This window comes from Mesorhizobium huakuii (assembly GCF_014189455.1).
GTDB lineage: Bacteria > Pseudomonadota > Alphaproteobacteria > Rhizobiales > Rhizobiaceae > Mesorhizobium > Mesorhizobium huakuii_A.
The window spans coordinates 115,343-230,685 of record NZ_CP050297.1 but is presented as its reverse complement, the minus strand read 5'-3'; the positions used below and the strand labels follow the sequence as shown (position 1 = coordinate 230,685).

Annotated in this window: 72 protein-coding genes and 30 pseudogenes (1 of these 102 cut by a window edge); 59 read left to right on the top strand and 43 right to left on the bottom strand. The window is 61.2% G+C overall.

Translation table 11 applies throughout. The features are described from left to right. Positions 1 to 47: 47 nt before the first annotated feature. The 7 genes and pseudogenes from HB778_RS42170 to tnpA (HB778_RS35775) form a co-directional block, all read right to left on the bottom strand. Positions 48 to 347 (bottom strand): annotated as a pseudogene (locus tag HB778_RS42170) (UPF0149 family protein); the annotation flags it as partial. A gap of 85 nt (positions 348 to 432) precedes the next feature. After that, a complete protein-coding gene (gene tnpC, locus HB778_RS35800) occupies positions 433 to 2,016 on the bottom strand; it encodes an IS66 family transposase (RefSeq protein ID WP_183457841.1) in 1,584 nt (527 codons plus the stop codon). Positions 2,017 to 2,088: 72 nt separating this feature from the next. Continuing rightward, positions 2,089 to 2,439 carry an IS66 family insertion sequence element accessory protein TnpB gene (tnpB, locus tag HB778_RS35795; RefSeq protein WP_183457839.1) on the bottom strand — a complete coding sequence of 117 codons (351 nt, stop codon included), beginning with the start codon at positions 2,437 to 2,439 and terminating at the stop codon, positions 2,089 to 2,091. After that, a complete protein-coding gene (gene tnpA, locus HB778_RS35790; RefSeq protein WP_183457837.1) occupies positions 2,436 to 2,873 on the bottom strand; it encodes an IS66-like element accessory protein TnpA in 438 nt (145 codons plus the stop codon). The genes tnpB (HB778_RS35795) and tnpA (HB778_RS35790) overlap by 4 nt, the downstream gene beginning before the upstream one ends. A 57-nt stretch (positions 2,874 to 2,930) precedes the next feature. Then, positions 2,931 to 4,340 (bottom strand): annotated as a pseudogene (tnpC, locus tag HB778_RS35785) (IS66 family transposase); the annotation flags it as partial. 71 nt (positions 4,341 to 4,411) lie between these two features. Then, positions 4,412 to 4,756: an IS66 family insertion sequence element accessory protein TnpB gene (gene tnpB, locus HB778_RS35780; RefSeq protein ID WP_183465369.1), complete on the bottom strand. Its 345-nt coding sequence runs from the start codon at positions 4,754 to 4,756 to the stop codon at positions 4,412 to 4,414. Further along, positions 4,753 to 5,091: an IS66-like element accessory protein TnpA gene (gene tnpA, locus HB778_RS35775; RefSeq protein WP_183465370.1), complete on the bottom strand. Its 339-nt coding sequence runs from the start codon at positions 5,089 to 5,091 to the stop codon at positions 4,753 to 4,755. The genes tnpB (HB778_RS35780) and tnpA (HB778_RS35775) overlap by 4 nt, the downstream gene beginning before the upstream one ends. Positions 5,092 to 5,128: 37 nt before the next feature. Between tnpA (HB778_RS35775) and ltrA the strand changes: the two genes are divergently transcribed. The 7 genes and pseudogenes from ltrA to HB778_RS35745 all read left to right on the top strand — a co-directional run bounded on the left by ltrA (position 5,129) and on the right by HB778_RS35745 (position 11,021). Beyond that, positions 5,129 to 6,061 (top strand): group II intron reverse transcriptase/maturase, encoded by a 933-nt coding sequence (gene ltrA, locus HB778_RS42165; RefSeq protein WP_348524762.1) that lies wholly within the window; start codon positions 5,129 to 5,131, stop codon positions 6,059 to 6,061. Positions 6,062 to 6,066: 5 nt separating this feature from the next. After that, positions 6,067 to 6,366, top strand: coding sequence for a group II intron maturase-specific domain-containing protein (locus HB778_RS42160; RefSeq protein WP_244662042.1), 300 nt, complete (start codon positions 6,067 to 6,069; stop codon positions 6,364 to 6,366). A 75-nt stretch (positions 6,367 to 6,441) separates the two neighbouring features. Further along, positions 6,442 to 7,560, top strand: coding sequence for an IS110 family transposase (locus HB778_RS35765; protein WP_183465371.1), 1,119 nt, complete (start codon positions 6,442 to 6,444; stop codon positions 7,558 to 7,560). 341 nt (positions 7,561 to 7,901) lie between these two features. Further along, on the top strand, positions 7,902 to 8,339 hold the full coding sequence (gene tnpA, locus HB778_RS35760) for an IS66-like element accessory protein TnpA (protein ID WP_183457837.1): 438 nt from the start codon (positions 7,902 to 7,904) through the stop codon (positions 8,337 to 8,339). Beyond that, positions 8,336 to 8,686, top strand: a complete 351-nt coding sequence (gene tnpB, locus HB778_RS35755) for an IS66 family insertion sequence element accessory protein TnpB (RefSeq protein ID WP_183457839.1) — start codon at positions 8,336 to 8,338, stop codon at positions 8,684 to 8,686. Before tnpA (HB778_RS35760) ends, tnpB (HB778_RS35755) begins: the two co-directional genes overlap by 4 nt. A gap of 72 nt (positions 8,687 to 8,758) precedes the next feature. Next, a pseudogene (gene tnpC / locus HB778_RS35750) lies at positions 8,759 to 10,341 on the top strand (IS66 family transposase). Next, positions 10,338 to 11,021: a UPF0149 family protein gene (locus HB778_RS35745; RefSeq protein ID WP_244662041.1), complete on the top strand. Its 684-nt coding sequence runs from the start codon at positions 10,338 to 10,340 to the stop codon at positions 11,019 to 11,021. The pseudogene tnpC (HB778_RS35750) and the gene HB778_RS35745 overlap by 4 nt, the downstream one beginning before the upstream one ends. Before the next feature lie 283 nt (positions 11,022 to 11,304). Here HB778_RS35745 and HB778_RS35740 read toward each other — a convergent pair whose 3' ends face one another. After that, the gene (locus tag HB778_RS35740; RefSeq protein WP_432421283.1) at positions 11,305 to 12,438 is read right to left on the bottom strand and encodes an IS110 family transposase; all 1,134 of its coding nucleotides are present in this window, start codon (positions 12,436 to 12,438) and stop codon (positions 11,305 to 11,307) included. A gap of 110 nt (positions 12,439 to 12,548) precedes the next feature. Here HB778_RS35740 and tnpA (HB778_RS35735) point away from each other — a divergent pair, with 110 nt between their 5' ends. The 3 genes from tnpA (HB778_RS35735) to tnpC (HB778_RS35725) all read left to right on the top strand — a co-directional run bounded on the left by tnpA (HB778_RS35735) (position 12,549) and on the right by tnpC (HB778_RS35725) (position 14,919). After that, positions 12,549 to 12,887 (top strand): IS66-like element accessory protein TnpA, encoded by a 339-nt coding sequence (tnpA, locus tag HB778_RS35735; protein WP_183465370.1) that lies wholly within the window; start codon positions 12,549 to 12,551, stop codon positions 12,885 to 12,887. Continuing rightward, positions 12,884 to 13,228 (top strand): IS66 family insertion sequence element accessory protein TnpB, encoded by a 345-nt coding sequence (gene tnpB / locus HB778_RS35730; protein ID WP_183465369.1) that lies wholly within the window; start codon positions 12,884 to 12,886, stop codon positions 13,226 to 13,228. Before tnpA (HB778_RS35735) ends, tnpB (HB778_RS35730) begins: the two co-directional genes overlap by 4 nt. Positions 13,229 to 13,299: 71 nt before the next feature. Further along, positions 13,300 to 14,919 (top strand): IS66 family transposase, encoded by a 1,620-nt coding sequence (tnpC, locus tag HB778_RS35725; protein ID WP_183465368.1) that lies wholly within the window; start codon positions 13,300 to 13,302, stop codon positions 14,917 to 14,919. Positions 14,920 to 14,940: 21 nt separating this feature from the next. Here tnpC (HB778_RS35725) and HB778_RS43630 read toward each other — a convergent pair. Next, positions 14,941 to 15,458 (bottom strand): annotated as a pseudogene (locus tag HB778_RS43630) (IS110 family transposase); the annotation flags it as partial. 435 nt (positions 15,459 to 15,893) lie between these two features. Between HB778_RS43630 and HB778_RS35715 the strand changes: the two are divergent. The 4 genes and pseudogenes from HB778_RS35715 to HB778_RS42150 all read left to right on the top strand — a co-directional run bounded on the left by HB778_RS35715 (position 15,894) and on the right by HB778_RS42150 (position 21,154). Continuing rightward, positions 15,894 to 17,163, top strand: a pseudogene (locus tag HB778_RS35715) (IS256 family transposase). A gap of 472 nt (positions 17,164 to 17,635) precedes the next feature. Continuing rightward, on the top strand, positions 17,636 to 18,184 hold the full coding sequence (locus tag HB778_RS42155; protein WP_244662040.1) for a hypothetical protein: 549 nt from the start codon (positions 17,636 to 17,638) through the stop codon (positions 18,182 to 18,184). A gap of 249 nt (positions 18,185 to 18,433) precedes the next feature. Next, complete coding sequence (virD4, locus tag HB778_RS35705; RefSeq protein ID WP_183465501.1) at positions 18,434 to 20,179, top strand: type IV secretion system ATPase VirD4; 1,746 nt, start codon at positions 18,434 to 18,436, stop codon at positions 20,177 to 20,179. Between the two features lie 75 nt (positions 20,180 to 20,254). After that, positions 20,255 to 21,154 carry a hypothetical protein gene (locus HB778_RS42150; RefSeq protein WP_244662039.1) on the top strand — a complete coding sequence of 300 codons (900 nt, stop codon included), beginning with the start codon at positions 20,255 to 20,257 and terminating at the stop codon, positions 21,152 to 21,154. A gap of 366 nt (positions 21,155 to 21,520) precedes the next feature. Here the strand turns inward: HB778_RS42150 and HB778_RS42145 are convergent, their stop codons facing one another. Beyond that, positions 21,521 to 21,757, bottom strand: coding sequence for a hypothetical protein (locus HB778_RS42145; protein WP_244662038.1), 237 nt, complete (start codon positions 21,755 to 21,757; stop codon positions 21,521 to 21,523). Positions 21,758 to 21,846: 89 nt separating this feature from the next. Here HB778_RS42145 and HB778_RS35695 point away from each other — a divergent pair, with 89 nt between their 5' ends. The 3 genes and pseudogenes from HB778_RS35695 to HB778_RS35685 form a co-directional block, all read left to right on the top strand. Then, positions 21,847 to 24,354 carry a two-component system VirA-like sensor kinase gene (locus tag HB778_RS35695; protein ID WP_183465366.1) on the top strand — a complete coding sequence of 836 codons (2,508 nt, stop codon included), beginning with the start codon at positions 21,847 to 21,849 and terminating at the stop codon, positions 24,352 to 24,354. Positions 24,355 to 24,414: 60 nt separating this feature from the next. Continuing rightward, positions 24,415 to 25,131: an IS6 family transposase gene (locus HB778_RS35690; RefSeq protein WP_183465365.1), complete on the top strand. Its 717-nt coding sequence runs from the start codon at positions 24,415 to 24,417 to the stop codon at positions 25,129 to 25,131. A gap of 358 nt (positions 25,132 to 25,489) precedes the next feature. Then, positions 25,490 to 26,131, top strand: a pseudogene (locus tag HB778_RS35685) (IS1634 family transposase); the annotation flags it as partial. A gap of 32 nt (positions 26,132 to 26,163) precedes the next feature. On the opposite strand, the gene HB778_RS35680 reads toward HB778_RS35685, so the two are convergent. Further along, the gene (locus HB778_RS35680) at positions 26,164 to 27,432 is read right to left on the bottom strand and encodes an IS256 family transposase (RefSeq protein WP_183457400.1); all 1,269 of its coding nucleotides are present in this window, start codon (positions 27,430 to 27,432) and stop codon (positions 26,164 to 26,166) included. Positions 27,433 to 27,530: 98 nt separating this feature from the next. Here HB778_RS35680 and HB778_RS35675 point away from each other — a divergent pair. After that, positions 27,531 to 28,478: pseudogene (locus tag HB778_RS35675) on the top strand (IS1634 family transposase); the annotation flags it as partial. A 222-nt stretch (positions 28,479 to 28,700) separates the two neighbouring features. Here the strand turns inward: HB778_RS35675 and HB778_RS35670 are convergent. Continuing rightward, on the bottom strand, positions 28,701 to 29,426 hold the full coding sequence (locus HB778_RS35670; protein WP_183465364.1) for a response regulator: 726 nt from the start codon (positions 29,424 to 29,426) through the stop codon (positions 28,701 to 28,703). A gap of 496 nt (positions 29,427 to 29,922) precedes the next feature. Here HB778_RS35670 and HB778_RS35665 point away from each other — a divergent pair, with 496 nt between their 5' ends. The 12 genes and pseudogenes from HB778_RS35665 to virB11 all read left to right on the top strand — a co-directional run bounded on the left by HB778_RS35665 (position 29,923) and on the right by virB11 (position 39,933). Continuing rightward, the gene (locus HB778_RS35665) at positions 29,923 to 30,348 is read left to right on the top strand and encodes a hypothetical protein (protein ID WP_183465363.1); all 426 of its coding nucleotides are present in this window, start codon (positions 29,923 to 29,925) and stop codon (positions 30,346 to 30,348) included. 165 nt (positions 30,349 to 30,513) lie between these two features. Next, positions 30,514 to 31,290: a type IV secretion system lytic transglycosylase VirB1 gene (locus tag HB778_RS35660; protein WP_183465362.1), complete on the top strand. Its 777-nt coding sequence runs from the start codon at positions 30,514 to 30,516 to the stop codon at positions 31,288 to 31,290. A 16-nt stretch (positions 31,291 to 31,306) separates the two neighbouring features. After that, a complete protein-coding gene (virB2, locus tag HB778_RS35655) occupies positions 31,307 to 31,669 on the top strand; it encodes a pilin major subunit VirB2 (RefSeq protein ID WP_183465500.1) in 363 nt (120 codons plus the stop codon). Continuing rightward, positions 31,669 to 31,995 (top strand): type IV secretion system protein VirB3, encoded by a 327-nt coding sequence (locus tag HB778_RS35650; protein WP_183465361.1) that lies wholly within the window; start codon positions 31,669 to 31,671, stop codon positions 31,993 to 31,995. Before virB2 ends, HB778_RS35650 begins: the two co-directional genes overlap by 1 nt. Continuing rightward, positions 31,995 to 34,364: a VirB4 family type IV secretion/conjugal transfer ATPase gene (locus HB778_RS35645; protein WP_183465360.1), complete on the top strand. Its 2,370-nt coding sequence runs from the start codon at positions 31,995 to 31,997 to the stop codon at positions 34,362 to 34,364. Before HB778_RS35650 ends, HB778_RS35645 begins: the two co-directional genes overlap by 1 nt. Positions 34,365 to 34,377: 13 nt before the next feature. Further along, a complete protein-coding gene (locus HB778_RS35640; RefSeq protein WP_183465359.1) occupies positions 34,378 to 35,061 on the top strand; it encodes a type IV secretion system protein VirB5 in 684 nt (227 codons plus the stop codon). 58 nt (positions 35,062 to 35,119) lie between these two features. Next, on the top strand, positions 35,120 to 36,007 hold the full coding sequence (locus tag HB778_RS35635) for a type IV secretion system protein (RefSeq protein WP_183465358.1): 888 nt from the start codon (positions 35,120 to 35,122) through the stop codon (positions 36,005 to 36,007). Between the two features lie 24 nt (positions 36,008 to 36,031). Then, positions 36,032 to 36,190 (top strand): type IV secretion system lipoprotein VirB7, encoded by a 159-nt coding sequence (locus HB778_RS35630; RefSeq protein WP_183465357.1) that lies wholly within the window; start codon positions 36,032 to 36,034, stop codon positions 36,188 to 36,190. Then, on the top strand, positions 36,187 to 36,900 hold the full coding sequence (locus HB778_RS35625; RefSeq protein ID WP_183465356.1) for a type IV secretion system protein VirB8: 714 nt from the start codon (positions 36,187 to 36,189) through the stop codon (positions 36,898 to 36,900). The genes HB778_RS35630 and HB778_RS35625 overlap by 4 nt, the downstream gene beginning before the upstream one ends. Further along, positions 36,897 to 37,777: pseudogene (locus HB778_RS35620) on the top strand (TrbG/VirB9 family P-type conjugative transfer protein). Before HB778_RS35625 ends, HB778_RS35620 begins: the two are co-directional and overlap by 4 nt. Then, positions 37,774 to 38,910 (top strand): type IV secretion system protein VirB10, encoded by a 1,137-nt coding sequence (gene virB10 / locus HB778_RS35615; RefSeq protein WP_183465355.1) that lies wholly within the window; start codon positions 37,774 to 37,776, stop codon positions 38,908 to 38,910. Before HB778_RS35620 ends, virB10 begins: the two are co-directional and overlap by 4 nt. Next, positions 38,894 to 39,933: pseudogene (gene virB11, locus HB778_RS35610) on the top strand (P-type DNA transfer ATPase VirB11). Before virB10 ends, virB11 begins: the two are co-directional and overlap by 17 nt. 362 nt (positions 39,934 to 40,295) lie before the next feature. Here virB11 and HB778_RS35605 read toward each other — a convergent pair. The 3 genes and pseudogenes from HB778_RS35605 to HB778_RS35595 form a co-directional block, all read right to left on the bottom strand. Beyond that, a pseudogene (locus HB778_RS35605) lies at positions 40,296 to 40,748 on the bottom strand (transposase); the annotation flags it as partial. An 87-nt stretch (positions 40,749 to 40,835) separates the two neighbouring features. Continuing rightward, complete coding sequence (gene istB, locus HB778_RS35600) at positions 40,836 to 41,588, bottom strand: IS21-like element helper ATPase IstB (RefSeq protein WP_183465354.1); 753 nt, start codon at positions 41,586 to 41,588, stop codon at positions 40,836 to 40,838. A gap of 22 nt (positions 41,589 to 41,610) precedes the next feature. Continuing rightward, a pseudogene (locus HB778_RS35595) lies at positions 41,611 to 42,405 on the bottom strand (Mu transposase domain-containing protein); the annotation flags it as partial. Positions 42,406 to 42,585: 180 nt separating this feature from the next. On the opposite strand from HB778_RS35595, the gene istA (HB778_RS35590) reads away from it, so the two are divergent. From istA (HB778_RS35590) to istA (HB778_RS35580), 3 genes and pseudogenes are all read left to right on the top strand, one after another. Continuing rightward, complete coding sequence (istA, locus tag HB778_RS35590) at positions 42,586 to 44,094, top strand: IS21 family transposase (RefSeq protein ID WP_183465353.1); 1,509 nt, start codon at positions 42,586 to 42,588, stop codon at positions 44,092 to 44,094. Beyond that, a pseudogene (locus HB778_RS35585) lies at positions 44,091 to 44,642 on the top strand (ATP-binding protein); the annotation flags it as partial. The gene istA (HB778_RS35590) and the pseudogene HB778_RS35585, both read left to right, overlap by 4 nt. Before the next feature lie 132 nt (positions 44,643 to 44,774). After that, positions 44,775 to 45,539, top strand: a pseudogene (gene istA, locus HB778_RS35580) (IS21 family transposase); the annotation flags it as partial. 9 nt (positions 45,540 to 45,548) lie between these two features. On the opposite strand, the gene HB778_RS35575 reads toward istA (HB778_RS35580), so the two are convergent. The 3 genes from HB778_RS35575 to HB778_RS35565 all read right to left on the bottom strand — a co-directional run bounded on the left by HB778_RS35575 (position 45,549) and on the right by HB778_RS35565 (position 48,997). After that, the gene (locus HB778_RS35575) at positions 45,549 to 48,017 is read right to left on the bottom strand and encodes a recombinase family protein (protein ID WP_183465351.1); all 2,469 of its coding nucleotides are present in this window, start codon (positions 48,015 to 48,017) and stop codon (positions 45,549 to 45,551) included. Continuing rightward, positions 48,014 to 48,499: a helix-turn-helix domain-containing protein gene (locus HB778_RS35570; RefSeq protein WP_244662037.1), complete on the bottom strand. Its 486-nt coding sequence runs from the start codon at positions 48,497 to 48,499 to the stop codon at positions 48,014 to 48,016. The genes HB778_RS35575 and HB778_RS35570 overlap by 4 nt, the downstream gene beginning before the upstream one ends. A 198-nt stretch (positions 48,500 to 48,697) precedes the next feature. Further along, positions 48,698 to 48,997 carry a DUF5372 family protein gene (locus HB778_RS35565; protein ID WP_183465496.1) on the bottom strand — a complete coding sequence of 100 codons (300 nt, stop codon included), beginning with the start codon at positions 48,995 to 48,997 and terminating at the stop codon, positions 48,698 to 48,700. A 23-nt stretch (positions 48,998 to 49,020) separates the two neighbouring features. On the opposite strand from HB778_RS35565, the gene HB778_RS35560 reads away from it, so the two are divergent. Genes HB778_RS35560 through HB778_RS35550 form a run of 3 tightly spaced genes read left to right on the top strand, consistent with a single transcriptional unit; the run spans position 49,021 to position 50,751 of the window. After that, positions 49,021 to 49,827: a Mu transposase domain-containing protein gene (locus tag HB778_RS35560; protein WP_183465350.1), complete on the top strand. Its 807-nt coding sequence runs from the start codon at positions 49,021 to 49,023 to the stop codon at positions 49,825 to 49,827. After that, a complete protein-coding gene (gene istB, locus HB778_RS35555) occupies positions 49,814 to 50,572 on the top strand; it encodes an IS21-like element helper ATPase IstB (RefSeq protein ID WP_183465349.1) in 759 nt (252 codons plus the stop codon). Before HB778_RS35560 ends, istB (HB778_RS35555) begins: the two co-directional genes overlap by 14 nt. Beyond that, complete coding sequence (locus HB778_RS35550; RefSeq protein ID WP_183465348.1) at positions 50,569 to 50,751, top strand: hypothetical protein; 183 nt, start codon at positions 50,569 to 50,571, stop codon at positions 50,749 to 50,751. Before istB (HB778_RS35555) ends, HB778_RS35550 begins: the two co-directional genes overlap by 4 nt. A gap of 59 nt (positions 50,752 to 50,810) precedes the next feature. Here the strand turns inward: HB778_RS35550 and HB778_RS35545 are convergent, their stop codons facing one another. Together HB778_RS35545 and HB778_RS35540 are read right to left on the bottom strand one after the other, a co-directional pair. Further along, positions 50,811 to 51,158, bottom strand: coding sequence for a transposase family protein (locus HB778_RS35545; protein ID WP_183465347.1), 348 nt, complete (start codon positions 51,156 to 51,158; stop codon positions 50,811 to 50,813). Between the two features lie 48 nt (positions 51,159 to 51,206). Beyond that, on the bottom strand, positions 51,207 to 51,863 hold the full coding sequence (locus HB778_RS35540; protein ID WP_244662035.1) for a plasmid pRiA4b ORF-3 family protein: 657 nt from the start codon (positions 51,861 to 51,863) through the stop codon (positions 51,207 to 51,209). Positions 51,864 to 52,275: 412 nt separating this feature from the next. On the opposite strand from HB778_RS35540, the pseudogene HB778_RS35535 reads away from it, so the two are divergent. From HB778_RS35535 to HB778_RS35500, 8 genes and pseudogenes are all read left to right on the top strand, one after another. Further along, positions 52,276 to 52,407 (top strand): annotated as a pseudogene (locus HB778_RS35535) (IS630 family transposase); the annotation flags it as partial. Positions 52,408 to 52,938: 531 nt separating this feature from the next. Continuing rightward, the gene (locus HB778_RS35530; protein ID WP_183465346.1) at positions 52,939 to 53,661 is read left to right on the top strand and encodes a helix-turn-helix transcriptional regulator; all 723 of its coding nucleotides are present in this window, start codon (positions 52,939 to 52,941) and stop codon (positions 53,659 to 53,661) included. An 84-nt stretch (positions 53,662 to 53,745) separates the two neighbouring features. After that, complete coding sequence (locus tag HB778_RS35525) at positions 53,746 to 54,438, top strand: acyl-homoserine-lactone synthase (RefSeq protein WP_183465345.1); 693 nt, start codon at positions 53,746 to 53,748, stop codon at positions 54,436 to 54,438. Between the two features lie 68 nt (positions 54,439 to 54,506). Next, positions 54,507 to 54,902 (top strand): hypothetical protein, encoded by a 396-nt coding sequence (locus tag HB778_RS35520; RefSeq protein WP_183465344.1) that lies wholly within the window; start codon positions 54,507 to 54,509, stop codon positions 54,900 to 54,902. 9 nt (positions 54,903 to 54,911) lie between these two features. Then, the gene (locus tag HB778_RS35515; RefSeq protein ID WP_183465343.1) at positions 54,912 to 56,195 is read left to right on the top strand and encodes a hypothetical protein; all 1,284 of its coding nucleotides are present in this window, start codon (positions 54,912 to 54,914) and stop codon (positions 56,193 to 56,195) included. A 99-nt stretch (positions 56,196 to 56,294) separates the two neighbouring features. Continuing rightward, entirely contained in the window at positions 56,295 to 57,809 is a 1,515-nt protein-coding gene (locus tag HB778_RS35510; RefSeq protein ID WP_183465342.1) for a S8 family serine peptidase, read from the top strand. Between the two features lie 231 nt (positions 57,810 to 58,040). Further along, positions 58,041 to 59,087, top strand: coding sequence for a caspase family protein (locus HB778_RS35505; RefSeq protein ID WP_183465341.1), 1,047 nt, complete (start codon positions 58,041 to 58,043; stop codon positions 59,085 to 59,087). Beyond that, positions 59,074 to 60,660, top strand: coding sequence for a hypothetical protein (locus HB778_RS35500; protein WP_183465340.1), 1,587 nt, complete (start codon positions 59,074 to 59,076; stop codon positions 60,658 to 60,660). The genes HB778_RS35505 and HB778_RS35500 overlap by 14 nt, the downstream gene beginning before the upstream one ends. A gap of 146 nt (positions 60,661 to 60,806) precedes the next feature. Here HB778_RS35500 and HB778_RS35495 read toward each other — a convergent pair whose 3' ends face one another. Continuing rightward, on the bottom strand, positions 60,807 to 62,438 hold the full coding sequence (locus HB778_RS35495; RefSeq protein WP_183463841.1) for an IS66 family transposase: 1,632 nt from the start codon (positions 62,436 to 62,438) through the stop codon (positions 60,807 to 60,809). Positions 62,439 to 62,586: 148 nt separating this feature from the next. Here HB778_RS35495 and HB778_RS42140 point away from each other — a divergent pair. Then, positions 62,587 to 62,763, top strand: a pseudogene (locus HB778_RS42140) (IS110 family transposase); the annotation flags it as partial. Positions 62,764 to 63,090: 327 nt separating this feature from the next. After that, entirely contained in the window at positions 63,091 to 64,434 is a 1,344-nt protein-coding gene (locus tag HB778_RS35485) for an IS1380 family transposase (RefSeq protein WP_183461167.1), read from the top strand. A gap of 1,294 nt (positions 64,435 to 65,728) precedes the next feature. Here the strand turns inward: HB778_RS35485 and HB778_RS42135 are convergent. Beyond that, a complete protein-coding gene (locus HB778_RS42135) occupies positions 65,729 to 65,920 on the bottom strand; it encodes a hypothetical protein (protein ID WP_244662076.1) in 192 nt (63 codons plus the stop codon). Between the two features lie 435 nt (positions 65,921 to 66,355). On the opposite strand from HB778_RS42135, the pseudogene HB778_RS35480 reads away from it, so the two are divergent. The 5 genes and pseudogenes from HB778_RS35480 (at position 66,356) to HB778_RS42125 (ending at position 88,769) form a co-directional block, all read left to right on the top strand. Then, positions 66,356 to 67,433: pseudogene (locus tag HB778_RS35480) on the top strand (IS630 family transposase). Positions 67,434 to 67,577: 144 nt separating this feature from the next. Next, positions 67,578 to 67,781: pseudogene (locus tag HB778_RS35475) on the top strand (IS110 family transposase); the annotation flags it as partial. A 281-nt stretch (positions 67,782 to 68,062) separates the two neighbouring features. Continuing rightward, positions 68,063 to 72,985, top strand: a pseudogene (locus HB778_RS43625) (amino acid adenylation domain-containing protein); the annotation flags it as partial. After that, positions 72,977 to 75,679 (top strand): annotated as a pseudogene (locus HB778_RS43620) (amino acid adenylation domain-containing protein); the annotation flags it as partial. The pseudogenes HB778_RS43625 and HB778_RS43620, both read left to right, overlap by 9 nt. 70 nt (positions 75,680 to 75,749) lie before the next feature. Next, positions 75,750 to 88,769 (top strand): non-ribosomal peptide synthetase, encoded by a 13,020-nt coding sequence (locus tag HB778_RS42125; protein WP_244662075.1) that lies wholly within the window; start codon positions 75,750 to 75,752, stop codon positions 88,767 to 88,769. Between the two features lie 157 nt (positions 88,770 to 88,926). Here the strand turns inward: HB778_RS42125 and HB778_RS35455 are convergent. Beyond that, positions 88,927 to 89,323 (bottom strand): annotated as a pseudogene (locus HB778_RS35455) (transposase); the annotation flags it as partial. Positions 89,324 to 89,494: 171 nt separating this feature from the next. On the opposite strand from HB778_RS35455, the pseudogene istA (HB778_RS35450) reads away from it, so the two are divergent. Further along, a pseudogene (gene istA / locus HB778_RS35450) lies at positions 89,495 to 90,262 on the top strand (IS21 family transposase); the annotation flags it as partial. Between the two features lie 9 nt (positions 90,263 to 90,271). Here istA (HB778_RS35450) and HB778_RS35445 read toward each other — a convergent pair. The 8 genes and pseudogenes from HB778_RS35445 to HB778_RS35405 form a co-directional block, all read right to left on the bottom strand. Further along, positions 90,272 to 91,294: a hypothetical protein gene (locus HB778_RS35445; protein ID WP_183465489.1), complete on the bottom strand. Its 1,023-nt coding sequence runs from the start codon at positions 91,292 to 91,294 to the stop codon at positions 90,272 to 90,274. 4 nt (positions 91,295 to 91,298) lie between these two features. Continuing rightward, positions 91,299 to 92,870 (bottom strand): IS66 family transposase, encoded by a 1,572-nt coding sequence (tnpC, locus tag HB778_RS35440; RefSeq protein ID WP_183454979.1) that lies wholly within the window; start codon positions 92,868 to 92,870, stop codon positions 91,299 to 91,301. 54 nt (positions 92,871 to 92,924) lie between these two features. Next, positions 92,925 to 93,277: pseudogene (gene tnpB, locus HB778_RS42120) on the bottom strand (IS66 family insertion sequence element accessory protein TnpB). Next, a complete protein-coding gene (gene tnpA / locus HB778_RS35425) occupies positions 93,258 to 93,707 on the bottom strand; it encodes an IS66-like element accessory protein TnpA (protein WP_183455045.1) in 450 nt (149 codons plus the stop codon). Before tnpA (HB778_RS35425) ends, tnpB (HB778_RS42120) begins: the two are co-directional and overlap by 20 nt. 30 nt (positions 93,708 to 93,737) lie before the next feature. Further along, positions 93,738 to 94,928, bottom strand: a complete 1,191-nt coding sequence (locus tag HB778_RS35420) for a recombinase family protein (protein WP_348524776.1) — start codon at positions 94,926 to 94,928, stop codon at positions 93,738 to 93,740. Beyond that, positions 94,919 to 95,308, bottom strand: a complete 390-nt coding sequence (locus HB778_RS35415) for a hypothetical protein (RefSeq protein ID WP_183465488.1) — start codon at positions 95,306 to 95,308, stop codon at positions 94,919 to 94,921. Before HB778_RS35415 ends, HB778_RS35420 begins: the two co-directional genes overlap by 10 nt. After that, positions 95,305 to 95,790: a helix-turn-helix domain-containing protein gene (locus tag HB778_RS35410; RefSeq protein WP_244662037.1), complete on the bottom strand. Its 486-nt coding sequence runs from the start codon at positions 95,788 to 95,790 to the stop codon at positions 95,305 to 95,307. The genes HB778_RS35415 and HB778_RS35410 overlap by 4 nt, the downstream gene beginning before the upstream one ends. A 198-nt stretch (positions 95,791 to 95,988) precedes the next feature. After that, on the bottom strand, positions 95,989 to 96,309 hold the full coding sequence (locus HB778_RS35405; protein ID WP_280515974.1) for a DUF5372 family protein: 321 nt from the start codon (positions 96,307 to 96,309) through the stop codon (positions 95,989 to 95,991). On the opposite strand from HB778_RS35405, the pseudogene HB778_RS35400 reads away from it, so the two are divergent. Both HB778_RS35400 and istB (HB778_RS35395) read left to right on the top strand, forming a co-directional pair. Next, positions 96,303 to 97,079: pseudogene (locus tag HB778_RS35400) on the top strand (Mu transposase domain-containing protein); the annotation flags it as partial. The gene HB778_RS35405 and the pseudogene HB778_RS35400 overlap by 7 nt on opposite strands. Before the next feature lie 15 nt (positions 97,080 to 97,094). After that, the gene (gene istB, locus HB778_RS35395) at positions 97,095 to 97,856 is read left to right on the top strand and encodes an IS21-like element helper ATPase IstB (RefSeq protein WP_183465487.1); all 762 of its coding nucleotides are present in this window, start codon (positions 97,095 to 97,097) and stop codon (positions 97,854 to 97,856) included. Between the two features lie 112 nt (positions 97,857 to 97,968). On the opposite strand, the pseudogene HB778_RS35390 reads toward istB (HB778_RS35395), so the two are convergent. Then, positions 97,969 to 98,358, bottom strand: a pseudogene (locus tag HB778_RS35390) (transposase); the annotation flags it as partial. Positions 98,359 to 98,532: 174 nt separating this feature from the next. Between HB778_RS35390 and istA (HB778_RS35385) the strand changes: the two are divergent. Both istA (HB778_RS35385) and HB778_RS35380 read left to right on the top strand, forming a co-directional pair. Beyond that, positions 98,533 to 100,086, top strand: coding sequence for an IS21 family transposase (gene istA, locus HB778_RS35385; RefSeq protein ID WP_183465486.1), 1,554 nt, complete (start codon positions 98,533 to 98,535; stop codon positions 100,084 to 100,086). Positions 100,087 to 100,099: 13 nt separating this feature from the next. Then, entirely contained in the window at positions 100,100 to 100,441 is a 342-nt protein-coding gene (locus HB778_RS35380) for an ATP-binding protein (protein WP_280515973.1), read from the top strand. 16 nt (positions 100,442 to 100,457) lie between these two features. On the opposite strand, the gene HB778_RS35375 is transcribed toward HB778_RS35380, so the two are convergent. Continuing rightward, complete coding sequence (locus HB778_RS35375) at positions 100,458 to 102,530, bottom strand: recombinase family protein (protein WP_183465485.1); 2,073 nt, start codon at positions 102,528 to 102,530, stop codon at positions 100,458 to 100,460. 490 nt (positions 102,531 to 103,020) lie between these two features. Here HB778_RS35375 and HB778_RS35370 point away from each other — a divergent pair. After that, positions 103,021 to 103,471, top strand: a pseudogene (locus tag HB778_RS35370) (ATP-binding protein); the annotation flags it as partial. A 104-nt stretch (positions 103,472 to 103,575) separates the two neighbouring features. On the opposite strand, the pseudogene HB778_RS35365 reads toward HB778_RS35370, so the two are convergent. Continuing rightward, positions 103,576 to 104,075: pseudogene (locus HB778_RS35365) on the bottom strand (transposase); the annotation flags it as partial. 225 nt (positions 104,076 to 104,300) lie between these two features. On the opposite strand from HB778_RS35365, the gene HB778_RS35360 reads away from it, so the two are divergent. Further along, positions 104,301 to 105,035, top strand: coding sequence for a 4'-phosphopantetheinyl transferase superfamily protein (locus HB778_RS35360; RefSeq protein WP_244662074.1), 735 nt, complete (start codon positions 104,301 to 104,303; stop codon positions 105,033 to 105,035). Here the strand turns inward: HB778_RS35360 and HB778_RS35355 are convergent. From HB778_RS35355 to HB778_RS35330, 7 genes and pseudogenes are all read right to left on the bottom strand, one after another. After that, positions 104,940 to 105,141 (bottom strand): annotated as a pseudogene (locus HB778_RS35355) (hypothetical protein); the annotation flags it as partial. The gene HB778_RS35360 and the pseudogene HB778_RS35355 sit on opposite strands and share 96 nt — an antisense overlap. Positions 105,142 to 105,225: 84 nt before the next feature. Continuing rightward, a pseudogene (locus HB778_RS35350) lies at positions 105,226 to 105,922 on the bottom strand (ABC transporter permease); the annotation flags it as partial. 113 nt (positions 105,923 to 106,035) lie between these two features. Beyond that, positions 106,036 to 106,863, bottom strand: coding sequence for an IS3 family transposase (locus HB778_RS35345; RefSeq protein WP_244662073.1), 828 nt, complete (start codon positions 106,861 to 106,863; stop codon positions 106,036 to 106,038). A 220-nt stretch (positions 106,864 to 107,083) separates the two neighbouring features. Further along, positions 107,084 to 107,263 (bottom strand): annotated as a pseudogene (locus tag HB778_RS42115) (helix-turn-helix domain-containing protein); the annotation flags it as partial. Between the two features lie 126 nt (positions 107,264 to 107,389). Next, a pseudogene (locus HB778_RS42110) lies at positions 107,390 to 107,992 on the bottom strand (IS6 family transposase); the annotation flags it as partial. Between the two features lie 31 nt (positions 107,993 to 108,023). After that, entirely contained in the window at positions 108,024 to 108,443 is a 420-nt protein-coding gene (locus HB778_RS35335) for an ABC transporter permease subunit (RefSeq protein WP_183465483.1), read from the bottom strand. Positions 108,444 to 108,459: 16 nt separating this feature from the next. After that, entirely contained in the window at positions 108,460 to 109,218 is a 759-nt protein-coding gene (locus HB778_RS35330) for an ATP-binding cassette domain-containing protein (protein WP_244662080.1), read from the bottom strand. A gap of 450 nt (positions 109,219 to 109,668) precedes the next feature. Here HB778_RS35330 and HB778_RS35320 point away from each other — a divergent pair, with 450 nt between their 5' ends. Beyond that, positions 109,669 to 110,580, top strand: a complete 912-nt coding sequence (locus HB778_RS35320; protein ID WP_183465482.1) for a LysR family transcriptional regulator — start codon at positions 109,669 to 109,671, stop codon at positions 110,578 to 110,580. Between the two features lie 332 nt (positions 110,581 to 110,912). Here the strand turns inward: HB778_RS35320 and HB778_RS35315 are convergent, their stop codons facing one another. Then, positions 110,913 to 111,353 carry a pseudoazurin gene (locus tag HB778_RS35315; RefSeq protein ID WP_183465481.1) on the bottom strand — a complete coding sequence of 147 codons (441 nt, stop codon included), beginning with the start codon at positions 111,351 to 111,353 and terminating at the stop codon, positions 110,913 to 110,915. Between the two features lie 1,369 nt (positions 111,354 to 112,722). Further along, a protein-coding gene (locus HB778_RS35310; protein ID WP_183465480.1) for an efflux RND transporter permease subunit crosses the window boundary here: on the bottom strand, positions 112,723 to 115,343 show its 3' portion. It continues 481 nt past the right edge of the window; 2,621 of the gene's 3,102 nt are visible here — the last part of the coding sequence; the start codon falls outside the window, past its right edge; it ends in the stop codon at positions 112,723 to 112,725.

Below are 115,343 nucleotides of genomic sequence, written 5' to 3'. Positions count from 1 at the left end.
ATCGGCAGCAGCAGGCCGTGGTTGGGGTTGTCGAGGTCGAGTAGCCGTTTCCATTTTTTGATGTTGAGATTGATGGCCGCGTAGAACCCCTGGCACCACGGCCGCGGGTCGATGCCGCCGCTGGGCTTGGTGGCGAAACGGGGCGCATAGTCCTGCGGTCTGTCGAAGAGCGTCTCGTTGATCCGGTTGTGGATCCTGGCGACGCTGGCAAACACGGCGTGATCGGTTGCAGATCCTTTGGCCAGGACGTCGCGCGGCAACCCCATGAGCGGGCACATCCAGTCTTGCGGGTCCGGGAACCGCGGCCCGGTGACCGCCGCCGTTACGAAGCCATCCAGCGCCGACATCGTCCGCACCAGCGGGCGGGGGCGGGTTTGATGGCCATCCAGGCCTCGAGCGCCTCGTCCGACAGCGCCATGTCATCGATTGCGCTCATGCCGCCAAGGAGAGCGGCATCGCTTGGCGGCGCACCCAATTCCACGGCATCAGCTCATCCCATCGCGAGGCTGGCCAGTCGTTCTGGATGCGCTCGGTGACATCGGCCATGTAGGCTTCGGCATCGACGCCGCAGAGCTTGCAGGTCTCAATGATGCTGAGCACGACCGCTGACCGCTCTGCCGCGGCGAAGCTGCCCGAGAAAAGCCAGTTGCGCCTGCCGACTGTAAATCCACGAATCGCCCGCTCCGCGATCAGGTTGTCGGGCTCGAGCTGGCCATCGTAGAGGAAGCGATTGAACGCGCGCCATCGGTTGGTGCCATAGGCGAAGGCCTTCGCGATATCGGCATGGCGCGACAAACCCTTGCCCTGGCGCATGAGCTGTCGTCGCAGCGCGCGGACCAGTGGTCGGGTCCGACTTCGTCGTGCGGCCAATCGCTCGGCGGGCGGGAGCCCCCGTATCTCTTCCTCGATCCGGTAGATCGCCTGGATACCGGCCATCGCCGTCGTGCTGAGCTCGGTCGGCTGGCTGTCGTGAACGTCGAATATCTTGCGACGCAGATGGGCCAGGCAGGCAGCTTCTCGAATGGCGCCGCCCTTGTAGAGCTGGTTATAGCCGCTGAAACCGTCGGCCTGGAGCGTGCCGGCAAATCCGGCGAGCTCGGTCATTACGCTCTCGCCGGCGCGGCCCATGGTGGCGCGATACCAGGCGATCGGCGGCTCCTGCGAACCCGAATTGCGGTCGTCGGCGACGTAAACCCAGAGCGCGCCCTTGTGGGTCTTGCCGTTGCCGGGCGCCAGGATCGGAAGCCGCGTGTCGTCGGTATGAATCTTGGTGCGGGTACGGCCGATCTCACGGATGCGGTTGTAGATCGGATCGAGCAAAGCGGCGGCGTAGCCGGCGCTGCGCGAAAGCGTGGATCGCTCGATATCGACGCCCTTGGCGGCCATCATCTGGGCCAGACGGTAGAAGGGCAGATGATAACCCCACTTCGCCATCATGATATGGGCGAGCGCGGCATAGCTGAGCTTACCGCGTGCAATGGCCTTGGCTGGCGCCGGCGCCTGGATGATTTTATCGCAGGTCCGGCAGCTGTACTTGGGTCGAATGGTCTCCATCACCTGCCAGGCCTGGGCGACCAGATCGAGCATCTCCTCGCTATCTTCGCCCATGGCGCGCAGATCGCCGCCGCAGCCCGGGCAACATGCGCAAGACGGCTCGCGAACGGCCCGCTTGCGCGGCAGGTTCGGGTTGAGCTTACGCACCGGCAACACCCGGACCTTGTCGGTGTCAGCAACGATGGGCAGCTCGATATCGGGCACGCTGGCGGCGAAATCGGTCTCGAGATCTTCGAGTTCGAGCCGCATCTGGCCCAGCTTCTCGGAGGAGCGGCCGAAGGCCTTGCGGTTGAAGCGATCGATCCGCAGCTGCAGGCGCTGGATGCGAAGTGCGGCCTCGGCGCGCTCTCTTCGCAGCTGCTCATCCCGTTCGGCAATGGCGATGTCACGGGCAGAAACGGCCGCCTCCAGAAGGGCGATCCGAGCGAAGAAATCAGCGGTTGAGGGAGCTTGTTCCGACACCCAAATTACATACCCGAAAGACCCTCGTCACGGAAGCAAAATCGACACAAAATCAATAAGAAACGAGCAAAATCAGCCAGCCAAACGCGGCCGATAGGTCTTGCTCGGCCGGCGCCAATCGATCCCCTCCAGAAGCAGCGAAAGCTCTGCCTTGGTAAGCGACACAGTCACCTGATCCTTGGTCGTCGGCCAGGCAAAACAACCCTCGGAAAGCCGTTTTGTAAAAAGGCAGAACCCCTGGTCGTCATGCGCCAGAATCTTGATGATATGACCCTTGCGTCCACGGAAGCAGAAGATCGCGCCGGTATGCGGGTCGAGCGCGAGCACCTGCTGCACCATGCGTGCCAGGCTGTTGATCCCGCGGCGCATATCGGTCTCACCGCAACAAAGGTAAATCCGGTCGGTCGGCACCACTGTGATCAACTGGTCAACTCCGCCAGGACGATACGTAGCGCTGTCGGATCGACGGTCCCGTCGATCCGCAATCGCGCGCCGTTCGGAAAGGCCACGACGATCCTGCCGGCCGGGTCCGGGCAATCGGCGACGGGGCGTTCGACATCCGGCAGATCGCTCACGTCGATGCGCGCGAAGGTCGCCATCGCCTGATCGGCATCGAGTTCCCCGCCGGCCATCTGCTTGCGCCACGCATAGAGCTGTGACGGAGCTACGCCGAACGCTTCCGCGACCTCGGTCACCGACGACCCCGCCGCGCTCGCCAGGTCGACCAACGCGCGCTTCTCCGTGCAACTCCACAGCCTTCGTTGCCGCACGCGCCCGGGCACCGTTGTAAGATCTTCGGACGCCGCGGCGCCGCTTAACTCGGCGACCGTATCGCCGCTTGCATGTTCCAATGTCATGGCCCGAAACCTCCATGTTCATCGGCCTATTGCAAGGTGCCTTGGCGCATCGCTTACCCGGATAGCGCGCTCGACGGCGTTGCTGTCGATATCGAGGCGGCCATCGTGCAGGAAGCGTTCGAGGGCCTCGCGACGGCTTCTGGCATAGCGGATCGCCTCGGCGAGTTTCGATTTGCCGGAGATGCGGCCCAACTCCTTTTCCCAGAACGGCCAGAGTTCTGCGACGATGGCGGCTGACTGTTCTTGCCGCGCGGCGCGGCGGGCCTCGGGATCCTTGCCGCGGATGCTTTCCTCGATCGCCCACAGTTGCGTCATCCGCTCGATGGTCTCGGTCGCCACATGCGAGACGCCGGCAACGTGCAATTCATAGAACTTGCGCCTGAGATGCGCCCAGCATGCCGCCAGCGCTAGCGGGCCGCCGCTGCGGGTCGCTTCCGCGAGCCGGTTGTAGGCGCCCCATCCGTCGACCTGGAGCAATCCGCTGTAGCCGGCGAGATGGCGCTCCACGCACTCCCCGCCGCGGCTGTCCTCGAACCGGTAGGCGACCATGGGCGGCGCCGTGCCGCCAAAGGTTCGGTCGTCCCGCGCATAGGTCCACAGCCAAGCGGTCTTGGTCTTGCCGGCGCCCGGCGACAATGTCGGCAGCGTCGTCTCGTCGGCATAAACCCGCTCGCCTTGCTTGATCATTTCCAGGATGCGCTCGGCGAGCGGGGCGAGATGGAAGCCGACATGGCCCATCCAGTTCGCCATGGTGTTGCGGCTGATCTCGACACCGTCGCGGGCATAAATGCCCTCCTGGCGGTAGAGCGGCAGGCCGTCGGCATATTTGGAGACGGCGACATGCGCGAGCAGCGCTTCGCTCGGCACGCCGGCCTCGACGAGGTGATCGGCAGCCGGCGCCTGGCTGACGCCTTCCTTGCACTGCGCGCAGCCATATTTGGGCCGGCGGGTGACGATCACGCGGAACTTGGCCGGCGTCACGTCGAGCCGTTCGGAGACGTCCTCGCCGATCTTCACCGGCTGGCAGTTGCCGCAGCCGCAGGCGATGGTCTCGGGCTCGACGACGATCTCGACCCGCTGCAGATGCGCCGGGAATGCCTTGCGTGGCCGCGGCGGACGATGTCGATCGCCTGCCGGTTTCACCGCCTCGAGTTCGGCCTCGATCGCGCCGAGCCCGGTCTCGACCTCGTCGAAGGCAAAGGCCTGCTGCTCGGCATCAAGCTTCTCGGAGCTGCGGCCGAACCGGGCCCGCTCCAGCTGCTTGATGATTACATGAAGGGCGGCGATCCGCGCCTCGGCGCGTTCATTGGCTGTCGCAAGTCGGACGACCGCAGCCCTGAGTTCCGCCTTCTCGGCTTCAAGATCTGCCGTTTCGGCCTCCAGCTCAGCCTTTTGCGATGTCAGCGAGATGAGCATCGCCTTCAGCGTGCCGGCATCGTCGGGAAGGGCAGAAGCACTGCTCGTCATGGCTGCGACACAAGCACATTTTGACCGATTCGAGGCCCGCTTTCTGCTCCCTGAGTCACTTGGTCACGGGTCTATCCGGCCGAGGTCGGCCGTCGTCTCCGTTCAGCCTTGACGCGCGTCCAGTCCATCCCTTCCACCAGCGCCATCAATTGCGGCGCGGCAAGCCGGATCACGCCGTTCTCCACCCGCGGCCAGCGGAACTTGTCCTCGTCCAGCCGCTTGGCGAACAAGCAAAGGCCGGACCCGTCCCACCACACGATCTTCACCCGGTCGGCACGCTTTGCCCGGAACACGTAGAGCGCCCCGCAGAACGGATCAGCGCCGCCGTCACGCACCAGCGCCATCAGCCCGTCCGGACCTTTGCGGAAGTCGACCGGCCGCGTCGCCACATAGACCTTGGCTCCCGTCGGGATCATGCCGAGCGCACCGCGCGGATCGCCTCGGTCAGAAGGGTCGGGGCGACGTCATTGCCCACGCGGATCGTCGCATCGCCGATGACGATTTCCAGGCCGCTCGTGCAACCGCTATCTTCACGCGCCACTTCCAACGGTGCGAAGCTCTGCGCCTCTGCCTCCGACCCGCGCGTCTGGACAACGATCTCGCCGGATCGGATCGCCTTGCGCCTCCAGGCGAACACCTGCTGCGGGCTCACGCCATGCGTCCGCGCCACCGCCGAGACATTCGCCCCCGGCGCCAGCGCCTCCTCCAGAATCCGCGCTTTCGCCTCCGCGGACCAGCGCCGGCGCAGCAAGGGCGGGCTCTCCTCAAGTCGGTTCGCAACCGCCTCGATGACTGCAAATGTTTCAAGTCTGGACTTGGGTGCAGACTGCAATCAAACCTCCCGCGCAGTTCATCACGAGAGTGTCGCCGTCTTCACCGCTCAGCGAAACACGGGGTCACGTGGGCGCTTACGTAATCTCTACAAGATCTGGAACAGGATGAGTTCGGGAAGCTACTTTCCGCCACCGGTCCGTGCCGTCCCCATTCCCAAAAAGACTGGGGGCCAGCGGATTTTGGGTGTGCCCACCGTGAGCGATAGGATCGCGCAGATGGTGGTCAAACGGCTCATTGAACCGGAACTTGATCAGATCTTCCGGCCAGATTCCTACGGCTACCGGCCGGGCAAATCTGCTCTGGACGCCGTAGGGATCACGCGTCAGCGGTGCTGGAAATATGATTGGGTTTTAGAGTTTGATATCAAGGGCCTATTTGACAACTTGCCGCACGATCTCTTGCTCAAGGCCGTCCACAAGCATGTCAAGTGTCAATGGGCGTCGCTCTATATCGAAAGATGGCTGACGGCGCCCTTGGAACAGGATGGACAAAGGATAGGGCGCGATCGCGGTACCCCGCAAGGGGGTGTAGTCAGTCCGATTCTTTCAAATCTTTTCCTGCACTACGCATTTGATCTTTGGATGGACCGGACATACCCCGACCTCCCATGGTGCCGGTATGCGGATGACGGTCTGGTGCACTGCCGGACCGAACAGGAAGCGGAGGCCGTCAAGGCTGCCCTTCAAGCAAGGCTGGCGGAATGCCAGCTGGAAATGCATCCCACCAAAACCAAGATCGGTTACTGCAAAGACTTCAAACGCAGGGGAACGTATCCGAACGTCAGCTTTGACTTTCTCGGATATTGTTTTCGACCGCGAGTGGTGAAGAATCCGCAAAATGGGCGACTGTTCTGCGGATTTACGCCGGGGGTTGCTCCTCGGCGCTGAACCACATGCGGGCGACGATCCGGGACTTGAAACTCCGACAGAAAACGCATGTGTCGCTGGCCGACATTGCTCGCGAGATCAATCCGCTCCTCCGGGGGTGGATTGCGTATTACGGGCGGTTTACCCCATCGGCGCTCGACGCCTTGCGGCGTTACGTAAATCAGACGCTGTGCGTGTGGGTGAGAAGGAAGTTCAAGCGCTATGCCCGTCCGACCCAAGCAGGGAAATTTCTACAACGCCTTGCCCAAAGTCGGACGAAGCTTTTCGTGCATTGGCAGCTCGGAATAACCGGTAAGTTCGTCTGATGGGAGCCGTGTGAAGCGAGAGTTTCACGCACGGTTCTGAGAGCGCGGAGGGTGAAGTCCCTCCGCGACTCGCCCATGGAAGAATATAGCGAAGTTTTCGTAGGATTGGATGTTGCGAAGGATCGGCATGCTGTTGCTCTCGCCGAGAGCGGGCGTACCGGCGAGGTTCGATATGTCGGAGAGATATCCTCCGATAGTGCGTCAGTACGCCGCCTCGTCCGCAAGCTCGGACGCCCGGGTGTACGATTGAGATTTTGCTATGAGGCTGGACCCACCGGATACGGTCTGAAGCGGGAGATCGAAGCGCTTGGCCACGAGTGCGCCGTGATTGCTCCGTCTCTGATCCCGCGCAAGCCTGGCGATCGGGTCAAGACGAACCGCCGCGATGCCGAGAAACTTGCCCGGCTGTTCCGTGCCGGTGAGCTGACGGAAATCTGGACACCGGATGCTGCTCATGAGGCTATGCGTGACCTGATCCGCGCCCGCGAAGCTGCGGTGAAGGATCGAACGCGAAAGCGGCAGGAGATTCGATCCTTCCTGTTGCGACATGGCAAGATTTACCCGGGCTTGAAGGCTTGGGGAACGAGGTATCTCAGATGGCTGCATGGACTGAGTTTCTCGTTCCGCAGTCAGCAGGCTGTCCTGCAGGAGTTGATCCTCGCAGAGTCGCAGTGCCGGGAAAGAGCAGCACGCCTGGAAAAGGCAATCGAAGACGGCCTGCTCGACTGGCCACTCGCGCCGGTAGTCGAACGCTTGCAGGCTTTGCGTGGGGTCAAGCTCATTTGTGCGGCTACCTTCATGGTCGAAATCGGCGATGTACGCCGCTTTGCCAACGCGCGACAACTGATGGCTTATCTCGGACTTGTCCCCTCGGAGCGCTCGACCGGGGACGCCGTGCGACGGGGCGGCATCACCAAGACTGGGAATGCCCGAGTGCGCCGCGTGTTGGCCGAAAGCGCCTGGACTTACCGCTATCCGGCCAAACTGGGGAAAGGAAAATACTTCGAAAGCCGCCACCTGCCTGAAGTCGTGCGAGACATAGCGTGGAACGCACAGGCGCGCTTGACCAAGCGCTACAGGGCCCTGATCGCGCGTGGCAAGCGCAGCACCGTGGCTGTGACCGCAATAGCTCGGGAACTCGCTGCTTTCATGTGGGCCATCGCCCGAGCGGATGAGCAGCAGGCAGGAACCTGACACCTCGGTCGCGACGAGAATAATCATCGCGCCTATCGGCGGGGACGTGGCATTGAATGGGGAATTTCCGGCATCGCTTTGTGGCCGGCAATGCCGACGCCCGTTGTAAGAGAGGACCAGCCCCGGACGAATACATGGACATGCGGTAACCAACCCGCGCATCAGAGCTTGTTCACCCGCGTCCCAGGCCACGTCTCCACCGATAGGCGCTCCGTCAATGAGAACCGACCGAGGAAATCGGTGTCGGGTGGATTACTGCGCAGATCGCACTTGCAAAAGGACATCAGAGCGATGCGCCAAGGCACCTTGCAATAGGCCGATGAACATGGAGGTTTCGGGCCATGACATTGGAACATGCAAGCGGCGATACGGTCGCCGAGTTAAGCGGCGCCGCGGCGTCCGAAGATCTTACAACGGTGCCCGGGCGCGTGCGGCAACGAAGGCTGTGGAGTTGCACGGAGAAGCGCGCGTTGGTCGACCTGGCGAGCGCGGCGGGGTCGTCGGTGACCGAGGTCGCGGAAGCGTTCGGCGTAGCTCCGTCACAGCTCTATGCGTGGCGCAAGCAGATGGCCGGCGGGGAACTCGATGCCGATCAGGCGATGGCGACCTTCGCGCGCATCGACGTGAGCGATCTGCCGGATGTCGAACGCCCCGTCGCCGATTGCCCGGACCCGGCCGGCAGGATCGTCGTGGCCTTTCCGAACGGCGCGCGATTGCGGATCGACGGGACCGTCGATCCGACAGCGCTACGTATCGTCCTGGCGGAGTTGACCAGTTGATCACAGTGGTGCCGACCGACCGGATTTACCTTTGTTGCGGTGAGACCGATATGCGCCGCGGGATCAACAGCCTGGCACGCATGGTGCAGCAGGTGCTCGCGCTCGACCCGCATACCGGCGCGATCTTCTGCTTCCGTGGACGCAAGGGTCATATCATCAAGATTCTGGCGCATGACGACCAGGGGTTCTGCCTTTTTACAAAACGGCTTTCCGAGGGTTGTTTTGCCTGGCCGACGACCAAGGATCAGGTGACTGTGTCGCTTACCAAGGCAGAGCTTTCGCTGCTTCTGGAGGGGATCGATTGGCGCCGGCCGAGCAAGACCTATCGGCCGCGTTTGGCTGGCTGATTTTGCTCGTTTCTTATTGATTTTGTGTCGATTTTGCTTCCGTGACGAGGGTCTTTCGGGTATGTAATTTGGGTGTCGGAACAAGCTCCCTCAACCGCTGATTTCTTCGCTCGGATCGCCCTTCTGGAGGCGGCCGTTTCTGCCCGTGACATCGCCATTGCCGAACGGGATGAGCAGCTGCGAAGAGAGCGCGCCGAGGCCGCACTTCGCATCCAGCGCCTGCAGCTGCGGATCGATCGCTTCAACCGCAAGGCCTTCGGCCGCTCCTCCGAGAAGCTGGGCCAGATGCGGCTCGAACTCGAAGATCTCGAGACCGATTTCGCCGCCAGCGTGCCCGATATCGAGCTGCCCATCGTTGCTGACACCGACAAGGTCCGGGTGTTGCCGGTGCGTAAGCTCAACCCGAACCTGCCGCGCAAGCGGGCCGTTCGCGAGCCGTCTTGCGCATGTTGCCCGGGCTGCGGCGGCGATCTGCGCGCCATGGGCGAAGATAGCGAGGAGATGCTCGATCTGGTCGCCCAGGCCTGGCAGGTGATGGAGACCATTCGACCCAAGTACAGCTGCCGGACCTGCGATAAAATCATCCAGGCGCCGGCGCCAGCCAAGGCCATTGCACGCGGTAAGCTCAGCTATGCCGCGCTCGCCCATATCATGATGGCGAAGTGGGGTTATCATCTGCCCTTCTACCGTCTGGCCCAGATGATGGCCGCCAAGGGCGTCGATATCGAGCGATCCACGCTTTCGCGCAGCGCCGGCTACGCCGCCGCTTTGCTCGATCCGATCTACAACCGCATCCGTGAGATCGGCCGTACCCGCACCAAGATTCATACCGACGACACGCGGCTTCCGATCCTGGCGCCCGGCAACGGCAAGACCCACAAGGGCGCGCTCTGGGTTTACGTCGCCGACGACCGCAATTCGGGTTCGCAGGAGCCGCCGATCGCCTGGTATCGCGCCACCATGGGCCGCGCCGGCGAGAGCGTAATGACCGAGCTCGCCGGATTTGCCGGCACGCTCCAGGCCGACGGTTTCAGCGGCTATAACCAGCTCTACAAGGGCGGCGCCATTCGAGAAGCTGCCTGCCTGGCCCATCTGCGTCGCAAGATATTCGACGTTCACGACAGCCAGCCGACCGAGCTCAGCACGACGGCGATGGCCGGTATCCAGGCGATCTACCGGATCGAGGAAGAGATACGGGGGCTCCCGCCCGCCGAGCGATTGGCCGCACGACGAAGTCGGACCCGACCACTGGTCCGCGCGCTGCGACGACAGCTCATGCGCCAGGGCAAGGGTTTGTCGCGCCATGCCGATATCGCGAAGGCCTTCGCCTATGGCACCAACCGATGGCGCGCGTTCAATCGCTTCCTCTACGATGGCCAGCCGAGCCCGACAACCTGATCGCGGAGCGGGCGATTCGTGGATTTACAGTCGGCAGGCGCAACTGGCTTTTCTCGGGCAGCTTCGCCGCGGCAGAGCGGTCAGCGGTCGTGCTCAGCATCATTGAGACCTGCAAGCTCTGCGGCGTCGATGCCGAAGCCTACATGGCCGATGTCACCGAGCGCATCCAGAACGACTGGCCAGCCTCGCGATGGGATGAGCTGATGCCGTGGAATTGGGTGCGCCGCCAAGCGATGCCGCTCTCCTTGGCGGCATGAGCGCAATCGATGACATGGCGCTGTCGGACGAGGCGCTCGAGGCCTGGATGGCCATCAAACCCGCCCCCCGCCCGCTGGTGCGGACCATGTCGGCGCTGGATGGCTTCGTAACGGCGGCGGTCACCGGGCCGCGGTTCCCGGACCCGCAAGACTGGATGTGCCCGCTCATGGGGTTGCCGCGCGACGTCCTGGCCAAAGGATCTGCAACCGATCACGCCGTGTTTGCCAGCGTCGCCAGGATCCACAACCGGATCAACGAGACGCTCTTCGACAGACCGCAGGACTATGCGCCCCGTTTCGCCACCAAGCCCAGCGGCGGCATCGACCCGCGGCCGTGGTGCCAGGGGTTCTACGCGGCCATCAATCTCAACATCAAAAAATGGAAACGGCTACTCGACCTCGACAACCCCAACCACGGCCTGCTGCTGCCGATCCTGATCTACTGCGTCGACAAAAGGGGCGGCCCGTCCTCGGCAAGCCCAGGCCAGGGCCAGAGACCGCGCGCTTCATCGAGCATGAGGCCTACAAAGACATCGCCCTCGTCATCCCCGCCCTGCGCGAACTCCACTACGTCACCCGTTATGACGATCCGCAGTGATCGCGGCGACGCGGACCAACGGCTTCCTATTATCTACTATAGAGCACTATTTCGGGAAAGGTGCCTTGGCGCATCGCTCTGATGTCCTTTTGCAAGTGCGATCTGCGCAGTAATCCACCCGACACCGATTTCCTCGGTCGGTTCTCATTGACGGAGCGCCTATCGGTGGAGACGTGGCCTGGGACGCGGGTGAACAAGCTCTGATGCGCGGGTTGGTTACCGCATGTCCATGTATTCGTCCGGGGCTGGTCCTCTCTTACAACGGGCGTCGGCATTGCCGGCCACAAAGCGATGCCGGAAATTCCCCATTCAATGCCACGTCCCCGCCGATAGGCGCGATGATTATTCTCGTCGCGACCGAGGTGTCAGGTTCCTGCCTGCTGCTCATCCGCTCGGGCGATGGCCCACATGAAAGCAGCGAGTTCCCGAGCTATTGCGGTCACAGCCACGGTGCTGCGCTTGCCACGCGCGATCAGGGCCCTGTAGCGCTTGGTCAAGCGCGCCTGTGCGTTCCACGCTATGTCTCGCACGACTTCAGGCAGGTGGCGGCTTTCGAAGTATTTTCCTTTCCCCAGTTTGGCCGGATAGCGGTAAGTCCAGGCGCTTTCGGCCAACACGCGGCGCACTCGGGCATTCCCAGTCTTGGTGATGCCGCCCCGTCGCACGGCGTCCCCGGTCGAGCGCTCCGAGGGGACAAGTCCGAGATAAGCCATCAGTTGTCGCGCGTTGGCAAAGCGGCGTACATCGCCGATTTCGACCATGAAGGTAGCCGCACAAATGAGCTTGACCCCACGCAAAGCCTGCAAGCGTTCGACTACCGGCGCGAGTGGCCAGTCGAGCAGGCCGTCTTCGATTGCCTTTTCCAGGCGTGCTGCTCTTTCCCGGCACTGCGACTCTGCGAGGATCAACTCCTGCAGGACAGCCTGCTGACTGCGGAACGAGAAACTCAGTCCATGCAGCCATCTGAGATACCTCGTTCCCCAAGCCTTCAAGCCCGGGTAAATCTTGCCATGTCGCAACAGGAAGGATCGAATCTCCTGCCGCTTTCGCGTTCGATCCTTCACCGCAGCTTCGCGGGCGCGGATCAGGTCACGCATAGCCTCATGAGCAGCATCCGGTGTCCAGATTTCCGTCAGCTCACCGGCACGGAACAGCCGGGCAAGTTTCTCGGCATCGCGGCGGTTCGTCTTGACCCGATCGCCAGGCTTGCGCGGGATCAGAGACGGAGCAATCACGGCGCACTCGTGGCCAAGCGCTTCGATCTCCCGCTTCAGACCGTATCCGGTGGGTCCAGCCTCATAGCAAAATCTCAATCGTACACCCGGGCGTCCGAGCTTGCGGACGAGGCGGCGTACTGACGCACTATCGGAGGATATCTCTCCGACATATCGAACCTCGCCGGTACGCCCGCTCTCGGCGAGAGCAACAGCATGCCGATCCTTCGCAACGTAAGCGCCCACGTGACCCCGTGTTTCGCTGAGCGGTGAAGACGGCGACACTCTCGTGATGAACTGCGCGGGAGGTTTGATTGCAGTCTGCACCCAAGTCCAGACTTGAAACATTTGCAGTCATCGAGGCGGTTGCGAACCGACTTGAGGAGAGCCCGCCCTTGCTGCGCCGGCGCTGGTCCGCGGAGGCGAAAGCGCGGATTCTGGAGGAGGCGCTGGCGCCGGGGGCGAATGTCTCGGCGGTGGCGCGGACGCATGGCGTGAGCCCGCAGCAGGTGTTCGCCTGGAGGCGCAAGGCGATCCGATCCGGCGAGATCGTTGTCCAGACGCGCGGGTCGGAGGCAGAGGCGCAGAGCTTCGCACCGTTGGAAGTGGCGCGTGAAGATAGCGGTTGCACGAGCGGCCTGGAAATCGTCATCGGCGATGCGACGATCCGCGTGGGCAATGACGTCGCCCCGACCCTTCTGACCGAGGCGATCCGCGCGGTGCGCTCGGCATGATCCCGACGGGAGCCAAGGTCTATGTGGCGACGCGGCCGGTCGACTTCCGCAAAGGTCCGGACGGGCTGATGGCGCTGGTGCGTGACGGCGGCGCTGATCCGTTCTGCGGGGCGCTCTACGTGTTCCGGGCAAAGCGTGCCGACCGGGTGAAGATCGTGTGGTGGGACGGGTCCGGCCTTTGCTTGTTCGCCAAGCGGCTGGACGAGGACAAGTTCCGCTGGCCGCGGGTGGAGAACGGCGTGATCCGGCTTGCCGCGCCGCAATTGATGGCGCTGGTGGAAGGGATGGACTGGACGCGCGTCAAGGCTGAACGGAGACGACGGCCGACCTCGGCCGGATAGACCCGTGACCAAGTGACTCAGGGAGCAGAAAGCGGGCCTCGAATCGGTCAAAATGTGCTTGTGTCGCAGCCATGACGAGCAGTGCTTCTGCCCTTCCCGACGATGCCGGCACGCTGAAGGCGATGCTCATCTCGCTGACATCGCAAAAGGCTGAGCTGGAGGCCGAAACGGCAGATCTTGAAGCCGAGAAGGCGGAACTCAGGGCTGCGGTCGTCCGACTTGCGACAGCCAATGAACGCGCCGAGGCGCGGATCGCCGCCCTTCATGTAATCATCAAGCAGCTGGAGCGGGCCCGGTTCGGCCGCAGCTCCGAGAAGCTTGATGCCGAGCAGCAGGCCTTTGCCTTCGACGAGGTCGAGACCGGGCTCGGCGCGATCGAGGCCGAACTCGAGGCGGTGAAACCGGCAGGCGATCGACATCGTCCGCCGCGGCCACGCAAGGCATTCCCGGCGCATCTGCAGCGGGTCGAGATCGTCGTCGAGCCCGAGACCATCGCCTGCGGCTGCGGCAACTGCCAGCCGGTGAAGATCGGCGAGGACGTCTCCGAACGGCTCGACGTGACGCCGGCCAAGTTCCGCGTGATCGTCACCCGCCGGCCCAAATATGGCTGCGCGCAGTGCAAGGAAGGCGTCAGCCAGGCGCCGGCTGCCGATCACCTCGTCGAGGCCGGCGTGCCGAGCGAAGCGCTGCTCGCGCATGTCGCCGTCTCCAAATATGCCGACGGCCTGCCGCTCTACCGCCAGGAGGGCATTTATGCCCGCGACGGTGTCGAGATCAGCCGCAACACCATGGCGAACTGGATGGGCCATGTCGGCTTCCATCTCGCCCCGCTCGCCGAGCGCATCCTGGAAATGATCAAGCAAGGCGAGCGGGTTTATGCCGACGAGACGACGCTGCCGACATTGTCGCCGGGCGCCGGCAAGACCAAGACCGCTTGGCTGTGGACCTATGCGCGGGACGACCGAACCTTTGGCGGCACGGCGCCGCCCATGGTCGCCTACCGGTTCGAGGACAGCCGCGGCGGGGAGTGCGTGGAGCGCCATCTCGCCGGCTACAGCGGATTGCTCCAGGTCGACGGATGGGGCGCCTACAACCGGCTCGCGGAAGCGACCCGCAGCGGCGGCCCGCTAGCGCTGGCGGCATGCTGGGCGCATCTCAGGCGCAAGTTCTATGAATTGCACGTTGCCGGCGTCTCGCATGTGGCGACCGAGACCATCGAGCGGATGACGCAACTGTGGGCGATCGAGGAAAGCATCCGCGGCAAGGATCCCGAGGCCCGCCGCGCCGCGCGGCAAGAACAGTCAGCCGCCATCGTCGCAGAACTCTGGCCGTTCTGGGAAAAGGAGTTGGGCCGCATCTCCGGCAAATCGAAACTCGCCGAGGCGATCCGCTATGCCAGAAGCCGTCGCGAGGCCCTCGAACGCTTCCTGCACGATGGCCGCCTCGATATCGACAGCAACGCCGTCGAGCGCGCTATCCGGCCCCAGACCATCACCCGCAAGAACGCCCTCTTCGCCGGTTCCGATGGCGGCGGGCGGACATGGGCGACCGTCGCAACGCTTCTGCAGACCGCCAAAATGAACGGCGTCGACCCCTTCGCTTGGCTCACGAAAACGCTTGAGCGCATCGCCAACGGCTGGCCGAACCGCGATCTCGACCAACTCCTGCCCTGGCATCATCACGCAAACTGAACGGCCACGGCTAGGCGCTTACCGCATAGCCGACGTTAGATCATTCGATTCATCTGCCAAAACCCTCGGCAGATCAGCCTTGAACTTGCCGACGCCCTGGTGAATAGCGATCCCATATTCCAGGCAAAAAGCGCGCATCTGATTTATGAGGCACGTCCGTTGCGAAATCATCCTATCGCAACACGATGCAGCGCTTGCAGGTCAATGTGTTCAGGCGACCGTATCTCGACGAAGCGCATTGTTGGTCGCGTCACTGCTTCCGCGATCGCCGCGGCATCGATGATGTCACTTTTGTTGGACTTTACATAAGGCTTGACGAATTGAGCCGGAATAATGCGGACGGTATGCCCCATCGCGGCGATCTTGCGTGCCAACCATTGCGAGCCGGAGCAGGCTTCCATCCCCACCAGAGCCGGCCCGGCGCGTTCGAAGAACTGCAAGAGTGTATCTCGCCGAAACGTCGCCTTTTGGATCGGCATTCCGGCGGCGTCGAGCCCAACGACGTGGAAAAGGTTCTTGCCAATATCGATCCGAAACACCGTTGCCGGCCTGGGTTTGTTCCGTGTCCTCTGTGAGACAGGTAATTTCACTGGGGTCAGGCGGCGCGTAGAAGAGGCGGTTTGGGCTTGAATATTTGAGGCACGTTCAGTTCTGGTTGTCGATCTCAAGGCTATCGACCCGGCCTTGAGGACCGGGCATTTCGTTGAACAGCGCAGCAAACAGCCCGCGGAGCTCGGCGAGAGACAGGCCTTCAGGCGAAGTCGGCCGTAGCGTCGGCACATGGTGAATCACGAACGCGCTCGCCGCAAACCCCCTCCGCCCGGAAAACCTGACCCGGTTACGGCTCACGGCGTGACCCAGAGAGCTGGGAGAAGCGAGCTATGGCTGAAACTGGGTGATGACGGTTTGAGAAGGGCGGCGTATCGAGGCGGGTGATGAAGCCTGCCAGAACCTCTCAAGGAGAGCGATACGCCATGAACGAGACTATCAACATTGTTCGCCTTCGTCAGCCCGACGAAATCGATGATCCCCTGACGGATGTGCTTCGCACCGGCGCGCGCAAATTGCTGGCGCAGGCGATCGAGATGGAGGCCGAAGCGTTTCTTGCCGAGATGCGGGATCTCAAGCTTCCGGACGGACGTGACCGGCTGGTCCGGCACGGTCACGGGCCGGAGCGGAGCATCCAGACGGGGATCGGGGCGGTGCCCGTCAGCCGGGTGAAGGTCCGGGATCGCGGCGCGAACGGTGAAGCGGAGCGCATCCGTTTTTCCTCATCGATCCTGCCGAAATGGGCGCGTCGGACACGAAGTCTGGATGCGCTTCTTCCCGTTCTCTATCTGCGCGGCATTTCGACGGGCGACTTTCAGGAAGCTCTGGCAGCTCTGTTGGGCAAGGAGGCGCCGAACCTCTCACCCTCGGTGATCACGCGACTGACGGCGGAGTGGGGCATCGAATACGATCGTTGGCAAAAGCGCGATCTTTCGGCGCGCCGCTATGTGTATGTGTGGGCGGACGGGGTCTACCTGCAGGCCCGGATGGAAGATCATGCCGAATGCATGCTGGTCCTGATCGGCGCCACGCCCGAGGGCAAGAAAGAGCTGCTCGGCTTCCAGACCGGCATTCGTGAGAGCGCACAGAGCTGGCGCGAGCTGCTGGTCGACGTCAAGCGTCGTGGCCTGCAGATCGCGCCCGATCTTGCCGTCGGCGACGGCGCGCTTGGCTTCTGGAAAGCGCTCGATGAGCTCCTTCCCGGCACCAAGCACCAGCGATGCTGGGTGCACAAGACAGCCAACGTGCTCAACAAGGTGCCGAAATCGGTGCAGGCCGCCATGAAGACGGACTTGCGCGAAATCTTTTCCGCCCCGAACCGAGCCTCAGCCGAGACGGGCGATTGCCGTCTTTGTCGAGAAATATGATGCGAAATACGGCAAGGCGGTCGACTGCCTGACCAAAGATCAGAATGCCTTGCTGGCGTTCTACGATTTCCCCGCCGAACATTGGGATCATCTGCGAACGTCCAATCCCATCGAGAGCGTCTTTGCGACCGTTCGCCATCGCACGGTGCGTACCAAGGGCTCACTCTCCTCGAAAACCGCCAGGCTGATGGTCTTCAAGCTGGTCATGGCCGCGGCCAGGACGTGGCGACGACTGAAAGGACAAAATCAGTTGCCTAAACTCATCGCAGGTGCAACGTTCCAGGATGGAATCGAGGTCATTGAACTGAAGCCGCAGAGCGCCGCTTGATCAGCCTCGTCACCCAAATTGCAGCATAGCTCGGGAGAAGCTCTGCGAGACTACAACTGTAACACCATATTGGTTTAGCAGATCAAGCGTCGGTGGTAATCTCATGGGGTAGAGAAACGACTTTGGAGGCCGAGCAATGGATCGCCATAGCAAACGGACACGTGCAGCTGGAAGTTCTTCTAGGGACGGGAGGAGGGCCGAGGAACGCCGTAACAACCTTGACCTTCCAGGCGGACCCCTGACCAATGTTGCAGAACGGTTAGTAACCGCTAACCCGCGCGATACAGCACGCGATCTTGGGAGCTTCAAATCCGCGGAGAGGCAAGCGCGACGTGCAGTTCAGGGCGTTGCACCCGGGCAAGAATCTGATCTCAGCAGATTTGATAGGCGCAACAACCAGCTCGGGCGATCAGCCAACGATCTGGTCGACAGATTGACGGCCGGATTGGGTTTTAACTCGGATGAGGTAGCATTGTTCCAAGTCAGAGCGGCTAGTAATGTGGGCCATTTTTTAGGGCCCCAGAAGCAGACTGCTCTTGTTAATCGCATCGGCAACATGGACCCAATGGAGCAAGCTCTTGGAGTTATGTTTGTGGCGAAAGACTTTGGTAAGTTCAATGAGCGGAATAAATCTCGCATTTTTGAGCAGGCCATGGAATTGGCCGCTCATCCTGGCCAGGACCTCATGGTCAAGGCGACCGCACAAAATGCCATTGTCGCCGTGTATCATGAGTTAGACGCAAATCAACAGGCGCAAGCTAGCTCACTTCCCGACCTGCATGGCCTGTTGCAGAACATGCCTCGGCCGCAGCGTGCAGCAGGGGAACGGACTTCAAATTTGGACGGGCACATAACAAGTATTGAGACGTCAGTCCGTGATACAGTAGGACCGCAAACGTCGCATGGACAGCTGTTGCAGGGTGGCAACGTCGCGCAGTCCATAAGCGACGCCTACGATCACGCCCGAGAAGACCTAATAGCTTCCTCCAGAAGCAGAGATCGAACGAACTTGGGCCGCTGAGGTCTTGACCATGGCACAGTGACGCTCTCTCCCTCCAATTTCCGTTCACGGCTTTGCCGCTTTCCAATCCACCGGCCGTGGACGTGGCTTGCTTAATATTTTCTTCGGTGCGTGACTTTCAAATCCCCATTTGCTGGGGTGCCGATGCTAAGTTTCGCATCCACCGGTCCCGCATCGACCTGTCGAGCGGCTACATCGCGTGATGTCGGTTCGGTGTCTGAAAGCAAGCTCAACATTAGCTACCGAACGATGACTTCAACAAAAACAACGCCCCCCAACATAGCTCTTAGCATCGCGTGCTCGCTCGCCTTCGGCTTCTGCGCGGCAAGTCTGTACACAACGTTCCGCCACGGGGGTAGCGGCGAGGCGTTGATGACGTTTGACGTCCGTGCTTTTTGGTTTGAGACGCCCTTCTATCTGGGTTTCGCAACCCCCGTCTTCTATCGGGGCACAGCTATCTTGCTCTCAACGTCCGTGGTCGTCTTGCTGATTCAGCAGATCGCAAGACGGCGCAACCTCGAACATCACGGGACGGCGCGCTGGGCGCGGGTGGATGAAATGCGACGCACAGGTTATCTACGACGATACCGTGGTGTGACAGGCCCGATATTTGGCAAGTCGAGTGGTCCTTTCTGGCCTGGCCACTACCTGACCAATGGCGAGCAGCCTCACAGCCTTATCGTTGCACCGACCCGTGCTGGTAAGGGTGTCGGCATAGTCATTCCAACGCTACTTACGTTCAAAGGCTCAGTGATAGCTCTCGACGTCAAGGGGGAGCTTTTTGAGCTCACCTCGAGGGCGCGCCAGGCCGCCGGCGACGAGGTATTCAAATTTGCGCCGCTGGATTCGGAGCGGCGCACGAATTGCTATAATCCGCTGTCGGACCTTATAGCGCTGTCTCCACAGCAGCAATTCACCGAGGCACGCCGCTTGGCCGCAAACCTAATTACGGCGAAGGGGGAGGGCGCGGAAGGTTTCGTCAACGGCGCGCGAGATTTATTTGTCGCGGGCATCCTCGCCTGTATCGAGCGGGGCACGCCAACAATAGGCGCCGTCTATGATCTCTTCGCCCAACCGGGGGAAAAGTTTAAGCTCTTCGCGCGACTTGCCATGGAGACCCGGAACAAAGAGGCACAACGCATCTTCGACGACATGGCGGGGAACGATACAAAGATCCTAACCTCCTACACGTCCGTGCTTGGCGATGGTGGGCTCAAATTGTGGGCGGATCCCGCTGTAAAGGCGGCGACAAGTCGCTCGGATTTCTCGGTCTATGATCTTCGCCGTCGCAGAACGTGCATCTATCTTTGCGTTGGTCCGAACGATCTTGAGGTGGTCGCGCCTTTAATACGCCTGTTCTTTCAGCAAGTCGTTTCAATTCTACAGCGGTCGCTGGCTCGCCGGGATGAAAAGCACGAAGTTCTCTTTCTGCTCGATGAATTCAAGCACTTGGGCAAGCTGGAGGCGATCGAGACCGCAATTACGACCATCGCGGGCTACAAGGGTCGCTTCATGCTCATCATCCAAAGTCTCTCGGCACTGACGGGGGCCTATGGCGAGGCTGGCAAGCAGAATTTTCTCAGCAATACCGGTCTGCAAGTGTTCATGGCCACGGCCGATGACGAGACTCCGAACTATATTTCCAAAGCAATCGGTGAATACACGTTTCAAGCGCAATCGATTTCCTACAGTCAGGCGCGAAGGTTCGATTTGAACATTCAGAAGTCACATCAGGGTGCACCGCTGTTGCGTCCCGAACAGGTGCGGCTGCTCAATGACGAGTACGAGATCGTTCTCATCAAAGGTCTGCCACCATTGCAATTGAGGAAGGTGCGATATTTTTCGGATCGCATTCTGAAACGCATCTTTGAAAGCCAGACAGGCGCCCTCCCGGAGCCGGTACCCTTGACGATAGCAGACGAGGGGCTCTCCGCAGAATCTCAACTTGATGACCCGCTGCGTGAATTGGCGCAGGACTTTGACGATACAGTTTGATGTGAGGCTAGTATGGACCCGAGAAATAGTAATCCATCCCGTGTAACAGCTTTGTCGCAGGTGCAGGACGCTGGCTTGGAAGAGGGGCAAGCGGGCCAGGCCCGGCAAGTGGGTTTTGAGCAGCACGTGGCCGAGCCGCACCGAGCCGATCCTGTCGCGAGTGGCGCCCGTGCTATCCGCTATCCCCATCTGTCCGGCGAACACCGGGACCTTATTGATCAGGCTATCACTCACGCTGCGGTTCAGCAAAACTATAGCGCGGCGACGGTCCGAAAATACACGTATTCACTTCGCCAATTGGCAAATGATCTCGGCGCTCGTGGCCAAGCGACTGATCTAAAAACTCACCAATTCCTGGTCGATCACGTCGATGCTTTCTTTCCGAAAAACGACGGCATAAAGAGGGCGTTGAACGTCCTGCGTGCGTATCATGAGCCGGGCTATTCAGCTGCTGTCGGGCGGCCAGCGCCGGTGCCCTCAAAGGCAGACGCGCATGTCTTAGAACAAGTGACCAGTGACAGCAGGTTGGCCTCAAGCAGCCGTGCTGAATATGGTCGTAATCTTCGCAAATTTTCTGAGGCGCTCGAGAGTCGGGGCCTGACGATCTCTGGGCTGGATCATGATTCGCGGATCAAATTCGCCGAGACGTTGTTTCCAAGCCACCGCAATCTCCTCTTTGCGTTGCAACGGGTTCGCGATGCGGAGCCCACGTCAGACGGGATTGCCGAGGCGGTCCGGCTGCTGTTCGATGATCGAGCTGACGAGCCGCCAATCAATCCAGAGCGGCTTCTGCGACTGGAACAGGGGTTGAGCGAAGTGCTTCAGCGACGGCAGGATGATCAAGCCGCCTCGTCTTTTTCAGCGACCCAGGGATGCCCGCTGGACCGGGTGACCTCAACAGCAGCGTTGCGGACGCTTTCGCAGCCGCCGGCTCTGAGCACGCCGGAGTTCAGGCCGCCGCCCCGCCAGTGTTAGCTGCCAGCGAACAGCAGATCCGGCCCTCGCCGGATGCGCTTAACCCGGGCAACCACCTGCCACCCGAGTGGGTCATCATCAACAATGAACATTCCACAGCGCTGTTGTGGCCAGCGGAGAGGCAGAGGGCCCTGAATACGCCACAAGCCGCCGCCATTCAGCAGCCGCTGAGCGAAATCGGCAATTCAGGCGTGCCGATGCAGCCCCCCCATTCAGCCCCCCATGCAGCAGTTGGGTGAATTGCCATTGGAAGGGGTACCGGTTCAAGGGACAGGGTCCGAAAACATCCGGAGGCTGTAAGCGGAGGCCGCGCCCTTCGCATGGTCTGAGGAGCCCCCCGCTGCGATCGAGGACTCTATAAACGTCTCATTCGCCGTCCCCAAAGGCTTCTCCCATGGGACTCAACGCGTCCCGGAAGCGATGCTCTCTTTCGGGGACCGCCATGGCCTCTTGCCGGATGCGGGCCAGGCCCGGCAAGTGGGCTTTGAGCAGCCCGTGGCCGAGCCGCACCGAGCCGATCCTGTCGCGACTGGCGCCCGCGCTACCCGCTATCCCCATCTGTCCGGCGAACACCGGGACCTTATTGATCAGGCGATCACTCACGCTGCGGCTCAGCAAAAATATAGCGAGAGAACGGTCCAAACATACACGTTTGCACTTCGCCGATTGGCGAATGCTCTCAAGAGATAAACGTGGTTTTCTTGTTCCAGCAGCATCCGGCCCCACACCAAAGCAATGAGGAGGTAGAATTCATATCGGACCTTCGGAAGAAGCGGACCGCGGATCAAACGGTTTTTGTAATCATCCTGGCAGCCTTGTTTGGGCTCTTGGCCGCGATGCTGAGGCAGGACCCCCAGATCAACGAGGCGGTCCTAAGAGAACTGCGAACGATTCAGATCAACTCTGCATTGCTCCAGCGCGATGTCGCCCGCGCTCGAACCGGCATGGCATTGGACTTCGGCTCCGTTGTTTCTACGGTACAGGCATTGCAAAGGAACGTTGAAGACTTGCAACGCCTTGTCGAGATTTCGCCCGATGAGAGCTCCAGAGGGGACCCCAGTTTGCTTGCACAGCTCAAGCAGTCCGTCGAGATCACAAAGTCTGCCATCTCGGCCGCGGCGGCGCAAAATGAGCTTATACAAAGCTCTCTCGTACGATTTGCTCTTTCGGTCAATCGCCTTGAGGGGACACCGTCGAACAGGCTTGAACTTTCCAATTTGATCCTTCAGTTTTCGGCCAGACCAGGATTCAGCCTCGCATCACAGATCGATCAGTCTCTCAGCCGACTTCCTCCGAGCCAGGACCAAGCCACCGAGGATGTTGTCCGCAAGGGCCGCGCTATCCTGTCCGCGTTGTCGAGAGTGGACCGCGGTGCCAATCGGATCGCATCCTCTGACACGTTCGCCAAGGCCGCCGAACTGGAGCGCGAACATCTAAAAGACTACAGCTTGGCCAGCGCGCAAGCGCAGCGTACACGACTTTTCTTTGGCTCGCTGTCCATATGCCTTTGCCTGTTTGCGACCCTTCGAGCCTCCAGGCTGAATGTGCGGACGAACCGGTTGGAAAGGCGGTTGGAGCTTGGCGCGGTAATGAGTGAGATCGACGCTTGCTTCAAAGGCCGTCAAGCAACGAAGGCCTCGCGCCGCTTCTCCACCGAAGCAGCGCTTAGACTCGTTCAGCGCGTTTTCGGTGCGGATCAATGCGCGCTTGCTCTGGTGGATCCGAGTATCAGCAGGATTTCCGAGTGCTTTGTGGCCAATCCGCGCATGAGCGTCGTCTGGGGCGCCATGTTAATCGATGAGGTCGTCTCACTTGTCCACGCAGGACAGCCAGTCTTCCGCGTCGTTCCCGCGCTGGAAGTGGTCCGGACTGCGGTCGGCACTTCCGGTTCTTGTCAAATTGTTGGTTGCAGGGTCTCCGATCAGCAGATCGCGGTTTGTATCGTTGTCTTTGAAAGAGACCGCTCAGTACCATCCGCAGACGAGCTCCGGGTTCTGGCCGACACTACTGTGCGTTTAAGCAATCATCTTGAAATGCAACATATACAGACGGAACGCAACCTTCTTGAGAGTAGGCTTGAGCATGCGGAAAGGCTGAGGGCTGTCGGCACAATCGCAAGCGGCGTTGCACATGAGTTCAATAATATTTTAGGAGCTATAATGGGCTACGCAGAGATAGCCAAAAGTCTTGTGCGTCGTCCCTCGAGAACTCGGGGCCACATCGACCAAATCATCTTGGCCGGCAACCGAGCCAAGCTGATCATTGAACAGATTTTGTTATTAAGTCGTAATCGGCAGTGCGTGACGATGCCTTTCGATGTCTCCGAGATTGTAATGGATCTCGCGCCATTGTTGCGGGTTACAGTTCGTGCAGATGTTCAGTTGAACTTCAAGATCAACGAGTGGCAAACGGTGATCGAGGGCAGCCCAAGCGAGATTCAGCAGATCCTTATGAATCTGTGCAAGAACGCGTCGGAGGCTCTCTTGAATGAGGGTCGTGTCGAGGTTAGCGTTTCTCGCGCTCACATCTGTCGAACGAGGCCCCTGGCTCAGGGCACCTTGACTCCGGGAGATTACGTTCTCCTCTCCCTCAGCGACGATGGCCAAGGAATCGCAAGTTCTGTACTACCGCATATCTTCGAGCCCTTTTTTACCACGCGCTCTCGCGTCGGCGGGACTGGACTGGGTCTTGCAGCAGTGGACCGCCATGTGAGGGCGCTCGCAGGATGCCTTGACGTCACCTCGGCTGTTGGCCGAGGTACACGCTTCGATCTCTACTTACCGGCCTCTGCGGAGGAGCCAGTCAGAGCTGATCTCGCTTTCGGCCCATACGATGGTTCACTCGGCAACGGAGAAATCATTGCAGTCGTGGAGCCCGATCCAGCAGCGTTGGAGATTTACAAGGACAGGATCGCCGCGCTGGGTTATAAGCCGATTGGCTTCGCGACCTTCGAAAGTCTTTGCGAGTGGATCGAGAGTGGGAAGGCAGCCGAGCTCCTAATTTTCGATAAATCGTCTTTCCTGGGGCGAGGACAGGCCGAAACAGTGTGCCCCACCCTCATGACGGTGCCTATCATCGTCATTGGTGGCACCGATCCCATGCCGATCCCATCTGATAATCAGACGTTCGTCCTGTGTCTGCCCGAGCCGGTCTCATTCAGGACAATGGGCCATGCGATTCGTACGATGATGATGGGATAATGCCGCCGACGGGCACCGTAACGTTAACCGGGCATCGATCAAAATGTGGGATCTGGCGGCATGACCAGATTTTCCCGTGATCCTCTTTATCGTCGCCACCGATTTCCGGCGCAGGTGATTGCCCATGCCGTTTGGCTCTATTTCCGGTTTCCGCTCAGCCTGCGGATGGTCGAGGATATGCTGGCAGCTCGTGGCGTCATCGTCTCTCACCAGACCGTGCGACTTTGGGCTGAGAAATTTGGCAGACACTTTGCCAATGATATCCGGAAGCGATCGGCCGGCAAGCTCGGCGACAAATGGCATCTCGATGAGGTTGTCATCACCATCGGTGGAAAGAAACACTGGCTTTGGCGCGCCGTTGATCAGGACGGGTTTGTTCTCGACGTGTTGGTGCAAAGCCGTCGCAATGCCAAGGCGGCAAAGCGCTTGATGCGAAAGCTTCTGAAAGGGCAAGGCCGTTCGCCGCGTGTGATGATCACCGACAAGCTTCGATCCTACGGTGCGGCGAAGCGGGAGATCATGCCAGGCGTCGAGCATCGCTCGCACAAGGGCCTGAACAATCGGGCGGAGAACTCTCATCAACCCGTCCGACGGCGGGAGAGGGTCATGAAGCGCTTCAAGTCAGCGCGATATCTTCAGCGTTTCGTTTCCGTCCACGACCCGATCGCCAACCTCTTTAACGTTCCCCGCCACGATATTCCATCCACCCACCATCGAGAACTGCGAGCAACTGCCATGCAAGCATGGCGCCAAATCGCGCGCCTTCACGCCGAATGAACCAAAGCCTCACTCCCAGATCTTGTCTTCACAGCGTTAAGTTTACGGTGCCGATATTCCTTTTCATGGCGTTGCTCTCCTCAGTGGAATCGACACCCCGAGCCTACAGGCTCGAGGCGAGCAACGCCGCCCCTTCAGAATTTCAACAATGACCGGGACATCCCCAGAATGCGCCGTTGCAGCTTGCGATCATACCCGACTTGAACAGTTGGAGGTGAACGGATGGCGAACGCTGTCCGTTAAGCTATTGAATTCACTCGCCTTGAGTTTTCGGCGCGAAAATGTGTGGTAACAACATTTGATCTGCTAGCCGTATGTTGTATGGATTTGATGGCATTTATTCGCTAACAACGCTGGCATGTTTGTCGTTGAGAGAGTCGCGCGCGGCCACCGCTATCTTTACCTCGTGGAAAGTGTCCGCGACGGCAAAACCGTTCGCCAGCGCACGATAAAGGCGCTGGGCCGCAAGGATGCGCTGGTTGCCAGCGGCGAACTTGACAGATTGGCGGCCTCGATTGCGCGCCATGGCGAACGCAGCCTCATCCTGTCCGACATTGACGCGGGGCGAATTGCCTCTCGCCGCATCGGCGGTCCGCTGTTGTTCGGGCGGCTGTGGCAGCGGCTCGGGATCGGCGAGGTGCTGGAAGAGGTGCTGGAAGGGCGCCAGTTCGGCTTTGCGGTGGAACGGGCGGTGTTCATTGGCACGTTGCATCGGCTGTTCGTCTCGGGCTCGGACCGCGACTGCGCGAACTGGATGGCCGATTATGGTATCGAGGGCGCCGAGGGTCTGGCGCTCCATCACTTTTACCGGGCAATGGCCTGGCTGGGCGAGGAACTCGGCGAAAAGGCGCAAGGCGCGCTGGTGGCGCGCTGCGTGAAAGACGCGATCGAGGAAAAGCTCTTCGCGCGCCGGCAGGACCTGTTCACCGACCTCAGCCTTGTGTTCATGGACACCACCTCGTTGTCCTTCTACGGCGCGGGCGGCGAGACGCTGGGCAAGGAGCTATGCTGCAATTTGGGTGACGAGGCTGATCAAGCGGCGCTCTGCGGCTTCAGTTCAATGACCTCGATTCCATCCTGGAACGTTGCACCTGCGATGAGTTTAGGCAACTGATTTTGTCCTTTCAGTCGTCGCCACGTCCTGGCCGCGGCCATGACCAGCTTGAAGACCATCAGCCTGGCGGTTTTCGAGGAGAGTGAGCCCTTGGTACGCACCGTGCGATGGCGAACGGTCGCAAAGACGCTCTCGATGGGATTGGACGTTCGCAGATGATCCCAATGTTCGGCGGGGAAATCGTAGAACGCCAGCAAGGCATTCTGATCTTTGGTCAGGCAGTCGACCGCCTTGCCGTATTTCGCATCATATTTCTCGACAAAGACGGCAATCGCCGTCTCGGCTGAGGCTCGGTTCGGGGCGGAAAAGATTTCGCGCAAGTCCGTCTTCATGGCGGCCTGCACCGATTTCGGCACCTTGTTGAGCACGTTGGCTGTCTTGTGCACCCAGCATCGCTGGTGCTTGGTGCCGGGAAGGAGCTCATCGAGCGCTTTCCAGAAGCCAAGCGCGCCGTCGCCGACGGCAAGATCGGGCGCGATCTGCAGGCCACGACGCTTGACGTCGACCAGCAGCTCGCGCCAGCTCTGTGCGCTCTCACGAATGCCGGTCTGGAAGCCGAGCAGCTCTTTCTTGCCCTCGGGCGTGGCGCCGATCAGGACCAGCATGCATTCGGCATGATCTTCCATCCGGGCCTGCAGGTAGACCCCGTCCGCCCACACATACACATAGCGGCGCGCCGAAAGATCGCGCTTTTGCCAACGATCGTATTCGATGCCCCACTCCGCCGTCAGTCGCGTGATCACCGAGGGTGAGAGGTTCGGCGCCTCCTTGCCCAACAGAGCTGCCAGAGCTTCCTGAAAGTCGCCCGTCGAAATGCCGCGCAGATAGAGAACGGGAAGAAGCGCATCCAGACTTCGTGTCCGACGCGCCCATTTCGGCAGGATCGATGAGGAAAAACGGATGCGCTCCGCTTCACCGTTCGCGCCGCGATCCCGGACCTTCACCCGGCTGACGGGCACCGCCCCGATCCCCGTCTGGATGCTCCGCTCCGGCCCGTGACCGTGCCGGACCAGCCGGTCACGTCCGTCCGGAAGCTTGAGATCCCGCATCTCGGCAAGAAACGCTTCGGCCTCCATCTCGATCGCCTGCGCCAGCAATTTGCGCGCGCCGGTGCGAAGCACATCCGTCAGGGGATCATCGATTTCGTCGGGCTGACGAAGGCGAACAATGTTGATAGTCTCGTTCATGGCGTATCGCTCTCCTTGAGAGGTTCTGGCAGGCTTCATCACCCGCCTCGATACGCCGCCCTTCTCAAACCGTCATCACCCAGTTTCAGCCATAGCTCCTGGGCAAGCGCGGGCATTCCAAGGACTTCCGCCCCGATCTGGCGCAAATGATCCTGGCGCTGGTCGTTGATGCCGAGGGCCGGCCGATCTGCACCGAGATGGTGCCCGGCAACACCGCTGACGTGACCGTCCTGTTGCCGGTGGTCGATCGGCTGCGAACGCGCTTCGGCGTCACACGCGCCTGCGTTGTCGCCGATCGCGGCATGATCAGCGCCGATACCATCGCCGCGCTCGAAAAGCTGGGCATGGAATACATTCGGGGGGGCCGCGAACGCTCGAGCAGCGTGATCCACAACGTCGTGCTCAATGACGCGGCACCGATGGTTCCGCTCGTTCTCGAGCGCCAGCGCGGTGAAACTCAGTTGTGGGTCAAAGAGGTCAAGGTCGGTAAAGACCGCTATATTGTCAGCCGCAATGACGCCGAGGCCGAGAAGGACAAGGCCGACCGCCAGGCGATCATCGCCGGCCTCGAGGCACAGCTCAAGAAGGGCGACAAGGCACTGGTCGGCAACTCGGCCTACCGGCGTTACCTCAAGGCCAGCGGCAAGAACTTCAAGATCGATGTCGGCAAGCTTGCCGAGGAAGCCCGCTACGACGGCATCACCGTGGTGCGGACCAACGCGAAGGTGACCCCGCTCCGCGCCGCCAAGGCAACCTTCAATACCCGGCCGATCTTCCACCAATCCGATGCCGCCATCCGCGGGCATGTGTTCTGCTCGTTCCTGGGGCTCGTACTCAGCAAGGAACTGTACCGCCTCTGCCGGGCCAAAGGCCTGACGCCCGAATGGCAGCCGCTTCTACGCGATCTCGACCGCCTCCAGGAAGCCACCATCGAAAAGGATGGTCGCATCGTCACCACCAGAACCTACGTTACGGGCCAAGTGGGCAACGTCTTCAAGGCAGCTGGCATCGCTCTGCCACACAACCTCGACGAACAACTCGCCTGAGATCATCCCCAAAATGTAGTGGTAACACGCGCCGGCGCGCGCCTAACGTGCTGATATAATAACATATTCTTACAGGCGGTGTTTAAGTGGGGTCATAGCTGGACAAAATCGACGTAGCGCGGAGCGCCGTCTTCAGGCTGCGAGCGGCCTGCGATCAGCTCGAATTTTTCTTCCGGTCGTCACGGTGGCGGATGTACTCGGGAAATCCAGCATAGATCCCCTTCAAGCGGCCAACGTGCCTCCGTAGCTAATATCTACGTCAGCATTGAAGAAGTACCCTGCACCACGGGATGTTTTGACCAAGTGAGGATTGGTCGCATCGGCCTCCAGCTTTCGGCGCAAGCGCAAGATCAGGACATCGATACTTCGATCATAGACCTCTTCTCCACGCACACGGCTCGCGAGCAAAAGCCGTTCTCTGGATAACACGTTGCGTGGGTTCTCCAGGAACGCGATTAAGAGATTGAACTCACATGCGGTAAGCTTGACCTCGCCACGCTCCTGACAGACCAGCCGCCGCTGCTTGACGCTGAGTTTCCAGGTCCCAAAGTGAAATAAGCGCTGATCTTTTTTTCGCGGACTAGGAATGCGCTGGCGTAGCGCTACTCTAATGCGGGCCAAGAATTCGCGCAGCCCGAAAGGTTTGCAAATGAAATCGGTTGCGCCGAGCTCCAGTGCAACCACTTTCTCCGCCTCATCAAGCCGGTCGCCACTGATCACTATGATGGGAATGTCCGATTTTGCCGCCAGATTGCGGACGATCGCAAGTCCATCCTCCCGGCCTAGGTTGAGGTCAACAATCACCAGATCGACTGGGTCCTGTGAAAGAACCTGGTTAAACTGCTTGCTATCGTTAACTGCGGTTACCTTCAAGGCATGCATCGTGAGATAATTGGCGATGAGGCGCCGCATTGCGGCATCATCATCGATGACAAGAACATGTTTCAACGGCTCACCTTCAATCTTGAAATTGCCTTCCTAAATCTGTTGCCGAGTAATTCTCGGGCACTGATGCAGGACAGCGGCCTCTGATCCCACTCGCTGCTGGCGGCCAGGAACGACGGCCCTGCTCGTCCAGAATTGGCTGGCTGGGTCTTGTCATCAATCCCGAATTGGCCGCGTGCATTCAGCCGTGCCCCCTTACAGGTTCAAGCGCATTACCTATCGTGACGTCTTTTCGCCTTTTCGGATCGTGATTCCGTTTTGGTCAGTTTGATGCAGGCCTGCTCACACTATTCGGGTGCGACGGCATGGTGCCGAGTTGCCTGCCATATGTCTGCTTCCTCGTCACGTTAGCTGGCGCTCGGACCTCAATCATCTCGACATCGTCCGGCTCATGGGTCGGCGTCGGACGTGGTGAGCAGCGCGGCTTTGATTGGTTCCCTCAAAGGCCGTCGGCGGGAGGACCGACGGGATTCGCTGCAGCGGCCTTGTGCCAAATAGTATGTCTCCTGCCAAGCCGGGTTTTTCCGAGACGGCCGGCGGCGTCGAATCTCGTTTTGGCCGAGGACGGTTACCGTCCGAGCTAACGTTTCTCAGCTTACGCGAGACCTCCACTTTGAGCCTGTCACGTCACGGGCAGCACCTCAAACTCGACAGCGCCAAATCGAACCTCATGATTATGCTCGGCGATGGGCGGTCGGGTTCCGTCAATGGCGTGCGGTGTTTCTGCCGATGGGGACAATCTATGATCTACTCATCTACATTAGCGCGCACGGCCAAACAGCTAAACCAGGTTCGCCAGCGTCAGCTCTCCGATCTTGGCATGGACGGCCTTTATATCCACCTCGCTCCGATTCTCCGCCGCGCCGAAACACGGTTGCGGCCCTTCCAGAAGCTGCTTTCTCCAGTCCGTGATCAGTTCGCATGAACATGCTGCGCCAGCTCGCCAGCGTCTTTTCTCCATGAACAAATGTCTTTGTTTCAGTTGACACCGAAAAGCTGCACTTGAACATCATCGAGTAACAAACCTCCCGGATAAGGGCGTGCCGGACAGGCCAAACCGTGCGGCGGCTTAGAGAGGTAGGTCATAGGAATGTTTATAGCGGCTTGGCCCCTGGCCCTTATCTTGTTGACCTCCATGTCCCTCCCGGGCGAGCCTGCGCCCCTTTCCCTGCGTGAGTTCGACCGCCTATCGCGCACATGCGCTCCCTGGGTTGCGTCGTCCACGCTCGCCGCGATTGCCACAATTGAAAGTGGCTTTGATCCGCTTGTGGCACATGACAATACCACAGGTGAGCAGCTTCGCTGGACAGATCATCTGCAAGCTACGCGTGGCGTCAAGGACCGCCTCGAAGCACACCATTCCGTTGACGTTGGATTGATGCAGATAAACAGCAAGAATTTTTCTATTCTCAATCTCACGCCGGAAAAGGCCTTGCAGCCCTGCACATCGCTTTCGGCTGCCGCCCAGTTGCTTGAAAGCCGGTATGCCGGCGGCATGACTGCTGTGGCACAGCAACTCGCGCTTCGCCGTGCCATCTCGGCCTACAACACCGGCGACGTCACCCGCGGCTTCGCCAACGGTTATGTGCGAAAGGTCGAGTCAGCCGCAAAGGATGTCTCAATGCTCCGAAGGCTGGCGCCGGCTGCTCGAGGCATGCGAAAACTTGAGACAGCTGGTCCGAAAACGGTGCCCCCTCTGCTCGAACAGAGCCAACAGACCAATGAAAAGCAGCCCACACAAGATTCGTGGGACGTCTGGGGCTCCTATCAGCGAAACCGCTCAGGGGCAGATCCATCCGCTTCGCCAGGCAGCCAAGATGCGCAAGGGCGGGAACCCTCAAACCCAAATAAACGCATATTCGATTGAGCGTGGAGATCCAATGATGAAGACACTCCAGACATTTCGTATGCTTGTAAGGCATGTTCCTTCGCCTCGTGCCATGCTGCGGATGGCGGCTGAATATATACCGGCCGCTGCTGCAGGCGCGGCGTGGACGGTCTTGTCCAGCGCGCCAGCCGCAGCTCAGGTAACTGGGGGGACGGATCCTGCCAAGATGGTCGAGAATATCTGCACGTTCATACTTGGCCCCTTCGGACAATCACTGGCCGTGCTCGGACTAGTAGCCATCGGTATCTCTTGGATGTTCGGTCGTGCTTCACTTGGCCTGGTTGCCGGTGTCGTTGGAGGGATCGTCATCATGTTCGGGGCCAGCTTCTTGGGCAAGGCGCTTATCGGCGCGGGCTGATGAGCGACCGGTTGGAGGTAAGCACCCTTTATGTGGCAGCGACACGCCCTGCACTCTTTCTGGGTGTGCCGCTGACGCTGGCCGGATTGCTCATGATGTTGGCTGGGCTCATTATCATTATCCTTCAGAACCCACTTTACGAAATCATGCTCGTGCCACTCTGGTTCGGAGCACGGCTGGTTGTTGAGCGTGATTATAACGCCGCAAGCGTCGCGCTACTCTATTTGCAGACGGCTGGCAGAAGCGTGGACGGGCCGTTCTGGGGTGGCGCGAGCGTCAGCGCTAATCCGATCAGAGTGCCGAAACGCGGAAGAGGAATGGTGTAATGTTTGGCGCTAGCGGCCGGACTGAGAGATCTGGCGAGATCTATCTTCCGTATGTTGGTCATATAAGCGATCAGGTTGTCCTTCTGGAAGACGGATCGATCATGGCCATGGCACACGTGAATGGTCTGCCCTTTGATTTGGAAGACGCTGACATGCGCAACGCGCGCTGCCGCGCGTTCAACACTCTCCTGCGCAACATCGCCGATGACAATGTCTCGATATACGCTCATCTTGTGCGACACAATGATGTGCCAGCGTCGGCGCCGCGCCAGTTTCAAAGTGCATTCGCTGGCAGTCTGAGCGAAGCCTACGAGCGACATGTGCTGTCGGGAAAGCTCTTTCGCAACGATCACTTCCTCACTGTCATCGTGTTCCCTCGCAGCGCAATCAGCAAGATCGGCTTGCGGATTTCCAAGTCCCCCAGACGGAATGACAACGATCTAGCCACCCAAATGCGAAGCCTAGAAGACCTCTGGCACATCATTGCTGGCGCACTCGGCGGTTACGGTCTGCGCCGGTTGGGTATTCGTGAGAAAGGCAACGTGCTCTTCACCGAAATTGGTGAGGCGCTTCGGCTGATAATGACTTGCCGATTTCTTCCGGTTCCAATGGTTACCGGTTCACTTGGCGCCTCGATCTACACTGACCAGGTCATCTGCGGGAAGCGGTCGCTTGAGATTCGAAGACCCGGCGATAGCTCCGTGGGATCATTGTTTTCGTTTCGTGAATATCCGGCGACGACGCGGCCAGGCATGCTAAATTCCCTGTTGTCCGCCAACTTCCCGCTTGTCCTCAGCCAGAGCTTTTCCTTTCTCACTCGCCCCCAGGCCCATGCGAAGCTTAGCCTTAAGTCCAGCCAGATGACGAGTGCCGGCGACAAGGCCCTGACCCAGATCAATGAACTTGCCGAGGCAGAGGACGCACTGGCAAGCAACAAATTCGTGATGGGTTCGCATCATTTGAGCCTGTGCGTCTACGCCGACAGCCTCAATAGCCTTGGAGATCGCGCAGCAAATGCCCGCGCACGGCTGGCCGACACGGGCGCCGTGATCGTCCAAGAGGGTATCGGCATGGAGGCCGCGTACTGGTCCCAACTTCCGGGGAACAACAGGTGGCGCACGCGCCCCGGCGCCATCACCTCGTACAATTTTGCCGGGCTCGTCTCATTTGAGAATTTCCCAAGCGGTTCCAGTTCCGGCCACTGGGGCAATGCTGTTGCGCGCTTTCGCACAAACGGTGGAACTTCCTTCGACTACATCCCCCACGAGAATGATGTCGGCATGACGGCAATATTCGGGCCTGTTGGCAAAGGTAAAACGACGCTGATGACCTTTGTCCTCGCCATGCTTGAGCAAAGCCTGGTCGATCGCAATGGTGCGATCGTCTTCTTCGACAAGGACCGGGGTGGTGAACTGCTAGTGCGAGCCACGGGAGGAACATATCTTGCGTTGCGCAGAGGCGCTCCGAGTGGCTTGGCCCCTCTGCGTGGTCTGGACAACACCTCCGCCTCGCTGGACTTTCTGCGCGAGTGGTTGATGGCCCTGATCGAGAGTGATGGCCGTGGTCCGATCTCGCCGGAGGAAAGCCGTCGGTTGGAACGCGGCATTGTTCGTCAGCTATCGTTCGAACCCGTCATGCGCTCACTTGCAGGCCTACGCGAATTCCTGCTGCACAGCCCCTCCGAGGGCGCAGGAGCACGGCTGCAGCGGTGGTGTAGAGGGAACGCTCTTGGATGGGCCTTTGACGGCGATGTGGACGAAGTAAGGCTGGATGCCTCCATTACGGGCTTCGACATGACGCAGCTCCTGGAATATGAGGAGATCTGTGCGCCGGCCGCCGCATATCTTCTGCATCGAGTGGGCGCTGTTGTCGATGGCCGTCGATTCGTCATGAGCTGCGACGAATTTCGCTTCTACCTACTCAACCCCCAATTCTCGGCTGTTATCGACAAGTTCTTGCTCACCGTCCGCAAAAACAACGGGATGTTGATACTCGCAACGCAGCAGCCTGAGCACGTCCTGGAGTCGCCTCTCGGAGCTAGTCTCGTTGCACAATGTATGACGAAAATATTCTACCCATCTCCGACGGCCGACCGATCCGCGTATGTCGATGGCTTGAAGTGCACTGCGCAGGAGTTCGAGACAATCCGTCAGGGAATGGCAATCGGCAGCCGCAAATTTTTGCTCAAGCGCGATAGCGGGAGTATTGTTTGCGAATTCGATCTTGGGCAGATGCGCGAGTATGTAGCCGTACTCTCGGGGCGGGCCAACACCGTGCGCTTTGCCGACCAGCTGCGTGAGCAGTACGGAGATGCCCCAGGTGGGTGGCTCGACAAGTTCATGGCCCGTTACCATGAAGTTCAAGACTGACGGAGGAAAATTCATGAAATTTGCCAAGCTTGCAGCAACGACGCTTGCTGCTTCCCTTCTGCTTCAGGGACAGGCCAGGTCGCAGTTTATCGTCAGCGACCCCCTAACAGAAACACAAGCGACCGCGACCGCGGTTTCCACCGCAGCGATCCTTGAGAATGCAAGCGCGACACTCGCCAACACAATCAACATGGTGGATATGCTAACGTCGTCATTCGCTGTCGTGGGACTGTTAGGCTCACTTGACCAACGAAATCATTACCCGTCGAGCAATCAGCTAGAGAAGCAGATGTTTGACAGCCAGACGCCAGCTTCGAATATAGCGCGTCAGATTGCGCAGGAGCCAAATCGTAGCGTCATAGGCACCGACCTGGAGGCGGGACAGTTGCGGACTCAGATCGCCGGCGCTGCCAATGCTGCAGGTATTGCAGCTGAGAGTCTGGTTATGATGGACAAGCGCCTTCAGGAGAACGCCCGCACTCTTGGCCAACTTTCCCGCTCGCGAAATATTATGCAGGCCACCGTCACCAACGGTCTGGTTCTCAAGCACATTCATGATGCGATTATCCAAAATGCCCAGGCCACGAGCCTGCTGACGATGGCCACTGCACAAGCGAGCCTTCGCGCCGCAGAGGAGGCCGCGATGCAGCGTCGCGAACACCAGAAGACCGCTAGCATCTTTGGCATCCTCCCGTAAACGACGCTGAGTTCATCCGGTCCAGCTGCGCTGATCAGGAACAAATCAGGCTCACGCCATGACTTTCAAAATTGCCGCGCCATTCACGGCTATACACACGATCTTTGATCAGGCCTTTACGTTGGGGCTGCACAGAGTGCTTGAAAAAATCCAAGAGGCGGTCAGCGCGCCTCTGGTTGCGTGTGTCACGCTTTGGATAATAATCCAAGGCTGTCTGGTCATGCGTGGTCAAGTCGATGCGCGCGGGGGTATCTCGCGCGTAATCATGGTATCGATTGTCGTTGCCCTTATCTTAGGGCAGGCCAACTACCAGCAGTACATTGAATCTGTCTTCGACGACACGATTCCAAGGCTCGCTCATCAGATCAGTGGCAGCGACTTGCCCTTCATCGGTATCTCCCAGAAGCTCGACATCATGTTTGCTTCAACTCAGTATGCCCTTCAGGTGATTGCATCCGAAATTGGGCCTATGAATGGCCAGGACTTACTTGCTTTCCAGGGAGCGCAATGGATTTTCTACGGCGCGCTGTGGACAGCGTTCGAGATCTATGATGCCGTCGGAATTCTGACGAAGGTGCTCTTGGCGATCGGCCCCCTGGTTCTTGTAGGCTACCTTTTTGATCACACTCGAGACATAGCTACCAAATGGATCGGCCAACTGCTCTCGTATGGGCTGCTGCTTCTCCTCCTCAACATCGTTGCAACGATAGTTATCGCTGCCGAAGCAGCCTCGCTGACAGTCATGCTTGTGGTGATCAAAACCTCGGGTACGACAGCAGCCAAGATCATCGGCCTTTACGAACTCGACATGCTTTTCCTAGCTGGCGACGCTCTGATCGTCGCGCTTCCGACGATCGCCAGCAGCATAGCCGGCGGCTCTTGGGCAGGTGCGAACCAACCGCCTAGCAGCCTCACTCGCCATTTTGCCAAAACGGCGGGTGTTTAATCAATCGACTAGCGCGGTGCCAACATGAAATTTTGCCTAATTTTATCAATCCTAGCTTTGTCCGCGTGCAAGACAACTAGTGGGCTTGCGACCTGCGCTGGTGCGCCATTCCAACTGAATGTGGGACAATGGGAAACCACCCCTGAGGATCTTCAGGTCGAATGTGCGGAAGAGCCCAAGTGAAGTTTCCCGAACATGCCCTTCTGGTGGAGAGAGAAACGCTAGCCGCCCACTACAAGAAGGTGGAAGCGTTTCAAACTTCACGAGCGAAGTCTGCGCGGCGCCTGTCAAAGGCCCTCATAGCCTTTGCAGCCGCGGCGGTCCTAGGAAACGTTGCGCAGGCCTTCACGATCGCTGCCATGGTCCCGTTGGCCAAGCTCGTGCCTGTGTTCCTTTGGGTACGGCCGGACGGGACCGTTGACAGCGAAGTGTCAGTCTCTCGACTGCCGGCAACCCAAGACCGGGCTGTCATAAACGCTTCGCTGTGGGAATATGTGCGCCTGCGCGAGAGCTACACAGCAGATACAGCCCAATACGCCTATGATCTGGTATCCAGTTTCAGCGCACCGGCTGTGCGACAGGAATATCAAGATTTCTTCAATTACCCGAATTCCACCTCGCCGCAAGTCACAGTCGGCAAGCGCGGCAAGCTCGAGGTCGGGCACATTTCCTCAAATGACATCAGTCCGGACGTTCAACAGATCCGCTACCAACGTACGCTTATTATTGACGGGCAGATGCCGGTGGTGAGCAGTTGGACAGCGACCATCCGCTACGAACGCTTGACAGGCCTGCCTGGCCAATCGAGGCTGACCAATCCGGGAGGTCTACTCATCACTTCCTATCAAGCCTCGGAAGATAGCGTGTCAAACCTGGGGCAAGTGCAGCCATGACAACTAGAGCGTTTCTCGCGCTGGCCTGTTCACTTTTCTTAGCGACGGACGCGTGCGCGGAAGACACGCCTCTTGCCGGCAAACTTGATCCGCGAATGAGGTACTTGGCATACCGTCCCGACGAAGTGGTGCGCCTATCAACCGCAGTGGGGGCAACGCTGGTTGTTACATTCGGGGCTAACGAGACCGTCACAGCCGTAGCCGTTTCCAACAGCAAAGACCTGGCTGCGCTCCCGCGCGCCAATTATCTCTTTTTAAGGCTAGCCGCATCCTCCCGCCCCAGCCGGTCATCGTGCTTGCCGAGAGTGAGTCCGGTACACGGAGATACGTCTTCAGCATTTCAACGAGAGCGATGCCAAAACTCGATGAGCAGCAACCTGACCTCTACTACAGTGTGCAGTTCACCTATCCTGGTGATGAGGCTGCTGCTCAGAGAAAGGAAGCAGAAAGGCGCTCGATTCTTGGTCAGGCCCGAGCGAAAGTGCTGCATGAGCAGAGAGTTCAGGATTTGTTGAATCGGCCAGCCGCAACTGCCAGTCCGGACGAAAGCAATTTTCACTATGTCGCAAAGGGCGATCGATCGCTGGCGCCGCTGGAAGTTTTCGACAATGGCTTTACCACCGTATTTGGCTTCCCAAGCAATTCCCGCATACCCTCCCTCTACATCATTAATCCCGACGGCAAGGAAGCCGCCGCCAATTATGCAGTCAAAGGGGACTATGTCGAAGTATCCGCAGTCGCTCGGGAATGGCGTCTGAGAGACGGCAACACCGTATTATCCATTTTCAACAGGGCATACGACCCTGTGGGACGAGCGCCGGGTTCCGGCACAGTAAGACCCGACGTGTGGCGCGTTTTGAAAGAATCGGGCCGATGAAGGAAACAGGCCCATCGGGACATGATGTGGATGCGTCCGGATCGTTGATCTTCGAGCCGGCCCGCCGGCCCGTTTCGGGACTGCAGAAGTTGGCCGTCGCTGGTCTTGTTCTGATATCATCTCTATCGCTCATCTGGCTTGGGGGACGTCCGGGCACAAAAGACGAACCACCACCGCCGAAACCGCCAATTTTCCCGAATACCGAGCCGTTCCGTCCCGCGCCAATTAAGGTTGCTCCCGAACCTCCGGCACCCGTAGAGACGGCGCAAGTGACAGATCCTGCGCCAGCGCCGACGCCACTGACACCAGCTGATCCGCCGCCCGAGCAAACACCAATTTTTGCTTACAGCGGCAGCAGTCAACAGCCCGACAACGGTCACTTGCGCGACGACGCGCGTAAGGATGCTCCTGCGACCGAGGAGGAGATTTCCATCGGGAGCGATCTTTCAAGTCGAATGAAGGCGGATGTTCAGGAGCCAAGCCGGGCTACACTTTTGCCGCACCCTGATCTCGTGATTACTCAAGGAACGATCATCCCTTGCATTTTGCAAACAGCAATCGACACAAATCTGCCGGGCTATGTGAAGTGCGTCTTACCAAAAGACGTCCGCGGCGCCACCAACAACGTGGTGCTTTTGGATCGCGGCACGACCGTGATTGGCGAGATCCAGCGTGGTCTCCAACAGGGGGACGCGCGTGTCTTCGTGCTATGGACTCGCATCGAAACACCTGACCACGCCCTCGTTTCGATAGCATCGCCGGGCGCTGACGAGCTCGGCCGCTCCGGAATGCCTGGCACGGTGGATAATCACTTCTGGCAACGCTTTGGCGGAGCAATGCTCATGAGCGTCATTCAAGGCGCGTTTCAGGCGGCGGGTCAATACGCTGGCGGCTCAGGCGGAGGAACAGGCATCGACAGCTTCCAGAGCAATGGCGGGCAAGCCGTCGAGACGACTCTTAGGGCAACGGTCAACATTCCGCCAACCTTGAAGAAAAACCAGGGAGATGCTGTATCCATCTTTGTGGCCCGGGACCTCGATTTCTCAGATGTATACGATCTTAGAGCGACTGTCGTAGCGCCATCCCCCAAACATCGCCAACATCGGAGAGGTAACAATGCGATCGGAGGCTGACCCTCAACTGCGGTTACTTCTTGACCCCGTTCTGAAATGGCTTGAGGAGCCAGGGACCGAAGAGGTCGCTATCAATGGGCCTGGGGAAGCCTTTGTCCGACAGGCCGGCGTCTTTACGAAACATTCGCTACCGCTCGGTTATGACGATCTGGAGGACATCGCGATCCTGGCGGGAGCGCTGCGCAAGCAAGATGTCGGACCGCAAAGCCCTCTCTGTGCGACTGAGTTGCCGAATGGAGAGCGGCTACAAGTCTGTTTGCCGCCCGCTGTTCCCTCAGGAACAGTAAGCCTGACGATACGGCGTCCTTCAAGTCGTGTGACTGAACTCAAGGAAGTTTCAACTCGCTACGAATACTCGCGTTGGAATCAATGGCGGTCACGAAAAGAGCGCCAAGCGCAGCAGGACGAAACGATTCTTCAGCACTACGACCATGGTGACTTGGAGCAATTCTTACGTGAGTGCGTTAGGGGGCGGCTCACGATGCTTCTTTGCGGACCCACTGGAAGTGGTAAAACTACGATGAGTAAGACTTTGATCAGCGCCATACCGCCGCAGGAAAGGCTGATAAGTATCGAGGACACGCTTGAACTTGCTATCCCGCACGAAAACCATGTGCGTTTGCTCTATCCAAAAGACCGAGCAGGCCTAGGTGCGGTGACGGCAGAGCAACTGTTGCAAGCTAGCTTGCGCATGCGGCCTGACCGAATATTGCTCGGCGAGATGCGCGACGATGCCGCTTGGGCCTACCTTAGCGAAGTCGTCTCCGGCCATGCGGGATCAATATCAACTATTCATGGTGCTGACCCCGTCCAAGGCTTCAAAAAGCTCTTTTCGCTCGTCAAGAGCAGTCCGCAAGGAGCGGCTGTGGAAGACCACACGCTCCTTGATATGCTGTCGGCTGCCATTGATGTCATTGTGCCGTTCCGTACCCATGGCGACGTGTATCAGGTGGGGAGGTATGGCTCGCCGCCGATGCCCGGCGACGCGGAGAGACAGCAGCCGATCTTCTTAACAAGCACTAGCTGAGCGCTGAGCACGTCATGGGATCGATGAAATCGATTGTGATGTGACGGCGTCATTTTGTTTTGATTCAACGTCCACTTGACGGTACGCATACGACGAAGGCCGCATGATTGGCACACGCGCGTGCGCGTGGCGGGCTCTATGATGGCGTTGTGTGAAGGTCAGACGGCCTGCTGATTGGCGGGCTTGACCCCGTGGGTCGGTCAAAATCCCCCGGGTATGGTCACTTGAAACTCCCCCACCTGATGATCACCGGCAGCGCTACTGAACAGCGGTAGCCGGTAAGGCAGGACGTTTATTTTCATCGGGCTTGTCGCAAAGATTGGTTTGGGCCGCAATTCCCTTTCGAACACGGTGTTTTTCACGCTTTATTAACCTTTTGAAGTCCGAAGAGGCGCGCGAGCAGATCGTTTTGATCATTGACGGTCCAATCGCCGGAAAAGCCGAAGCCTTTCCGCAGCCACAACATCGCTTCGAAGCCCGCGATTGTTCGCCGCGCCGTTTTGAAGGATTGGAAGCCACCGATCTTAGGCATGTTTTTCTTCACCCGGAAATGGTCGCTCTCGATGCCTTGCTGGAGGTGCTTGGTGACATAGTGTACGGGGTCTGGATACAGGAGCCCATCATCGACTGACGTTTTGATCGCTGATGGGAACGTATTGGCGCCATCCGTGCCGATCCTTTCCGGTGCGAGCAAAGGCTCATCCTTCAACATCTTGCGGAAGAAGCGCTTGGCGGCGTCGAGGTCGCGCCTCGCGGTGAGCAGGAAGTCCACCGGATTGCCGTGCTTGTCGATGGCGCGGTGCAGATAGCGTGCGCATTTCGCTGATCGTGGGCAGTGATTTCACGCGATCGTGGGCAGCAGAAGCCTGACCGACGGTTGCTATGAGTTCACTGGTTTTTAGTCGGCGTCAAGCGCCTGCTTGCCAGCTATTTTCCTCAAGCTTTCGCCGGTCATGTTGATGCGGTGAGCATTGTGAACGAGGCGGTCGAGGATGGCGTCGGCAAGGGTGGGATCGTCGCCGATGACTTCGTGCCACTGATCGACGGGCACTTGGCTTGTTACGATGGTGGAGGCCCGCCCGTTGCGGTCTTCAAGCATCTCCAGCAGATCGATGCGCTGGCTTTGAGTGAGCACCGAGATGCCCCAGTCGTCCAATATCAGTAGCTCGACGCGAGCGAGAGACTTGAGCATGCGGGCATGGCGACCGTCGCCGCGAGCCAGCGCCATTGCCTCGAACAGGCGCGGGACACGCTGGTAGGAGACGGAGCGCCCGTCCCGGCACGCTTTGTGGCCCAGGGCACAGGCAAGCCACGATTTTCCCACGCCGCATGGGCCTGTGATTGCCAAATTATTGTGCCGAGAGATCCAGTCGCCGGCGACAAGCCTGGCTAGAAGGGCGCGGTCGATGCCGCGTGGGATGCGCAGATCGATATCTTCGACGCAGGCATTCTGCCGCAGGGCGGCAAATTTGAGACGCGCGGTCATGCGCTTGGTGTCGCGTTCCGCCGCTTCCCTGTCCGCCATGATGCCGATGCGCTCCTCGAAGGTTAGGGCCGCAAGATCGGGCGAGCTTCTCTGTTCCTCGAAGGCTTTGGCCATGCCGGCCAGGCCAAGGGCGATGAGGCGTTCATGAGTAGGATGTGCGAGCATTTTTCTCTCCTGATGATGAGGGTCAGTGGAAGTAGGAGCGGCCACGGATGTTGCCGTGGCGCAGGGGTTTGGGCTCGGGTTCCGGGTCCGCGAAGGCGCGGTCCAGGCCAGACTTAAGGATGGAGCGAATGGAGCCAACAGAGCGGGCCTGGATGGCGTTTCCACGCCGGCAGGCTGCTTCCAGACGGGCAGCGCCGTAGGTTTTCTGCAGGGCGAAGATGCCCAGGCAAGTGCGGAACCCTTGCTCGGGATGAGGCCGGGCCATCATGATCGCCGTGGTCAGGGCTGCCGTGGACGGACCTATTTTCTCCGCTACGAAGCTGATCCGGGTCGGCGTCCAGGAGGCGTGCCGTCGATGAGCGCTGGGCATGTGATCGGCAAGCGTAGTGTGATTGCGCCGGCCCGGGGACTTGGCATGGCTGGCAACCCGTTCACCCTTGTAGAAGGCTTCCACAGTGCGATCGGCGATGCGGACATCGACGAGCTCGCGGATCAGGCGATAGGGAACCGAATACCAGTTGCCGTCGACTTCGACATGATAGTCGGGCGCCACCCGACAGCGTTTCCATAGGGCGAAGGCATAAGGCTCGGCCGGCAGAGGTCTCAGCGCCGGAGCGTCCACCGCGGCAAACAGTTCGGCCCGGCTCATGCCATAGGCCCGCATGATCCGCCCATTGAGATCGGCGACCAGCTCACCGATCGCCTGATTGAGTTCAACCAGGCTGAAGAAGCGGCGGTTGCGAAGGCGCGCCAGCACCCATCTCTGGGCAATTTGGACCGAAACTTCGACTTTTGCCTTATCGCGGGTACGGCGCGGCAATCAACCTGGAAGGAGCGTCAATCAGGATGGGAGCGTCGCCAGGGACGTCACGGAGGGAGGGCGTAGCCCGACTGGAGGGACGTTCCTGGCGACGGCGCGAACCCACATAGGGTTCACGCCGTCTGGTGATCGCGATGTGTCGGGTGCATTTCTTCTTCCCGCTCAAAGGAAGAATGAATGTCCGGCAGTCACATCACGGATCAACAATCGAGGCTCTATATGCAAAATCGCCAGAAGCACAGTGTCCCTGTCGCGGCCGCCAAATCAGGTTTCAGCCCATCCACTGGTTATCGGATCGAATCAGACCCCCGTCCACCAAGCGAGAAGAAGGCCAAACACGAACGACGTCGGCCTGATCCATTGGAAGGGATATTCACCGAAGAGGTGGTTCCCATGCTGCAAAGCGCTCCCGGCTTGCGCCCTGTCGGCATTCTTCGTGAGCTTTGCAAGCGTCATCCCGAGCTCGATTCTGGTATTCGCCGCACACTTGAGCGCCGGATCCGCGCATGGCGCGCGATCCATGGAGGAGATCAGGATGTCATATTCCGGCAGGTTCACGAGCCGGGACGCATGGGGCTGTCGGATTTTACCCATGCACCGGGCCTCAAGGTCACGATCGCCAGCGTGACCTTCGATTACCTGCTCTATCACTTCCGACTTGCATACAGTGGATTCGAGCATGCCGAGATTGTCGAAGGCGGCGAGAGTTTTGCCGCGCTGACAAGTGGTTTGCAGAACGCCCTTTGGTCTCTCGGCGGCGCGCCGCGCGATCACCGCACGGACAGTCTTTCGGCTGCATTCCGCAATCTCAATGCCGATACCGCACAGGACATGACAGATCGGTATGAAGCGCTTTGCGCCCATTACGGCATGAAGGCCAGCCGCAACAATCGCGGCGTCGCCCACGAGAACGGCGCGGTCGAAGGATCCCATGGCGATCTGAAGCGGGAACTGGAAGATGCTCTTCTCCTGCGCGGAACGCGTGACTTTGCGGACGTCACCAGTTTTGCCGCCTTCATCGACGAGGTTGTCGGCCAGCGCAATGCCCGTCGGGCCAGGGAGATCGCCATTGAGCGCGAAAGCCTGCTGGCGCTGCCGCGCAAGCGCCAGCCCGAAGGCGAAGACGAGATCGTCTACGTCACCAGCAGTGGAGGGTTTACCCTTCGCCGGGTCTTCTACACCGTTCCTTCACGGCTGATCGGACATCGGCTGCGCGCACGGCTCTTCAAGGAGCATATCGAACTGTTCCTCGGCGGCACGTCCCTGATGAAGCTGCCGCGCGTCAGAGGCCAGCTCGGCCCCACCCAGCATGTCGTGAACTATCATCACGTCATTCATTCCCTGCGCCAGAAACCGGGGGCTTTGCCCAGACTCGGCTATCGCGATCAGCTCTTCCCCAGGGATGCCTATCGCAATCTCTACAATGCCACCATGGAGAGGCTGCCGGAACGCGATGCCTGCCGCCTGACGGTGGAACTGCTGAGCCTCGCCCATGAGCGCAATGTCGAGGCCGCACTCGCCCACGCCATCCAGGGCGAGCTCGATGCGGGAACCTTGCCGACGCTTGACGGCATGCGCGCCCGGTTCGCGCCGAACCCGGCCTGTGTCCCGCAGGTCAGCGTCAATCTGGGTAAACTGGTCGATTACGACAGGCTTATCGGCACCCGCGTGGAGGTCACGGCATGAGACCCAACGATCCTGTCGATACCGCGCGCTTGTCCCTGATGCTCACCGATCTGCGGCTGCCGGGCATCTCCAGGGCCTGGCACACCTTCGCCGAGCGGGCTGACACCGAAGGCTGGCCGGCTTCCCGGCTGCTGGCGGCGCTTGCTGAGTTCGAGGTCGCCGAACGCGAAACGCGGCGTATGCAGCGCCACCTCACTGAAGCGCGTCTTCCTCCGGGGAAAACCCTCGATGCCTTCGACTTCACGGCTGTGCCCATGGTCTCGAAGGCCCGGGTCATGGCATTGGTCGCGGGAGATGTCTGGTTGAAGAACGGCGCCAATCTGATGCTGTTTGGCGGGCCAGGCGGCGGAAAATCGCATCTGGCGGCCGCCATCGGCGTCGGGCTGATCGAGAATGGGTGGCGTGTTCTGTTCACGCGTACCACCGACCTTGTTCAGAAACTGCAAGCCGCCCGCCGCAATCTCGATCTCGAAGGGGCCATCGCAAAGCTCGACAAGTACCATCTGCTGGTGCTCGACTCATGTGCAGTGCGGATTTCAGAGGATCGTGGGCACCCATTTCAGAGGATCGTGGGCAGTGATTTCAGAGGATCGTGGGCACCTTTAGAGCAAGGGTGAAGGGATCCCGACCGACAGTCTGACTGGGCTATGGACACACTCGTTTTGACACGAGGAATCCAGATGCCGACCGAGAGATTGTCGATGCGCCGCATACGCGAACTATTGCGACTGAAGTACGAGAGCGGGCTTAGCAGCCGGCTGATTGCCAAGTCGTTGGGGATCAGCAAAGGGGCCGTGGGAATTTACCTTCACCGGGCCAATGCAGCCAAACTAACCTGGCCGTTGCCCGAGGCGATGACCGACACGAGCCTGGAACGGTTGCTGTTTCCGGGGCAGGTCTGCGTCAAGACCGACCGCGGCCCCGAGCCTGACTGGGCTCATGTCGATCGGGAACTGCGCCGCCCCGGAGTGACGCGTTCGCTGCTCTGGGTGGAATATCGCACGGACCGTCCCAACGGCTATGGCTATACCTGGTTCTGCACGAGCTACGAGGCCTGGAAGCAGCGCGTGTCGCCAACGATGCGCCAACGCCACGCCGCCGGTGAGAAGGTGTTTGTCGATTACGCCGGCGACACCATCGATATCGTCGACCCGATAACGGGCGAAGCTCAGGCCATGAAGTTGTTCGTCGGCGCATTGGGAGCCTCCAGCTATGTTTACTGCGAGGCTCGGCCGAGCGAAGGGCTGGGCGACTGGATCGGCTGCCATGTCGGCATGTTCGCCGCCTTCGGCGGAGTGGCGACCATCACGGTCTGCGACAATCTCAAGGCGGCTGTGACCAACCCAGACCGCTATGATCCCGGCCTCAACCGTACGTACCAGGATATGGCCCGGCACTATGGCACCACAATCCTGCCAGCCCGGCCACGGCGGCCACGCGACAAGGGCTTAGGCTCATACTGCACCTCGTCCGCTATGTGATGAAGAAGTTACGGGATCGACCTGGTAAACAAGTTTGTGAGCAAACTTCGCCGGCAGGTCCTGCTGCGGGATCTCGTAGAGGAAGTCGCCCCGATCGTTGACCGGGTGGGCACGCAGCAGGCCCCGCCGACGCCAGAGATGCACGGTGGAGATCACGACACCGTAGCGGGTCGCGACGTCCTCAGGGGTCAGCAGGCCCTGCGCGAGCAGGCGCGTACGCCGATCGGTAAGCTGATAGATATGGCGAAGCCGCCCTATACGTGCAGCGGTCCACGGGGTCGTCACCACCGTGCGCACCCCGCGCTCGTTGAGGAGGTCGGCGATCTCTTTGTCGGTATAGGTGTCGATGAGTCGATCGATCTCCTGCACCACGGCGGCATCCGTCGTACGCAACACGACGCACGACTTCGGCAGCGGCAGATCGAGCGAACGCGTCGCGCCGCCGACGAAACGGATATCGACATGCACCGTGTCCCCCTTGGTGAGGGTCACGTCATCGATCAACAAGCGCAGCATGCGCTTCTTGTCCTTCATCTTCGTGCGCGGATCCCGCCAGAGGCGTGGGAAGTCGCTGGCAAGGGCCATCAATTCCGCCCGCTCCGTATCGTTGACGACACTGACGTCAGCCGCGGCGGATTTGTCGTATGCTTCCTGCGCGGCGGCAATCGCCCGTAACTTGGCGTTCCAATCCGCTTCCAGCACGTCAGCGACCAGGCGGTTGTCTGGATCGACCTTGAGGAAGCGACGTTGGGCGAGTTCGGCTTCGTACTTGGCCCGCTCCACATGCTGCCGGCGGAGCCGGTCGGCCTCCTCCTGGCGGGTTGCGAGTTCCTGCTGCACGCCCAGCGCCACTTCGATCGAGAGCGGCGTCATCGCCTCGATGAGGATTTCTCCGATCGCCGCATCGAGCGCGCCTCCATGTATCGTTTGGCACAGACCAATCTCGCCTCGGTGCATTGGGCGACGGCCGCACCAGTAGCTCGGTATCTCGGCCTTGCGATGAGAGTGATAGCGCACCGACATCCGTTCTCCGCAGGCACCGCAGATCACGAGCCCCTGCAGCAGGGCCGGCCCCTCCCGGGCGGGACCATGGTGCCGCTCCGAACTCCAGGCGAGCGCGTTGCCCTTCACCCGCTCCAGGTTCGACAGGTAGTCTTCCCAGCTAATGTAGCCCGGATGTGTATCGCGCAATAGGATCCAATCCTCGCTCGGGACCTGCCGGGAGGAGTATTTGCCATTCGGCAAACGCCGGTTCTTGGTGCGGCCGAAGACGAAGGCGCCGGCATAGCGGGGGTTGTGGATGATCTGTCGCGCGCGACAATGCAAGAGTTCCGTCCAGACCAGCTCACCCTTGTGGGCGCCGCTTCTCAGGCGGCGCGGGAAGAGCAGATCCTTCGCGTAGAACTCCTTGACCACAGCCAAACAGGAGCCGGTGCGTCTGAAGGTATCGAAGAACAGTCGCACCGCCGCCTGCACTTGGGCGTCCGGATCCATGATGACGCAATCGCGGACGTCATGGACGAAGCCGACCGGGACCATCTGCTTCAGCTCGCCGCGGCGGGCGCGGCTCAAGATCCCGCCACGAAGACGCGCCCTGAGCACATGCAGTTCGGCCTCACTCATGGTGCCCTTCAGCCCCAACAGCAACCTGTCGTTGAAGTGAGCCGGGTCGTACAGGCCATCCTCGTCCAGGATAAGTGTGTCGCCGAGCGCGCAAAGCTCGAGCAGCCGATGCCAGTCGGTATTGTTGCGCGCGAGCCGCGACACCTCCAGTCCCAGGACGATCCCAACGCGACCGAGACTGACCTCGGTCACAAGGCGTTGGAAGCCTTCGCGATCGGCCGCACTGGCGCCAGATTGCCCGAGATCGCTGTCAATGACGACGATCCGATCGAGCGGCCAACCGAGCGCCACGGCACGGTCGCGCAGCCCATATTGGCGCTTGGTACTCTCGGTGTTCTCGAACACCTGGCGCAGCGTCGACTGGCGGACGTACAGATACGCCATGCGCGAAAGGTGCGCCGCTGTGATCTTCTGATGAGCCTCGCTGTTCATTGGCATGACCGATATCCTTCCGTCGGTGAGGAGGGGGTCAACAAGACGAGTGGAGAGAACCAGACTCGTCAGAAGGGTCGTAATGTCCTGGCGTTGCACACCGGAGAACCACGGCGACCCGATGCTGCACTCGGCGAGGGGGTCAGCCGGCTTCGGCAGAGGAGCGTCCATGGTCCGCCGGGACAGTGATGCGCGTATCACGCTGTCGATTGTGCCGAGCCACCCGGGCATCCCTTCTCGCAGCAGCAAGCCAAGGCCGACACCGCGTGGTTGAGCGCCGAGATCTCTGTGCGGGGCGTCGCGAGCGGCGTTGATGACCTGCGAGCGGATCAGCTCGTATTGCGCGGTGAACTGCATGGTATCGAGCGGGAGCGCATCGACGGTCACAGCAGTTTTTTTTCCGGCTGGTTCAGATAGGGAAGCAGTCTTCGCAGGATGCTCCGGGGGTGGGCACTGATGCCGCATCGTTCGACGAGTAGGGCAGCCAACTCCGCACCGCCTGGCATCTGTTCGCTCTCTCGTATGGCCTGCGCCAGGACAGCAAGATTCTCCTCGGTGAGCTTGTGCGGGCGCTTCGGTCCACGCTTGCGGGGCAACAGGCCAGGCAGGCCCTCGCGATTGAACAGCTCTCGCGTCACGTAATAGACCGGCCGAGACAACCCAAAGGCTTCTGCCGCCTCCACCACCGCACGCCCGTCCTTTTCCACGCTGCGCAGCATCTCGTATTTGACCTGGACCAGGTCGTTCGGGTCGAAGAATGCGCTGTCGCGGAAGAGCGGGTCCGCCACTGCCTCGGGATGCGGGTGGGATGCGCCCTGAGCTTCCAGGGCCTGCTGGCGGTGTGCGCGTTGGCGGGAGCCTATTGCCATACGGTGTCTCCTTAAGGTTGCCTGCGGGAGTGTCTTTATAATTATGTACACAATAAGATGAAAGATCAAGACAATGGGGACGCTGACTTGCGGAATATCCCGCAATTCCGCCGATCCATCTAGGCATACGGTTACCATAAGGGCGCTGCTTAACCGGTCTCGGGATATAATTATCGAGACACATGGAACATAATTCCCCTAACATGACGGCGCCTCCCCCTGACGCACGCACTCATCCAGGAGCTTGCGCAGCTCTCGCAGATGATCAGTCCGGAAAAAGGCGCGGCCGGCGCCGACAGTGACTACGAGGTCGGGCTCAAGAACGTCCGTCCACTCGACGGGCAACGTGCGCAGCCGCCCGTCCGGACCGGCATAGGACACGCGGTCTCCGCCCCAGTTGTTGCGAACGGCAAGCAGATCGAACGTCTGTCCACGCAAAGGATGGAATGGATGGGTGACGGTAAAAACTTGCGCACCATGCTCGTCACCATATGCAATGCGCGCTCGACTCCAAGGGGCGCGTGGAGCGCGCCATCCGGTATATCCGCGACAATTTCTTTGCCGCCCGCGGCTTCACCAGCCTGGAAGACCTCAACGCCCAGGCCGATGCCTGGTGCGACGGCGTCGCCGCAGACAGGCTTTGCCCAGGTGAGGACATCACCGTACGACAGGCCTCCGCCCTGGAGGCGCCTTACCTCTTGCCATTACCAGGCAATCCGTTCCCATGGCCGGCGCAGATCGCCGTCTCCATCGGCAAGACCCCGTACGCCCGCTTCGATCTGAACGACTATTCCGTGCCCCACGCCTACGTGCTTCGCACCTTGAGCGTGACGGCAACGCAAAAGGAGGTCCGCATCCTGGACGGTGCGCAGATCATTGCCTGTCACGTCCGCAGCTACGACAAGGGCGCCCAGACAGAAGATACCGCCCATATCAAGGCACTGGTCGATGAGAAGCGTGGGGCCCGGCGTCACAGCGCGACTGATCGCCTGGCCATGGCCGTCCCGGCCAGTACCGCGCTTCTTGAGCGCGCGGCTCAGAACGGTCACTCCTTGCACTCTGCCGTCATCGGACTGAACCGACTGCTCGAGCACTACGGAGCCAATGAGCTTCAGGCCGGGATCCTGGAGGTCCTGGCACTCGAAGGGCCAGCGCCCCATCCCAACGCTGTGCAGTTGATCCTTGAGCGCCGACGTGAACGGCGCCGCCAACCCCCACTGCTGCATGTCGCGCTGCCTCAGCATGTGCAGGACAAGGACAGCCCCGTCAGGCCCGCCCGTCTAGACATCTACGACCGTCTCAAGGAAACCCCCAATGACCACTCCTGATCCGGAAGACGGGCGTGACCGCGCCGCGCGCCTGCATCTGCACGGGCTTGTGGCCCACTGGCAGGACGCCACTCAAGCCGGATGGGCGCTTACACTCCTCGACTGGGAAGAGGACGAGCGCGCCAGGCGCAGTCAAGACCGCCGGCTGAAGGACGCCAAGATCGGCCGATTCAAGCCGCTCTGCGACTTCGACTGGTCCTTTCCGACCCGATGCGACCGACAGGCCATCGAGGCTCTGATGAGGCTCGATTTTATCCGCGACGCCGGCAACGCCGTCCTTATCGGACCCAACGGCGTCGGCAAGTCAACATTCGCCCGGAACATCGCCTACCATGCTGTCCTGAATGGCCACACCGCCCTGTTTACAAGCGCCGGACAGCTTCTCGGTGATCTGGCCGCCATCGACAGTGCCTCCGCCCTGCGCCGGCGTCTGGCACATTACGCCGCCCCCACGCTTCTCGTAATCGACGAGGTCGGATACCTATCCTATACCAACCGCCACGCCGACCTGCTGTTCGAGCTCATCAGCCGACGCTATGAGACCAAGAGCACTCTCGTCACCACAAATCGAAACTTCGCCGACTGGCACGAGGTCTTTCCCAACGCAGCCTGCGTCGTGTCCATGGTCGATCGTCTCGTCCACAATGCCGAGGTGATCGCCATCGAAGGCCAATCCTACCGTCTCAAAGAGGCGACCGAACGCTCCGAACAGCGCGCCGTCCAAAGAAGGCCGGCAAAGCCATGACAGCACCTGCAAAACCAGGCTTGCCGCTCTTCTTCCCGCTAGACATCCCAACAACATGGACACCCGACCAGGCGCTCGCCGTCTTCGAGCTCCTCACCGAGCTGCGCGACAAGATCTGGTCATGCTACGCCATCGACATCCAGCAGGAGATCCAGAGCCAACAGGCCCCAACTGACTAAACCCAATCAGCAGCCCCTTCCTCTCTCACAGGAAAACCCCAAACTGCACATGGCACCGTTTATGCGCACTTCCTGACGACCGCTAACAGCGAGGTCCGGCGCGATCGCTCGGTGACAACACTGTCGTCAAAGCGTTCGGCGAAGATTCGTCGATGGCACAGCGGTGCATCGCAGACGAAGCGACGCGCGACGAGGCGGAGCTCCACCTTCGTCCCACTACAGGGAAGATCGGACACGCGTCGAACATAGCGGCTGTGGACCCGGCTCGACACTCTGCGGCAAAGAGGGCAAGGCCGCGCCGGCGTCCCTGACCGCGCGGTAATGACAATCACTCCTTCGTTCTCAGCGATGGCCTCAACGACCAATCCCGCCGGGATCAAGGACGACAAACGCAAATTTCTCACCATGGTGCTGATTCCCCTCAGAAAACAGCACCACGCCGCCATGCAAAATCATCAAATGTGAGTCAGACCCCCTTTTGCGCGCCGACCCAGGGTCCCGATTGCGAGCCGATTGACATCCTGCAATTCCCCAGCGCGGTCCGGATCATCAAGGAGCGCAAGGGACCGGGTGTCGCCGATTTCCGTGATGAATTCCAATGCTGTGGCGAGATCCTCATGGAGGTCAGGCCCGAGCGCCTTGTCCCTCTGCCACATCCAGGCTTCCGGTCCACCACAATCCTCAGGCGGACAGTTGCCGTCGCCGCCCATACACGCCGGATAGTGAGCGCCGGGTTTGACAGGCCGGCGTTCCTCTAGCCGGACCTCGTGCTCCCAGGGGATGTTGAGGTCGTACCCATACAGGAACCGGCTGCCCTTACGCAGTTGCAGATTGCCAAGTGTGACAGCCGGAGAGCGGGCACCCGCCTCCCACGAGCCGTACCGCACCGTGTGAATGACGAACTGGTAAAGGTGGATGCCTTCCCATCCCATCGCGACCTGAAGGACGCCATGAAACTCGCGTAGCGTCATCGTCGAGAGAACCTGAACCCTACGCCACATCATCGGGCTCACGTCCTTCAGCCAGATGCGGAATTGCAGGATGGAAATCTCATCCTCCGAGAATGCCGCCTCTCCGGCAGGTTTCGTCGCTGCCCGTTTTGCCCTTTTCACATCCGCCGGCCCCGTCGAAGGAGCGCAGGATTATGCGGAGTCCTCGCGGATTGACCGAGATGTGGACTGGAGTTTGCGGGCGCAGCACTCCGCATAATTTTGGGCCATGACCTGCCGCTGAGCATGGCCAATAGCTTGTCGGGCGGTCGGAACCGCCCTGCCCTGAGGTTAACCGCACCAGCCGGCCCTCGGCTCATCCGGGCGCGGTTTCTCATAGATGCCACAGGCCGCGGGGCGTTCCTGACACGACTTCTCGGGGCCGGGCGGCCGGTAGGACTGGACCGATTGGTGAGCCGGTATTGCCGGCTTCCGCATCGACGAGCATCGACCGACCTCGACGGCTTTCTCGTCGTCGAATCTGCGCCGGACGGATGGTGGTACCGGGCCTGCCTTGCGAGCGGAGTGCGGGTACTGGTTATCGAACCGGGTGTTCGGCTCCTACGACGAAATTGTCGATCACTGTTGCGACGCATGGAACAAGCTCGTCGAGCAACCATGGCGGATCATGTCTATCGGCCTGCGAGATTGGGCTCAGGAGTTCTGATCAGTGAATCTTGGTATAAGGGGCGCGCAGGCGGCTGCAGCTCATCTGGCTGGGGATATGAAGGCCTTGCCATCGTATGCCGAACGCCTGAATGCGATCAGAAAGGCATATGAGGGAAACCGGCTTCAAGCCTACCAACAGGAGGGGCGCGTCTCGAGCCGACCTTTCTGGCGGAGGCGCTTCCAAGACGTGCCGACCAAGCCCGATGAAGTACGCTCCCAATCAGATCAGACATATCCGTGAACAGGAGGGGCTCTTTCAACATTCGCCGTCACGTTCGCGATATATAATCTCTTCGTAACGCACGGAAATTAATCAGTATTATATGTAACCATGGTGACTTGCCAATTGTATCAATTTATTACTCGAAAACGGTCATTTTGTTCGCCACTTACTGCAATCGAAAGCAATTCAACAAGTGTGCTATAGGCTCCTCTTATCCCCTGGCAAACGCCAACGCCATTAAGATATTTTCAAGCTGCCCAATTGGGTTATACTTCTATCGTAGCGCAAGGATGGGGGGTCTCTTGCATGATCGATTCAGACGTATTCGACTTTGTCGAACGCTGCCGGAAGCACACGGCGACCGGACCGCTTTTGACCGATCTGCTTGAGACTGTGAGAAATCTCGGCTTCGAACATCTCATCTTGAGTGGTGTTCCCCTCGGAGGGCAGAAGCTCGCACCGATGGTGGAACTGAACGGCTGGCCTGAGGGTTGGTTCGAACGCTATGTCGAAGCCGAGCATGCCGCCGTTGACGGCGTCTGTATCTATTCGGCAAAAACCCTGAAGCCGTTCCTGTGGGCCGAAGTCCCGGCAAAATGGTCCGATACCGAAGGCTCCAGACGCGTGGCGGGCGAGGCGACGGAGTTCGGTATCTGCAGCGGCTTTGCCGTGCCGATGCTCAGCGTCCACCATTGGCAATCCGTCCTGTCCTTCGCTTGCTCGCAAAAGAGCTGCAGCCTGTCGCCGCGCCATCAGGTGCAGCTGGTTACCATGGCGGTATACGCCGGGATGTCGATCCAGGCCTTGTCGGATATCGAAGACGAAGCTGACGGTATCCTGACCGATCGGGAGAAGGAAGTGCTTCTGTGGGCTGCCGCAGGCAAGACCTCCTCTGAAACATCCCAGATTCTCGGCCTGGCTGAGCGCACCGTCAAATGGCATGCCACGAGAGCCCGCGAGGCATTCGGCGTCGGCACGACCACGCAAGCTGTCGTGGAGGCGGTGCGCCGGCGTTTGATCCATCCCTAGCTGCGTCAACTGTCCGATCGGACAGGTGACGTACTTTAGCGCGGCTGCAACTATTCCCTCGGAGAACGATCGGGGGATTGCGCAATGATCACTGCTCATGTCGTCAATGCGCTGAACAAGCATCTCTACGAAAACGAATTCGACGAGTTTCTGCGCCGACGTCACGACTTCTTCGTGCATCAAAAACACTGGCGCCCTCCGAGCCCAGACGGTCGAGAGCGGGACCAGTTCGATACGGACGCAGCAACCTATTTGCTGGGTATCGAGGACGGTCGCGTGGTGACCTCGGCTCGACTGATCCCAACAAGCGAGCCGCACATGGTCTCGGAGGTTTTTTCTCACATGTGTGAAAGATCGGGCGTCCCAAGACGTCCCGATTGGGCCGAATGGACGCGCACCTTCGTCGTTCCCGACAAACGCTCGACCGGGCTACGGGGAACGCTGACGCAGCTGTGCTGCGCGGTGATGGAATACGCGCTCGACGAGGGCCTCAGCGCGGTGGGCGGTGTCCAGGAAACCTATTTCATGCCCCACCACGGAGCGCTCAAATGGCGGGCCGAGCCGATGGGCATGGCGCGGGAAGAAAACGGCGAGTGGTACATTGTCGCCTACATCGACGTGAACGAGGCGGCGCTGGCGAGCGTCCGCAAGATCCTTGGCATCGATTATTCGCTGCTGGCTCGCCGCGGAATTCAACTGCCGTTCATCGAAGGCGACAGAAACTTGCAGAGCGCGGCCACCAACTCAAGTATTCAAAGAGGTCTATTTGACTTTTAATACTATAAGTCGGCATCCGTCGCGTACACTCACTAAGCGATAGGTTATAGCAGAGAAACGATATGGACATGACGATAAGCTATAAAACTGTGCAGCAGTATCTCGACGCGATCGCATTGAACGCCAACCTAGACGCAGGAAACGCTGGTCACAAGGTATTTTGGCATCAACCTTACGCCGCTTTCATAACAGGCTTCATTCCAACAAAACAGTGCGCTGGGCAACCTGTTCCAATTATCGATCCCAAGGACAAAGTAAACTCTGCATTTTATCAGATACTAAAAGCGGGGTGGTGCGGCATGCCGCAGATGCCAAAAACAGGACCTTTCGTAACGGACAAAGATTATTCCGTGAAGCTGGGAAATGGCGAAACGATAAGCGGGGACGAGATACTTCAAGGAATTCGCGCTTGGCTTGAGGCGGGCGCCCTGGAAGACGGCCAAGTCGCTCAAACTGAAGTGTGAGAGGAACAAATGCGCATTTTTGTTGCAACAATCCTTGCCCTTGCCGTGGGGTCAACTGCAGTGGGCGCAGCAGGAACGTCTGAGGGCACAATGCCCAATTACTGCCAGACAACGCCAATACGGGGCGATGCATTCGATCGACCCAGTAAGCATGCCTGGGATCTGTTCGTCTCCCTCAACCATCCGGCAATCGACCGAAAGATCGCTCGGGGCACTCCCGACTGTTTCAAACCCTTCGGTGCTCCAGGAGCGACGTCCGTATGGGAGACGTGGCGCAATGCCCAGTCCGAAGTTTACACAAAGAATGGGGCAGAGCCCCCTTTCTGGAATGATGTTACCACGCTGAAGGACGAGGCACCGGGGAAAGTACCTTTACCAAAGAGTGGCAAGAGCGGTGGCCCCGGACCATTCTTCTCACCCTCGGATGGAATATTTCACAACGCTGGAGGATTCGGTGAAACTCGTATGAATCGAGCTACTTACGAATTCATTCGGGATGAGTGTCTCTTCAGCGTAGAAGGCCAGCAAAGATACGCAAAGGCTGTCGATGAGGGGAAGAAACCGCCAATTCAATTCCCAGCCGATTCGATAGAAGTCAAAGCTGCTTGGATCGATTTTGATGACCCGCAAGGAGATAAGTCGGCGCCACCCATCCCGGAGGCACAGCGCGGAACATATTACACCGCCGAATTTGAAGGAAAGGTATATGGTCTTATCGCACTCCATATTATTACCAAAGACATAGCTAATTGGTTTTGGGCCAGCTTCCATCACAAAGATCAGCCCGACGACGGAATCAAGTTCACGTCACCAGACGACTATGGTGTACCCCGGATCGCTCAAGGAACGGTATGGGAGAATTATCGACTGGGCGGCACACAGGTTGATTTTACTCTACCAACAGGTTCGGCAACGATCCTTGGGGATCACAATATTGAATACAAATTTGTGCGATCGTCGTGCATTGCTTGCCATGCGACGGCGGCGATTTCACGTGAGATTTGGACGTCGGAGACAGGGAGAAAGTTTGTATCCATGCCCTCGGCTCAACAGAAGGCGGTTTGCTCGATAAGCCCCGAAGACGGGGGAGGCGTGGAAGTGTGCAAGGAAGTAATCGGGAAAGAAGCGTTCCGACCTGACACGGATAAACTCGTCCTTGAGAGGGGCATCCCGGATCCAACGTGGTTCCAGCGGGATGGCGAGCCATTCTTCCACCAGACGGACTTTGTTTGGTCTATTCCGTTCAGAGGGCGCAGCGAGAGCGCGCCGCCGCCAGATAGATGCATAAGGTGACAAGCTAGCGACAGCTTCCTTGGCCGAAGCTTCAGGAAGCAGGACGAAATTGTGTGGTGAAGCTTGGTATAGGGCCGCCGGACACAGGAGTTATTATCGATGGCATATAGCTATAAGGTTCTGGGGCAGGACGTTGTCCTGGAACTTGACCCATCTGTCGTAGCAGTCCGCTTCCAACCCGACCTGCCTCGAAGTGCGCGCGCGGAAGCGACAGAACAGTCTGGTGCGGGTCCCTTTTCCACAAGGTTTGAGATTCCGGGAGAGCATTTGACAATAGTCCCCGTTGCGCCACCAATGCCCGGTCAGATTGCGCCAGCGGACACTATGTCCAAGCTTAATGTGCGGGCAGAAGTCTCGCAAACGCTTCCTGTATTTTGCGTAGGCGGCAATCAGGTGGTGGCAGCCGATCGAGTCATCGTTGGACTAAAAAGCATCGAGGACGTTGATGCGATTACAGAAAAGTACGGTCTCACTCTCCTAGATAAGCGCGAGAAGTCAGCCGTCTTTGAAATCGCCGAGAAGACCGATATCTTTGCCCTGTGTGCATTGCTAGACAGCGATCCAATAGTTCGTTTCTCTGAGCCAGACTTTATTACGATTGGAAAGCACATTCCAAGCAGAAGCGGTTCCGGAGCGCCGGATGCAGCTTCTCTGCAAGCTCCACAAAGTCAATATGCGATGAAGATAACCCAAACCGATGAGGCGCGGATGCTTCATTCCGGAAGCCCAGAGGTCAGTATCGCGATCCTAGACGAAGGAGTTGATACCAAGCACAGGGATTTGTCTGGTGCAATTCGGGGTACCTACGATGGGATTGACAACGATTCCTACCAAGAACCCAACAGCTGGGACGGGCATGGTACGGCTTGCGCGGGCCTGGCCGCTGGTGCTGGAAGTGATGACCACGGCGTCCTCGGATCGGGAATGGGTTGCTCCATTGTGGCCGTGCGAATAGCATCTTCTACCTATAGCGGAGGGCCATGGGTCACTTCGAACAGCATTATCTCAGGGTCAATTGGGTGGGCATGGCGGAATGGAGCGTCGGTCCTCAGCAATAGCTGGGGCGGTGGAGCACCATCAAACGAGATTGCAGAAAGTTTCGAAGATGCTCGAACGAGAGGGCGTGACGGGCGTGGTTGTGTCGTTGTCGCCGCCGCTGGCAACTCGAACGGACCGGTTCAATTTCCAGGGACTTTGCCAAACATAATTACGGTCTCAGCCAGCAATGAATTCGACAAACTGAAAACACCAACCAGCGCCGATGGAGAAACTTGGTGGGGCACATGCTACGGCCCTGAAATCTCGATCGCCGCGCCCGGGGTTCACAATCTCACCACGGACATATCTGGGAGCTCTGGTTATGCAGATGGGGACTACATACCCAACTTCAACGGAACCTCGTCATCGACTCCCATAGTCGCCGGCGCTTGCGCGTTAGTCATCAGCTGCAATCCGAACCTACGGGAGGACGAAGTTCGGAGCATAATCTGTGATACCGCGGACAAAGCGGATGAATATCCGTACATTTCTGGCCGGAATGATTATTTTGGCTTCGGCCGGATAAATGTATTGAATGCCGTTCAAAGTGCTCTGGCAGGTGTTCCCGTCGCCTGAGTTAGACTGGGAAATCGAAACGGATAGACACGGTGGTATCCAAGTTTATCTGGATTCGTATCGCCGTCGAGAGTAAAATGGAACGCGGCGAAAGCTGAAATAAAAATAACAACGCCCTCTAGCACAACTACAGGAGGAGGGTTATCATACCGACAGCATTGTTGTAGCCAATCTACGTATAGTCGCGATGTTTCCTACATTCCAGTGTGAACGCCTTGAGTAGAGGACCGCATGCCGCTCGTCCAGCTGCCCGCGACCCCACCCCCGCACGTCAATCCCGATGATCATGCGCTCGTCGTCGGTATCAACGACTATGTGGCCGGGATAAACACGTTGCAGGGCGCGATCAACGACTGCAATCTGTTCTGCCGCTGGCTGGTCGACCCGACGATGGGCGGGCTCAACCCCGCGAATATCAGCTTGGTCGTTTCGGCTGGTCATCAGCCGCCGGCCGAACCGGTGCGAAACCAGATCGAGGACATTCTTGCCACCTATTTCGATCGCGCCAACACCGGCTGGCTGGGGGGCCGGCGGCTCTATCTGTTTCTCGCCGGGCACGGTCTGTCGCGGCCGCCGCCGAACCACCGCGACTGCGCGCTGGTGATGGCCGATGCTCGCCCCAACCTGCTCCGCGGGCTCCTCGGCGGGGTGGCGGCGGATAGCATGCGGCTGACCGGGCTGTTCAAGGAGGTCATGCTCGTGATGGACACCTGTGCCGAGGTGTCCGGACCCGCAGAGCTCTTGTGCAACCTGCCCTTCTACGGTGACGTTACGCTGACTCCGCGCAGGCCGTTCCTGCATATCCATGCGGCGTCGTGGAACGCGACGGCCGCCGAGAAGCTGTTGCCAGACCCGCTTGACCCAGGGGCGGCTGGGAGCTGGCAGGGGGTGCTGACCAATGCGCTGCTGCGCGGGTTGACGACGGCATCTGACGACGCCGGACGGATCACCTCGAGCTCGCTGAAGCGCTTCATCGACGCTGCGGCGGCGGGCGGACCGCGCATTGAGTTTGACGATGGCGAGCCTGGCGCGCCGACGCCGATGGTGTTCGGGACGCCTCGTGGCGTGCCGGTCAACGTCTCGCTGCGCAACGGTGCGGCGCGCTTTCAAGTGCGCGATGGCATCGACTTCGGTGTCGTCAGGCAGGCGCAAACCGCGCCGGCAACAGTGATGCTGAAGCCGGGGCTATGGCTGTTCGACGGAATCGATGCAGCAGGGCTGATCACCGCGTCGCAAGCAGTGTCGGTCCGCGAGGGAGGAATGGATGTCGCCATCTAGTGCTCCGCTAACGCAAAAGCGGGTAACGCTCAAGGTGCAGAGCGTCGAGCCATTCACCGAGATACGGCTGCTTGACGCCCGCTTCGAGCCGGTGGCGTTGGCCTCAAACACCGGCAGCATTACCGTGGATGTCGCGCCAGGGCTCTATGAGGTCGGCTTCAGGGCAAGCGACGGCTGGGAGCGCCAGCACGTGATCGCCGCCCCGGATGCCGGCGAGGTAACGGTGGTGCAGGCTGCGCGGTCACACGGCCGGGAAGCGACGCTCGAGATGATGCCCGAAACGTTGCCCCAACCGCACGACAACGCCACGGTGGTGGTGTCGTTCACCGGGACGACCCATGGGTTGGCCGACATCGCAACGACACCAAAAATTACCGCGACGCTGACCGGAGCAGACCCTGACGCGCCGGTCGTCGCCAACCTGGTACCCGGGGAGTGGCGCAACTGGCGTTTCGCGGTGGCGCCAGGGCACTGGCGGCTGCGACTCAGCGACCCCGGCGAGCGCCAGCCGTTCGAGCTACCGCTGACGGTCTGCCCTGGTTATCGGATCGAGATCGTTGCGCCGTTGTGCTCTACCGGGGAGATGAGCATCGACCTTGAGCGGCTGCGGGTACGGCTGCTGCCGCTCGACATGCCCGGTGCGATGGACGCGACGCTCACCGGTTTCGAGGAGGCGGCGCTGGCGGCGCTGGGCTCCGGTCGGGCGCTCTATGGGCCAGATATCGAGCAACTGGTCGACAATCTGGCCGACGACAAGGCCCTGAACCCGATGCTCGGAATCTTCGCCGCTCATCTGTGCGATCGCGGGCACGACGATGACCTGCCGTTCCAGAAACGGCTGCTGGACAAGCTCGCCGACCTGACCGGCGGCGAGGTCGTGAGGCATCCGGACGTTGCGGCGCTCAGGCTGCGCTTCCGGATGCGAACCAGCCAGCCGATCGGAGATGAGCCTCCGGTGCCGTTCCCTCCGCTCCTCGCGGCGAGTTGGGGCGCGCTGCTCGATGCTGCCCGGGTACGGCCTGAACTGATCCCGGCGGGGTCGCTCAGCGAGCTCATAGCCTCCCGACTGTGGTCGTCGAGCCTGTGGATGGCATGGACCGCCGCGCCACTCGAGGTGGTGGCGCCAGTCCAGCCGCGTTCGGAGCGACGCGCACCGACGACTATGGCGCCGCCAGCTGAAGTGAAGGTGGCGGAAGAGTTCACGACGGTGAGTGAGATGATTACGGCTGGGCTGGCGCACCCCGAGTTGCGCGGGTGGTTCCGCGATGCGAGGAGTTCGTCGGGGACCGGGTTCGAGGGATTGGAGTGGGAGGATGAACTGCACATCACCCCGGCCGAGGCAGCGGTGGCAAGGTTGCTCTATCCGGTCGCGGCCAACGAGCAGCAGCAGGATCGCTTCGCCAGCGTTGCGACTTGGATGAAGACGCATGAGAGCAAAAGGCGGTCGAGCGCCGTCGACCTGATGACGATGTGCAGCGCGTTGGGCTTGCCGCCGACGACGGTCGAGCGGGCGGTCGGCAGCCTGGCACGCAAGCTGGAAGCCCAGGCGTTGGACTTCAACATCAAGCTTTGAGGCATCGAGCCATGGCGCGTCCAGAACTGATCATCCCCTATGATCCCGGCTTCCTTGGGGACGGCTTCCGCGTGCCGATGCCAACGCTGAGCGATGGGGCACGAGCAAGGGCTGTGGGGAGGTAACCGGGGCAGATTACCGGGCAGTCAGGCTTGAGCGGCTTGCCTAACGAGATCCGGGAGCGGCGGAATCGACTCTTGTGTTGGTATGCCGAGGCGGTCGCCGAGATAGCGGAAGAATGAGACGTCGAGCTTGATGCAGGTCTTCATCAGGCCGAGCAGGACGTCGCGGGCGTTCTTGCCTGCCTCGCTGACGGTTCCGCCGGAGATCTTGCGCTTGGTGACGAAGGTGCGGATGTCGTTTTCCGAACCATTGGTGTGGAGCGGGATCTCGGGACGATCGAGAACGCGCAGGAGTTCATGCTTGCGGCGATGCAGCCTGGCAAGAAGCCGGTCGAGCATGACGTAGCCGGTTCGTCGTTTGAACAGGCGCTCGAAGCGGGCGCGCAGGGCCGCCGCGTGGCGCGGACAAGGAGCACGCTGGTAGCTCTTGAGGTCGCGATAGAACCACCAGATCAACTGGCGCATGATGTCGACGGCCTGACGTTGATCCGGGGTCACGGGTATCAATTTGTGGACGAGCCGCTCGGCGTGGACCCAGCACAGAGCATGGTCGCCGATGCGGAACTGGCCGGCATCATCGGACACGACCACGGTATCGCCAAGAAAGCCGTGGTGGCGGATCGCTCCCCACATCGCCCCTTCGGTGGCGATCCTGACTGGGTTGGGCTCAACCGCGAGCTGGTCGAGGCCGAGTGCGGCCAGATGCGCCTGCCATGCGGCGCTGTCGGCAAATGCCTTGTGCGGCGCAGCCGCCAGCCGCGCGATCACCGGACCGGCGAGGTTGCGGCCGCGCATATAGGCCAGGGCCTCTTCATTGATGAAGTAATCGCTGTGCCCGGCACGCAGCGTCGCCAGGAACGCCTCCCGTGACTTCGATCGCCCGGTGCGGAACGCGGTGAAGCGGCGATCGCCGATCTGGGTGGTGTAGCCGTCCTGGTGGGCGTGGCGCGCCGACGTATCATCGACGGTGATCCAGGGCGCCGTAGCCAGCCCGGCGCGCAGCACGTCACGGTCCTCCGCCGCGAAGGCCTCCAGGCCCTCCGAAATCAGCCGCACCACCTGGCGCTTCGAAATGTCGACCCCGATCCCGGTCAACAACGCCGTCAACCGCTCCGTCGTCACCTGGCCTTGAATGTGACAGGCCAGAATGAAGCGGCGCAGGTTCGCGCCCCAGCCGCCGATGATCCCCGCCGGCAACGGCGCCACCATCGTTTCGCCGGTCGGTGTCACCCAGCGCTCGCGGCGATAGCGCACCACCTCGGCCGACAACGCCAGATCGCGCACCAGGATCGTCTCATACCCCTTGAAGCGAGAGCCCGCAGGAGCGCTCACCGCAACCGTCACCTCGCGGCTCACGCGACCGCCGTCGCGCTTGGCGCCGCGCCGGCGGCGCTTGCCCTTGCCAGATGTCGGCTGCGTCGCCTTCTCCATGCCCGATGGCTTGGTCGGCTTGACCGGGGGACGCGGCGGCAGGTCCTTCAGCCGGGCGATCTCATCCTTCAGGGTCTGGTTCTCGGCGCGTAGCGCCTGGTTCTCGATCTCAAGGCTCTCGACCCGGCTTTGAAGACCGCGCACTTCGCCGATCAGCGCAGAAACCAGCCCGCGGAGTTCCGCGAGCGACAGGCCTTCAAGCGAATCAGTCGGTGGTAGCGTCACGCAAAGGGTGAATCACGAAAGCACGCGCCTGCAAACCCCCACCGCCCGGTAATCTGCCCCGGTTACATTCTTGACGCCATAACCCTTTGATTTCTTTGCAAACTTTTTCGCTTGACGAGTAGATAGTAGTATTTCTCATTAATGTGACATCCCCGTCGGAATCGATGTTGCGAAGCAGAGGAATGCCGTGGCGATTGCGGAAGCCGGCCGGGAAGGAGAGGTTCGCTACTTCGGTGAGGTCGATGCATCGGACACAAGCATGCGCCGCGTTATCCAACGGATCGCCGCCAAGTTCGATCGGATTCACCTCTGCTACGAGGCGGGCTCACACCTGCGGCCCTATGCCGCCACGCTAACAGCAACACACGGCTGCCCAACTCGACCGGCCCCGGCGATCGCCTGTTGCCCAATCCGCCCTCAGACGCGCAATTCTCAACCGAGGACTCTGGCGTCAGCCGGTGCCAAAGCTGGTCACAGCATTTTGTCCGAGTCCGATTGACGACAATCTGTGTTCAGATCCAGACATCCTAGCCCGTCTTATGCACGACGTTGCGTCTGAGAGGTTGGCGGATGTAGCCTAAGCGATTGATTTGGCGTAGGATTCGGTTGTCTAAGCCAACCCTGCCACCGCCTCTCGCGAGCCACACCCGCCATGACCGATGATACGTTGCTGCCGCTCTCATTTCCAGCCGTTGGACGCAAGAAGATCACAGCTGCGTTTGACGGCGGACGCATCACCTCGGATGGTGGCGTCATGCTTTTGGCAGCGGCCGAGCGACGCCTGCAACTGGCCGACAGGCTGGCCGCCGCGATCCACGATCCGCGCGATCCAGCGCGGGTGACGCACGCCATGGCCGACATTGTGCGCGCCCGCATCTTTGCGATCGCATGCGGCTACGAGGATGCCAACGATCTCGACCGGCTGCGCACCGACCCGGCCTTCAAGCTCGCCTGCGGGCGGCTGCCCGACAGCGGGATTGATCTGTGCTCGCAGCCGACATGCTCGCGCCTCGAGAACCTGCCCGACCTGCGCACCGTCATCCGGCTCGGCTGGGTGCTGGTCGATCTGTGGCTGTCGAGCTATGCCGCGCCGCCCAAAAGCGTCACGCTCGACATCGACGACACGGTGGATGTCGTTCACGGCCATCAGCAGCTCTCGCTGTTCAACGCCCATTACGACGAGCGTTGCTTCCTGCCGATCCACATCTACGACGCCGCGACAGGACGCCCGGTCGCCATGATCCTGCGTCCTGGCAGGACCCCGGCGGGCAAGGAGATCCGCGGCCATCTGCGCCGGCTTGTCCGGCGCATCCGCGCCCGCTGGCCGACCACCCGCATTCTGATCCGCGGCGATGGCCACTATGGCCGGGCGCAAGTCATGGCATGGTGCGAGGACAATGCGGTCGACTACCTCTTCGGATTGCCCGGCAACAAGGTTCTCCAGCGTCTCGTTGATGAAGCCGCCGACGATATCCGCACCCGCCGCGCGCTCGAGCAGAAGCCGGTGCTGCGCGGCTATGCCGAGACCCGATACAAGGCGAAATCCTGGAAGACGGAACGCCGCGCCTGCGCCCGCATCGAGGCAACCACCCTCGGCCTCGACATCCGCTTCGTCGTCACCAATCTCGACAAAGGCTCCGCCGAGCATGTCTACGATGTGATCTACTGCGCCCGCGGCCAGGCCGAAAACCTGATCAAGATGCACAAGAGCCAGCTCGCCTCCGACCGCACCAGCTGCCGCTCACCGATTGCCAACCAGGTCCGTCTCGTCCTGCACACCGCCGCATACTGGTTGATGCTCACCCTGCGCGAGGCGGTGCCCACGACCCATCATCTGTGCAACGCCGAGTTCGCTACACTGCGGCTCAGGCTTCTCAAGCTCGGCGCCCGCGTCACCGAAACCGTCTCGCGCATCCGTCTGGCCTTCGCCGCCGCCTGTCCCGAAGCAAGTCTGTTCCGAACGATCGCCATCACGCTGCAGCCCGCAGGGCCATGAGCGCCGGGGCATCAAAGCCCCGCCGAACCCGATACCTTGACCCTCCAGCGCGTTCCAAAGTCCAGTCTCAGCTGCGGTGAAAAAGACGCCTCACACCTTCATGACCGAACGCTAAGCGGCAAGGAACCAGGCCGCTCGTGAATAGGACGGGCTAGGGGTTAGGATCAAGCCGGCCAGGGGGCGACTCCTCCGATTTGTGGTCGCTGCTCACAACCCGTTTGGTGGCATGCCAATTGCATATTCATAGCCATGATACGTGTTCCGACATGGCCCGTCGCGCAGTCTTTAGCCCAGGAGTTCACATGACATTCGTCCGAACGCAATACAGGCTGCGCATCCCATGGGACGCCCCAGCTCCGTTGGATCTCGCTGCGATCGGCAGACAGGATTGCCATCGCGAAGACCGCTTTCAGCCTGTTGTCAGCTAGGGCTGCCATAAGGGTTCTCGTAAAACAAACATTCAGGAGAACTTATGACTCGACCACATGAATATCGGCCGCTTCGCCGGCTCTCCCAACGGGACATAACACCAGATCCTCTTCAAATCCGTGATGATCCAAAAGGAAAACGAAAAATGCCTACCTCAGAAAAAGACGCTGTGGGGCGCTCGAGGCTCCAGAAATTGCGGTCTCACTGGCCACGAACGATACTTGCTGCCACAGCGTTGGCCATTGTAATGACCGCTCCAGCTCCAGCCGTCACCCAAGACGCTGACAAGCACTACTCCGACCAAAGCTCGGTTGTTGAAAGCTGGAGTTGTATACTTCGGGCATTGTGCATTGGCCCTCCACCGGTGAAATAATCGCTATCGCAGGGGAAATGGGCAGAGCGGCACAAGACGGCCGTTCGCGTCGCTCAAATACATAATAATCCCATGTTTTTGGCGCCGAGTTGCAGCCTGGGATCCGAGTTCTTTCGCGAAGGCCTCGATCTCGGCGTCGAGCACAAACTGCCCCCCTCCAACATTCTCAGGATTCATTCGGAGGGTGAGGAGGGGTACACGGTGATCGGGAGGGGCTACCCGACCACTTATAAGGAACCGGAGTAGGGTGACACGCGATAACAGGGATCGCAATCGAGTTTTCCCACGGCATCGGTCAATTTCTCGGTTCGCGAACGTGACGTTGCGCCAGAATGGACATTCTGCTGAATTTCACCTGCCGGCGCTGTTTCGTGGACGCGCGCTTGGGACTCCCATTTCTATTGCCCGTCTCGGCTCATGCCGGGGCGGGCTTCTTTGCGTTCTGGGAGGATTTGCTCACCATGGTTCAGAGTGGCGGCCATGGAGATCGCCTCAGAAGCGGCGCCCAATCGGAAACATTAGCATCTCCGCGTTTTGGCGTGGCTGCTTGAACTCTTCGACGGCAACCGCCTCAATTAAGAGGTCCAAGGCTTCGCGTCCCCTCTGGCTCATCGGGTCATCGCCACGAAGGTAGTGATACGCTCGATCTAAATGCACTCGGGCGGCGGAAAAATCGCTTGTCATATGACCCTCTCAGTAGCCGCCCGCATTAGCCGTCTACGAGGTGAGGGTCGCGCAATCGTCAATATCCACAGACGGATTTGATTTAAATCCGGGATAATCGGGGGAGTAGCCAGGACGCCGGCTGCCTTCTGCGAGAAATAGCGTGCATTTGACAGGATCGCCGGATGTCAGGGTGCTCCGGCCCCAGGCGCGCGAGGAATGCCGAGAACTCGGCCTCGATGTCGGCTGGTCCAGTCACCGCACCCCGTTCTGAGATCACCTCTGACCTCCGTCATTCGATGCAGACCTCGCGGAACCGGCCCCGATTTTGCGGCGTAGAGCCAGAGGCGGCCGCCAGGGTCCCAGGCCGGGCTCCAAATCATGCTAGTGGATTGATCGTGACAGACGAGTCCGATTGGGGATTCCCGATGTTGCGTGCCTGTGCGACGATGCGGGATGCGCACCGGTATCAGCATCGTCGTCACGGCATCGGATAGGGCCCGGCTTGAGGCGATCGTCGCGGCGCGCGGTTCGCCGCAAAAGCACGTGTGGCGCGCGCGGATCATCTTGTTGACCGCCGATGGCTTGGGCACTGTCGCGATCATGGCGGCCACGGCCAAGTCAAAGACCTGCGTGTGGCGCTGGCAGGAGCGGTTCATGGCCGAGGGCGTGGATGGCCTGCTGCGCGATAAGACCCGGCCTCCGGGCATCGCGCCGCTCGAGACCGCGCTGGTCGACAAGGTTGTGGCGCTGACGCTGGAGCAGCCCGACCACGAGGCGACGCACTGGACGGTCCGCGCAATGGCAAGGGCGGTTGGCATTGCTGCGTCCTCGGTCGTGAAGATCTGGCACGACCATGGCCTTGCCCCCCACCGCTGGCGCAACTTCAAGCTGTCCAACGACAAAGCCTTTGCCGAGAAGCTTCACGATGTGGTCGGGCTCTACGTCTCGCCGCCTGCGCATGCCGTCGTGCTGTCGGTCGACGAAAAGAGCCAGATACAGGCGCTTGATCGCACTCAGCCGGGGTTGCCGCTAAAGCGCGGTCGTGGGGCGACCATGACGCACGACTACAAGCGCAACGGCACCACTACCCTGTTCGCCGCGCTCAACATCCTCGATGGCTCGGTGATCGGCCGCAACATGCAGCCATCGGCATCAGGAGTTCATCCGCTTCCTCAATGCCATCGAGGCTGAAATGCCCGCCGATAAGACCGTCCACGTCATCCTCGACAACTATGCCACACACAAGCAGCCGAAAGTCCGCGCCTGGCTGGATCGCCATCCGCGCTGGACATTCCACTTCGTGCCAACATCATGTTCGTGGCTCAACGCCGTCGAGGGCTTCTTCGCCACATTGACCCGGCGCCGCCTGAAGCATGGCGTCTTCCATTCGGTTGTCGACCTCCAGGCCGCCATCAACCGCTTCATTAACGAGCACAATCAGCAACCACGCCCCTTCGTCTGGCGCGCCGATCCAGACGAAATCATCGCCGCCGTCAGGCGCGGGCACCAAACGTTGGAATCAATCCACTAGGAGCGGTCCCACGGGCGACGTCATCGGCGACACGCAGGCACTTTCCCCATAGTACGCTTGAGCCCGTCCTCCCGCGGCTTCCGCCTTTCAGGGTTGTGTGCGTCAAGTTCTGCAAAAAGGGGCGGTAATGAAGGGTGGTCATGAAAGACGATCGCCCATGCCAGGATCAAGACCAACAAGATCGATGCCGGTGTTCTGGCGCAGCTTCACGCCAGCGGTTTGCTGCCGGAGGTTTGGGTTCCCGACGAGCGGACCGAGCGGCTTCGCGGTCTCGTCGCCCGGCGCAATCAGGTCGTGCGGCATCGCACGCGCGTGAAGAACAATGTGCATGGCATCCTGCAAGCGCACCGCAACTCCAGGATCGCCTTGTCGAGGGGCTGCGGGCCGCATTGTCCGATATTTGACAATGTCGATTTGATAGTTAACACAACACATTGTTCTTAAACGAATTTCTCCTTTGGCACAGTGTATGCGCCGCGTTCTAAGAAACACGCGTGGAGTGAGGAGAAATCGTCCCATGATTGCTCCTGAGCAAGTCCGACCCAGTGTGACCGGTTTGGGTCGATACGTGGCGCGGCGGCTTGGGCAGGAGGGCCCAGCCTCGCGAGTGACTGTTAGAAAGGGTGAAGATGGTACATGGGTCTCCTCAGGTAGGCATTGGTGCCGCAGAATCGGGCGGTCGGGATAGGCAACCTGCAGCCCAATCAATCTCCTCTAGCGTCTTTGTTGGTAGCGGTACGCTTGCTATCAGTTGCGCTCAGCTGGCAATTGAGATGGGCCAAGTCATTGGCGCGGTCCTGTGTGGCGACGCCATATTCGCAGAGTGGGCGGCTCGCGCCAACATCCCCCGTATGGCGAGTGTTGAAGAGCTCTCCTCTTTTTTGAAGGCCGAGCCGGTGGATTGGATTTTCTCGGTTGCCAATCCGTTCATATTGCCGGTGGATGTGTTCGGGCGGGTGCGTCAAGGTGCTTTCAACTACCACGACGGTCCACTGCCACGATATGCGGGAACGCACGCGACGTCCTGGGCGCTGCTGGCGCAAGAGACCGAACATGCCATCACGTGGCATCGTATCGATGATGGTGTTGATACGGGTGACGTGGTGGTCCAGCGCCAAGTGCTGATTGCGCCTACTGATTCGGCACTGACCCTGAACCTCAAATGTTATGAGGCTGCAGTCGAGGGTTTCCGCGAGCTTTTAATTGGCCTCAAGAGCGGGAAGCTTATTGCTTATCCGCAGGCGCTGGTGAACAGAAGCTATTTTCCGAGACGTCGACGCCCAGATGCGGCAGGCTGTCTGCGATGGGATCGATCCGCGCAAGATCTGTCAGCGATGACGCGTGCCCTAGACTTTGGACCATATCATCCCAATCCAATGTGTCTGCCCAAGGCTCTCGTAGGCGATGAGGCTGTCACAGTCAGACGCCTGGAGGTGCTGCCTCAACGCTCGGGCTTTCCGGCAGGTTGCCTGCTTGAAATCCACACCAGCCACTGGCGGGTGGCGACGGGTACGCAGGATGTTGAGGTTTGCTTTGGCAGCTCCGATGGTCAGGCGCTGGACGCGCGAGACCTCGCCAGGCATTCCAATCTGAATGAAGGTGATCGCCTGCCAATTTTGAGCGATGAACAGGCGCAGAGCATAACTGCCACCCATGAATTGCTGGCGCCTCGGGAGGATTTTTGGCGACAGCGGCTAGAGCAGTTTAAAATATTGCAGCTTCCTTTCCTGTCGTCGTCCGTAGCTGACACGCCGCCCAGATGGCAATCGAGTTCGTGGTTCATTCCAAGTGCTTTGGCTAAGCTGTCGCCACATGATTGCACGGAATGCTTGGTAACGGCTTGGCTGATCTATCTCGCCCGCATCACGGGAGAAACAGAGCTTCAACTGGGATGGACGCCGGCATCGGATGGATCGCAAGTTGGCTCTAAAGCGAGGGAGGTGCTTATCGCCTCTGTCGCGCCGATGGAAGTTACCATTGATCTTGCACATGATTTTGAAGAAAAACGCAACGCGGTGGCAGCCGAATTCGCTCAACTGAGGGAGCACGGCAGCTTTGCCCGGGATCTTATCGCGCGCTGCCCGACATTGCGAGGTGTGGAGGCGCTTCGATCGCACCAGCCCTGGCCGATTGGCCTCACAATCACGACAGACAGCTGTTCCGTCGCTGGCGATTTGAAGACGAGCCACAGAGCTGGGCCAGCCCTATGTGGCGATTTGCTGACCTTTGAGGTTTGCGCTCTGGAGGGGAGCTTTCGCTGGCATTTTGATGCCAGTCGGCTAGCGCCGAAGCAGATCGACCGCATGACGCAGCATTTGCAAACTTTGTTACATGGTGTGATGGCCGATGCCGGGCAGCCGGTCGGCCGGATTGAACTGCTGTCGTCCGCCGAGCGGACGTATCTGCTGGAGGAGTTGAACCGGACGGCGGCGGCCTATCCGTCGGAGCGGTGCATCCACGAGCTGTTCGAGGCGCAGGTGCAAAAGGCGCCGGAGGCGGTGGCGGTGGTCCATGAGGACGAGCGGCTGAGCTATGGCGAGCTCAACGCGCGGGCCAACCGGCTGGCGCATCATCTGATCGCACTGGGTGTGAAGCCGGACCAGCCGGTGGCGATCTGCCTGGAGCGCAGCCCGGCGATGGTGGTCGGACTTTTGGCGATCCTCAAGGCGGGCGGCGCCTACCTGCCGCTGGACCCGGCCTATCCCTGCGCACGGCTGCGGCAGGTTCTCGGCGATGCCGCCCCGCGGCTGCTGCTTTGCGATGCGGCCGGCCGCGCAGCTCTCGGCGCCGAGGCGCTGGCCGATGTGAGCGTGGACCTTCTGGATACGGCGACCCCGGCCTGGGCCGAGCTGCCGGCTTCGAACCCGGACCCGCGCGCCCTTGGCCTCACCTCGCGCCATCTCGCCTATGTCATCTACACCTCAGGCTCAACCGGAACCCCAAAGGGCGTCATGGTCGAGCACCGGGGCCTGGTCAATCTCGGCTTGGCTCAGATCGGGCTTTTTGGCGTCTGTTCAAATAGCCGTGTCGTGCAGTTCGCCTCCTCCGGTTTTGATGCGAGTGCTTCGGAGCTTGTCATGGCGTTTGGCTCAGGCGCCGCCTTGCACTTGCCTGCGGATGAGATCCGTCAAGCGAGCAACAAGCTATCGGATTATCTACGAAGCGAAGCCATCACCCATGCGACCTTACCTCCAGCATTGCTCCAGGCAAGCAGGGATCTGGAATGTTTGGCCTCGCACGTTCTCATTCTTGCTGGAGAACTGCCGAAAGCCGAACTCATCCGAAGTCTGCTCCCGGCATCAATTGTCAACGCTTATGGACCTACCGAAGCAACAGTCTGCGCGACGATTTGGAATTGCCCGGCTAGTTATGAGGGGTCGGTTGTCCCGATCGGCCGTCCGATTGCGAACACGCGGTTGTATCTGTTGGACGGCCATGGCGCGCCGGTTCCGTTCGGAGCGGTGGGCGAGCTTTACATTGGCGGGGCGGGGGTTGCGCGTGGCTACCTGAACCGTGCCGATCTGACGGCGGAGCGGTTCATCGCCAGTCCCTTTGTGGAAGGCGATCGGCTGTATAAGACCGGCGACCTGGCGCGTTATCTGCCGGACGGCAATCTGGAGTTTCTGGGCCGCAACGACGACCAGGTGAAGATCCGCGGCTTCCGCATCGAGCCGGGCGAGATCGCGGCGCGGCTTTGCGAGCATGCCTGGGTGCGCGAGGCGGTGGTGGTGGCGCGCCAGGACCGGGCCGGCGACAAGCACCTTGTCGCCTATGTCGTGTGTGGACCCGAGGCCGGCGCGGACGACGACGATGGCGGCGGGCTTGGCGGCGGGCTTGCCGGCGCCTTGCGCGCGCATGTGAGCGGGCGGTTGCCCGACTACATGGTGCCGGCTGCGTTCGTGCGGCTCGCGGCGTTGCCGCTGACGCCGAACGGCAAGCTCGACCGCAACGGGCTGCCGGCGCCGGCCGACGACGCCTATGCGCGGGCGGCCTATGAGGCGCCGCAGGGCGCGGTCGAGACGGCGCTGGCGCAGATCTGGGAAGAGCTTCTCGGGATCGAGCGGGTCGGGCGCCACGACAACTTCTTCGAGCTCGGCGGCCACTCGCTCTTGGCCGTGCAGCTCTTGAGCCGACTGTCGCAGGTTCTTGGCGTCGAACTGCCGCTGACGACGCTGTTCGCCAATCCGGTGCTTTCCGATCTGGCGGAAAGCATCGTCGAGCTGTTGAGCCGCTCCGGTCCGCAAGACCTGCCGGCGATTGTAACCGTGTCGCGTCATGAGCCGCTTGTGCTGTCGTTTGCGCAGCAGCGGCTGTGGTTTTTGGCGCAGCTGGACGAGGGCAGCACCAACTATCACATTCCGCTGGCCCTGCGGCTGCGGGGAGTGCTCGACCGCAGCGCCTGGCAGCGCAGCCTTGACCGTTTGCTTGCGCGTCATGAAGCGCTGCGCAGTGTCTTTGTCGCGTCGGATGGCAAGCCCTGGGTTGAGGTTCTGCCGCCGGATGCGGGGCTGCCCGTACTTGAGCACGATCTGCGGCACAGGTCGGATGCGGAAGCGGCGCTTCTGGATCTGTGCCATGAAGAGGCGCGCACGCCATTCGATCTTGCGGGTGGCCCGCTGATCCGCGGGCGTCTGATCCGGATCTCGGATGCGGAGCACGTCTTCCTGCTGACGCAGCATCACATCGTCTCGGACGGCTGGTCGATGGGCGTGCTGGTGCGTGAACTCAGTCAGCTGTACGGGGCGTTCGAGGCTGGACAGGACGATCCTTTGCCGCCGCTGGCAATCCAGTACCCGGATTATGCCGCCTGGCAACGGCAGTGGCTGTCGGGGGAACGGCTGCAGAACCAGGCGCAGTATTGGCGCGACGCCCTGTCTGGCGCTCCGGCCCGTCTTGTCTTGCCGACGGACCGGCCGCGGCCGGCCCAGCAGTCATATGCCGGGGCCGCTGTGCCGGTTGTCATCGATGCGGATCTGACGCGGCGGCTGAAGAGGTTGAGCCGGCAGCATGGCACGACGTTGTTCATGACGGTGCTGGCGGCCTGGGCGGCGGTGCTGTCGCGTCTGTCGGGGCAGGCCGACCTTGTGATCGGCGTGCCGAGCGCCAATCGAGGCCGGCGCGAGATCGAAGAGTTGATCGGCTTCTTCGTCAACACCCTGGCGCTTCGGCTGGACCTGTCGGGCGAGCCGAGCGTGTCGGAGCTTCTGGAACGGACGCGGCGCACGGCCCTGGCTGCGCAGGAGCATCAGGACCTGCCGTTCGAGCAGGTGGTGGAGATCGTCAAGCCGCCCCGGCATCTTGATCACACGCCGCTGTTCCAGGTGATGCTGGCCTGGCAGAACAACGCCGTCGGGTCATTGGACCTGCCGGGGCTGAGTGTGGAGGCTGCCGGGGATGGGTTCGATCAGGTCAAGTTCGATCTGGAGCTGAGCCTTGGCGAGCATGGCGAGGTGATCGCCGGAACATTCGGTTATGCCACGGCGCTGTTCGATCAGGCGACGATCGAGCGGCAGCGTGGTTATCTGCTGGCGCTGCTGCAAGCGATGGCTGCCGATGCCGGGCAGCCGGTCGGCCGCATCGACATCCTGCCGGCCGACGAACGCAGCTATCTGCTGGAGGAATTGAACCGGACGGCGGCGGCCTATCCGTCGGAGCGGTGCATCCACGAGCTGTTCGAGGCGCAGGTGCGCCAGGCGCCGGAGGCGGTGGCGGTGGTCCATGAGGACGAGCGGCTGAGCTATGGCGAGCTCAACGCGCGGGCCAACCGGCTGGCGCATCATCTGATCGCACTGGGTGTGAAGCCGGACCAGCCGGTGGCGATCTGCCTGGAGCGCAGCCCGGCGATGGTGGTCGGACTTTTGGCGATCCTCAAGGCCGGCGGCGCCTATCTGCCGCTGGACCCGGCCTATCCCTGCGCACGGCTGCGGCAGGTTCTCGAGGATGCGGCCCCGCGGCTGCTGCTGGCCGATGCGGCCGGCCGCGCAGCTCTCGGCGCGGAGGCGCTTGTCGATGTCAGCGTGGTCGATCTGGAGACGGCGACCCCGGCCTGGGCCGAACTGCCCGCTTGCGATCCCGACCCGCGCGCCCTTGGCCTGACCTCACGCCATCTCGCCTATGTCATCTACACCTCCGGCTCAACCGGAACGCCCAAAGGGGCACAGAATGAGCATCGGGCTATTATCAATCGCCTGATCTGGATGCAAAAAGCCTACGCTCTCAATGCGACTGACGTCGTCTTGCAGAAGACGCCATTTGGCTTCGACGTCTCGGCCTGGGAGTTCTTCTGGACGTTGCTTGAAGGGGCGACCCTGGTGCTGGCGCCTCCGGCTGCGCACAAAGACCCCGATGCACTCGTAAACTTGATAATCAGCCAACGCATCACCACTGCACACTTTGTACCATCCATGCTGGTCAGCTTTATGGACACGAAGGGTGTTGATCGCTGCACATCGCTGCAGCGTCTCGTGTGCAGTGGTGAGGCGCTTCCTGCCTCTCTTGCGCAGAAGGTTCGGCGCGTATTGCCTTGGACTGGCCTGCACAATCTATATGGCCCCACGGAAGCTGCTATCGACGTTACAGCCTGGAATTGCCCGGCTGATTTTGATGGGTCAGTTGTCCCGATCGGGCGCCCGATTGCGAACACGCGGTTGTATCTGTTGGACGGCCATGGCGCGCCGGTTCCGTTCGGAGCGGTGGGCGAGCTTTACATTGGCGGGGCGGGGGTTGCGCGTGGCTACCTGAACCGTGCCGATCTGACGGCGGAGCGGTTCATCGCCAGTCCCTTTGTGGAAGGCGATCGGCTGTATAAGACCGGCGACCTGGCGCGTTATCTGCCGGACGGCAATCTGGAGTTTCTGGGCCGCAACGACGACCAGGTGAAGATCCGCGGCTTCCGCATCGAGCCGGGCGAGATCGCGGCGCGGCTTTGCGAGCATGCCTGGGTGCGCGAGGCGGTGGTGGTGGCGCGCCAGGACCGGGCCGGCGACAAGCACCTTGTCGCCTATGTCGTGTGTGGACCCGAGGCCGGCGCGGACGACGACGATGGCGGCGGGCTTGGCGGCGGGCTTGCCGGCGCCTTGCGCGCGCATGTGAGCGGGCGGCTGCCCGACTACATGGTGCCGGCTGCGTTCGTGCGGCTCGCGGCGTTGCCGCTGACGCCGAACGGCAAGCTCGACCGCAACGGGCTGCCGGCGCCGGCCGACGACGCCTATGCGCGGGCGGCCTATGAGGCGCCGCAGGGCGCGGTCGAGACGGCGCTGGCGCAGATCTGGGAAGAGCTTCTCGGGATCGAGCGGGTCGGGCGCCACGACAACTTCTTCGAGCTCGGCGGCCACTCGCTCTTGGCCGTGCAGCTCTTGAGCCGACTGTCGCAGGTTCTTGGCGTCGAACTGCCGCTGACGACGCTGTTCGCCAATCCGGTGCTTTCCGATCTGGCGGAAAGCATCGTCGAGCTGTTGAGCCGCTCCGGTCCGCAAGACCTGCCGGCGATTGTAACCGTGTCGCGTCATGAGCCGCTTGTGCTGTCGTTTGCGCAGCAGCGGCTGTGGTTTTTGGCGCAGCTGGACGAGGGCAGCACCAACTATCACATTCCGCTGGCCCTGCGGCTGCGGGGAGTGCTCGACCGCAGCGCCTGGCAGCGCAGCCTTGACCGTTTGCTTGCGCGTCATGAAGCGCTGCGCAGTGTCTTTGTCGCGTCGGATGGCAAGCCCTGGGTTGAGGTTCTGCCGCCGGATGCGGGGCTGCCCGTACTTGAGCACGATCTGCGGCACAGGTCGGATGCGGAAGCGGCGCTTCTGGATCTGTGCCATGAAGAGGCGCGCACGCCATTCGATCTTGCGGGTGGCCCGCTGATCCGCGGGCGTCTGATCCGGATCTCGGATGCGGAGCACGTCTTCCTGCTGACGCAGCATCACATCGTCTCGGACGGCTGGTCGATGGGCGTGCTGGTGCGTGAACTCAGTCAGCTGTACGGGGCGTTCGAGGCTGGACAGGACGATCCTTTGCCGCCGCTGGCAATCCAGTACCCGGATTATGCCGCCTGGCAACGGCAGTGGCTGTCGGGGGAACGGCTGCAGAACCAGGCGCAGTATTGGCGCGACGCCCTGTCTGGCGCTCCGGCCCGTCTTGTCTTGCCGACGGACCGGCCGCGGCCGGCCCAGCAGTCATATGCCGGGGCCGCTGTGCCGGTTGTCATCGATGCGGATCTGACGCGGCGGCTGAAGAGGTTGAGCCGGCAGCATGGCACGACGTTGTTCATGACGGTGCTGGCGGCCTGGGCGGCGGTGCTGTCGCGTCTGTCGGGGGCAGGCCGACCTTGTGATCGGCGTGCCGAGCGCCAATCGAGGCCGGCGCGAGATCGAAGAGTTGATCGGCTTCTTCGTCAACACCCTGGCGCTTCGGCTGGACCTGTCGGGCGAGCCGAGCGTGTCGGAGCTTCTGGAACGGACGCGGCGCACGGCCCTGGCTGCGCAGGAGCATCAGGACCTGCCGTTCGAGCAGGTGGTGGAGATCGTCAAGCCGCCCCGGCATCTTGATCACACGCCGCTGTTCCAGGTGATGCTGGCCTGGCAGAACAACGCCGTCGGGTCATTGGACCTGCCGGGGCTGAGTGTGGAGGCTGCCGGGGATGGGTTCGATCAGGTCAAGTTCGATCTGGAGCTGAGCCTTGGCGAGCATGGCGAGGTGATCGCCGGAACATTCGGTTATGCCACGGCGCTGTTCGATCAGGCGACGATCGAGCGGCAGCGTGGTTATCTGCTGGCGCTGCTGCAAGCGATGGCTGCCGATGCCGGGCAGCCGGTCGGCCGCATCGACATCCTGCCGGCCGACGAACGCAGCTATCTGCTGGAGGAGTTGAACCGGACGGCGGCGGCCTATCCGTCGGAGCGGTGCATCCACGAGCTGTTCGAGGCGCAGGTGCGCCAGGCGCCGGAGGCGGTGGCGGTGGTCCATGAGGACGAGCGGCTGAGCTATGGCGAGCTCAACGCGCGGGCCAACCGGCTGGCGCATCATCTGATCGCACTGGGTGTGAAGCCGGACCAGCCGGTGGCGATCTGCCTGGAGCGCAGCCCGGCGATGGTGGTCGGACTTTTGGCGATCCTCAAGGCCGGCGGCGCCTATCTGCCGCTGGACCCGGCCTATCCCTGCGCACGGCTGCGGCAGGTTCTCGAGGATGCGGCCCCGCGGCTGCTGCTGGCCGATGCGGCCGGCCGCGCAGCTCTCGGCGCGGAGGCGCTCGTCGATGTCAGCGTGGTCGATCTGGAGACGGCGACCCCGGCCTGGGCCGAACTGCCCGCTTGCGATCCCGACCCGCGCGCCCTTGGCCTCACCTCGCGCCATCTCGCCTATGTCATCTACACCTCCGGCTCAACCGGAACGCCAAAGGGCGTCATGGTCGAGCATGCCAGCACCGTGAACCTGCTGCATTGGAGCAGCGGCGTGTTTGCGGACTCAGAGATCAGCCGCACGCTGTTTTCTACCTCGATCAGTTTTGATCTATCCGTCTATGAGTGCTTCGTTCCGCTGTCGCAAGGAGGCACGCTTTATCTTGTCGAGGATGCACTGGCGCTGGCCAAGGCGCCCTTGGATGTCTCCTTGATCAACACGGTCCCCTCGGCGATCGCCGCTCTGGTCGACAAGCAAGCCGTGCCGGCTTCGACAAGCGTCATCAATTCGTGCGGCGAGCGGCTGAAGGCAGGTCTGATCGAGAGGATTTTTGAGAACAGTCGCGTACAAAAGATCTGTAATCTGTACGCCCCTTCCGAGACGACGACGTACTCGACCTGGATTTGCATGCCGAGGGGAGAGGTTGTCGTTGTCCCGATCGGGCGCCCGATTGCGAACACGCGGTTGTATCTGTTGGACGGCCATGGCGCGCCGGTTCCGTTCGGGGCGGTGGGCGAGCTTTACATTGGCGGGGCGGGGGTTGCGCGTGGCTACCTGAACCGTGCCGATCTGACGGCGGAGCGGTTCATCGCCAGTCCCTTTGTGGAAGGCGATCGGCTGTATAAGACCGGCGACCTGGCGCGTTATCTGCCGGACGGCAATCTGGAGTTTCTGGGCCGCAACGACGACCAGGTGAAGATCCGCGGCTTCCGCATCGAGCCGGGCGAGATCGCGGCGCGGCTTTGCGAGCATGCCTGGGTGCGCGAGGCGGTGGTGGTGGCGCGCCAGGACCGGGCCGGCGACAAGCACCTTGTCGCCTATGTCGTGTGTGGACCCGAGGCCGGCGCGGACGACGACGATGGCGGCGGGCTTGGCGGCGGGCTTGCCGGCGCCTTGCGCGCGCATGTGAGCGGGCGGCTGCCCGACTACATGGTGCCGGCTGCGTTCGTGCGGCTCGCGGCGTTGCCGCTGACGCCGAACGGCAAGCTCGACCGCAACGGGCTGCCGGCGCCGGCCGACGACGCCTATGCGCGGGCGGCCTATGAGGCGCCGCAGGGCGCGGTCGAGACGGCGCTGGCGCAGATCTGGGAAGAGCTTCTCGGGATCGAGCGGGTCGGGCGCCACGACAACTTCTTCGAACTGGGCGGCCACTCGCTCTTGGCCGTGCAGCTGATGGAACGGCTGCGGCGGCTGTCGCTGGGGGTGGAGGTGCGCACCCTGTTCGCCAGGCCGGTGCTGGCCGATCTTGCCGCAAGCCTTGGCAGCCATCACGAGGTGGCGGTGCCTGCCAACCTGATCACCGAACGCACGGCGATTACGCCGCAGATGCTGCCGCTCATCGAGCTGGCCCAGCCGGAGATCGACCGGATCGTCGCCACGGTGCCCGGCGGCGTCGGCAATATCCAGGACATTTATGGCTTGTCGCCGCTGCAGGACGGCATCCTGTTCCATCATCTGCTGGCCAGCCGGGGCGATCCATATTTGCTGGTCTCGCAGATGGCGTTTGCCGAGCGCGACCTGTTGGAGTGCTATCTTGGCGCGGTTCAGCAGGTGGTGGATCGGCACGACATTCTGCGTACGGCCTTTGTCTGGGAGGGGCTGTCGAGCCCGGCCCAGGTGGTGTGGCGGCGTGCGCCGCTGGAGGTGACCGAGGTCGAGCTGGATGCGTGTGACGGTTCCGGCGCCGAGGAGTTCAGGCGCCGGTTTGATCCGCGCCGGCACCGCATCGACCTTGGCCGGGCGCCGCTGTTGCGGTTTGTGATCGCGCGCGAGCCCGGCAGCGGGCGCTGGCTGCTGCTGGAGCTGCAGCATCATCTGATCGGGGATCACACGACGCTGGAAGTGATGCATGCCGAGGTGCGGGCCGTGCTGGAGGGACGCGCGCATGAGCTTGCGGCACCGCAGCCGTTCCGCAATCTGGTGGCGCAGGCGCGGCTGGGGGTCGATGCCAAGGCGCATGAGGAGTTCTTCCAGGAACAGCTGGCCGACATCGACGAGCCGACCATGCCGTTCGGGCTGAGCGAGGTGCGCGGCGACGGCAGCGGGGTCGGCGAGGCGCATCGGATGCTGCCGCAGGCGCTCAACGATCGGCTGCGGGAACAAGCGCGACGGCTGGGGGTCAGCCTGGCCAGCCTGTGCCATCTGGCCTGGGGGCAGGTGGTGGCGCTGAGCAGCGGCCGTGAGCAGGTGGTGTTCGGCACGGTGCTGTTTGGCCGCATGCATGCGGGTGCGGGCGCCGACCGGGCGCTGGGCCTGTTCATCAACACCCTGCCTGTGCGGCTTGACCTGGACGGGACCGGGGTCGAGGCGAGCGTGCGGACCACGCACGCGCGGCTTTCCGATCTGCTGGCGCACGAGCATGCCTCGCTGGCGCTGGCGCAACGCTGCAGCGGGGTTGCGGCGCCGGCGCCGCTGTTCAGCGCGCTGTTGAACTACCGCCATAACACGCCGGCGGCCATGGCCGGCTCCGGGACGGATGATGTCCTGTCCGGCATGGAATGGCTGGGCGGGGAGGAACGCACCAACTATCCGCTGACCCTGTCGGTGGAGGATTATGGCGAGGCGCTCGGCCTGACGGCGCAGGTGGTGGAGCCAATCTCTGCGGATCGGGTCTGCGGCTACATGCAGCGGGCGCTCGAGCAATTGGCGGAGGCGCTGGAGCGGGCGCCCGACAGGCCGGTGCGGGAGCTGGACATCCTGCCGGCCGACGAACGCAGCTATCTGCTGGAGGAGTTGAACCGGACGGCGGCGGCCTATCCGTCGGAGCGGTGCATCCACGAGCTGTTCGAGGCGCAGGTGCGCCAGGCGCCGGAGGCGGTGGCGGTGGTCCATGAGGACGAGCGGCTGAGCTATGGCGAGCTCAACGCGCGGGCCAACCGGCTGGCGCATCATCTGATCGCACTGGGTGTGAAGCCGGACCAGCCGGTGGCGATCTGCCTGGAGCGCAGCCCGGCGATGGTGGTCGGACTTTTGGCGATCCTCAAGGCCGGCGGCGCCTATCTGCCGCTGGACCCGGCCTATCCCTGCGCACGGCTGCGGCAGGTTCTCGAGGATGCGGCCCCGCGGCTGCTGCTGGCCGATGCGGCCGGCCGCGCAGCTCTCGGCGCGGAGGCGCTTGTCGATGTCAGCGTGGTCGATCTGGAGACGGCGACCCCGGCCTGGGCCGAACTGCCCGCTTGCGATCCCGACCCGCGCGCCCTTGGCCTGACCTCACGCCATCTCGCCTATGTCATCTACACCTCCGGCTCAACCGGAACGCCCAAAGGGGCACAGAATGAGCATCGGGCTATTATCAATCGCCTGATCTGGATGCAAAAAGCCTACGCTCTCAATGCGACTGACGTCGTCTTGCAGAAGACGCCATTTGGCTTCGACGTCTCGGCCTGGGAGTTCTTCTGGACGTTGCTTGAAGGGGCGACCCTGGTGCTGGCGCCTCCGGCTGCGCACAAAGACCCCGATGCACTCGTAAACTTGATAATCAGCCAACGCATCACCACTGCACACTTTGTACCATCCATGCTGGTCAGCTTTATGGACACGAAGGGTGTTGATCGCTGCACATCGCTGCAGCGTCTCGTGTGCAGTGGTGAGGCGCTTCCTGCCTCTCTTGCGCAGAAGGTTCGGCGCGTATTGCCTTGGACTGGCCTGCACAATCTATATGGCCCCACGGAAGCTGCTATCGACGTTACAGCCTGGAATTGCCCGGCTGATTTTGATGGGTCAGTTGTCCCGATCGGGCGCCCGATTGCGAACACGCGGTTGTATCTGTTGGACGGCCATGGCGCGCCGGTTCCGTTCGGAGCGGTGGGCGAGCTTTACATTGGCGGGGCGGGGGTTGCGCGTGGCTACCTGAACCGTGCCGATCTGACGGCGGAGCGGTTCATCGCCAGTCCCTTTGTGGAAGGCGATCGGCTGTATAAGACCGGCGACCTGGCGCGTTATCTGCCGGACGGCAATCTGGAGTTTCTGGGCCGCAACGACGACCAGGTGAAGATCCGCGGCTTCCGCATCGAGCCGGGCGAGATCGCGGCGCGGCTTTGCGAGCATGCCTGGGTGCGCGAGGCGGTGGTGGTGGCGCGCCAGGACCGGGCCGGCGACAAGCACCTTGTCGCCTATGTCGTGTGTGGACCCGAGGCCGGCGCGGACGACGACGATGGCGGCGGGCTTGGCGGCGGGCTTGCCGGCGCCTTGCGCGCGCATGTGAGCGGGCGGCTGCCCGACTACATGGTGCCGGCTGCGTTCGTGCGGCTCGCGGCGTTGCCGCTGACGCCGAACGGCAAGCTCGACCGCAACGGGCTGCCGGCGCCGGCCGACGACGCCTATGCGCGGGCGGCCTATGAGGCGCCGCAGGGCGCGGTCGAGACGGCGCTGGCGCAGATCTGGGAAGAGCTTCTCGGGATCGAGCGGGTCGGGCGCCACGACAACTTCTTCGAACTGGGCGGCCACTCGCTCTTGGCCGTGCAGCTGATGGAACGGCTGCGGCGGCTGTCGCTGGGGGTGGAGGTGCGCACCCTGTTCGCCAGGCCGGTGCTGGCCGATCTTGCCGCAAGCCTTGGCAGCCATCACGAGGTGGCGGTGCCTGCCAACCTGATCACCGAACGCACGGCGATTACGCCGCAGATGCTGCCGCTCATCGAGCTGGCCCAGCCGGAGATCGACCGGATCGTCGCCACGGTGCCCGGCGGCGTCGGCAATATCCAGGACATTTATGGCTTGTCGCCGCTGCAGGACGGCATCCTGTTCCATCATCTGCTGGCCAGCCGGGGCGATCCATATTTGCTGGTCTCGCAGATGGCGTTTGCCGAGCGCGACCTGTTGGAGTGCTATCTTGGCGCGGTTCAGCAGGTGGTGGATCGGCACGACATTCTGCGTACGGCCTTTGTCTGGGAGGGGCTGTCGAGCCCGGCCCAGGTGGTGTGGCGGCGTGCGCCGCTGGAGGTGACCGAGGTCGAGCTGGATGCGTGTGACGGTTCCGGCGCCGAGGAGTTCAGGCGCCGGTTTGATCCGCGCCGGCACCGCATCGACCTTGGCCGGGCGCCGCTGTTGCGGTTTGTGATCGCGCGCGAGCCCGGCAGCGGGCGCTGGCTGCTGCTGGAGCTGCAGCATCATCTGATCGGGGATCACACGACGCTGGAAGTGATGCATGCCGAGGTGCGGGCCGTGCTGGAGGGACGCGCGCATGAGCTTGCGGCACCGCAGCCGTTCCGCAATCTGGTGGCGCAGGCGCGGCTGGGGGTCGATGCCAAGGCGCATGAGGAGTTCTTCCAGGAACAGCTGGCCGACATCGACGAGCCGACCATGCCGTTCGGGCTGAGCGAGGTGCGCGGCGACGGCAGCGGGGTCGGCGAGGCGCATCGGATGCTGCCGCAGGCGCTCAACGATCGGCTGCGGGAACAAGCGCGACGGCTGGGGGTCAGCCTGGCCAGCCTGTGCCATCTGGCCTGGGGGCAGGTGGTGGCGCTGAGCAGCGGCCGTGAGCAGGTGGTGTTCGGCACGGTGCTGTTTGGCCGCATGCATGCGGGTGCGGGCGCCGACCGGGCGCTGGGCCTGTTCATCAACACCCTGCCTGTGCGGCTTGACCTGGACGGGACCGGGGTCGAGGCGAGCGTGCGGACCACGCACGCGCGGCTTTCCGATCTGCTGGCGCACGAGCATGCCTCGCTGGCGCTGGCGCAACGCTGCAGCGGGGTTGCGGCGCCGGCGCCGCTGTTCAGCGCGCTGTTGAACTACCGCCATAACACGCCGGCGGCCATGGCCGGCTCCGGGACGGATGATGTCCTGTCCGGCATGGAATGGCTGGGCGGGGAGGAACGCACCAACTATCCGCTGACCCTGTCGGTGGAGGATTATGGCGAGGCGCTCGGCCTGACGGCGCAGGTGGTGGAGCCAATCTCTGCGGATCGGGTCTGCGGCTACATGCAGCGGGCGCTCGAGCAATTGGCGGAGGCGCTGGAGCGGGCGCCCGACAGGCCGGTGCGGGAGCTGGACATCCTGCCGGCCGACGAACGCAGCTATCTGCTGGAGGAGTTGAACCGGACGGCGGCGGCCTATCCGTCGGAGCGGTGCATCCACGAGCTGTTCGAGGCGCAGGTGCGCCAGGCGCCGGAGGCGGTGGCGGTGGTCCATGAGGACGAGCGGCTGAGCTATGGCGAGCTCAACGCGCGGGCCAACCGGCTGGCGCATCATCTGATCGCACTGGGTGTGAAGCCGGACCAGCCGGTGGCGATCTGCCTGGAGCGCAGCCCGGCGATGGTGGTCGGACTTTTGGCGATCCTCAAGGCCGGCGGCGCCTATCTGCCGCTGGACCCGGCCTATCCCTGCGCACGGCTGCGGCAGGTTCTCGAGGATGCGGCCCCGCGGCTGCTGCTGGCCGATGCGGCCGGCCGCGCAGCTCTCGGCGCGGAGGCGCTTGTCGATGTCAGCGTGGTCGATCTGGAGACGGCGACCCCGGCCTGGGCCGAACTGCCCGCTTGCGATCCCGACCCGCGCGCCCTTGGCCTGACCTCACGCCATCTCGCCTATGTCATCTACACCTCCGGCTCAACCGGAACGCCCAAAGGGGCACAGAATGAGCATCGGGCTATTATCAATCGCCTGATCTGGATGCAAAAAGCCTACGCTCTCAATGCGACTGACGTCGTCTTGCAGAAGACGCCATTTGGCTTCGACGTCTCGGCCTGGGAGTTCTTCTGGACGTTGCTTGAAGGGGCGACCCTGGTGCTGGCGCCTCCGGCTGCGCACAAAGACCCCGATGCACTCGTAAACTTGATAATCAGCCAACGCATCACCACTGCACACTTTGTACCATCCATGCTGGTCAGCTTTATGGACACGAAGGGTGTTGATCGCTGCACATCGCTGCAGCGTCTCGTGTGCAGTGGTGAGGCGCTTCCTGCCTCTCTTGCGCAGAAGGTTCGGCGCGTATTGCCTTGGACTGGCCTGCACAATCTATATGGCCCCACGGAAGCTGCTATCGACGTTACAGCCTGGAATTGCCCGGCTGATTTTGATGGGTCAGTTGTCCCGATCGGGCGCCCGATTGCGAACACGCGGTTGTATCTGTTGGACGGCCATGGCGCGCCGGTTCCGTTCGGAGCGGTGGGCGAGCTTTACATTGGCGGGGCGGGGGTTGCGCGTGGCTACCTGAACCGTGCCGATCTGACGGCGGAGCGGTTCATCGCCAGTCCCTTTGTGGAAGGCGATCGGCTGTATAAGACCGGCGACCTGGCGCGTTATCTGCCGGACGGCAATCTGGAGTTTCTGGGCCGCAACGACGACCAGGTGAAGATCCGCGGCTTCCGCATCGAGCCGGGCGAGATCGCGGCGCGGCTTTGCGAGCATGCCTGGGTGCGCGAGGCGGTGGTGGTGGCGCGCCAGGACCGGGCCGGCGACAAGCACCTTGTCGCCTATGTCGTGTGTGGACCCGAGGCCGGCGCGGACGACGACGATGGCGGCGGGCTTGGCGGCGGGCTTGCCGGCGCCTTGCGCGCGCATGTGAGCGGGCGGCTGCCCGACTACATGGTGCCGGCTGCGTTCGTGCGGCTCGCGGCGTTGCCGCTGACGCCGAACGGCAAGCTCGACCGCAACGGGCTGCCGGCGCCGGCCGACGACGCCTATGCGCGGGCGGCCTATGAGGCGCCGCAGGGCGCGGTCGAGACGGCGCTGGCGCAGATCTGGGAAGAGCTTCTCGGGATCGAGCGGGTCGGGCGCCACGACAACTTCTTCGAGCTCGGCGGCCACTCGCTCTTGGCCGTGCAGCTCTTGAGCCGACTGTCGCAGGTTCTTGGCGTCGAACTGCCGCTGACGACGCTGTTCGCCAATCCGGTGCTTTCCGATCTGGCGGAAAGCATCGTCGAGCTGTTGAGCCGCTCCGGTCCGCAAGACCTGCCGGCGATTGTAACCGTGTCGCGTCATGAGCCGCTTGTGCTGTCGTTTGCGCAGCAGCGGCTGTGGTTTTTGGCGCAGCTGGACGAGGGCAGCACCAACTATCACATTCCGCTGGCCCTGCGGCTGCGGGGAGTGCTCGACCGCAGCGCCTGGCAGCGCAGCCTTGACCGTTTGCTTGCGCGTCATGAAGCGCTGCGCAGTGTCTTTGTCGCGTCGGATGGCAAGCCCTGGGTTGAGGTTCTGCCGCCGGATGCGGGGCTGCCCGTACTTGAGCACGATCTGCGGCACAGGTCGGATGCGGAAGCGGCGCTTCTGGATCTGTGCCATGAAGAGGCGCGCACGCCATTCGATCTTGCGGGTGGCCCGCTGATCCGCGGGCGTCTGATCCGGATCTCGGATGCGGAGCACGTCTTCCTGCTGACGCAGCATCACATCGTCTCGGACGGCTGGTCGATGGGCGTGCTGGTGCGTGAACTCAGTCAGCTGTACGGGGCGTTCGAGGCTGGACAGGACGATCCTTTGCCGCCGCTGGCAATCCAGTACCCGGATTATGCCGCCTGGCAACGGCAGTGGCTGTCGGGGGAACGGCTGCAGAACCAGGCGCAGTATTGGCGCGACGCCCTGTCTGGCGCTCCGGCCCGTCTTGTCTTGCCGACGGACCGGCGCGCGCCGGCCCAGCAGTCATATGCCGGGGCCGCTGTGCCGGTTGTCATCGATGCGGATCTGACGCGGCGGCTGAAGAGGTTGAGCCGGCAGCATGGCACGACGTTGTTCATGACGGTGCTGGCGGCCTGGGCGGCGGTGCTGTCGCGTCTGTCGGGGCAGGCCGACCTTGTGATCGGCGTGCCGAGCGCCAATCGAGGCCGGCGCGAGATCGAAGAGTTGATCGGCTTCTTCGTCAACACCCTGGCGCTTCGGCTGGACCTGTCGGGCGAGCCGAGCGTGTCGGAGCTTCTGGAACGGACGCGGCGCACGGCCCTGGCTGCGCAGGAGCATCAGGACCTGCCGTTCGAGCAGGTGGTGGAGATCGTCAAGCCGCCCCGGCATCTTGATCACACGCCGCTGTTCCAGGTGATGCTGGCCTGGCAGAACAACGCCGTCGGGTCATTGGACCTGCCGGGGCTGAGTGTGGAGGCTGCCGGGGATGGGTTCGATCAGGTCAAGTTCGATCTGGAGCTGAGCCTTGGCGAGCATGGCGAGGTGATCGCCGGAACATTCGGTTATGCCACGGCGCTGTTCGATCAGGCGACGATCGAGCGGCAGCGTGGTTATCTGCTGGCGCTGCTGCAAGCGATGGCTGCCGATGCCGGGCAGCCGGTCGGCCGCATCGACATCCTGCCGGCCGACGAACGCAGCTATCTGCTGGAGGAATTGAACCGGACGGCGGCGGCCTATCCGTCGGAGCGGTGCATCCACGAGCTGTTCGAGGCGCAGGTGCGCCAGGCGCCGGAGGCGGTGGCGGTGGTCCATGAGGACGAGCGGCTGAGCTATGGCGAGCTCAACGCGCGGGCCAACCGGCTGGCGCATCATCTGATCGCACTGGGTGTGAAGCCGGACCAGCCGGTGGCGATCTGCCTGGAGCGCAGCCCGGCGATGGTGGTCGGACTTTTGGCGATCCTCAAGGCCGGCGGCGCCTATCTGCCGCTGGACCCGGCCTATCCCTGCGCACGGCTGCGGCAGGTTCTCGAGGATGCGGCCCCGCGGCTGCTGCTGGCCGATGCGGCCGGCCGCGCAGCTCTCGGCGCGGAGGCGCTCGTCGATGTCAGCGTGGTCGATCTGGAGACGGCGACCCCGGCCTGGGCCGAACTGCCCGCTTGCGATCCCGACCCGCGCGCCCTTGGCCTCACCTCGCGCCATCTCGCCTATGTCATCTACACCTCCGGCTCAACCGGAACGCCAAAGGGCGTCATGGTCGAGCATCGGGGAGTGGTGAATCACACAAATTGGCAGGCGGATCGATTCCGGCTCACTGCCCACGACATTTTCTTGCAGCGGACCTCCCCCTCTTTTGATGCCGCGGTTTGGGAGCTATGGACATCCTTGTCGATTGGGGCCCAATTAACTCTTCTCCCTCTGGATAGACAATTAGACGTTCGAACAATTCTGAACGCAGTAGATAAATATCGAGTGACGGTACTTCAATTGGTTCCATCGCTGCTTTCGGCATTGCCTCGGAATACCTACGTTTGGAAAAAGGAAGGCGGCAGTTTACGCTACATATTCTGTGGCGGAGAGCTGCTCAGGAATGAGAAAGCTGCTAAATGGCTGCAATTGGCATCGCGGGCGCTTGTCAATGTTTATGGACCTACTGAGGCAACGATTGACGCGACGGCCTGGGTGTATTCCGCTGGATTAAACAGGCCAGTTGTCCCGATCGGGCGCCCGATTGCGAACACGCGGTTGTATCTGTTGGACGGCCATGGCGCGCCGGTTCCGTTCGGGGCGGTGGGCGAGCTTTACATTGGCGGGGCGGGGGTTGCGCGTGGCTACCTGAACCGTGCCGATCTGACGGCGGAGCGGTTCATCGCCAGTCCCTTTGTGGAAGGCGATCGGCTGTATAAGACCGGCGACCTGGCGCGTTATCTGCCGGACGGCAATCTGGAGTTTCTGGGCCGCAACGACGACCAGGTGAAGATCCGCGGCTTCCGCATCGAGCCGGGCGAGATCGCGGCGCGGCTTTGCGAGCATGCCTGGGTGGGCGAGGCGGTGGTGGTGGCGCGCCAGGACCGGGCCGGCGACAAGCACCTTGTCGCCTATGTCGTGTGTGGACCCGAGGCCGGCGCGGACGACGACGATGGCGGCGGGCTTGGCGGCGGGCTTGCCGGCGCCTTGCGCGCGCATGTGAGCGGGCGGTTGCCCGACTACATGGTGCCGGCTGCGTTCGTGCGGCTCGCGGCGTTGCCGCTGACGCCGAACGGCAAGCTCGACCGCAACGGGCTGCCGGCGCCGGCCGACGACGCCTATGCGCGGGCGGCCTATGAGGCGCCGCAGGGCGCGGTCGAGACGGCGCTGGCGCAGATCTGGGCCGAGCTTCTCGGTGTCGAGCGGGTCGGGCGCCACGACAACTTCTTCGAACTGGGCGGCCACTCGCTCTTGGCGGTTCAACTACTCAGCCGAGCATCAGATCTTGGACTGAAGTTTAGCACCGCCGACCTCTTCCAAGCCCCTGTTTTGAAGGACCTTGCATCGAAGATTCACTTGGGATCACAGCCCAGCAGTCCGGGAGTGATTTCCGTTCAAGCAACCGGATCGCAGCCGCCGCTGTTCTTTGTTCCCACAGGTTGGGGCGATTGTTCCTATGTCATCAGTTTGGTAAAGGAAATGAACGTAGACTGTCCCGTCTATGCTTTGCTATGGCCGTCTTTCGACAAAGCTCGCTCACTGACCCTTGAAGCGATTGCTGACACGGTCATCCTGGCAATCAAAGAAATTCAGCCGCAAGGTCCATACCGCTTCGCAGGATACTCCTCGGGTGGCATCTTGGCTTACGCCATAGCCCAGCGCTTACTGGGTGTGGATGACACCGTGTCTTTCATGGCGTTCATCGATGTTACGCTATTTGCAAATCGATCGAGCATATCCCCCTCTCAGATCGTCCGAAATATGGTGTTGGAGCGTTTCGAATCCTTGGATGACGAGAGCTTCGAAGTGTTGGAACGCTTTGCTGGACAATGTTCAATTGCTCAGCTGCTTGAAAAGGCACAGCAAAGTGGGGCGATACCTCCGGATCGTGATCTCCACAATGACGTTCAGATGTCTGAAAGAATCGCCCAATTTCATAGGGCGCTGCAGGCGTACCAAGTCCCAACCCTGCCAATTGAGATACATCAGTTTTATGCCACCGAGGCTCTCTTCAGTTCTCGGGCACGACAAGCTAAGAGTTCATTATGCCCAGAGGCAAGTTCGCCTATGCGCGGCTGGGACCGGGTCTTGAGTCCGGAGGCCATTACTGCCGTACCGATTGTAGGCGACCACGTGACGATGATGAGTGTTCTGGAAAACCGCAAGGCTCTGGCCCGAGCCATTTCTACGCCTTTAACAAGGGTTCTTGAAAAAGATCCCTAGCGAACTGTACCGACGGTTCTGGCACCCAGACGAGGTTCAGTCTCGGATCGCGACAATCCCCCAATGTCGGAGAGTTCTGGCTCGGTGATCCAAAGGTGCCGTAGCGGGTCGTGTTGGAATTCGGCGGAGCAGCCTCCGGTAGGTTAAGATTATCGGCTCATGCGGCGAGGTCAATCTGCTGATCGAGTGGCTTCGTAGGAAGCGTCTGCCAGCCGTCGATCTTTCGCATCGAGATTTGACCGGATGCCATCAGCGCCCAGAACAACATTGCCGCGGTTTCGGCCGAAGGCAGAACGGTCTGGGGTCTTGATGCGCCGCTTGAACTCCTCATGCAGACGCTCAATCGCGTTTGTTGTTCTGGCGCTTTTCCATTGGCTCGGCGGCAGCCGGGTGAAGGCGAAGAGACGCTCGCCGGCCTCCTCCAGGCTGTCGGCCACCGCCCGGCACTTGAGCCGCCATTTGCGCACGAACGCCTTGCGGCGGCTCTCGATCTCCTCCGGCGTGGCCGCGTAGATCATGTCGGTGTAATCGGCGCTGATCTCCTCGTGCATGCGTATTTCAGTCGATCGTGAGCACGGATTTCAGTCGATCGTGAGCACGCATTTCACGGGATCGTGAGCAGCGATTTCAGACGATCGTGAGCGGCCTCCTCGAAGGTTGTGGACGCTTCGGCCGACATCTCAACCGGGCTACAGGTTGCCTCGTCAATGCAACGAGGAAGCCTGATGCCAACCCAGAGATTGTCGATGCGCCGGATCAGAGAAGTTTTACGTCTAAGGCATGTCCAAGGCCTGACCGAACGCGTCATCGCGCGCACGCTCGGGGTGAGCAATGGCGTCGTGCATGGCTACCTGCGGCGTGCCCGTCTTGCGGGGCTGAGCTGGCCGCTGCCTGAAGGGATGGATGACGAAGGCCTTGAGCTGCTTCTCTTTCCGGCACCGAAGGCGGCGTCGCAAAGCCCTCGGCGGTCCGTTCCCGACTGGAACTATGTGGAGAAGGAGTTGCGCCGCCGCAGCGTCACGCGGGTGCTGCTGTGGGAAGAGTATCGTGCCGCCAATCCGGACGGCTTTGGCTATACCTGGTTTTGCACGACCTTCGAGGCCTGGAAAGGGCGCGCGCGCCCGACGATGCGCCAGACGCACCTGGGCGGCGAGAAGGTGTTCGTCGATTTCGCTGGCGATACCATCGACATCTTCGACCCCATCACCGGCGAAGCGCGTCCCATGAAGCTGTTCGTCGCAGCGATGGGCGCCTCGAACTATACCTACGCCGAGGCGTGCCCGAGCGAGACCCTGCCCGACTGGATCGGCCTTCACAACAACCTGTTCCGGTTTCTAGATGGCGTGCCGAAGTTCGTGGTCTGCGATAATCTCAGGGCTGCCGTCACCAACCCCGACCGCTACGACCCCGGTCTCAACCGGACCTATGCGGAGATGGCGAGCCATTACGGCACCGCAGTTCTCGCAGCCAGGCCGAGACGCCCGAAGGATAAGGGCTTAGGCTCATACTGCACCTCGTCCGCTATGTGATGAAGAAGTTACGGGATCGACCTGGTAAACAAGTTTGTGAGCAAACTTCGCCGGCAGGTCCTGCTGCGGGATCTCGTAGAGGAAGTCGCCCCGATCGTTGACCGGGTGGGCACGCAGCAGGCCCCGCCGACGCCAGAGATGCACGGTGGAGATCACGACACCGTAGCGGGTCGCGACGTCCTCAGGGGTCAGCAGGCCCTGCGCGAGCAGGCGCGTACGCCGATCGGTAAGCTGATAGATATGGCGAAGCCGCCCTATACGTGCAGCGGTCCACGGGGTCGTCACCACCGTGCGCACCCCGCGCTCGTTGAGGAGGTCGGCGATCTCTTTGTCGGTATAGGTGTCGATGAGTCGATCGATCTCCTGCACCACGGCGGCATCCGTCGTACGCAACACGACGCACGACTTCGGCAGCGGCAGATCGAGCGAACGCGTCGCGCCGCCGACGAAACGGATATCGACATGCACCGTGTCCCCCTTGGTGAGGGTCACGTCATCGATCAACAAGCGCAGCATGCGCTTCTTGTCCTTCATCTTCGTGCGCGGATCCCGCCAGAGGCGTGGGAAGTCGCTGGCAAGGGCCATCAATTCCGCCCGCTCCGTATCGTTGACGACACTGACGTCAGCCGCGGCGGATTTGTCGTATGCTTCCTGCGCGGCGGCAATCGCCCGTAACTTGGCGTTCCAATCCGCTTCCAGCACGTCAGCGACCAGGCGGTTGTCTGGATCGACCTTGAGGAAGCGACGTTGGGCGAGTTCGGCTTCGTACTTGGCCCGCTCCACATGCTGCCGGCGGAGCCGGTCGGCCTCCTCCTGGCGGGTTGCGAGTTCCTGCTGCACGCCCAGCGCCACTTCGATCGAGAGCGGCGTCATCGCCTCGATGAGGATTTCTCCGATCGCCGCATCGAGCGCGCCTCCATGTATCGTTTGTAAGCGCTCATTTCCATGCGCGTTGACGCGGCCCGTTTGACCGGGGTCGTTGTCGGCCAGTTGCATCGGATCAAGTAGCGGCGGTTTTGGCGAAGTTGAATGGCAAGAGATCGGTGATGTCGGCATTGTCCGCGCGCTGCGGCAATTCCGTGAGGACGTGGCGCAAATAGGCCAAGGGCTCGATGCCGCATGCTCGGCATGTCAGCATGAGGCTGTAGACGACGGCACTGGCCCTGGCTCCGTCCACAGTGTCGCTGAACAGCCAACTCTTTCTTCCAGTGGCAAAAATCCTGATGTCGCGCTCAAGCAGGTTGTTGTCGATCGGCATCCTGCCGTCTTCGGTGTAGCGCGTCAGGTACTCCCACTGGTTCAGGGTGTAGGACACGGCGTCGCCGATCTTGCTGTCGGGCAGGACCTTCGGGGCTATGTCGTCGAGCCATGCCTTGAGAGCGTTCATGATGGGGACGCTGTGTTGCTGGCGGAAACGGCGGATGCATTGATGTCGCGTTTCGCCCTTGTCCGGCTTTTCGTTGCGCGTCTGGCTTTCAATCCGGTAGAGCTTTTCGAAGAACTTCAGCGCCTGCTCCGGCGGGCCGCCGCCTTTCTTTCTGGTCTTCAGTGCATCGACGAAGCGACGTCTGGAATGGGCCATGCACCCCAGATGGGTCGCTCCTGCCAGCGTGCGCCAGGCGGTATAGCCATCGCTCATCAGGATGCCGCGGTAATCACCGAGGAAGGCCTGCGGATAGATCTGGCCGCGGCCGGGCTGATAGTCGAGCAGCACGATCGGTTCGTCGCTGTCCTCTCCACTCCGATACGCCCACATGAAGGATGTGCTGGTGGCTTCCCTGTCCTTTTCCTTCAGGACCTGGACCGTCGTCTCGTCACCATGGATGAGCGGTTGTGACCGAAGCCGTAGCTTCAGGGCATCATAGATGCGGGAGAGATGCCTCTCGCTCGATCCGATCACCCAATGGCCCAGAGCGCCGCGGCTGACGGGAACGCCGGCACGCTCGAAGGCCTGGGCCAGACGGTAGAGCGGCGTGCCATCGACATATTTGTGGACGAGCGCAAAGGCCAGCGTCGAGGCCGTGGCGATGCTGCCCGGCAAGGGCTGCGCGGGCATCGGGGCAATGACAACAGGCGTATTGATGCCGGTCCGGTCGCAATGGCGGCATGCATACTTGAACCGCACATTCTGCAGGACCTTCGCCTTCACCTCGATATGGAGCTGCTCGGTGACGGCCTCACCCATGCGATGCATCTGGTGGCGGCAGCAAGGACAGGCCTTCTGACCGTCGGCAAGGTCATACTCGACGCGCTCGCGCGGCAGGTGTTCCGGCAGAGGCTTGCGGCCACGCTTCTTTCCCTCCGGCTTTTCGGTGGACGGAAAGCCGGTGTCCGGCAGGTCGACGACATTGCCATCTTCGCTGCCGGCGTCGTCTTCATCGGCAATCTGTTCGGCTTCATTGAAGAGGCGATCAACGTGCTTTTCGCTCTTCGGCGCAAAACGATGCAGCCGCGCTAGCGCCAACTCTTCCTCGAGCTTGGCCACGCGTTCTGCGAGCTGGCGGTTCTGCGCCTGCAGCGCAGCAATGCGCGCCATCAACTCCTCAACAGTCGGTTCGCCAGGTCGATTCATCGTAGTTTTGAATCTGAACCGCACCGACGCGTCAACCGCACAATTCGGGAGCCGTCAGCCCGCAACCTGATATTGCCGCACCGGATGGCGCACCATTGCGTCGATGTCGATGCCGTCGAGAATCCAATGGAGCTGCTCGGTCGTCAGCGTAACCACCGCCGTCTCCCGGCGCGGCCACCGGAACTTGTCCTCGGTCAGCCGCTTTAGAACCAGCACGAAGCCGGACCGGTCAAAGAACAAGAGTTTCATCCGGTCGCGACGGCGATTGCAAAGGCAAAGACCGCAGGCGCAAACGGGTCGAGCTCCATCACCTCCTGAACCAGGACCGCAAGGCTGTTGATGCCGGCGCGGAAGTCGATCGGTTCGCGATGCAGGTAGACTGTCAGGTCAGCGCCCAGTCTGAACATGACCCAGTGCTCCGATGATCGCCGTCAATGCATCCACATCACCGCATTCCAGCGTCAACTTCACGCCGTTCGGCAAAGACGCGCTCACCTTGGCTGGGAGTGGCGACGACTTCGACAGCCGCTCTTCACCACGCGTGGCAGGCCTCTCTACCGAATTGCCCTGCATAGGCAGGCTGTACTCCGCGGCGCTGACTTGAACTGGAATGAACGCCGACGGCGCAGGTGGCGGCAAAGCAACGGCGTCTTTGGTCGTCTTTATCCACTTCCTAAGAAGGTTGGCATTGATCCCATGTTCAAGCGCAAGTCCCGATACCGACACGCCAGGCTCAAGGCAGGCCGCAACGAGCCGCTCTTTTGACGCCGCGTCGTACCGCCGGCGGCCGTTACGCAAAATTCGCCTCACCAGCAGTTTCTGTTCATCGTCCTCAATCACGTGGTGTCCACCTCCAAAGTGGACACTTCATGCCAAAACACGCTCAATGGAAAAAGGTGCAGAGAAATTCGCGCTTTCTATCGTTTGGCACAGACCAATCTCGCCTCGGTGCATTGGGCGACGGCCGCACCAGTAGCTCGGTATCTCGGCCTTGCGATGAGAGTGATAGCGCACCGACATCCGTTCTCCGCAGGCACCGCAGATCACGAGCCCCTGCAGCAGGGCCGGCCCCTCCCGGGCGGGACCATGGTGCCGCTCCGAACTCCAGGCGAGCGCGTTGCCCTTCACCCGCTCCAGGTTCGACAGGTAGTCTTCCCAGCTAATGTAGCCCGGATGTGTATCGCGCAATAGGATCCAATCCTCGCTCGGGACCTGCCGGGAGGAGTATTTGCCATTCGGCAAACGCCGGTTCTTGGTGCGGCCGAAGACGAAGGCGCCGGCATAGCGGGGGTTGTGGATGATCTGTCGCGCGCGACAATGCAAGAGTTCCGTCCAGACCAGCTCACCCTTGTGGGCGCCGCTTCTCAGGCGGCGCGGGAAGAGCAGATCCTTCGCGTAGAACTCCTTGACCACAGCCAAACAGGAGCCGGTGCGTCTGAAGGTATCGAAGAACAGTCGCACCGCCGCCTGCACTTGGGCGTCCGGATCCATGATGACGCAATCGCGGACGTCATGGACGAAGCCGACCGGGACCATCTGCTTCAGCTCGCCGCGGCGGGCGCGGCTCAAGATCCCGCCACGAAGACGCGCCCTGAGCACATGCAGTTCGGCCTCACTCATGGTGCCCTTCAGCCCCAACAGCAACCTGTCGTTGAAGTGAGCCGGGTCGTACAGGCCATCCTCGTCCAGGATAAGTGTGTCGCCGAGCGCGCAAAGCTCGAGCAGCCGATGCCAGTCGGTATTGTTGCGCGCGAGCCGCGACACCTCCAGTCCCAGGACGATCCCAACGCGACCGAGACTGACCTCGGTCACAAGGCGTTGGAAGCCTTCGCGATCGGCCGCACTGGCGCCAGATTGCCCGAGATCGCTGTCAATGACGACGATCCGATCGAGCGGCCAACCGAGCGCCACGGCACGGTCGCGCAGCCCATATTGGCGCTTGGTACTCTCGGTGTTCTCGAACACCTGGCGCAGCGTCGACTGGCGGACGTACAGATACGCCATGCGCGAAAGGTGCGCCGCTGTGATCTTCTGATGAGCCTCGCTGTTCATTGGCATGACCGATATCCTTCCGTCGGTGAGGAGGGGTCAACAAGACGAGTGGAGAGAACCAGACTCGTCAGAAGGGTCGTAATGTCCTGGCGTTGCACACCGGAGAACCACGGCGACCCGATGCTGCACTCGGCGAGGGGGTCAGCCGGCTTCGGCAGAGGAGCGTCCATGGTCCGCCGGGACAGTGATGCGCGTATCACGCTGTCGATTGTGCCGAGCCACCCGGGCATCCCTTCTCGCAGCAGCAAGCCAAGGCCGACACCGCGTGGTTGAGCGCCGAGATCTCTGTGCGGGGCGTCGCGAGCGGCGTTGATGACCTGCGAGCGGATCAGCTCGTATTGCGCGGTGAACTGCATGGTATCGAGCGGGAGCGCATCGACGGTCACAGCAGTTTTTTTTCCGGCTGGTTCAGATAGGGAAGCAGTCTTCGCAGGATGCTCCGGGGGTGGGCACTGATGCCGCATCGTTCGACGAGTAGGGCAGCCAACTCCGCACCGCCTGGCATCTGTTCGCTCTCTCGTATGGCCTGCGCCAGGACAGCAAGATTCTCCTCGGTGAGCTTGTGCGGGCGCTTCGGTCCACGCTTGCGGGGCAACAGGCCAGGCAGGCCCTCGCGATTGAACAGCTCTCGCGTCACGTAATAGACCGGCCGAGACAACCCAAAGGCTTCTGCCGCCTCCACCACCGCACGCCCGTCCTTTTCCACGCTGCGCAGCATCTCGTATTTGACCTGGACCAGGTCGTTCGGGTCGAAGAATGCGCTGTCGCGGAAGAGCGGGTCCGCCACTGCCTCGGGATGCGGGTGGGATGCGCCCTGAGCTTCCAGGGCCTGCTGGCGGTGTGCGCGTTGGCGGGAGCCTATTGCCATACGGTGTCTCCTTAAGGTTGCCTGCGGGAGTGTCTTTATAATTATGTACACAATAAGATGAAAGATCAAGACAATGGGGACGCTGACTTGCGGAATATCCCGCAATTCCGCCGATCCATCTAGGCATACGGTTACCATAAGGGCGCTGCTTAACCGGTCTCGGGATATAATTATCGAGACACATGGAACATAATTCCCCTAACATGACGGCGCCTCCCCCTGACGCACGCACTCATCCAGGAGCTTGCGCAGCTCTCGCAGATGATCAGTCCGGAAAAAGGCGCGGCCGGCGCCGACAGTGACTACGAGGTCGGGCTCAAGAACGTCCGTCCACTCGACGGGCAACGTGCGCAGCCGCCCGTCCGGACCGGCATAGGACACGCGGTCTCCGCCCCAGTTGTTGCGAACGGCAAGCAGATCGAACGTCTGTCCACGCAAAGGATGGAATGGATGGGTGACGGTAAAAACTTGCGCACCATGCTCGTCACCATATGCAATGCGCGCTCGACTCCAAGGCAAAAGTCGAGGTCGCCGTGCAAATTGCCCAGCGCTGGGTCCTGGCGCGGCTGCGCAACCAGCGCTTCTTTTCCCTGGCGGAGCTGAACGCCGCCATCCGCCTGCTCGTCGCCGAACTCAACGCCCGCCAGATGCGCGGCTTCGGCTCCAGCCGCGCCGAGCTCTTCGCCGAGATCGACAGGCCGAAGCTGGGAGAACTGCCGGACCAGCCATACGTCTTTGCGCGCTGGAAGCGTTGCCGCGTCGCGCCCGACTATCACGTCGAGGTCGACGGGCACTGGTATTCCACGCCCTACCGCCTCATCCGCGAGCTCGTCGATGTGCGCATCGCCGACAACACCGTCGAGATGTTCCACAAGGGGCAGCGCATCGCCAGCCACGCCCGTGCGCCCAACCGGCGCGGCCACACCACCGTTGCCGATCACATGCCGAGCGCGCATCGCCGCTACGGCAAGTGGACGCCGGGGGGACTGATCGCGGCCGGCGAGAAGATCGGTCCCGCCACCGCCGCCTTCTTCCAGGCTGTCATCGCTGACCGGCCGCATCCCGAACAGGGCTTTCGCACCTGTCTCGGCATTCTGGCGCTGACCAAGAGCTACGGCAACACGCGCGTCGATGCAGCCTGCCAACGCGGCATCCTAATCAAGGCACGCTCCGTCGCCTCGATCCGTTCGATCCTCAAGAACGGCCTTGATCGGGCCTTCCTCGACGAGACGCCCGACCACCAACCCCTGCACCACGGCAACATCCGCGGTCAGGGCTATTTCCACTGAACCATGGAGTTCTCAATGCTCGCCCATCCCACCCATGAACGGCTGATCGCACTCGGCTTGACCGGAATGGCCAAGGCCTTCGAGGAGCAGCGACGATCACCGGATCTCGATGCCCTGTCGTTCGAGGAGCGAATCGGGCTTCTTGTCGATCGCGAAGCCGCCGAGCGCGACACCAAACGGCTCACCACACGCCTCAAATTCGCCGCGCTGCGCCAGAGCGCGTGCGTGGAAGATGTCGATTTGCGCACCCCGCGCGGCATCGACCGCGCCGTCTTTGCCCGGCTCGTCGCCGGCGACTGGATCGATCGCCATGAGAATCTGCTGGTCACCGGCGCAACCGGCTTGGGAAAGAGTTGGATTGCCTGCGCGCTCGGCCACAAAGCCTGCCGCGACAATCGATCGGTGCTCTATCATCGCGTCCCGCGCCTCTTCGAGGCGCTCGCGCTGGCTCGAGGTGATGGACGCTATGGTCGCCTGCTCAAGACGCTCGGGCGCGTTCAACTCCTCCTTCTCGACGACTGGGGCCTGTCTGTTCTCAACGCGTCCGAACGGCGAGACCTGCTGGAGATCCTCGACGATCGCCACGGTCGCGCATCGACCATCGTCACGAGCCAAATTCCCGTGGAACTCTGGCACGATGTCATAGGCGATCCCACCCTCGGTGACGCGATTCTGGATCGCCTCGTTCACAACGCTCACCGCCTTCAACTCACCGGAGAAAGCATGCGAAAACACAATGCCCGCGCCCGCCCTCTTGACAGCGCCTCAAACACCTGAATCAATGAACACGTCGGTCGAAACGGCCGCTCATGATCGCGCGAAATACCTGCTCACGATCAAATGAAACGAGCGCTCACCATCGCCTGAAACGGCTGCTCACAATCAGCGAAATGCGCACGTGCAGCCGCTCGGGAGCATGGGCGAGCAGATTCCTGTGCTTGTGAACCGTGCATCTCTGCACCGGCACCCCGTCCCACAGCGCGGCGATCGCCCTGTCCAAGCCAGGTGCGCCATCGACCATGAGAAACTCAGGTCGGCGCAGGCCGCGCCCGACGAGATCGTCGAGAATGGCCCGCCAGGCCTCCGTCGTCTCGCCACCCATATTCTTGACCGCGAGCAGGATCTTCTGGCCGTCCGCGCGCACACCGATGACCACGAGCAGCGAGATCGAGGTCGCTTTGCGGTCGAGCCTGACACGAACCACCGTCCCGTCGAGGATCAGGCGCACGATCGGCTCGTCGGCCAGAGAGCGGGCATTCCAGGCGTCCCAGTCCGTCTTCTGCGGGTTTCACAAAGTTCGGGACACAGATTTCAGCAAGTCGCGGCCAAGGATTTCAGTAAGTACGGGACATCCGTTTCAGTAAGTCGCGGACAAGCTGCTGACGGGTTTAGAGATCGATTTTCGTAAGCGCCGATCTGGCATTTTGCCCTCGCATTTTAAGCGAGGACCATAATGCCGAGACGGAAGCAAGCGAGACATACGAGCGTGAAGGACATCCGATCGATATTGCGGCTGACGTTTGAGCAGGAGCTTCCTGTGCGCGCCGTTTCGGACCGTTTGAAGATCAGCAAGACATCGGTTTCAACGTATCTGCTGCGAGCGCGGGAAGCTGGCCTTGCGGTTTGGCCGCTGCCAGCTGGGCTGGATGATGACGAGATACTGGAACAGCGGCTATTTCGTCGGATGGGACGGCCGCCGCGCGAGACCGCTGAGCCGGACTGGCCGAAGATGGCGAGCGAGCTGAAACGCAAGGGGGTGACACTCAATCTGTTGTGGCAGGAATACCGTGAGACCCATCCAGACGGCTATGGTTACACTTGGTTTTGTGGCCGATTCGCTGAATTCGAGAGCCGCGTCAAGCCAACCTATCGCAGTCGTCACGTTGCTGGTGTTGCGATGGAATGCGACTATGCCGGGCACACGATCCCCGTCATCGATCCGTCGACAGGAGAGATCCGCGCGGCGCAGATTTACGTTGCGGTGCTGAGCGCGTCGCAATTGACGTTCTCTTATGCGAGCTTCAGCCAGAAGCTGCCGGATTGGATTGAAGCCAACCAACGGGCTTTCAGCTACTTCGGCGGGGTAACGAAGACAACGATCTGCGATAATCTCAGGTCGGCCGTCGCCAAGGCTCTGTGGTTCGAGCCGACGATCAACGCGACATTTGCCGCTTTTGCCGAGCATTACGACACAACAGTGCTTCCAGCACGGCCGAAACGTCCGCGGGATAAACCCTCCGCCGAAGGCTCGGTTTTAATCGTGGAGAGGTGGGTCCTGGCCAGGCTGAGAAACGAACGCTTCTTCAGCCTTGCCGATCTCAATGCTCGGATCAGCACTTTGATCGAAGACCTGAACGGCCGCATCATGCGCCGCTACGGCAAGTCCCGGCGCGATTTGTTTGATGAGATCGAGCGTGCGCAACTCAAACCACTGCCGGCAACACCGTTTGAATATGCCGAGTGGAAAGCGGCCAAGGTCCATCCTGACTATCATGTCGAGGTCGACAAAAGCTTCTATTCCGTGCCGCACGGCCTGATCGGCAAACGGGTCGATGTGAGGCTGACGTATCGGGTGGTCGAGATCTTCCACGACCATAAACGTGTTGCCAGTCACATCCGAAGCTCGCAGCGCTCAGGCCACATCACCGTCAATGAGCATATGCCGAAGTCGCACCAGCGCTATGCCAACACGACGCCTCACACATTGAGGAGGGAAGCGGCAAAAGTCGGCAGCAACACAGCGATCTTTATCGAGCGTCTGCTGAGTGATCGCCCACATCCGGAACAAGGGTATCGGTCCGCACAGGGCATCCTTTCCCTGGCGCGACGCTACAAATCCGACCGCCTGGAAATGGCGTGTGAGCGGGCGCTGATCATCAATGCTCTCAGCTATTCGTCCGTCGCCAACATTCTCAAATCGGGTCTCGACCAAGCCCCGCCTATGAGTGAGGCCGTCAAGCCGGCACCGCCGCACGGCAACATCCGCGGCAAAACCTACTATCAATGAGAAAGGATACCAGATGCTGACCCATCCAATGCTTGATCAAATGCACACGCTCGGTCTTGCCGGAATGGCTGCCGCCTATCGCCAGCTTGGTGAGCAGAGCCATGGAAGCGACCTCAGCTTCGACGAACGGCTCGGCCTGATGCTCGATCGCGAGATCGCACTGAGAACAGACAAGCGGCTGACCAATCGACTGGCAACGGCAAAGCTGCGGTTTGCCAATGCTTCGATCGAAGACATCGACTTCAGCACCCACCGCGGTCTTGATCGCCGCAACGTCTTATCCCTAGCGCAAGGAGCATGGCTGAAGGCAAACGAGAACTTGATTCTGACAGGCCAAACCGAGCCTGCTTCATAATGCTCACCTTTCCATGTCATTGAAGTTCAAGGGTTTTTTGCCGAGGATTGCTGGACGGCGGCCGTCTCAGACGACGAGCAGTCGCTGCACCCTTCACGTCGCTTCGGTCCAAATCGAGGGCGCGGATGATCCAGGGTGCTCCCTTACAGAGCTGGTTCGCCGAAAGTTGACCATCTTTGATCAGACGGCGCACGGTCGATGGGCTGACAGACAGAGCCGTCGCAGCCTCGTCGAGCGTGACCTCACCGCGCTCCTGACGCTCGCCTTCCCGATAGGCTGGAATCTCATTGTGATTACGCAGGCTGCACACCCGTGATTGCGTCCAGCCGTTGCCGCGTCCCGTCGTTTTGCCGGCCCGGTTGAGTACGGAGGCGATCGCCCTGTCCGGCATCTGTCGAGCCAGCACACGCACCAAATCGATGGTCTCGCCTTCGGCGCTCCAGCGGTGCTGGCCGGAGCGGTTTTTCTTGACCTTGAGGGCCGAATGGGCTCCGCCGTGCCAGCGAATGACGAGATCCAGCTTGCTGTCCTCGATGCGGACGACAATCTCGTCGATCAGCGTGCGCACGATGCGTTTCTTTGCCTCTGATGTCACGCCGGCGCTGGTCCATGCCCTTTGCAGATCGGCACCGAGCAGCATCAGTCGCTCGTGATCGACAGGCATCGGCTCGGTAGCGGATGATGTCGTCAATTCCTCCAGGTCCGTCTCCAGATCGCGGACGACGGTCAGTCGTTCATTCCATCGCGTCTCCAACTCCGCAGCGACGAGGCGGTTGTCGGGATCGACGGCATCATACTGGCGACGGGCGCGGCCGACTTCGTAGCGGGCCTGCTCCAGTGCCAGCTCGACCTGTCGTCGCTTGTCCTCGCTCGCCCGGCTGCGGACAGTCTGTGCTGCGAGCGCGGCCTCGATACCAAGCGGTTGCAGGCGCACGATGACCTCGGCGCCGATATCGCGGTCAACACGCATGCCTCCAAACGAGATGCAGCGATCGCCGCCGTGATTGAGGAAGCCACCCCTGCAGTGATAGCGGCCTGTGTTGCCGTCGGTGCCGGAGTAAGCAACGTGCAGCTTGCGTCCGCAATGACCACACCGCAGCAGGCCGGCGAGCAGCGCCTCACCCCGACGCAGGGCACCACGGCTCATAGGGTTCTTGCCATTGGCGTTGTCCGCGATCAGGCCCAGGTTCCTCTCGTAGGCTGCCCAGCTCAGATAACCCTCGTGGTGGTTCGGAATCAACACCTCCCAGTCCTTGCGCTCCTTCTTGAAGCCACGCACCACCTTTTTGCGGCCGGCGTCAATGCTGACGCGGCTGCCGGTGCGCCCAAAAGCATAGGCACCGGCGTAGATCGGGTTGGTCAGGATGTGCAGGATCGTGTTGTACACCGGTAACTTCCACTCAATCAGGCGACCCTCGGCACCGTAGATGACAGCGGGCAATGGGATGCGCTCGTGCCTGAACCAGAGATGCACCTGACGCACCGACTGCATCTCGGCGAACTTGGCGAAGATGAGCGCGATCGCCTCCACAATGCGCCGATCAGGATCCTTCTCGATGCGGTTGTTGCCGATCCGCACGTAACCGATGGCAACCGTCATGAACAGCTCGCCGCGGCGCGCCTTCTGCTTCAGGGCCTCAAGCGAGCGTTGGCGCAGTACCGACAGCTCCATCTCGCTCATGGTTCCCTTCATGCCGAGCAACAGTCGGTCGTTGGGGTGGCGAGCATCGTAGATGCCGTCCTCGTCGAGGATGAGCGTGCCGACGAGACCACAGAACTCCAGCAACGTGTGCCAGTCGCGGCCGTTGCGAGCCAGTCTCGACGCCTCGATCGAGACCACGGCACCAACGCGTCCTTCGCAGATGGCTGCCAACAGCTTCTCGAAGCCGGGCCGCGCGACACCGCCGCCGGAGCGGCCGAGGTCGTCATCAATGACGGCGACATCGCTCCAGCCGAGCTGTCGCGCCCGATCCGCAAGGCCGTATTGGCGGCGCTGGCTCTCCAGGTTGTTGGCAACCTGATCGGCGGTCGACTGACGAATGTAGACGATGGCCTGACGGCCCAGGTGCTCATGCGTGATCTTGCTCATGCGCAGCCTCCTTCGTCTCGGGGCCGTCGGATGGCACGTTTGCCTCGCAAGCGGCAACTGCCTCGATCAGAAGGCACTCGATCAGGCGGACAAGCTCGCGCCTCTGCGCAACTGGAAACTCCGTCAGCGTTCGATCCACCTCGAACAAGTCTCTCTGCTGGTCGTATCGTGGTCGCATGATCACATCCTCCTCGCGAGGCCGATTCCCCGCCGCAAGAGGCTAGAAGCGTATCGAGGCGCGCGCGCAATTCGATGAGCCGGCCGATCGACAACGCAGGGCACGTAGTGAGAGTGGCAGAGCCAGCCGCTGCCTCCGCCATCCAGGACGGGACCAGAGCGAGCGTGCCGTCAGGCTGAACCACGACCAGGTGATCCTCGCCTGCAAACCGCCGCCGAAGTGTGATCGAAACCATCTGGCCGCATCGAGGATGAAACGGATAGTAAATCCGGACCTCAAACGCCGGACACCCGGCATTGTGGCGCTGTCTTGACGGGCACCGGAAAGACTTGGATCGCCTGCGCCTTCGCACGACAGGCGGCCCGTCTCGACTATTCCGTGCTCTACGTCAGAATGCCACGCCTGTTCGAAGACCTGGCACTGGCAAGGCTCGACGGGCGCTTCCCGCGCCTCATCGACAAGCTGGCCCGTGTTCAGTTGCTGGTGCTCGACGATTGGGGAACGCATACGCTGAGTGACAGACAAAGGCTCGATCTTCTGGAAATTCGAGGAGCGTTACCGGCGCAAATCGACCCTGATTACCGCTCAAATTCCCGTGGCCGCATGGCATGAAATGATCGGAGAGGCCACTTTAGCCGATGCGATCCTGGACCGTATCGTTCACAACGCCCACCGCATAACCCTCGAGGGCGATAGCATGCGAAAGCAGAAAACAGCGACGCTCTTGACCGGCGACGAAATAACCGAAATCAATCGCTCCTGACAGAAACAAGGCAACCGGAATCGATCCTCTTCCCTTGTCCGCGACTTTGCGAAACGCTTGGCCGCGACATACCGAAATCGCTGTCCCAATTTAGTGAAATCCGCAGTCTTCACCTTGCGCCAGGTGCGGCTGACGACGTCCTTGCCGATCGCGCCGCCAGCGCGGCGAGCGCACGCCGCACGCGCCTGGTGTTCGTGCCCGCCAGGTAGCTCGACGCGATCAGCGCGTCGGCGGCCATCGTGCGCCGCTGATAGGCGCGCAAGGCCTTGCTCTTCCATTCCACCGTCTTGTCCTCGCCAGCTTCGAGGCGCGCCCGCGGAACCGTGATCTCGGTGGTGCCGAAGGTCGCCGTCAGCGTGCGCGTCCGGCTGCCGTGGCGGTGGCCGGCGACACCGGTGGTCTCATCACTGCGCGCCGCCGGCTGCCGGCCATAACGGGGACGGGCAAGCACCGCGTCCAGCTCGGTCTCGAGCATCGTCTCGATGAAGCCGCGCACCCGCTCGCGCAGGCCAGCTTCGATCGGATCAAACCAGTTGTCGAAAAGATAGCTCGTCGCCTCATCCCCAGGATGAACGGCTTCCGCTTTCATGGTAGTCCTTGTCATGGCGTAGTCTCCTGTCCGGCGCTCTAACGCCGGATGATTCGAGGTTTGACACCCCGGAGACTACGCCACTCACAATTCCAACCACTCCTGCGACGGCACCGATCCAAAGATGGGAAGCAGATGTGGTCTGCCGCCGCTGCTGATCGACGACCGAGTCGAGCAATTCCAACGTCAAGCTGCATTGGCTGAGCTTCTCATTCGAAAAGCCCAAAGGGACCAGACAGAATGGAGACTATCACCATTGATCAACAGAACATCCTCGTCGGCATCCGTCCAATAGAACCGGCTGACGACTCCACCTTGTACGCTTCCGAAGTTACCTCATTGGGACGCGCTGTCACCAAAGTTCGCCGCCAAAGCGGTGCTGCAAGAGTAGTCGCCAGAACACTCCTTGGGCAACTGGGATTCCCACAACTGCCGATCCTCAAGACGCGCTCTGGTGTTCCGATCTGGCCACCCGGCATCGTCGGATCTTTGGCGCACCACGATACCGTAGCAGCCGCCGCCATTGCAGGGACGAAAAGGATTGCGGCTCTCGGCATCGACATTGAGCCTAATGAACCTCTGCCGGAGAACCTGATCGAACTCATTGCCACCCCTAACGAGCAACGCATGTACGATCTACATCTGCTCAAGCGGCGGGACCTCTTCGTTTTGAAGGAGGCGGTATATAAGGCGTATTTTCCACTGTACAATGATTATCTTGAATTCCAGGACGTGGAAATTGATCTCCCTGCGCGATTAGGACACGTGCCGAAGAAAGATTGCACATTTTCGCTCGAGTTACTTATTTCCACGAATGTAATCGGGTTGGCGTATTCACGGCCGAGATGCGGCAGCGGTAACTCACCACATGGTGAGAAATCAGGAAAGCCTCCGGCCCGCACTTTCTCCCGGAGCGCGCGTGCTGCAAGCCACCATGTTCATGAGGGCAGGTCGGACCACCTCCCATTTGCGTGATTTGAGGCCACAATCCGGATTTACCCACAGCGGTCGGACAATCGCTCGCGGCAAGCATGAGGAGGTCCGAAATCTCGCCAACTTCGGGGACACGTAGTGAGTGAATGAGTTCAGAGACTGAGGCCGTCGAGGATGGTTCGCGGCCCGAAACTCCTTACGAGGTTCTCGACCCTCACCACGGGCGCGCCGCTCAATCCGCCAAGGTGCGACGCCATGACAGCGACCTTTCCTGGAAGAAGCGAACGATGCCGTCGCAGCCGAGACCGAGCAACGCGTAGACGACGAGGCCGACGATGATGATGTCGGTCTGGCCGTAGTTGCGCGCGAGATCAATCATGTAGCCGATGCCGCTGGTGGCGTTGACCTGCTCGACCACCACCAGAGACAGCCAGGCATAGGTCACCGCCAAACGCAGACCAAGGAAGAAGCCGGGAAGGGCGCCCGGCAGGATGACCTCGCGGATGAATTCGCCGTAGCCCATTCGCAAGGTCTGGGCCAGTTCGACATAACGGCTGGTCTATGCTGCGCAAGCTGCTGTGGGTCTGGATATAGATCGGGATCAGGACAGCCAGCGCGATGGCCGTCACCTTCATGCCCTCGCCGATGCCGAACCACAGCATCAACAGCGGGATCAGGGCGAGCGTCGGTATCGCCCGCTTGATCTGAACGGGGCCGTCGATGATCGCCTCGCCAAGCCGGGACAACCCTGAAATGAGAGCAAGCACGGTTCCGATCAGGATGCCGAACACCAGACCCTGTGCTGCCCGCCAGGCAGACGTCATCAAGTGATCCTGAAGCTTGCCTTCGGCGATGAGATCGATGGCAGTGCCGACAACCGACCAAGGCGCCGGGAGTGTTCTCGGATCGATCAGGCCGGCGACACTGCCGAGGGTGCAAATTCCGACGATTAACCGGACACCGTTCCGATCAAAAACCGGACGCGATTGGAGTGCACCCCCAGATTGAGACAAGGAAAATCGCGGACACCTCCCGTGTTAAGCTATGCAGCCTTTTCCATCTGTCGCCCGCGTGAATGCTTCTGTTCGTATTCCTCCGGACTGAGATAGTCGAGCGCCGAATGCAGGCGCCCCGTGTTGTAAACGGTCTCTATGAAAGCACCGATGTGCTTGCGGGCATCATCTGCATCCTTATAGGCGAGCCCTTGCACCTCTTCCTGTTTCAGGGTTTTCATGAAGCTCTCCGCCTTCGCATTGTCGTAAGGATTGCCGACACGGCTCATGCTCGCTTGGATACCGTGAACATGCAGAAGTTCGGAGTAGGCCCCGCAAGCGTATTGAACCCCGCGGTCGGAATGATGGATGAGGCTCCCGGGTACGGGCTGGCGATCAGCGATCGCCATCTCGAGAGCCTCGATGGCAAGGCTTGCTCTAAGATGCGTATCCAGCGCCCATCCGACAACCTTGCGGCTAAACGCGTCAAGGACAACGGCAAGGAAGGCAAACTCCTCGGCCAGATGCAGGAAGGTGATATCGGCAACCCATAGCTGGTTTACGCCATTGAGGATCATTCCCCTCGCGAGGTTTGGCACGACTTGCCAACCATGCCTGGAGTTGGTCGTCACAGGAACAAAGGGTCTGGCGCGCAGGCACAACAGATTGTCTTCACGCATGATCCGTAGAACGCATTTGTGATTGACTTGCCACCCCTCCCGCCGCAGCAGGGCGCCAATCCGGCGGTAGCCGTAGTGTGTGTTGCCGAGAGCCAGCTTCTGAATGAGATCGCGCAAACCCGTCTCGGCCCGACGCGGGGCCGAATCCAGCCAGTGACGGTAATAGCTCGCGCGGCTGACACCAGCGAGCCAGCACATTCTGTCGATGTTGAATTCGCCTTGCGACAGGCCGGTCATCATCTTTTCGATGATTTTGAAGATCCCGTTTCGCCAGGAGCGCTGCTCCGACGCTGATCTTCCTCGAAGTGCCGCAAGGCTTCGCGAAAAAATCGAGATCGAGCTGCTGCTGCCCGACCTTCTGCTCCAGTTCCCTGATCCGGCGCCTGGCCTTGGTCAGTGCCTTTTCCTGAGGTGCCGGCACAGCAACTCCACTCTGCAGCTGTGCGGCCCCGTCAAATCCTGCTGTCCTGGCCGGCCGGCCGCGCGGACGTGACTTCAGATTACCATGAAGCCTGAGATGATCACGCCACTCGTAAAGTCGTTGGCGACTGATACCAACCTCATCTGCCAACTTGCTGACGGTTTCGCCCGCCTGCATGCGCCGGAGAAGCTCCAGCTTTTGGTCATCATCAATAACTCTTTGCCGTCCGGCCATGCCCCAGTTTCCTCTCCTTGCCGGGAAACTGTCCGCGATTTTCCTTGTCTCAATCTGGGGGTGCACTCCATTTCGGACGGCGGAGAAGATCGACACGAAATGCTGCAATGAGCCGACCGACCGGAAACCCTGTCGCGTTCGTTCCCGTTTTCGGAACGGCAGATGAGAATTCTCCGCCCGGTTGTTCAAGCCTTTATGCGAGCGGTGTTCCACGTTCGGCATGAGCTGGCGTTTGGCCGCCCCGTAGGAGCGCAGTTTGTCTGTGATCATACGCTTTGGCGGCAGACCCTGCTTCTTCAGAAGTCGCGTCAGCAGGCGCCTGGCGGCCTTGGTGTTGCGACGCGTCTGGACAATCTCGTCGAGCACATATCCGTCCTGATCAACCGCTCTCCACAACCAGCACTTCTGACCGTTGATGCGCACCACGACTTCATCCAGATGCCAGACATCGTCTTTCGTTGGTGCCTTGCGGCGTATGCGGCGCGCATAATCAGGGCCGTGCTTTCGGCACCATCGGCGGATGGTCTCGTAGGAAACGACGATCCCGCGATCGAGCAGCATTTCCTCGACATCGCGCAGGCTCAGATTGAAGCGGAAGTAGAGCCAGACAGCACGGGCCACGATTTCGATCGGATAGCGGTGGTTCTTGTAGGTCGCTGCACTCACGGTCATGGGCGCGCTGCTACCTCAATTTCCTTACCGCTTAATCAATGTGACAGCACCACCAAATCTGCCAAGATTTCAGGCCGATCGATGATGCGGCCTCCCATTGTCCATGCGGGATACTCAAGATCGCGCCACGGAATATTTCGGTGGAGTAGGCGCCAAAAATGACGGTCAGCGCGATGACACCTGCCGAGAGGGCGCTGATTTCGACATATCGGCCGATCACGAGGGTGATCGCCGCCGTTCCCCCGAAATAAATGAGGAGGATCACAAGCAGCTCGGGCACGCCCCTGATAACGGTCGTATAGACTTCGGCCAGCCACATCGGGATCCGATACGCTGACAGCTTTGACGCGGCGCCGACGAGGCCCACGGCGGTACCTAGGACACCGCTGATGGCTGCAACCAGCACGGTCATGCTCAGTCCGTGCAGGAATTGTATGGCAAAGCCGTTCATGACGCAGGTCGCCCCATCAATAATGCGATTGAAGGAATTGGCGGAGCCGTTCGGAAGCGGGCTCAAGGAACAGCTCCCGCGATGGCCCCTCTTCTTCGATTTTGCCGTCGTGCATGAACGCCGTGCGCGTAGAGACGGCGAAGGCGAGCTCATGGGTTACCAGGAGCATGGTGCGTCCTTCCTCGGCCAGCGACCGGATGACCTTGAGCACCTCGCCGGTCAACTCTGGATCAAGCGCCGACGTCGGCTCGTCGAACAACAGGACGGCGGGCTCCATGGCGAGAGCCCGCGCGATGCCCACACGTTGCTGCTGCCCGCCCGAAAGGTGGCGTGGATAGTGATGGCGCCTGTCCGCAAGGCCGACCTTTGCCAGATAGTGCTCCGCGACCCCGATCGCTTCCCGCCGTGGCTGTCGCAGGACGTGCGTTGGGCCTTCCGCGACATTCTCAAGGATCGTTCTGTGCGGCCACAGGTTGAAGCTCTGAAAGACCATCCCCAGGGAGGCCCTCACACGTTGAACTTGGCGCCGGTCAAGAATGGCGCCGCTACGGCCGTTTGCCGCCTCGCGAAGCTTCAACCGCTCACCCAAGGCCCACATGCGCCCGCGGTTCGGCACCTCAAGCAGGTTGAGGCAGCGCAACAGCGTGCTCTTGCCGGAGCTGCTGCTTCCCAGGATGCAGATCACCTCATGCCGGTGGGCGGTGAGCGTAACGCCGCGTAGAAGGGGGTAATTGCCGAACGATTTTTCAAGTCCTTCTACCCTGAGGGCCGCCACGTCATCGCAGCCTGACTTGTCGAGATCGAAGGATGCCAACGAAACGTCTTGCGCCGTGCATGCGATGCGCGCCAACCGGTTCGGCAATCGGGCCTTCCCGGAACTGGGCAAAAAGCTCCGCACTGCTGCCAACCAAGGTCGCATCATTGATCATTCCCCATCTGCGTTGAAACCCGGCAATGGTGAAGCGACGCCCAAGAGCTCGTCTCCGCCGGCGACCAAGCTTGACCGTGATCTGCCACAACAATCGGCCAAGGGAGGCGGACCGGTCAATTTATAAGCCAGATTCTTTTCTTATAAGCTGAGCTAATATAGCTGATGATGGCGTTATGCCGAAAATGCGCGTTTTCGGCTGATTTCTGCTTTTCGCTCGATCCGCCGCGTCACCGGATGATAAGTTATTTCGCTTAGCGTAGGAGCGCAGACAAAGACGACCAACGGAGGCCAGACTTGGTCGAGATTGCGAACACGGGTGTAACGCTCCGCCAGCTGCAGATTTTCCGGGAGGTCGTGCGACTGGGGTCTGAACGTCAGGCCGCCAAGGTCCTTCGCGTCACCCAATCGGCGGTGAGCCAACAGGTCGCGCAATTGGAGACGGCGCTTGGTGTGCCGCTGTTTCGGCGCGAGGGAAACCGGCTGGTCGCCACGGCGCAGGCCTGGGAGCTGCTTCGCGAGATCGACGGGACGTTTTTAAGCCTCGACAGGGTTGGAAAGTCGATCGCGGCGCTCAAGGGGATTGAGGGTCATGCAATCGGCATCGCGGCGCCAGACATCTTTTGCTTCACCCTTGTCCCGCGAGCTGTCAGGCAGATCCGTGTCCATGACCGATCCTGTGTCTTCCACGTCAAGTCAGGCAGTTACCAGGACGTCGCGGAGCATGTACTCAACGGGCGCGCTGATCTGGGCGTCTCGCGTCTGCCCCTCGACGAGAGACTCTTTGACTGGATGCCCGTCACAACCGCGACCAATGTCTGTCTCTTTCCGGCGGGGCATCGGTTAGCCGAAAAGGACCTGATCACGCCGGAAGATTTGCGGGGCGAGCCACTGATCGATATCGAGCCCCGGCAGAATACTCACCAGATGGATTTGAACGCGCTGCGCTACATGGGCGTCGAGCCGAACATCGCCGTCGAGGTGGACGCCAACGGGCACGAGGCTGCATTCATTGCGGCCGGTGTCGGGATTTCGGTGACAAACAGTGTCGTGGCGAAGGAATGCGCGCTCTTTGGCCTCCGGTTCCGACCTTTTGAACCCAGCGCAATTTATCACTACGTCGTGTTCTGGCAGCGGGGGCGCCAGTTAAGCGGCCAACTGCGGCTGGCAAGGGAACGGCTCGCCGATGCGCTGCGGGATTCCGCATGACGGAATCGGCGGAGACCTGCCGTCGCGGTCATGCCCTGGCAAACCGAAGCGAGGACGCCTCGGAGAGGTTGACGTGGCCGGTCTGGGAAGTATCCCGTGCCTGGAGGCGACACCCTGCTACGCATTTTCCGAAGTTGAAGCTGGCCGTCGTCGCGGTTTTTCCGGCCTATCGGCAGTAGGCGGACCTTCCTTTCTGGCCCTGACAAACTCTCGGTCGCCCGGATGTCAAGGGTGGAAAGGATGCGGTGCTGAAAAGACCGATGGATCCCCGGAGCCTTCCGGCTTTGGCGAAGGCCGGGCGGACCTCTCGGTCGTCCGGCCTTCGCCTGGGATCAGTTCGCCTTCATCACCTGGCTGAACAGGTCAGGGAATACGGTCCTGGCCTTGCCGACCTGCTTGACGGTCTGCGCCGCGTCGAGGTTCACGGGCTTGCCGAAGACGATCAGCGCCACCATGCCCATGCCGTAATGCGGATTGCATTTCACGCCGTAGACGCCCTCTTGCGTCAGCGTCACGGTGATCGTTTCACCAACCTTGCCCTTGAACTCCTGGGCGCCGTCGGGGATCATTCCCTGGATGGTTTCGACATTGTGGGTCTTGTCGCCAGGCACAAACTTGACCGTGTCGCCCGGTGCCGCCTTGATGAAATTGGGCTGGAAGACCATGGAACCCTTGTCTCCCTTTGTCAGCAACTGGACAATGTGTTCCTCGGCATTTGCGGCGCCGGCAAGAGCGAGCAGGGCGGCGGCGGCGGTAATCAGGCGAAGTTTCATTGAAAGTCCTTTCTTGAGTGCGTCGCGGCTTCAACCGTTGCAACTTTCTAGCCAAGGCGCGGGCTAGCGATTTGCGCTGGCGCAGCTGGTGCGCGAAATATAGCTGGGCCGCCTGGCGGCCGCCGTGGAGTCATGAGGCAGCGAGGAGCTAAGTTTGCCGCTTGACCGCTCGGTTATCGCGCGACTGTCGCTGTTCGGGGGCCTAAACTCCGCGGAACTCGACAGCGTTCTCAAGACCCCCGGTCCGTACGGTTTGCGAAGGAGTCGCCGATCTTCGAGCCGGAGTCCGAGGCGCGCTCAGTCTATGTGGTGCTTACAGGGCATGTTCGCGTCGTGCGGATCGCACCCGACGGCTGTCATGTCATCGCCCGCTACATTAGCGAAGACGCATATCCGCCGTCGCCGCGGCGCCCAGCAGACCGACTTATCCAGCGAGCGCAATTGCTGCGGTCGACTGCGCGGTCTCGGTCTGGCCGAACGCCGTTTGGCCGGATTTGTCGCCACGTTTCCCTGGCCTTGCCGCGGGAACAATCAAATCCGAGCAGGGTTGAGGTTGCCCCATCGCATCGTGACGAATGTCAGGGAAGCTTCCCCTGCTGGATGGCGAGGCTAGTGATGCGAGCCGGCCAGCGCGCTGCCCGAGCGCGATGCGAGAGTCCGGAACATCGGTACGGTGAGCACAACGGCCCGGGAAGGTAGAGCACCGCAGGTCTATGGCGCATGGTGATGACACCGCCGCGCCAACAGCGCCGATCTGCGATGCCGGCGTGCGGGCCTCGATCCGTCAGTAAGCATTGGTCGCCGCGCCCATTTTTTTCGGATCAGGTTCCAACCGGTCTGCACTACCCCCCACTTTTACGGTGATCGTGCAGCTCTGATTTTTCTTCGCCTTGGCGGCCGCCTTCAAACACTCAAACGTCTCTGCGTCTCGCTTGCCTCACTCAAAATCCAGTCCCGAAAGCTCTTAACCTTCGCAATACGCGCTTCTTCGGTGGGGGCGATGGCGTAATACCCATCTTGGGTAGGCACGGAATTGTCGATCGCGATGAGTATTTTTCCCGACGCCAAGGCGTGGTTTGCGGAAACGTCGCGTACTACTGCGAGACCTTGACCCGTGCGGCAGCTTGAATCAGCAATGTGTTGTCGGGATAGCTTGGCCCTTTCATGGTGCCTTTGGGCAGCCTCAGCAGGCGGCGCGCCGGCTGTCACAATTCCGAAACCGTCGGCTGGCGAGGTTTTTTGTCGGCGCGGGAAAGGCCCACGCCGATCGCAGTTTGCCGGCTTCAAGCTGGCCATCGCAAAGCAACCCAACCCCAATTGGGGCTCTTTCGATTCAACCGTGCAACATGCAGCCACATCGTGCCCGGCGTCATTCGAGGGCGATTTGAATTGGCGCAGCCTTAACCGCCCGCTTTCTTCGCCGACCGGCGAACCGGTCGAAGGTCAGGTAGATGACCGGTGTTGTGAACAGGGTCAGTATCTGCGAGATCACGAGTCCGCCAACAATCGCTATGCCAAGCGGCACGCGAAGTTCGGCGCCGGGGCCATGGCCTAGCGCCAGCGGCAGGGCGCCGAGCAGCGCGGCCAGTGTCGTCATGATGATTGGCCGGAAGCGCATCAGGCATGCCTGCCGGATCGACTCGGTCGGACTGAGACCCCGTTCGCGCTCAGCCTCCAGTGCGAAGTCGATCATCATGATCGCGTTTTTCTTGACGATGCCGATCAAGAGGATGATGCCGATCATGCCCATGATCGACAGGTCCTGCCCGAACAGCAGCAGCGCCAGCAACGCACCGAGCCCCGCCGACGGCAGCGTCGAAATGATGGTCAACGGGTGGATCGCGCTCTCGTAGAGCACGCCGAGCACGATGTAGACCGCGATCACCGCCGCCAGGATCAACCAGGGCTGGCTGGCCAGCGAATCCTGGAAGGCCTGCGCGGTGCCCTGGAAGGAACCGGTGACGCTGACCGGCATTCCAGCATTGATCTCGGCGGCGTGGATCGCCGTCACCGCATCGCTGAGCGACACGCCGGGCGCCAGGTTGAACGACAGTGTCGTCGCCGGTAGCGAGCCCTGGTGGTTCACCGTCACCGGCAGGACGCCGTTCTTCACACTCGCCAGCATGCTCACCGGGATCAGCTTCTGCGTTGTTGAGGAGCGGACATACAGGCGGCTCAGCGCATCCGTGTTGAGCTGGAAGCTCGGATCGAGCTCCAGCACCACATGGTACTGGCTGACCTGCGTGAACAGCGTGGCGACCTGCCGCTGGCCGAAGGCGTCGTAGAGGACGTCGTCGATCGCCTGCACGCTGACGCCGAGCCGCGCCGCCGTCGGGCGGTCGATATCGAGCGTCGCGCTGGTCGCCGCCGGCCGCGCGTCCGACGACACGTCGAGCAGGCCAGGCAGCGCCGCAATCGCCTTTTTCATGGTCGCCGCCCATTTGTCGAGCTCGGCGGAATCGCCGCTTTGCAGCGTGTATTGGTATTGCGCCGCGCCCTGGCGCCCACCGATCTGGATGTCCTGGCGAATCAGCATGTTCAGCGTCAGGCCCTCGATGTTGGCCGCGGCCGACTTGAGTCGTGCCATCACCTGCCTGGCGCTGGCCTTGCGTTGTCCAAAAGGCTTGAGGTTGACCTGGATCTGTCCAACGCTGACCGACGGGCTGGGGTTGATCCAGAAGCCGACGTTGTCGACATCGGGATCCTTCTGCACGATGGCGCCGAGCTGTTGCATCTTCGTCGACATCGCCTCGAAGGAAATGTCGGTGGCCGCCTGTGCCTGCCCCTGGATGTATCCGGTATCCTGCTCGGGCAGGAATCCCTTCGGTGTGATCGTGTAGAGCCATAGCGTCAGCGCCAGCGTGCCGACCGTGACCAGCAGCATCAGCGCGCGATGCGCCAGCACGACGTCCAGGCAACGCGCATAGCCGTTCGTCACGGCCTGGAATCCCCGCTCCGACCATCGATAGAACTGTCCATGCTGGCGGTCGTGGTCAGGCTTGATCAGCCAGGCGCACATCATTGGCGTCACGGTCAGCGAAACCAGGCCCGATATCAGGATGGCGATGCTCACCGTCACCGCGAATTCGCGGAACAGCCGGCCGACCACACCGCCCATCAACAGGATGGGGATGAAGACGGCGATCAGCGATATGGTCATCGAGATGATGGTGAAGGTCACCTCGCGCGCCCCGTCTATCGCCGCCATGGTCTTCGACTTGCCCATTTCGAGATGGCGGGTGATGTTCTCGATGACAACAATCGCGTCGTCAACGACGAAACCCACCGCGATGACCAAGCCCATCAGCGATAGGTTGTCCAGGCTGTAGCCGAGCAGATACATCACGCAGAACGTGCCAAACAGCGACAGCGGGATCGTGATGCTCGGGATCACCGTCGCCCAGAAATTGCGCAGGAACACGAAGATCACGCCGACCACCAGCGCGATGGTGATCAGCATCGTGTATTGCACATCGGCGACGGATGCCTGGATGATCTGGGTTCGGTCGCCCACCACCGTCAGCTTGACCGATGCCGGCAAGCTTTGTGATAGCGCCGGCAGCCGGTCCTTGATCGACTGGATGGTGCTCAGCACGTTGAAGCCGGCCTGCTTGTGGATATCGATCATTACCGAGCGCGTGCCCTGCAGCCAGGCCGCCTGGTGCGTATCCTGGGGCGCGGTGAGAACCGTGCCGAGGTCGCCAAGCAGGATCGGTGCGCCGTTGCGATAGGCCACCACCATTCCCTGATAGGCCGGCACATCGACAAGCTGATCGGTGGCGCCGAGCACGACGGTGCGCCCATCGCCGCTGAGCGAGCCTTTCGGCGCATTGACCGTCTGCTGGCCGATGACGGTGCGCACGTCCTCCAGCGTCAGGCCGCGCGCGGCGACTTTTTCGGGATCGAGTCGGATGCGCACCGACGGGCGTTGCGGCCCGTGAAAGTCGACGAGGCCGACGCCCATCATCTGCGACAACTGCTGGGCGATCA

Bases quoted from the DNA above. Each gene is read 5' to 3' on its own strand.
- tnpA (WP_183457837.1), bottom strand. From the start codon at position 2,873: ATGACATTGGAACATGCAAGCGGCGATACGGTCGCCGAGTTAAGCGGC.
- tnpB (WP_183465369.1), bottom strand. From the start codon at position 4,756: ATGATCCCGACGGGAGCCAAGGTCTATGTGGCGACGCGGCCGGTCGAC.
- ltrA (WP_348524762.1), top strand. From the start codon at position 5,129: ATGACTGCAAATGTTTCAAGTCTGGACTTGGGTGCAGACTGCAATCAA.
- HB778_RS42160 (WP_244662042.1), top strand. From the start codon at position 6,067: ATGCGGGCGACGATCCGGGACTTGAAACTCCGACAGAAAACGCATGTG.
- HB778_RS35765 (WP_183465371.1), top strand. From the start codon at position 6,442: ATGGAAGAATATAGCGAAGTTTTCGTAGGATTGGATGTTGCGAAGGAT.
- tnpA (WP_183457837.1), top strand. From the start codon at position 7,902: ATGACATTGGAACATGCAAGCGGCGATACGGTCGCCGAGTTAAGCGGC.
- HB778_RS35745 (WP_244662041.1), top strand. From the start codon at position 10,338: ATGAGCGCAATCGATGACATGGCGCTGTCGGACGAGGCGCTCGAGGCC.
- tnpB (WP_183465369.1), top strand. From the start codon at position 12,884: ATGATCCCGACGGGAGCCAAGGTCTATGTGGCGACGCGGCCGGTCGAC.
- tnpC (WP_183465368.1), top strand. From the start codon at position 13,300: ATGACGAGCAGTGCTTCTGCCCTTCCCGACGATGCCGGCACGCTGAAG.
- virD4 (WP_183465501.1), top strand. From the start codon at position 18,434: ATGACTTCAACAAAAACAACGCCCCCCAACATAGCTCTTAGCATCGCG.
- HB778_RS35690 (WP_183465365.1), top strand. From the start codon at position 24,415: ATGACCAGATTTTCCCGTGATCCTCTTTATCGTCGCCACCGATTTCCG.
- HB778_RS35680 (WP_183457400.1), bottom strand. From the start codon at position 27,432: ATGAACGAGACTATCAACATTGTTCGCCTTCGTCAGCCCGACGAAATC.
- HB778_RS35665 (WP_183465363.1), top strand. From the start codon at position 29,923: ATGTCTCCTGCCAAGCCGGGTTTTTCCGAGACGGCCGGCGGCGTCGAA.
- HB778_RS35660 (WP_183465362.1), top strand. From the start codon at position 30,514: ATGTTTATAGCGGCTTGGCCCCTGGCCCTTATCTTGTTGACCTCCATG.
- virB2 (WP_183465500.1), top strand. From the start codon at position 31,307: ATGAAGACACTCCAGACATTTCGTATGCTTGTAAGGCATGTTCCTTCG.
- HB778_RS35650 (WP_183465361.1), top strand. From the start codon at position 31,669: ATGAGCGACCGGTTGGAGGTAAGCACCCTTTATGTGGCAGCGACACGC.
- HB778_RS35645 (WP_183465360.1), top strand. From the start codon at position 31,995: ATGTTTGGCGCTAGCGGCCGGACTGAGAGATCTGGCGAGATCTATCTT.
- HB778_RS35640 (WP_183465359.1), top strand. From the start codon at position 34,378: ATGAAATTTGCCAAGCTTGCAGCAACGACGCTTGCTGCTTCCCTTCTG.
- HB778_RS35635 (WP_183465358.1), top strand. From the start codon at position 35,120: ATGACTTTCAAAATTGCCGCGCCATTCACGGCTATACACACGATCTTT.
- HB778_RS35630 (WP_183465357.1), top strand. From the start codon at position 36,032: ATGAAATTTTGCCTAATTTTATCAATCCTAGCTTTGTCCGCGTGCAAG.
- virB10 (WP_183465355.1), top strand. From the start codon at position 37,774: ATGAAGGAAACAGGCCCATCGGGACATGATGTGGATGCGTCCGGATCG.
- istB (WP_183465354.1), bottom strand. From the start codon at position 41,588: ATGCTCGCACATCCTACTCATGAACGCCTCATCGCCCTTGGCCTGGCC.
- istA (WP_183465353.1), top strand. From the start codon at position 42,586: ATGTCCGGCAGTCACATCACGGATCAACAATCGAGGCTCTATATGCAA.
- HB778_RS35570 (WP_244662037.1), bottom strand. From the start codon at position 48,499: ATGGCAATAGGCTCCCGCCAACGCGCACACCGCCAGCAGGCCCTGGAA.
- istB (WP_183465349.1), top strand. From the start codon at position 49,814: ATGACCACTCCTGATCCGGAAGACGGGCGTGACCGCGCCGCGCGCCTG.
- HB778_RS35550 (WP_183465348.1), top strand. From the start codon at position 50,569: ATGACAGCACCTGCAAAACCAGGCTTGCCGCTCTTCTTCCCGCTAGAC.
- HB778_RS35545 (WP_183465347.1), bottom strand. From the start codon at position 51,158: ATGGTGAGAAATTTGCGTTTGTCGTCCTTGATCCCGGCGGGATTGGTC.
- HB778_RS35530 (WP_183465346.1), top strand. From the start codon at position 52,939: ATGATCGATTCAGACGTATTCGACTTTGTCGAACGCTGCCGGAAGCAC.
- HB778_RS35525 (WP_183465345.1), top strand. From the start codon at position 53,746: ATGATCACTGCTCATGTCGTCAATGCGCTGAACAAGCATCTCTACGAA.
- HB778_RS35520 (WP_183465344.1), top strand. From the start codon at position 54,507: ATGACGATAAGCTATAAAACTGTGCAGCAGTATCTCGACGCGATCGCA.
- HB778_RS35515 (WP_183465343.1), top strand. From the start codon at position 54,912: ATGCGCATTTTTGTTGCAACAATCCTTGCCCTTGCCGTGGGGTCAACT.
- HB778_RS35510 (WP_183465342.1), top strand. From the start codon at position 56,295: ATGGCATATAGCTATAAGGTTCTGGGGCAGGACGTTGTCCTGGAACTT.
- HB778_RS35505 (WP_183465341.1), top strand. From the start codon at position 58,041: ATGCCGCTCGTCCAGCTGCCCGCGACCCCACCCCCGCACGTCAATCCC.
- HB778_RS35500 (WP_183465340.1), top strand. From the start codon at position 59,074: ATGTCGCCATCTAGTGCTCCGCTAACGCAAAAGCGGGTAACGCTCAAG.
- HB778_RS35485 (WP_183461167.1), top strand. From the start codon at position 63,091: ATGACCGATGATACGTTGCTGCCGCTCTCATTTCCAGCCGTTGGACGC.
- HB778_RS42135 (WP_244662076.1), bottom strand. From the start codon at position 65,920: ATGACAAGCGATTTTTCCGCCGCCCGAGTGCATTTAGATCGAGCGTAT.
- HB778_RS35445 (WP_183465489.1), bottom strand. From the start codon at position 91,294: ATGCAACTGGCCGACAACGACCCCGGTCAAACGGGCCGCGTCAACGCG.
- tnpC (WP_183454979.1), bottom strand. From the start codon at position 92,870: ATGAATCGACCTGGCGAACCGACTGTTGAGGAGTTGATGGCGCGCATT.
- HB778_RS35420 (WP_348524776.1), bottom strand. From the start codon at position 94,928: ATGCCAATGAACAGCGAGGCTCATCAGAAGATCACAGCGGCGCACCTT.
- HB778_RS35410 (WP_244662037.1), bottom strand. From the start codon at position 95,790: ATGGCAATAGGCTCCCGCCAACGCGCACACCGCCAGCAGGCCCTGGAA.
- istB (WP_183465487.1), top strand. From the start codon at position 97,095: ATGCTCGCCCATCCCACCCATGAACGGCTGATCGCACTCGGCTTGACC.
- istA (WP_183465486.1), top strand. From the start codon at position 98,533: ATGCCGAGACGGAAGCAAGCGAGACATACGAGCGTGAAGGACATCCGA.
- HB778_RS35380 (WP_280515973.1), top strand. From the start codon at position 100,100: ATGCTGACCCATCCAATGCTTGATCAAATGCACACGCTCGGTCTTGCC.
- HB778_RS35375 (WP_183465485.1), bottom strand. From the start codon at position 102,530: ATGAGCAAGATCACGCATGAGCACCTGGGCCGTCAGGCCATCGTCTAC.
- HB778_RS35360 (WP_244662074.1), top strand. From the start codon at position 104,301: ATGGAGACTATCACCATTGATCAACAGAACATCCTCGTCGGCATCCGT.
- HB778_RS35345 (WP_244662073.1), bottom strand. From the start codon at position 106,863: ATGTGCTGGCTCGCTGGTGTCAGCCGCGCGAGCTATTACCGTCACTGG.
- HB778_RS35335 (WP_183465483.1), bottom strand. From the start codon at position 108,443: ATGAACGGCTTTGCCATACAATTCCTGCACGGACTGAGCATGACCGTG.
- HB778_RS35315 (WP_183465481.1), bottom strand. From the start codon at position 111,353: ATGAAACTTCGCCTGATTACCGCCGCCGCCGCCCTGCTCGCTCTTGCC.